The organism is Colwellia marinimaniae, assembly GCF_002207865.1.
Lineage (GTDB): Bacteria > Pseudomonadota > Gammaproteobacteria > Enterobacterales > Alteromonadaceae > Colwellia > Colwellia marinimaniae.
Genome location: NZ_BDQM01000007.1, coordinates 1 through 115343, shown reverse-complemented (window position 1 = coordinate 115343; position 115343 = coordinate 1). Strand labels below are relative to the sequence as shown.

The following is a 115343-nucleotide window of genomic DNA, read 5'->3' as shown; positions in this document are numbered from 1 at the left end:
CAATTATTTATTAATCATTTGGTGACATTTATTGCTTTAAATGAAAAATATCCCTTACCAGTTTGGAGAAAAATTAATGGCTTTTTTAAGTAATATTTCAGTAAAGATGAAGATAAGTTTGTTAACTGGGGTTTTGCTATTAGCACTTATTTCAGTAGCTAGCTTTTCTATTATGCAACTTTTATCAATTAAGAGTGCTTTTATCCAATTCAGTCAAAGTGCCGTTGTATTAGAAACAACCATTCTAGAAGTAAATCGGGATCTGAATTATGTCTCGCGTTTAACGCGTAGCATTATGCTAGGAGATAATTATCAAAAAAACCACAATAAGCTTGAGCAGAGAATCAATGATATTTCTGGGCACTTTGATAAATTAGTTCATACCATAAAAACTGTTAGTGATGAACAAGTTAAATCTCAGTTGGCTTCTTTAACATCAAAGTCGAAGCAGTCGACAATGAAATTCTTAAACGAAAGCTTACGTTTAATGAATACGCTGTCGGAAACAAGTAGCACATCAGATCAGCAAGCAGCGTGGAAAAAGTATAAAAAGGAGTTCAGTCCGCTAGCGAACAGTTCTAGAAAGGACTTTTCCTTATTAAGGACCTTGGTTGCTAACAATAAAGTCTTTATTTATCAGTCTTCAGCAGAGGACGTCGAATCATCTTTGTCCGCAACAATAATCATTTCAATTACTGCTATTTTAGTATCAGTGCTACTTGGTTTTTTTATCATGAAAAGTATTATTACCCCACTTGAGAAGCTTAAACGTGCCTTTGAAGAAATTGAGTCTAGCTCTAACTTAACTATTCGTACTAAAGTTGAGTCGGGTGATGAGCTTGGCGCAGTAAGTAGGGCTTTTGATTCATTATTACAAAAATTTCATCATACCCTAACTGAGGTGGTTAGTATTGTTAATCGCTTGAATCATGCCTCAAATCAATTGGCCAAATCTAGTGAAACCACCAGCTCACATATACGAAGTCAACGTCTGGAAACGGATATGGTTGCTACAGCTATGAATGAAATGGTAATGACAGCACAAGAAGTTGCACAAAATGCCGCTAATACGGCTACAGGTGCAGAAGATGCTAACCAACAGGCGCGGCACGGATATGAGATAGTTTCAAATACAGTTAAGGGTATCTCTGCTTTAGCATCAGGCATTCAAACGGCCTCAGAATCAATTGATAAAGTATCTAATGATAGCCAAGAGATAGGTCGGGTTTTAGATGTAATTAAAGGTATTGCTAAGCAAACTAACTTACTCGCATTAAATGCTGCTATTGAAGCTGCAAGGGCAGGAGAACAGGGGCGTGGTTTTGCTGTAGTTGCTGATGAAGTTAGATCATTAGCATCTCGCACAGAAACTTCTACGCAAGAGATTCAACAAATGATTGAGCGCTTACAACAAGGCTCAGAACATGCAGTAACACTGATGAAAAAGAGTAATCAACAAGCGGAGAAGTCTGTTGAGCAAGCTAGTTCAGCGGGTGATGCACTGCAGAAGATTACAGAATCTGTTGCCTCAATAAATGATATGGCGGCGCAAATTGCTACTGCTGCAGAAGAGCAGACGAGTGTGAACGAGGAGATTAATCGTAATATTACTAACATTTCAACTATATCAGATAGTACTTCTGTTGAAGCTGAAAATACTCACCACTCAAGTAAGGACTTGGCAGAGCTGGCGAATAATTTGCATTTATTAGTGTCGGAATTCAAAGTATAAAGACTTTGTTTAATTAGCGTATGAGTACCTTAACATACGCTATTATTAGCAAGGATTAGCTTAGCTGTTCACCGACATCTGATAATGCACCGCATCAAAGTCGCCAATAGCATCTTGGTGTAAATAAGCTCTGACAAAGCTCATGCCCATTTTTTTCATCACGCTAATTGAGCCGGCATTATCGGCAACGGCCAGCGCCGAGACATGGCTAATATCCGTATTCGCGACCACGGCGTTTTTAACGGCTATTGCGGCTTCTGTGGCGTAACCCTTGCCCCAAGTGCTTTGGAAAAAACGCCAGCCTAATTCCAAGTCTTTATCATTGGCTGCGTCAGTAAAAAATGCCATAGGGCGGATTAATACCCAGCCTAAATACTCATCGGTTAATTTATCGGATACTTGCCAAATTCCCCAGCCTAACTTGTCATCACGGTATTGCTCCATCCGTGGGATAAAAACATTGTTAACCTGCGCCATGCTAGTGGGTTTACCACCGTTAAGATATTTCATCACTTGTGGGTCTTGATCTATCTGCCACAAGGCTTGGGCATCTTGAGCGTCCATTAGCCTAAATTTAAGGCGTTCACTATTGTTGATATGCATAATAAACCTGTTGAGAACTGATAAGAAAGCAAGCATAACGGAGAACGTCCGTTATGCTTGGTTGGTATTAGGATTTTTGCAGTAAGGGTTTTAAAAATCTCGCCGTATGTGAGGTTTTATGATCAGCTACCTGCTCGGGTGTGCCAGCCACTAATATTTCACCACCACCGGCACCACCTTCTGGGCCTAAATCAATGATCCAGTCGGCAGTTTTTATCACATCTAAGTTATGCTCAATCACCACTACGGTATTACCATGGTCACGTAATCGATGAATAACATGCAGTAATTGTTTTATATCGTGAAAATGTAAACCCGTGGTCGGCTCATCTAAAATATATAAGGTTTTGCCAGTATCTCGTTTAGATAACTCTTTTGATAGTTTAATGCGCTGGGCTTCACCACCAGAGAGGGTCACTGCCGATTGGCCCAATTTTATATAACTTAAACCAACATCCATTAAGGTTTGCAACTTGCGCTTTATCGACGGGATGGCCTGGTAAAATTCAAAGGCATCTTCAATGGTCATATCCAATACTTGATGGATATTTTTACCCTTGTACAATACTTCTAAGGTCTCACGGTTATAGCGCTTACACTTACAGACATCACAGGGCACGTAAACATCAGGTAAAAAGTGCATTTCAACCTTGATCATGCCATCACCTTGGCAAGCTTCACAGCGACCGCCTTTAACATTAAAGCTAAAACGTCCTGACTTATAACCCCGTGAACGTGATTCTTGTGTGGCGGCAAAGATGTCACGTACCGCGGTAAATATGCCGGTATAAGTGGCCGGGTTTGAACGTGGCGTTCTACCAATCGGGCTTTGATCAATGTCGATAACTTTATCTAAATGCTCTAAACCGTGAATGCTTTTATAGGGGGCAGGTTCATCAATGGTGGCACCATTTAGCTCAATATGAGCGAGTTTGTACAAGGTGTCGTTGATGAGTGTTGATTTTCCTGAGCCTGAAACCCCGGTAATACAGGTCATCAAACCGGTTGGAATCACTAAATTAACATGCTTTAAGTTGTTGCCGCTGGCACCTTTTAGCTCTATCACGGCTTTTTTATTAAAGGCATGACGCTTTTTTGGTATTTCAATTCTTTCTACGCCAGAAAGGTATCTACCCGTGAGTGACTCTTTACAGGCTAAAATATCCTCTACTGTGCCTTGGGCGATAATTTCACCGCCATGTACGCCAGCCCCAGGGCCTATATCAATGATGTGATCAGCCGCGCGAATGGCCTCTTCATCATGCTCAACCACAATAACGGTATTACCTAAATCACGCAGGTGTATTAAGGTGCTAAGCAAGCGTTCATTATCTCGTTGATGTAAGCCAATAGAGGGCTCATCTAGTACATACATAACGCCAACTAAGCCTGCGCCAATTTGGCTTGCAAGGCGTATGCGTTGTGCTTCACCCCCCGATAGGGTGTTAGCTCCGCGTGATAAATTTAGGTAATTAAGGCCAACATTAACCAGAAAGCCTAAACGTTGGTTTATTTCTTTTAATATCTTCTCGGCTACTTGGCCTTTTTGACCGGTGAGGGTCAAACCTTGGAAAAAAGTGAGGGCATCACTGATGGATAATTCAGCGATAACCGGTAACGGCGTATCATCAATAAAGACATTACGGGCCTCTAACCGTAAGCGACTACCATTACAGTCAGGACAAGGATGTGAATTAAGATATTTGCCTAGCTCTTCACGCACCGAGTTGGACTCGGTTTCTTTATAGCGGCGCTGCATATTATTGATGATGCCTTCAAAGGGATGTTTACGCATCACCACATCACCACGGTCGTTCATATATTTAAATTCAATTTCTTGTTTACCACTACCATAAAGTACAACTTTTTGCGCTTCCGCGGATAAGCGGTTAAAAGGTTTATCCACTTTAAAGTTATAATGTTCGGCCAACGCTTGTAGCATTTGAAAGTAATAAAAATTACGTTTGTCCCAGCCACGGACCGCACCGTCAGCAAGGCTTAATTTTTCGTTGGCGATAACGCGACTACTATCGAAAAATTGCTCAATACCTAAACCGTCACAGGTTTGACAAGCGCCGGCGGGATTATTAAAGGAGAATAAGCGCGGCTCTAATTCTTCCATGCTGTAACCACAATGTGAACAGGCAAAATTAGCCGAGAACAGTAACTCTTCTCGGTCTGGCTCATCCATAAAAGCGACTTTGGCGGTACCTGAGGTTAGCGCTAAGGTTGTTTCAAAAGACTCAGAAAGGCGTAACTGAATCTCATCACGCACTTTTAAACGATCAACGACAACTTCTATGGTGTGTTTTTTCTGTAATTCTAATGGCGGAGGATCGGATAAGTCACAAATTTCACCATCAATGCGGACACGAATAAAACCCTGTGCGGCTAAGTTATCAAGCAGCTTTACATGTTCGCCTTTACGGTCTTGGACAATAGGAGCAAGTAGCATCACTTTTGTGCCTTTTTCAAGGGCTAAAACCTTATCAACCATTTGTGAAACCGTTTGTGCTGCGAGTGCTTGACCATGCTCGGGACAACGCGGCTCACCAACTCGGGCATAAAGTAAACGCAAGTAATCGTAAATCTCAGTGGTGGTTCCTACGGTTGAACGTGGATTATGAGAGGTTGATTTTTGTTCAATAGAAATAGCCGGCGATAAACCTTCAATATGATCAACATCAGGCTTTTCCATTAACGATAAAAATTGACGAGCATAAGCTGAAAGCGACTCGACATAACGGCGTTGTCCTTCAGCGTAAAGCGTATCAAAGGCAAGAGAAGATTTTCCTGAGCCAGAAAGACCGGTAATAACCACGAGTTTATCTCGAGGTATTGTTAAACTAATGTCTTTGAGGTTGTGTGTGCGCGCCCCTCTGACTTCAATACTTTTCATGCGTTTTTTAACTCAATTAGCGATAAAATAGAGCCGACAAGTATGCCATAAATACAGCACTATAAAAACTAGTGCCAAAGGATAACGGCTTGTTTTCATTGTTGGGATTATGTTGTGCTTCTTTGCATGGTAAACTAATGGCAATTTTTCCGACGTCTTTATTTATTTTAGGTTTTAGCAACGTTATGAGTGTTTCAGGTTTAAACCGTATTGAGAAAATAGCCGCCATCACCTTAGCCAGTGTCTTTGGTGTGCGCATGTTAGGCTTATTCATGATATTGCCCGTTTTTGCCATTTATGGTGAGCAGCTTACGGGATATAGTCCTATGTGGTTAGGGTTAGCAATTGGCGCTTATGGCTTAACACAAGCGTTATTGCAGATACCTATGGGGATTCTTTCCGATAAGTTTGGCCGGAAACCCGTTATTCTTGCCGGTTTAGTGGTTTTTCTTATTGGTAGTATTGTCGCGGCAATGTCCGAGACTATATATGGTGTCGTGCTCGGGCGAGCAATTCAAGGTATGGGCGCTATTGCTAGCGCAGTACTCGCCTTAGCGGCCGATTTAAGTCGTGAAGAGCAGCGACCTAAAGTGATGGCAACCATTGGCATGTTTATCGGTTTATCCTTCACCCTTGCCATGATTTTAGGACCAATAGTAGCTGATGTTGTCGGGTTAAGTGGTTTATTTTGGTTTACCGGTCTGTTGACCATTTTAGCCATGGCTATGATCCAATTTATGGTACCTAACTCGGTGAATAAAGCTCCGCGTGGTGATCATGTCGCCTTGCCAGCACAAATAAGCCGTTTAATACGTCATCCACAGTTATCTCGATTAAATTGGGGCGTTTTCATTTTACATATGGCCTTAACCGCTTGTTTTGTTACCTTGCCGAAGCAGTTTGTTGCCAGTGGCTTGGCGCTGGAAAACCATTGGCAAATATACTTGCCGGCCTTACTAGGCTCTTTCTTTTTAATGGTGCCTTTTATGATTTTTGCCATTAAGAAACAAAAAGAAAAACCTATGTTTAGCGCTGCTATTGCGTTGTTAGCTTTTGCGCTATTTTTACTTTGGTTATTGCCCAGTGGCTTCTGGAGTCTAATACTGTCAGTGGTGTTGTTTTTTACCGCCTTTAACTATTTAGAAGCAACTATGCCGTCTATTTTATCCCGTATAGCGCCTGCTGGTGTTAAAGGAAGTGTTATGGGGGTTTATTCAAGTAGCCAGTTTTTAGGCGCGTTTGTTGGTGGTATTGTCGGTGGTTTTATTGCCAGTCAGTATGGTGAGCAAACTATTTTCTTAGTGATGGCTGTGGTCACTGTGATTTGGTTGTTATTAAGTTTTGGCATGCAGCCATTAAAAAAATCAAAAAGTTTTAGCTTTGCCACCAATATTACTGGTGAAGAAGAAGCCAAAAAAATGGCTGAACTATTAATTAATATGCCTGGCGTTATCGAAGCAACACTCGTTCATACTGAAGCGGTTGCTTATTTAAAAGTTGATGATAAAAAGGTTGATTTAATCGCGATTAAAGCCTTGCTACAAAGCTAGGTCAGCGAGAGAGTTTTTCCTTGCCTAAAGGCATTTTAACGGCCATTGAAATCCTTCATTTTGATTGGTAACGGCTATAGTCTAATCTCACCGAGCAAACTAGTAAAAGCACGCTAAACTAAGGTTTACCTTGTCCCTTAATTTAGCGAGTGACTATCATGTCTGATCATCACACTTACAAAAAAATTGAAATGGTTGGCTCATCTACAACCAGTATCGAAGATGCTATAGAAAATGCCTTGGCTGAGTGCCATAAAACAGTTAGCAATATGGATTGGTTTGAGGTCACAGAAACCCGAGGTCATATTGTCAATGGCGCGGTCGGCCATTATCAAGTCACATTAAAAATCGGTTTTAAAATAGTGTCTAGTTAACAGTAAGCCAAGCCAGTTTTATTTAACTTTGCTTTTCTCCGCTGAAGGAGGGATTTATTGAGCCTATTTGAGCGCAGTAATATAATCTTTTTTCTTATTAGCGCCGAGCGTAACTTCTATATCATCATCTTGTTGCTTGCCCAATAGTGCCATGCCCATAGGGGATTGTGCTGTTATGACGGTAATATTTTGTTGAGCTAGTTTACAGCGGAAGCCACCTGCGGCAGGACCGATAAAGAACCAGTGGTTCATTGCCGTATCTGCAGATAATTGTACTAAAGCGCCTAAGGCGATATAGCTATTGTGGTTGAATGCCTTGGTATCTAGTGCTTTATAGGCATCGATATCCTGTTGTAAGTCAATTACTCGCTTAGATTGCCCCTCAGCTAAGTAGCTAGCCTCTATCGCTAGGGTATCATATTGTGTTTCCGCGACACTTTGATCATTAACCGCAGCGGCATGTGCTACATTGGCGGCACCAATGGCTTGTTGAAGGTCTTGTGTTAATGCAGTAAGCACTAGGTCAATTAATTGTTTTTTATTGGGCATAAAATTTTATTCTATCGCTATTTTAAATGTTTTACTCAGTAGCTGTGTTACTACTTAAGCTGAACTATGGCTAATGGCTGTTTGATATTTAAGTAAAATAAACAGGTTATATTTTATGGAAAAATTAACAAGCAACTAAAATCATTAACTAGCCAATCAATGGCTCAATTTATTCGATTAGCAAGACCAAACGATTATCAATAGCGGGTTATTTATCGACGCTTTAACGCACAGAATCGAATAATGTCGGTGTGCTTACCCAGAGCTCAGCTTGCGTATTATAAGTGAATGTTATCTCCGTGATGTTATCATAACTTGTGTTTTTGTCTAAATGTCAGTAAATTAATGACTATACATCAACTGGTACGACCAATAGCAGAGCATAATTATGACAACAACTGCCTACCCACATTTATTAGCGCCACTAGACCTTGGCTTTACCCAATTAGCTAACCGTGTTCTGATGGGCTCCATGCACACCGGCCTAGAAGAAGAACGTGGCGGTTTTGCTAAATTAGCAGCCTTTTATCAAGCTAGGGCAAAAGGTGGCGTCGGTTTGATCGTTACCGGTGGCGTTAGCCCTAACTTACGCGGCCGAATAGCGCCTTTTGGCAGTGAGTTATGCCACTTTTGGCAAGTAAAAAAACACCTGCAAGTTACTGAAGCAGTTCATAAATACCCCACTAAAATTTGTTTGCAATTATTACATACCGGACGATACGCTTATCATCCTTTTGGTGTTGCGCCGAGCAAAATTAAATCACCCATTTCACCTTTTACTCCTAAAGCGATGTCGGTTAGGCAAATTAAATCTACCATTAAAGATTTTGCTTATGCCGCCAAGTTGGCCGCTAAAGCGGGCTACGATGGCGTTGAAATTATGGGCTCTGAAGGTTATTTAATTAACCAGTTTTCTTGTCTTAGAACCAATAAACGTGATGATGATTGGGGCGGCAGTATTGAAAACAGAATGCGCTTGGGCATTGAAACCATTAAAGCGGTGCGCGCCAAAGTGGGTGAAAACTTTATTATTATCTTTCGTTTATCTATGTTGGATTTAGTTGAAGGCGGTAATAGTTGGGCAGAAGTTGTCACTATGGCAAAAGCCGTTGAAAAAGCTGGCGCGACACTGATTAATACCGGTATCGGTTGGCATGAATCGCGTGTACCTACCATAGTAACCTCAGTACCTAGAGCAGCATTTACTTGGATTACTGAAAAAATGAAGCAGGAAGTTTCTATTCCGCTTATTACCACGAACCGAATTAATACGCCTGATGTTGCCGAGCGAGTGTTAGCGACAGGGCAGGCAGATATGGTCTCAATGGCGAGGCCTTTCCTTGCCGATGCCGATTTTGTTAATAAAGCGGCAGCGAATAAAGCCGATGAAATTAATACCTGTATTGGTTGTAACCAAGCGTGTTTAGATCATGTTTTTGCCCAAAAACGTGCTTCTTGTCTGGTAAATCCTATGGCGTGTTATGAAACGGAGCTTGTTATTGAAAAAGCGCCGCAAGTGAAAAAATTAGCCGTGATAGGTGCCGGGCCAGCAGGTTTAGCTTTTAGTGTTTATGCGGCTCAACGAGGTCATCAAGTTGAACTATTTGATAAAATGAGTGAAATTGGTGGCCAGTTCAATGTTGCTAAGCAAATTCCCGGTAAAGAAGAGTTCTTTGAGACCCTACGCTATTTTAACAAACAACTGAGTTTACACGGCGTTAAAGTACACCTTAATAGTGAGCAAAGTGCGGAAAATCTGCTAGCTGCAGGTTTTGATGAAGTGATACTGGCAACGGGTATTAAGCCACGAAAGCTCGACATCGAAGGTTTGACAGCTGGTTTTGCCAGCAAGAAAGTGCTTACCTATTTACAAGTACTACGTGATAAAATTGACGTTGGTAATAATGTCGCCATTATCGGCGCCGGTGGTATCGGCTTTGATGTGGCCACTTACTTGTCGGAAAAATCATTGACCAATGAACCGGATGCCTGGCTTAAAAATTGGGGGGTTGATAAAAGTTATCAACAAGGCGGAGCCTTATTAGACAAGAAGGATGTACCTAAACATACCCCAGAAAGGAAAATTACCCTGTTACAGCGTAAAACGACTAAAGTGGGTAAAGGCTTAGGTAAAACCTCAGGCTGGGTACATAGAGCCCATTTAGTTAAACAGGGTGTTACTATGGTTGCTGGCGCAAGTTATAAAGCCATTACCGATGAGGGCTTAGTGATTGAAGTTGATGGTAAGGAACAGTTATTGGCAGTTGATCATATAATTATCTGTGCCGGGCAGGAGTCGAATCGAGACTTGCAACAAGCACTTGTTGATGGTGGCATAACTGTGCACCTGATTGGCGGTGCTAATGTCGCTGTTGAGCTTGATGCAAAACGTGCGATACGCCAAGCGGCCGAATTAGCGGTGAAAATTTAACAACATTCCACACTTATCTACCGATGTCCTAGTGGTTAACCGAAGAAAAAGTCTATATTTCTTCGGTTTATTATTGATATACTGTCGCGAATTAATTCTTTTTTAGATAGAGCACAGTGCAAGAAATAATTGTCGATGGCGGTGATATTAAGTTTTTTACCAGCCCTAAAGAATATAAGCAGCAGTTGTTATTATTAATTACAGCTGCGCGTCAGCGTATTTTTATTACTGCTTTGTATTTACAAGATGATGACGCAGGTCGGGAAATCCTCCATGCGTTATACCAAGCGAAAGCAAACTTTCCCGAGCTAGAGATTAATATCTTTGTCGACTTTAACCGCGGTCAACGTGGCTTAATTGGTGAAAAAGCGAGCTTAGGTAATCGTGCCCTGTATTTACAGTTAGCGCATGACTACCCACAAACGATCAACATCTATGGTGTGGCGGTAAAGCGCAAAGAAATCTTTGGCGTTTTACACCTTAAAGGCATGGTCTTCGATGATCAGCTTTTTTATACCGGCGCAAGTATTAATGATATTTATTTGCACCAGGGCGAGCGATATCGTTTAGACCGCTACTGTACTATTAATAGTGTTGCATTAGCCGATAGTTTTTGTCATTACTTGAGCGCTACCTTTATTGATTCAAGCTTGGCGCCACTACTTAATCAAGCATACTTACCTGATGCCCCCGAGCAAAAGAAAAATCTTGCAAAATTAAAGGTGCTGTTAAGAAAGTCTCATTACATTGTTGCTCAGCAGCAAAATAATAGTCAGTCAAAACTTGTCAGTGATAAAACGTTTATTACGCCGTTAGTGGGCTTTGGTCGCCGTAAAAATCAGCTTAACCAAGCTACCCGTCATCTAGTACAAAACGCTCACGATAACATAGTACTTTACACACCTTATTTTAATCTACCGCATGCACTTGCCCGAGATGTTATCAAAGCATTAAAACGTGGTGTTAAAATCACTGTGGTAGTAGGGGATAAAACCGCCAATGATTTTTTTATCAGTAATGCGGACGACTTTAGCACTATCGGTATTATTCCTTATGTTTATGAAATGTTATTAAAACGTTTTGTTAAGCGCTACCAAAATTTTATTGATAAAGGTTTATTGAATATTCATTTGTGGAAAGATAAAGATAATAGTTTCCACCTTAAAGGTTTACGTGTTGATGATCGCTACCATTTAATTACCGGCAGTAATTTAAATCCGCGTGCATGGGCACTGGATTTAGAAAATGGCTTACTTATTGATGATGCCGGTCAGCAGCTTTTAGCAACTACTAATGATGAATTACTCGGTATTTTAGCAAATACTACTAAAATAGTGCATCATGCTGATATTGAATCCGTTGATGATTACCCGGATAAACCACAAAAACTGTTGAAAAAAATACGCATTGCCCAAATTGATAGGATTTTGAAGCGATTTTTGTAGAGCACCTCTTAGTTACTGTGAAACAAACGCCGTAAAAATGCTTGCCGGAAAAGTCGTTTTTATGGCTGAATAATCGCTTAAAACGATTTTTTTGCCTGCACCCTAATTTCAAAACTATTAATATTGGGGTTGTCACTTTGTGGCAAGGCAAAGTCGATATGGATAATGGGATGGTTACCGCCAGAATGTGGGGAATGCAAGCGCAGACCCAAGCCAACGGAGCCTAGCCAACCCTCCTCGATGTTTTTCACCGTTGACTCCCCGTACGTTCGACCGGTATCGACAAAAGCAACAGCGGCTAAATCAAAGAGTTTAAAGAGATTGATTTGTGGATAGTACCTAATTTCTGCTGTGGCTTTAATGCTACTTTTTCCATGTTGATATTGTAAAGGGAAACCACGTAAACCGGTATTACCGCCCATAGTCACTGGCTTATCTAAGTATTGATTTTTACTGGCTACATTGGTATTGCTTAAATAAAATCCCCAACGTTTATTGAGCTGATAAAAATACTCCGCTGTTAGCTTTACCAATAAACGACTATCCCTATGTTGATAAATATCATTTGCTAGTGCGAAGTCAAGTAATAGCAAAGCATTGTTATGTAGGTTAAAGCCTTTTTTTACCCGCATTTTCCAGACCGTCCATGCGGTGTTTTCTTTATTGCCATTACCTATACCTAGGCGAGAGTTAAGTTGCCAGCCATGGTTAAAGTCTTCTATTTGCGTGATCAAATGGACGTTGGTCAGTTTTCTAAAATCTTTTTCTATATATTCAAAAGCAAACCATGGATAGAGTAAATCTCTATCTTCAGGTACAACATTAGTGAGGGGCGGGACAGTTAAATCATTATGGTGCTCATTTGTTAGCGCTGAAAAAGTGTTTTTATCTTGTGTTATGCCGACACGGTATCGTAGTAAACGACTGTCACTGTTAAAGTTTAACCAGGCATAGTTGGCTACTTTAAAACTAATGTCATGGCGATAAATACTTTGGTCTTGGCCATTTTGAAAGAGGGTATCGTTACGCGACTCTTCATTAAAGCCTAAGTTATAAGCGGTTTTGGTATGAAAACCGGCAAACATTTTATGCAGAAATATACTATGTTGTTGACCATCATCATTATCGGCAAACCATAACTTAACCTCGGTGTTTTGTTTTTGAAAAAGAGGGATGCTAGCTGATAACTTGTAGCCTGAGCGCTGAGTATTGCGGTACGCTTCTATTTCAGTGTCTATACCTAGGCCGAGCAGATTACTTTCTTTAATGCCAAAACTGTAGGTGTTTACGCCACCTTTACGGCCAAAACTTACCGTTGGCATTAGTGACCAGTTATCCCAAGTAGTAATGGTGATATTTTCTATACCATCATCACTGCTAACGTTGGCATCTCTGAGGTATCTTCTACTGCGTAAATGGCGTTCAAGCTCTGCCATATCAGCAACGGTTTTTATGCATTTATTGATAAAAAAGGAGGCTTCGTTTTCTAGGGTGACAATTTTGGTATCAATGTGAATAGCATTGGCCCAGCGATGTAAAAAAGTAATGCCATCTTCGTTTTCATCAAAGATTGTTTGTGGTTTAAACCTTATTTTTGGCTGATTGCTATTGCAGAGGATAGCTTCGTTTACGGCCTCTATCGCTGATTTTTCGGCGGCCTGTTTACTGACTGAATAATTAGGTGAGGCAGTGGCAGAGCTTGAATTGAGCTTTACTTGTGTAGCCGTTTGTTTAGCTGCTTGCTCACCTACTTGCTCGGCGGCAGAGACCGCACCACACAAAGCAGCAGTCAGTAAGCCGGCCACGAATAATGACGGTAGGCTAGTTATTACATTATCTCGCCAAACACATGGAAATTTTTCTACGGGGGCTGGCGATATGACATGAGGTTTTTTTATTTTTGTTATAGCTGCTAATAAAAACTGCATCGCGTACCTGAGTTAAGGCTAGAGTTAAATGAGTGATATTTAAAACTATTACTTATTTAACTATAGCCTTAACTAGTCAATTAACCGTTTTTATTTAGTGTTTTGCTCGTTTAATACTATCAATTTTCTTGATTTTAGCGTCGTTAACCATTGCTCTTACTTGCTCTAATAGTAACTTGGCATCATAAACAATACCGTCTTTTATGGTGTAATTTATACCACCCGCGCGGATTGGCTTATTATTTTCATCTAGACGAAAATGTCCGGTGCCATAAAGCACTTTAAAATTACGCAATGGGTTTTCGGCTACTATCACCAAATCTGCTTTTTTACCAACACGGATAGAGCCAATTTCATCCGCCATACCAAGTGCTTCTGCGCCATTGATAGTGGCAGCTTGAATAACTTCTAAGGCATTAAAACCGGCTTCTCTAAGTAGCTCTAATTCTCGAATATAACTAAAACCATAAATTTTAAAGATATAGCCTGAGTCTGAGCCTACGGTTACTCGACCACCATGGTTTTTATAATCGTTAACAAAACTCATCCATAGTTGGTAATTTTTCTTCCACGCTATTTCATCATCAGTGGTCCAATCAAACCAATACGAGCCATGAGCATTACGGTTAGGTTGGAAAAATTCCCATAAGGTTGGCAGAGTATATTCTTTATGCCAGTCGGCATTCATATCCCGCATTAAATCGCGATTGGCTTCATAAATGGTAAAGGTGGGGTTTAAGGTGAAATCTAAACTGAGTAATTCATCACGCACGCTTAACCATTTTTCGCTATTTTTTTTTGCTGCCTGTTGCCATAACCGACCAGCCTCAGCAAACCTATGTTGTTCATTATTATAATTGTAATCTGGCGAGTAATTTTGAATTTGCTGATGTTCAAATAATGCTTCCGGAAGACCGTACCAATGCTCCATTGATGTCAAGCCTAAGCGGGCTGAATCAAGTACATTCATATTGGTGACGTCAAGTTGCGCATGATGCATCATGCTGGCTAAACCCTGTTTTTTCGCTTCGCTAAGTGCTGCTGTCATTATCTCGGGTGTTGCGCCAAAGAACTTAATTCCTTTAGCGCCTTTTTTAGCAATAGACTTAACCCATTGCTGCGCTTGTTTTACTGTCGTTATCGTTTCATCTAAACCTAAGCCAAAGCCAAAGTAGGGCATAATACGTGGCGCAGCTATAGTGTTTTCTTCACTGCGCTTGACATGATCCATAACCCACTCAATACCATTAAAACTGCCTGGCTCTCGTACTGTGGTAATACCGTGAGCTAGCCATAACTTAAAGACATACTCAGCCGGAATATTATCGGCACTACCACCAATATGGCCATGCATGTCAATAAAACCAGGCAGTACATATTGACCCTCAATATTAAGTTCTATATCACCTGGACGAGCTATGGGGCGACGTGTTGGCGCAATGGGCATACCTGGGTTGCCAACATTGACTATTTTTACAATGCGATCATTTTCAATGACAATATCCATGGGGCCACGCGCGGGTGCACCTTCGCCATTAATAATAATGCCGCCCCGAAGAATAAGTCGTTTATAAGGACCTTTACCTGTGGTTCGTTCAGGGGCCTTGGCATCAGCAGATGCTAAGACTGGCGTAGCAGTGGTTATATTTACTATTAATGTAAACGCTAGGTAAGCACAAAAATAGCTAAGTAAGGCTAACGACTTATTCATGTATTTATCTCTAATATTGATGAAATTGCTAATGATAGTTAAGATACTTTATCTTATAAAATATAGTATCTTATAAGATAAAGTAATATAGCTGTAGGTAAATGACTTGCAGCTAAGCTAAAAATGATAAAAGGTTAAGTATGTTCAGTGAAAAAATGATGCCACACTTTAGTGATACCGATGCTTTAGGCCATATAAATAATACTAAACCACCCGTTTGGTTTGAAGGCGCACGAGCGGCTATTTTTAAGTTTTTTACCCCCGATTTGGATCCAAAAAAATGGCAACTTATCATTGCTAAAATTGAAGTGTCTTATCATGGTCAGTTATTTTATGGTCAAGAAATTGAGATAAAAACTTACATTAGCCGCATTGGTGGTGCCTCATTTGATGTTTATCAAGAGCTATGGCAACACGGTGAAAAATGCGTCTCGGGTACTGCTACTATGATAAATTATGATTATAAAGCGCAACGTTCGAAAAAAATCACCGATGACATTCGAGCACAACTGGCCGAACACCTCATTGAAAATAAGGCCGCTTGAGCGAAAATTTTTTAGCTTGTTAGGGGCAATCTTGCATGCTTTGCTATTAATTCTTTGCGATAACAATTAATTAGTGTTGAAAATCATCGTTGTTATTATAGGTGACTGCTGCTAAGCAATAGTCTTGAATATTTCTATAGCGAATTTAAATTAAATAAATGTGCTTTTTAACAAAAAGCACTCGAATTTGATCGCCGCTCACTATAGAATTACTCCCCTTAAACTAAATCTCAAAGACAAACTTTCTTTCTATTTAAATAGGTAAAGAAACAGCGACTGTCTTAATAGCTCAATCAATAGGATATTTTCATGGCGGGTGTAAATAAAGTAATCATAGTAGGTAACTTAGGTAAAGATCCTGAGGTCCGTTTTATGCCAAATGGCAGCGCAGTAGCAAATATTACTGTAGCAACGTCAGACTCATGGAAAGATAAACAAACTGGTGAGCAGAAAGAAAAAACTGAATGGCATCGTGTTGTTATTTTTGGCAAACTAGCTGAAATTGCCGGTGAGTACCTTAAAAAAGGTTCAAAAGTATACCTTGAAGGTTCATTACAAACACGTAAATGGACCAATCAACAAGGTCAAGAGCAATATACCACTGAAATCGTCCTACAAGGCTTTAACGGGGTAATGCAAATGTTAGATGGTAAATCGTCTCAAGGGCAGAGCGGTGGTTTCTCTAATCAAGGGCAGCAGCAACAAGCACCACAACAAGATGGTTTCTCTAATCAAGAGCAGCAAGCACCAGCACAACAAGGTGGTTTCGCTAATCAAGGCCAGCAGCAACAAGCACCAGCACAACAAGGTGGCTTCGCTAATCAAGGGCAACAACAACAAGCACCAGCACAGCAAGGTGGCTTCTCTAACCAAGGTCAGCAACAAAAATCGCCTGCTCAACAAGGTGGCTTTGCTAAACAAGAGCAGCAGCAAGCTCCGAAAGTGAATCCACAAGAACCATCAATTGATTTTGATGACGATATTCCGTTCTAATTGCTGATACAAAATATTTTTGTTAAGTTAGTATGGTAAATACATCATAATTTATCCTTATTAATTAATACTATAAGTAAAATATAAAGCCTCTATTTAATGTTAAGTTAATAGAGGCTTTTTTGTGTCTATATTTTTGTGCTTATAATATGTATAGGAAGATAAAAATATTGTTGCTAGCATTTTTTTGTTGCACAAATAAAGTTTTAATACGGAATAGCCGTGCTTAACTCACCATATGCAAGTTATCTAGTCACGAGCCTACTAAAGACTTGGATAAAAAAATGAGGCAGTATCGAATCACGCTAGTCATTATGTTAGAGGTAATAACTAGCTGCCCTTCGTATAACGCCAATGATATGGATTGGGGGTCTCTACCAGGAAGCAATAAGTCCTGATTACGAAGAGTGTCGAGCTTTAGTGCTTTACTCTTTGTCTGAATGATTTTTATTCAAAAAAGTACTGAATGAACTTTTTAAATTATTGGGAACTAAGTCATGAAAGAATTTATCCAGTACTTACCTAAGGTTGAACTCCATCTTCATATTGAAGGCACCCTTGAGCCTGAACTTATGCTTGCGCTTGCCAAACGTAATAATATTGATATTCCGTTCAATTCAATTGCTGAGGTGAGAGATGCCTATAATTTTCACAACCTACAATCCTTTTTAGACATTTACTTCCAAGGAGCCGATGTACTTATCAAGGAGCAAGATTTTTTTGAGCTAACCTGGGCCTACTTACTGCGCTGCCAAGCAGATAATGTTGTCCATACTGAAATATTCTTTGATCCACAAGCACATACGCAGCGTGGTATTTGTTTTGACACTGTGGTTAACGGTATTCATCGAGCACTGATAAAAGGCACTACTGAGCTAGGTATTAGCAGCAAATTAATTATGTGTTTCTTACGGCATTTGGATGAAGAGTCAGCATTTAAAACCTTAGCACAGGCACAAGATCATCAAGATAAAATTATAGCTGTCGGCTTGGATTCAACTGAGTTGGGTCACCCAGCAGCTAAATTTGAGCAAGTATTTAAACAAGCCATTAAGCAAGGTTTTTTAACGGTCGCCCATGCGGGAGAGGAAGGTCCGGCAAGTAATATCCATGAGGCATTGCGCTTATTACATATTACTCGCATTGACCATGGTGTTCGCTGCACTGACGATGAAGAGCTAGTGCAGCAGTTGGTTAGTGAGCGCATTCCACTTACCGTTTGTCCACTCTCTAATATTAAGCTAAAAGTATTTGAGCGTATGGAACAACACAATATAGTTGCGCTGTTGCGCAAGGGCGTTTGTGTAACGATTAATTCTGACGATCCAGCCTATTTTGGTGGTTATATGACGGATAACTTTTTGGCGGTAAATCAAGCATTGCCGATGAATAAAACTGAAATTGCTCAATTTACTTTTAATGCCATCGCAGCGAGCTTTATCTCGAAAAGCGAAAAACAGCGATTAACAATAGTGACACAAAGATATTTAGAGCAGAATAACTAGTCTCTGGTTAAATAGCGGCAATTCTTTCTTTGATTGTAAACAAAGCAGCCTTTTTGAGATGATTTTTGCTTGCTATATCATGTCTGCTTTGTGGCTTATTTCTTTTCTCATCTACCAATATTCAGGGTGAATTCTAAATACCTATAGCACTTTTAACTTTTATTTTTTACTACAATCCAAGGTGTTGGCACTAAAGTACCATATTTAGCAATAAGGCAATACGCCATGATGGCAACATAATACCGCCATATAAGTTAACTGTTATGTTGCCCTTGATTAGGAAAATATCTTCGATTGCTCTGCTCTTTATTAGCACGGCTGCTCTAGCCACAGCTCAGCCGCTTGAAGACTCGCCACCGCGAGATAACTTTCAGCCGTTAACACATTTTGGTGATAACCCCGGTAATCTAACGGCAAGTTACTTATCGCCATCAAAACAGGCTAAATCCCTGGTGGTACTTTTACACGGCTGCGTGCAAAAGGGCGAAACTCTAGCTAAGCAAAGTGGCTTTGTCGCACTTGCTAGGCAACATAACTTTACCTTGTTGCTACCACAGCAAAGTAAAAAAAACAATGTAAAGTCTTGTTTTAATTGGTTCTCAGAGCAAGATATCACTAAAGATCAAGGGGAAGTGCTGTCGATTAAAAACATGATCAACACAGTAAAAGCGCAAGAAAACATAGAACAGGTTTATATTGCCGGCCTTTCTGCAGGCGGCGCTATGACCAGTGCGCTGTTAACCCACTATCCTAAACTATTTTCGGCTGGCGCCGTTATTGCCGGCCTACCTTACCCTTGCGCTAATGATCTCGCTAAAGCGATTTCCTGTATGCGAAATGGTCCATCTCAGTCTGCAATAGAGCTAGTTAGTATAGCAAAGCAGGGTAATGCAGCCATTAAAAAATGGCCTAGGCTTATTGTTATCACTGGCAGTAACGACAAAGTCGTTAACCCGAAGAACTCCCATCGCTTGGCTTTGCAGTGGTCAAAGCTGTCAGAAAACTTGCTGGCAGCAAGTAAAACTTCATCAGTAGATTATAAAGTAACGCTTTGGCAAGATGAGGAAGAACGGCCGCAAGTGAAGTTAGTTGAAATTAATGATCTTGGGCATGGTTTAACAGTCAATTCATCACTTAAAAATAGAGATGCGAGTGCGCCTTTTTTGTTTGAATCTTCACTCGATAGTGCCAGTAACATCATCGAATTTTGGCAATTAATAGATAAAACTTAATAATATTCAATAACTAAGCTCTATGGTACTATAGTACAAATTAACTTTGTCTAATTTTGTTATAGAGTTTTAATATCAGTAAAAAACATCACAACAATATAAAAACAACTGATTCAATATAATTATAATAAGGCACTAATATGAAACGCTATAACAAGAAATTAAGTTACCTCGCTTTAGCCATTGCCAGCGCGTTAACCTCAAACATTACCCTTGCAGCCGAGGCGAATGAGTCATCAAGCGCTGAAAATAACTCTGGTCTCGAACGTATCGAAGTTACCGCACGTAAAACGGCGGAAACTCTGCAAAATGTACCGGTGGCAGTAACCTCAATTGGTGCTGAGCAGCTTGCGCAAAATGGCATTAGTGTTATGACTGAAGTTCAGCAATTCTCGCCAAATACTACCTTACAAAGTAGCCGTGGCACTAACTCGACATTAACTGCATTTATTCGTGGTGTCGGTCAAGAGGATCCTCTTTGGGGTTATGAGCCCGGTGTTGGTATTTATGTTGACGATGTTTATATTGCCCGTCCACAAGGCGCAGTGCTAGATATTATTGATGTTGAGCGTATTGAAGTATTACGTGGCCCACAAGGTAGCTTGTACGGTAAAAACACCATAGGTGGCGCTATTAAATACGTTACCAAAAAAATGTCAGGTGATAGGGAGTTTGACTTAACGGCAACCTTTGGTAACTACGGCCGTCAAGATTATAAAGTGGCCGGTAAAATCCCTGTTATTGAGAACAAACTTTATCTTGGTTTTGCTTTAGCCAGTTTATCACGTGATGGTTATGGTGAATTTCTTGAAACATCATTAGCTAATCAAGATACTGAAAATTATAATAAAGATGTTTTTGCTGGCCGTGTTACGGTGGAGTTTACCCCGACTGATGATTGGTTCTTCCGTTTTAACTACGACAATACTAAAGATGAATCGAATGCAAAAGGTGGTTACCGTTTATTACCTAGTATGTTAACGGATGCGCCGGTACCTGATAGCGTTTATGATTCATACACAAGTTTACCAACAGAAAATTTAGTTGAAAATGAAGGTTGGAGCTTAACGGCTGAATATTTTATTAATGATTTTTGGTCAGTAAAATCAGTAACGGCAGCGCGAAAAAATTATTCACCAACCAATATTGATTTTGATAATACGCCATTACAAATTTTTGATGTACCTGCAGTCTATGATGATGAGCAGTTTTCACAAGAATTTCAGCTAAATTACGATGGTGAGAATTTAACATTTGTTTCTGGTTTATATTATTTTGATTCCGAGTCTTGTGGTCATTACGACGCCATTATATTTCAATCGATGACTATTGATCAAAGTGGCTGTAATAACAGTGAAAGTTATGCTGTATATGGACAAGGCTCTTATAATGTAACCGAAAAATTATCCTTTACCTTAGGCGCTCGTTTTACTGAAGAAGAGAAAAGTGCCAATGTGACTAAAGATATTTATGGCTCGATAGAATATCCAATATCAGGATGGATACCCGGTTATACCCGCGGTAATTTAGCACAGACTGAAGTATTAAATGGTAATAAAACATGGTCACGCTTTACCCCTAAAGTGGGAGCTGAATATCAAATTGATGACGATATGATGGTATTTGTCAGTTATTCACAAGGTTTCAAATCAGGTACTTTTAATCCGCGTGCATCTACTAATGAACCAGCGGTTAACCCTGAAATAGTAGATTCAGTTGAGTTGGGTATTAAAAGTGAATGGTTTGATCAGTTACGCGTTAATGCAACTATTTTTGCCTTAGAGCATAAAGATCGTCAGTATAAAAGTGTCGCGCCAAATGATGATCCTACCATCTTAGATTCACGCTTAGGTAACATTGGTCAATCTGAAGCGATAGGTTTAGAGCTTGAAATGCATTATGCAGCGACAGAATCACTAAATTTTAATTTGGCCTTTGGTTACATTGATAGTGAATTTACTGAAGTATTGAGCTGGAATGGTGAAGGTTATGATGATATCTCTGATATTTATACCGTAGCCAATACACCTGATATGACAGCTAATTTTGGTGTTTCTTACAATATTGAAAGTTCTGTCGGCTCTTTCGTGGTAAATAGTAATTATTACTACCGCGGAGATTATGCCTTGGTGGAAATTGATAATCGATTGACTCAAGAAGCTTATGGCTTACTAAACCTTGGCATAAATTGGTACAGCAATGACGGTGATTGGACAGCAGCACTGCATTGGAAAAACATTACCGATGAAGAGTATATGGTTGGTGCCTATGACTTTACTGGTGGGCAAGATGATGATGGTAACTGGTTACCAGGTTTTGGTGGTGATACTACCTTAATCGCTTATTATGGTGACCCATCAACAGTTTCACTCACGATAGGTTACCAGTTCTAACTTTAGCCATAGCTAATTTAGCAATCATATATTAAAAAATAGCTGGCACTTGTCAGCTCTTTTTTTCATACTAGCTTATACCATTCCGTATAAAGAAGTGACCACTTAGAACGGCATGGGCGACATTAGAACAATCAAAATATGCGTAGCTATAGTTATATCTACATCAAGCATATTTTGCGAAGTTATCATGATGCTCCATGTGTTCCCGAAGGGCGAGTTTTAAAGGCTTATATACTGAGTTATTGATTTTGATAAGGGAAATAAACATTACAATCAATGCATTGCCTATAAGCCTTTAAATTCTTGCTAAGCGATCACTTTCTTATACGGATTGGTATTAAATACTCATAAGGAGATTTTATGCCACAAGCCAAAGTAATTATTGCCGATGATCATCCATTATTTCGTACCGCACTTAAACACGCCATAACTGAATGTATTGATGATGCCGCTACCTTAGAAGCAGACAACTTTAGTGAATTATTAACCGCTATTGAAGAAAATCCAAGCTTAGAAATTGTCTTTCTCGATTTACATATGCCGGGTAATAATGGCTTTACTGGCTTAACCCAGCTGCAAAATCATTATCCTGATCTAGTGGTGATTATGGTTTCTTCTGATGATAATGATCAAACCATGCAAAAAGCCATTAATTTTGGTGCCGCGGCATTTATTCCTAAATCGGCTGATTTAACCACTATCGAAAGAGCGATAGATACGGTCTTAGCGGGTGATATCTGGTTACCTGAATTAATAGAAAAAAATGAAAATCAGCAAATAGCGCTGGCCAATCAGCGTTTAGCTAAACAAATGGCGCAATTAACGCCACAACAATATGTCGTGCTTACTCAAGTAGCCGATGGTCAGCTCAATAAACAAATTGCTTATGATCTCAATATCAAAGAAACCACGGTAAAAAAACATGTATCTGCTATTTTAGAAAAGCTTGAAGTTAATAACCGCACCTTAGCAGGGCTAGCGTATCAGAAATTAATGTTGGCACCAGTGGAAAATTCAACTAATCACTAAAATTTTAGTGCTCTTATGCGAGCTAATATAGCCACTTTAAATTTTATTTTATTAAGCTGCAAGGCGGGATGTTTGCATTGAATAAAGTGATAAAGTTTGGGTGTTGCTCTAAAAATATTTTACTAAAATATACGCCCATGTTTTTTTTACCCACTTCGACACTTAAATATTCATCCATAGATCTGTTTTGGTTTTTGACCATAAGGGCAAAAACTAACGAATTCTCTAATACCGCATCCATTCGACCCGCATCGAGCATTCTCATTAATACGGTTTCACTGAGGTGTTCTGCACCAATATTATAGTTATTTATTTTTAAATAATTCATCGCATTAGAGCTAAACCTAGCACCAACGGTAAAACTTTCCTTTATATAGTCCATGGAATATAGCTGCAATTGTGCTGGGAAGTGTTTTTTTAAAAAATAGAACTTACGTATTTGCGGGATAAAGACCGATGAGAGCTGTGCATAGCGGTCTCTTTTATCACTTTGAGAGGCTGAGAAAAAACCATCTAAGGCGCCAGACTTAGTTAACGCTTGCGCGCGAGACCAAGGCAGTTTGTTTATTTCATAGGGCTGTTTAATGCGTGCCATCACACAGTCCAAAGCTTCAACAGCAATGCCTGCAGCCCCCGATTTTAAGTCAAGGTGATATGGCGGCCATGCCACCTTGGTGCCTAATTTCACGGTATAAGATGAATCAGCCGGAACAGCAGGACAAATGAGCAAATAGAGCAATAATAAAAATAAAATTTTTAAAGATGCCACGGGTAAAAACCCCTCAAATAACTGTCATGATCATATTAAAGTTTACTGCCTAATCTGTGTTTAGCAAGGTAGCTGAACTCAGTTCGGTTAAGATATTTTGACTAGCAGACTATGACAATTGTTTAGCATTTTAAAGTTAAGCCGTGGTGGAAATTCATGGCTATAGGCGGTCTGCTAAAGCTAGCATTGAATAATCGATAAATAAAAAGGCCAAGCGAGTGCTTGGCCTTATAAGTTCTGAGAGTGTCTACCGTTAAAAATCTACAATACTGCTTATACCCGCTGAAACATTAACTGTTTGTAAGTTACCTTCAGTTGAGGGAATCGTTAATCGCTCATATTGAATGTTGTTATCACTTAGTGCATCACATCTTAATGCCACGGTATAAGCACCTTCAGGCACAAAACCTATGCTGTAAGTACCTTTAACATCAACAGTACCACTAACATCTACATTAGTTGCTGCTAGTGGTGCTAGTGCGCTAGATACTTTATCTTCAAAAAGCTCATCGTCACTATCAAAAAACTCATCACTGCTATCAAAAAGATCGGCTAAGTTTACTGACTCTGTTAGTGTGCCATCATACAAATAAACCATACAAGCACCTAAATTAGTGTTAACAGCAGAAACTGTACCTGAAATATCACCATATAAACTGACGATGCGTACGCCATGGGGCTTAATGATATAGCCATTTTTCGCTGGATCATTACCGCGTAAAACTAAAGATTGGGTCAGGTCGAATTCGATAGTATAAGCCGGTTTATCATCAACTTGTACGGCATCACTATGAACAGTAAATTCACCCAGTCTTAAACGAGAGCTAGGGATTTTAATATCATATTTTTCGCCATTGCTTTTTAATACCACATAAGAGCCAGCATCATCCACGTTTAATTCCATGGTATAAACACCATTTTTTAAACTTATGCCTTGCGCCTCATCAATAATTTTAATTTGCCGTGTACCAGTAAAATCGAGTAAATTTACCTGAATGCTATCAACCGACGCACCTTTATAGGTAAATTCTTCTATCAATATTTCTTGTTTACCATTACTTTCATCTGTATTGATTACTTTAATACTATCTATTTTAATCATGACTATTTCAGCGTCATCTACGGGCGCATCGCTAAGCCCTAAAGAAAACTTTGCTTGTTCTTTATTGTCTGAATTACAAGCAGTTAAAAATAGAGATAAGCAGGCAAGTATGGCAATCGCGTGTTTATTTAACATATTAAGAGTCCTAAAAATTTTTATCGTGAAACAACTTTTCATTACAGTTAAGTAATTTATACCAATATCCATTAACTTAGCTGCCAAAGTGCCAGTTTAAAAAGCTTATACGCGGCGTTATTGATTTTGATAAGGACGCTACACGCATGTAGCTTATTTAGAGAATGCAGGAGCTATTCTCTTGAATAACCATGTTCTATATCAATGCATTGCCTCTAAGACTTTTAATTCTCACTGATTGGCAGAAACTTATTGGAATTGGTGTTAGTCAATTTGTTTAATAATAGCACTGTCTATTAAAATGCGCGAAAGATGTTATATGAGTTACTTGCTTAAGTTGCTCTTATTTACCGCTAAACAGTTTACTAAAGGGTAATCATTTGCCTGATTAAGCGTTTTAACGCCAGCGATTTCACTGGCTTTCGCAAGAATAGAAAATTCGCATCGCTGGTGTGTTGTCTAACTTGCTCAGAAGGATCGGCAGAGCATATAGCACAAGGGCTTTGCCACTTTTTACTCTGTAATAACTTGCTTACCAAATCAACACCATTGGCATCGTGGTCGAGATGATAATCAGCAATAATAAAGTGAGGAGCTTGCGACATGTCCTTAACAACCTTGCTAAGTGACTCTTCATCTTTAGCGGTATAGACCAAACAGCCCCACTCAGTTAATTGTGAGGATATGGCCGTTAGCATCAGGGTATCATTATCGATAACCAATACCAGCATATTGGCAAAGTCTGTGTTAGTAACGTCTGTTTTTTTACGGCTAATTGTTGATATTTCACTGTCTGCATTAATGGAACTAAGCGGCACTCGAGGCACTTCAATCATAAAGCAAGTACCTTTGCCTAGGGTCGATTTAACTGATATTTTCAACCCCAGTAAGACCGCCATACGTTCGGCAATGGCTAAACCTAAGCCAAGCCCTGGTATTTCACGATTTTGTTCTAAACGCTCAAACTCTTGAAAAATAGTTTGTTGTTTGTCTGCCGCTATACCGGGACCGTTATCCCACACTTCAAGGCGAAGCATGTCTTTTTTATGGCGAACACCTAATACAATTTTGTTAGTGATACCGGATTTTTCACCGATTTTATCACGGCAATAATAGACGGCATTTGATAAAAAATTTTGTATTATGCGGCGCAACATACGCTTATCGGAATTTACCCAAGTAGAGCTAGCTTGATAGCTAAAATTAATATCATCTTGCTCGGCTAAAACAGTGAATTCGTTCTTTAGCGGGATCAACAGGTCATCTAAAGCAAAGTGGCTTTTCTCAATATTTTCTGAGTTATTATCAAGTCGTGATATTTCGACTAGATCAGAAAGCAGTGCTTCCACAACATTGAGAGAATCGTCAATATTATTGGCCAATTGTATTAATTCGTCAGTTTTGACTTTCTTTTTTAGCATGGAAGTAAATAATGACAAAGCATTAAATGGCTGCATTAAATCATGGCTGGCAGCCGCTAAAAAACGGGTTTTACTGCTATTTGCTGCCTCCGCTTCTGCTTTGGCGTGTCTTAGCTCTTGGGTTCTTTCTTCAACACGCTTCTCTAAACTTTCGTTGGCTTTTTGTAAGGCTTTTTCTGCTTCAATATGGGCGGTTATATCAGAAAAAGTACTAACAAAGCCACCACCTGGCATTGATTGCCCTCTAATTTCTAAGACTATGCCATTGGGCATGGTACGTTGAAAACTATGGTTATGACCCATGCGCATATGCTCAATACGCCGAGCAATTAACTCTTCACTTTCGGCAGCAGAGCCTGCATTAGTTTTCATTCCAGTTCCAGTAATGATGCCTTTAGCAATGTTATAGCGCAGAAGTTCTGCCACAGATTTCCCCGCTGTGACAAAACCATCAGGGTAATCAAGTAATTGAATATAGCGTTGGTTCCACGCGACCAAGCGCATATCCGCATCGATAACACTAATGCCTTGTTCAATATTTTCCACACCGGATTGCAGTAATTCACGGTTAAAGCGGAATATTTGGTTAGCTTCATCAACAATGCTAACGACATCTTCTAAAGGCATTTCTTGTGAGGTTGAGGCCGCTTTCATGACCATGCGAGTTGACGCAGAGCCAAGTACCCCGGAAAGTTGCAAGCGAGTATATTCAATAATTTTATGGTTTTTACTTTTACTTTTACTATTACTGTTCTTATTGGCATTTAGGTCACTTTTAGCAAAACCAACTAAGGCCTCACCTGCGGATTTATCAATAAAGCGTACTAATAAACTGTATAAGTCATCGAGGGATAAGTGCCGTTCAAACTGATGTTGGCTTTTATTGACAAAATACTCGGCTTGTAACTTTTCGCCCACACTGCGCTTGCTTACCAAGGAAACGATAACGTAGCAAATAAGGTTAAACAACAAGCTGTAAAAAACCCCATGACTTGTGCTATCTAAAAAATCAACACCAAAAAGGGCGGTCGGTTTTAACCAAGTGATATGCCATAAGCCGGTTTCAAGCCATGGGCTAGTTGGCATTAATGCTGGCAGTAATAAGGTATAGAGCCAAACTAAACTACCAACAATTAAGCCGGTTAATGCCGCTTTTGCATTGGCTTTACGCCAATACAAGGCACCGATTGTCGCTGGTGCAAACTGAGATAGTAAAACAAACGATAACAAGCCTATGGTGGCAAGGTGGTTTTGCTGAGCAATGATACGCTCGAAAATGAACGCCAGCAGTAAGATTATGGCGATGGAACCACGGCGTAAGTTAAGTAATAGCCCAGATAATTGCTGGTTTTTTTTGGTATTAAATAAGCGAAATTTTAATACTAAGGGCGTTAACACTTCGGTTGCCACCATAGTACTTAATACAATGGCTGCTACTATTACCATGCTAGTTGCCGCCGCTAAGCCGCCAATATATACCGTGATACCTAACCAAGCTTGTTGATAAAACAGCGGTATGGTTAAGACATAAGTATCGGCATCGACACTACCGCCAGGAAAGGTTAACTGGCCAGCAATGGCTATGGGTAAAATAAAAACATTAATTAATAGCAGGTACAAAGGAAACAACCAACGGGCTGTTTTTAACTCTTGTTGATGGTGGTTTTCAATCATCATCATATGAAACTGTTGCGGTAAAATAAAGATAGTAATTGCCCCTAATACCGCATGGGCGATAGCAAGGTAGGCTGAATTTGTACCGGTAATTGAGCTAATGTTCTTACCCTGAGTCAGTAGGTCGCTAAAGCCATCAAAAATAAAGAAAGTGGCAAAAACACCTACTGCCGTTAAGGCAAATAATTTAATAATTGAGCTAAAAGCGATTGCAAGTACTAAGCCTTGATTTTGCTTGTTAGCGGCTATTTGACGCGTACCAAATAAAATACTGAAGAAGATAAGTACGATAGTGACGACAAAGGCGGTGCTAATGCCTGACTGATAAGTACCAGTTAATAAATCAAAGCTGGTACTGATGGCGCGAAGTTGTAGCGCGATATAAGGGATAATGCCTATTAGCGCTACTATGGTAACCAGAGCGGCTACTTTTGGCGAACGATCGTAGCGAAAGGCGATAAAATCGGCAATGGAGGTTAAATTTTGCTGCTTAACAATCAGCAGGATTTTATGCAGCATTGGCCAAGCCAACACTAAACAAAGAATGGAGCCAATATAAATAGGCGCCAGCCAAGCCCCCGTCGTCGCTGCTTGTCCGACCGTACCGTAAAACGCCCATGAGCTACAACTAACGCCTAGCGATAAGCTATAAACCCAAGGTTTGCAGCTCCAATTTTCAGGCGATTGCTTTTGTCCCCAATGGGCAACCATAAAGAGCAGTGCTAAATAGGCAATGGAAAGTAGGGTGATAAGCCAAGTATCGAGTGAAAGCCAAACTAACAAATGCTGTGCCTTTTATTGTGGTCAAAGAGCATGGTAAATCAGTGCTAAAAGTTACAGATGAAAATAATATTATGGTTAGCTTACCATGCCCTATATTACGGGGTAGTGAACTAAGGTAGTAGTTATTTAGCGATAATCATACGTTAACCTAGAGATAAATATTTCATCGATTAGAAACTATCATATATGAAAATAAGTAACAAATACTTGGTTGAAGCCATTGTGTTTATTAGCTATGTACTCTTTGCTATGGCTTGGGTCGGCGGCACGGCAAGTATGGGGCAAATTATGTCTGCTATGCAGGTTGATAGTTTAGCCTCGGCGAGCCTTATTAGTGGCGCGGTCACCTTGGCGAAAATTGTCGGCACTTTTGGCGCGGCCTGGGTTGCGCTCAAATTTGGTATTAAATATGCTTTTTTTATTGCTAGCCTGTTTATTGTTATTGGTTTATTAACGCCATTCGCCCCTAACTACGAGCTATTACTACTCAGTCGTTTTCTTATGGGCTTAGGTGGCGCCTTTATGATTGTATATTTTAACCCAATTGTTATGCATTGGTTTACCCCAGATGAGCGGCCAGTTATTAACGGCCTTAATGCTGTAGCTTTTAATATAGGTACCGGCATTGTGTTATGGAAAATGACGGAAATCAATCAATTTACCGGTGATTGGAAAGTCAGCTTGATTAGTTTTTCTATTGCCAGTTTATTACTCAGTTTTGCTTGGTTATTGGTAAAATTTGAAGATGAAAGTACAGAGCAAAGCCAAGATGGTAAGGCCGTGGTCCATTACAGTTATATGGATGGCCTTAAAGATAAATTTAATTGGGCTTATGGTTTAACCTACTCTGGGCTATTAGCGTTTTATATTTGCCTTTTTACCTTTTATCCTAAAGCCGGTATTAGCCAAAGCAAATGGGTTATCGGCTTTGGTATTGTTGGCACATTAGCGGGCATTATTTACAGTAAAAAAGTGCCACTGCGCTTGCCGGTTATTCGCTGGTCCGGTGCTGTTATGGTAATAACCATTATAGGAGTTTCTTTTAGCTCGAGTGAGTGGTTACAAACCTTGTCTGCCATTGTCTTGGGGTTTTTTATCTTCTTCCCTATCACAGCGTTAGTGTCTATTCCCCATGAATTACCCAAGATGACAGGGCAACGTATTACCGTGGTATTTAGCTTATTTTACTCAATCAGCTACTTACTTTCTACGGTTGTTTTATGGTTGTTTGGTAAGCTGGTGGATATTAATCAAGGTGATTACACTGCGTCATTTATTCTAATTTCAATAGTCAGTAGTACTTTTTTTATTGGTAGCTTCTTCTTGCCTGAAACCGGTAAGAAAAAAGCAACTAGCGCCAATGACAAAATTAAGATTAACGAAAGCCAAGCGAGTAAAGAAAATAAGGATAAATTATGCGCGGAATAATCTCTGCCAAGTTAGTGCCTTTTCTTGAAAAAGCCAATAAGGCTATGGCCGAGGCGAAAGCTAGAGCCAAAGCAAAGGGGCAGAGCTTTAGTGTTGATTTAGTTAGACAAAATTTGGATAACTTAGCGCCCTTAATTGGCTCTGGCCCACACATGAGCATAGTCAAAAATAGTTACTTAGCTACCCCTAGCCATAATATTCCTGTGCGCATTTATAACCCAGCACCTAATGATACTTTACCGGTATTATTACATTTTCATGGTGGTGGTCATATGTGTGGTAGCGTCGATTTATACGATCCTATTAGTCGAAAACTCGCGCTTGCCGCACAGGCTATTGTCATTTGTGTAGATTATCGCTTAGCACCGGAATATCCATATCCCGCTGGTCTAGATGATTGTCAGCAAGTACTTATGCACTATCAAAGCTTACTTTTTGATATGAAGCATAGTGACGAGCTTTATATTGCTGGCGACAGTGCTGGCGGTGCCATTTGCACTAGTTTAGTGATGAGTAACCAGCATAATGAATCGGTAATTGCTTCAGTAAAAATTGCTAAGCAAATCCTGATTTATCCGAGTGTTGATTACACCATGAGCAGCGCTTCTATAGACGAAAATGGCCAAGGCTTCTTATTAGAAAAAGATAAGATACACTGGTATTTTCAGCAGTACTTTCATGCCAATAGCCTAGATCAGGCTAGAATGCAGCAAGCATCGCCGTTATTAGGAAATTTCTCAGCAAATATGCCAAGCACTTTAGTGATCACAGCAGGTTGTGACCCGCTTCGAGATGAGGGTTTAGCTTATGCTAAGTCATTAAAAGAGGTAGGCGTAGAAGTTGAACAGCATTCATTTGACGGTATGACTCACGCCTATATGTTGCTTGATGAACTGGTTAGCGAGGAGTGTCAGCAAACTTATCGGCTTATTAGTGAGTTTGTTAAAGCTGATTAAAGCAGTAAATTTAGCAATAAAAAAGTAAGTTAGTCTTATTTTTATTCCTCACTTTTACCGAGCTTCATAGTTTCGGATTTTTATCACTAAACTCATTTTATTAGTTAGCTTAAAGTCACTCTGGTTATATTAGTCTGTTTTTTCCTCATCTTTATGAATAGGCATTATAGCCGATGTTTCAGTTACAAAATGAGCTTGAGTTGTTTTACACAATATTCATTACTACCACAAAGCCGACCTCATTCATCGGTTAAAATAATCCAATCTCATTATCACTTTGATACTTAAACGGACGCTATCCTCCTTGTTTATTCAATGCTTACTTTCGCACGGTATAGCTAGAAGTATAAATAGTACTTTAAACCAAGGGGGGAGTGTGATTTATTCGTAGCAGCGAAGCCAACAATGAGTGTTGATTTTCTTTTGTCCAGTATTGACTATGCTCTCAGCAAAGCATCTAATATGTCGCAGTGAAATAACATTAAAAAAGGTGTCGTATGGCTATTAACAATATCACTGATAGCGCATTACTAGTAAAGAAGTCACGAAGAACAATTCAGCGATACATAGCTAACGGCAAGCTAATAATGGTACGTGACACGTTAGGTAAACCACAAATTGATACTACTGAGTTAATACGTGTTTTCGGTGCGTTATCAAAGGTGTCGCAGAAAAAAATAGCTAGAAAGTCTCAGTATGTCGCAGCGAAATGGTCGAAAAAAAACAACAGCATTAATTTAACAGCGGATGAACTTGAAGATATCATTACTCGCGCGGTAGAAAAAGCACTGAGTAAAGCGATACCGCTATTGATTGAGCATAAGAAAACAGCACCAATACCCGAGCCAATTACACCAATGGCACCAGTAGCTGATAAAAAAAGGCAACCTATACGACCAATAAATAGGCCTTTCACGGCTAAAAAGAAAGAACGTAAAAATGGTTATGCTGCTGCTTTTGGCCTTCCTAATGTTATTACCGAGGTTATTCATTTACAGATAATGAAGTTACATGGTGAGGGCTTAACATTACGAGAGATTGAAAAAGAGGTCAGTGTTAGTCAAACATCAATACAACGGACGATTACCGTTAGTGCCTAACGAAATTAGTGAATCCGATAGCGTAAATTTCTGGGTCATGCTCATAGAATAGACGGTCATCAGTGGCAAGGTAGCATCACATCACCTAACGTTTCTTTTGAGATAAATAAAGACAAAATTAGCGTCAAGTTCGATGATAACTGAATCTTAAAATTTCATAGGCTGCTCGGGTTTCGATAAAGTCATCTGCACAGCCGCCTTTATCAGGGTGACTAATGATAATTTTCTTTTGGTAAGCCTGACGTATCTCAAACCAATCCACCTCATGATCGATCCCTAGGATAGCCAGAGCAGCATCAATCTTATCTACCGCACTATATCTTTGCCAAAAACTAGAAAAGAGTGTCTCAACCTCTTCAACAGTGATGTTATTCAAATTAGACCAGTCCAAATAGTAGCGGGCCAGGTCAGTGTCGCGCGTGGTCAGTGTATCTTTAGCTCCAGAGCGATTCGGCATCATACAGATTTCTAATGGAAAAATTGTAAGAGAAAATCCCTCTGCTTGAATATCACGTTGAATTTGATAAAGCGCGTTCATAACAAAAAAATTCTTTTGGAAAATGACTAGCTGAGGATCGCCATCCCTTAGAATAAGTGAAAGAAAGTCCTGCTGACAAAGAGCCACCAAATCAACCAGTGAGCAGGAACTGTTCTGCTTTCTTAAATATCCCAGTATTGAAATAATCAAAGGATTGATCATTGGTTTTGGCTCCCTTACAATTCACTGCTAAGACCACGCTGTCAGCAGACTCAGGATAAGCTACCGTTAAAATAGTAGCCGCTATTACCACTTACCGGACATTAAGCAATTGAGTTGAAATGTGGTGAGGATTAGGTTTTTATCGGTAAACTACCGCCTTAAGTTGTGAGTAATAGCGGACTGAAATGTGAAGTAAATAGGAATTGGATTAACTGTATTTTGTCCGTTTATCTAATCAACAGAGTGGACTTGTCGAATCACGAGAAGCCCACTAAGTGCATTTTAACCTATTTAGTTTGAACCAAGTACCTTGCTTTGTTTTAATAATTTAAATTGTTGATCTTTCATATACATTGGATGGTATGGTCCAACAGGCATACTACCAATAAATCGTCCATTCGCTTGTTTAGCATAAGTCGTATAATCAGCTGCTGCGGTATTGATTGCTGTTGCTATTGCACCAATTAGTAAACCAGCTATTCCTCCTCCACCATTTACTGATAAATCTATAACAACCGTACCATTGTATTGCCATAAAATCTCAGAGGTTTTGGTTGATTTTATTTCTGCATCGATAGAAACCGTTAGTGTTGAAGCTAACACAGTATATGAAGTATCCCACTTAACAATTTTTGTAAATAATACTGCGTCAGCGCCGAAATATTCATGGAACTTATTTAGCGGTACATTATAAACAAGTTCACTATCATAAATGCCTTGTTGCTTTAATACATCAGCAGTGAGTTGATAAGGAAATGTATAATAACCATGTAAAGCAATTGGCATTTCAACTGTAGTTGCATAATAATCTTTTGCTTCAGCATCGGTACTTAGATTTATAGGCGGCATAACAAGCAGTGAACGAGGCTTTTCTTGATACATTTTAGGGAATTCTTCACCCTTTGTTATGTAAGTTGGGGCTACACAGCCGCTAAGAAATAGTATAGATAAAGTTAGCAGTGCAATTTTTATTTTTTTTATAATATTCATTTTTTATTACCCCTTAACTTTTGCTTTTTGAATTAAGTTATCCATAAATATGATTGATTCAGGGTAAATGTTCTTTTCTTGTTCAAAAAACTCAATTGCCTTTGGATAATTGTTTGCTTTCAACTGAATATAACCTAAGTTTGCATAAATCCCTGGTGGTACTCTTAACGCTTTCGCATTTGATTTTCTAATAATGCTTTCTAATGAACTCTGCCATTGGGCATCACTTTCATGACCACTTTCTTTTTTCAGGGTATAAAAACTTTCAGAATAATTTTCATACATATACATTGGTGGTGTTGATTTACAACCACTCAAAACAGCGGTAAATAACAGAAGTGTTAATACTAATTTCATGTGAACCCTTTTACGATTTTAATTATTGTTAGTTGGGAATGTTTATTTCTTTCTCATGGCCATCGCCGAGTAACACATTACGTTGAACAACTACCTTGCCTTGTTTAGTAACTATGATTGTATGCTGACCTGGAGTTACTTTATATTGTTGTTTAGGACCTGCTTTGGTTACCAAAAATGATGGTGCGCCATCAATAGAAACTTCAGCGCCTTTAATGTTTCCTGAAAAATAAAGATAGGAGACTGGTTCAGCAGTCATTTGGCCTGAACTATAGGTATTGTAACTACTACAAGCTGATGTAATAGCCAGTAGTGAAAATACAAATAATGTCCGAATAATATTCATTTTAACGTCCTTATGCTGTTATTTAACAATTTCTTGAATAAACAAACCGTTATAATCATTTGATTTGATATAAGTATCCAAGTTGCCTTCAATTATTTGACTGAATGAAACTTCTGATTCTGGTGTATCACCAAATGAGCTTAAAACTTTAATTTTGGCAATTGTTTTACCAGGTAAGGTGATAAACATACCTGTTTGTGGGTTCTTTACTTTTTTACCGGACTTAACTACCTCAAAAGTTGATCCTTGTTTAATATTTTGAGACTTACCACCAGCGATTATTAAATTACCTTCTTCATAAGAAAGAATATAAGAGCGCCATGCTTTATCTAACATGTTTTCAATAATATTTGAGGCTAAATTTGTAATAGCAACATCTATTACTTTGTCATTTAACGAGCTGTCATAAGCCGCTTTGTCACCGACACCTAATACAGTACCTGCTTCGGAATAAGCGATGCCTTTACCTTTTTCTGAATAGATAATTTGACCTGTAGATACATCAATAATGCGGATGTTTACAGTGGCATTGGCTTCTTGACGTTTAACACGTGAGAAAATGCCTACGTCACTTACTTCTTTGCGTCCGAACTCCGTAATTGAACCAACAATTAAAAAATCAGCTGCATTATTTAGTGCTGAACGACCGGACATAGAGAGTTCTTTTTCAATTTTGGTTAAGTCAGCACGCTCAAGCATGATGAATTTACCTGTTTCAAATAATTTAGAGGACAGAATATCCATTGCCTGTTTACCAATACGATTATTATCGTTATCAATAAAAAAGCTTTGTCCGTAGGTTGTTTCGTTGGTAAAACGACCAATAGCAACTTTCCTTTTTAGATATTTAGTTTGGTTGGCAGATGCTGCGATTGTTTTACTTATAGCAGGCGTTTGAATAGGCGTTTTGTGGATTTCTTTTTTTACAACCGTTGCACAACCGGTGAATATTAAACTTACTGATACAGCTAGAAATAGCGCGTTGATGTTCATCTTATCCCTTGATAACATTAATAATTTAAAGAATATTAGCATAAAAAAAATCAAGTTACCTGTATTTATGAGTGTTTTATATCTACGACTTCAAACAATTCATTCAACAGTAGCTTGGCTTTTATTGTTAGTTCTTTAAACAATCCCAGCATGGTATCGATATTTAACTAAAATAGCAGACACCCACTTAAAATAAGTAATACATAATATCAATAAATCAGCGTTTCTGATTTCCGTTGAGCAGAGTTTTACTTTGATTTTTATGGTAACGAAGAGGGTATGCAAATAAATGCACAAAAACAGTGGTTTTACCCAATTTAAGGCACAACTAGCCTTAAGTGAGTGATTTATTTAGATGAGTTATATGGATTATTAAGTAAGTAACTTTTGGCAAATTGACACTGTTGCTCGTTTTTTAAGTGCTGATGTTCACAAAAATCCGTGAGTGCTTGCGCTCTACCTACCGCACCATGGAAATATTGTCTAAACTGAGTGGTTAATACTAACCAGTTTTGGGCACTAATGCCTAAGCGGCTGAGTATTTCAGGTTGAGCTTTGTCAATATAACCGCGTTTATCGGCTCGAATACAGCGGCCGGTTAAATCAAGAAATTGTATATAGTCACTTAATTCAAACGGTAAACCTGTAGGCATGTTCTTTCTTGGGTTAGCGATAAATGGCAGTAGTTGTGGCGCTTTTTCACCCTTAATCGCCGATTTTATTCGCAGTTGAATGCTGGTGTAGTTCGATGTTTCTGGGGTTTTACTCCCTTAGCTCTAATCGGATTTAAATCAACATAAGCCATACAGGCTATTAACGCGGCTTCATCAAGCAAGGCTTGTGATTTAAAACGGCCTTCCCAAAAACGCCAGTACATTCATCTTCTTTATTGGCTTGTTTAGTAATGCTTTCATTAAGAATACGCATAAACCAACTAATATCTGTCAACCTTTGCCTATATACTAGTGCCGTCTCTTCAACCATCTTTGGTAATTGCTCTACGAGTGTTGCACCGCGTAAAAACTGCTGGGTTATAGCCGTACCTTTAAACAGCTATAACCAGTCTTGTTCATTGCATCTGGTACAGCGATTACCATGCCGTAAACTTCAGCCGCAGCTTCTAAATTAGCCGTTAAGAAATTATCTATCGGTTGTACACAGCCATGAAGCACTATCAGTAGTGACTTGCCAGCGCCTATGGGGGAGCTGGAATCAGGGGTGTAAATGTGGACCTTATTAAAACCGCCGATAGTGACGTTTTGCTGCCAACTTCCGCCGTAAGCGCTTAGCGGTATCATCAATAGTAAGGTTAAGAGTTTTATTATTAGGTTAATTTTTGTTTTTACAGTCTGTGCTAATAATCTTTTCATAAGAAAGCCTGCTTTATATTTATTATAATTATCCATTGGAATAGCATCCTTGTGCGTTTTTTGCACAATATATACTCTAGGCAATTTCATCTTAAAAAGAAGTGGCACCTTAGTAGTACCTGTAAGTGAATAGGAAAATAATTGATTTTAGCTTTTGGCGTTGCTTGTCATTATTGCTGTGGGGGAGCATTGCTAATTTGAGCTACTTTCAGGAGATGTTTTCAGGGCAGGTTTTAAGAGAAGTTCTATCTTTGAATATTTATGTTTGAGTAATTACCAAGTTAACTAAGCCAGTAATTAGGTAAATAGCCCAATAGTTAACTTGGTGGTAAAGCTGTCAGCTTAACAAAACTTCTTGTGCTGCGCGAAAGGCTTCTTGCGCTGCGGGCGCGCCACAATAAACCGCGCTATGCAGCAGCACTTCTCTAATTTCTTCAATGCTGGCGCCATTATTGAGTGCACCGCGAATATGACCTTTTAATTCTTGTGGTGCTTTTAGTGCGGTTAACATGGCAATAGTGATCAAGCTGCGGGTTTTTAAGTCTAAACCTTGACGTTGCCAAGTCGATCCCCAGCCATGATCATTAATATAGTCTTGCATTGGCTGAGTAAAGTCATTGGCTTTAGCCAGGGCGCTATCAACAAAGCTATCGCCCATGACTTTTCTTCTGATAGCTTCGCCTGGCGATGTTTGTGGCGTATCTTCATGGGACATTGCTTCATTTTTCCTAGTTTCTGGTGATCCTTTTGCTTTTAACATAACTAAAGCGCCTCAATAGCGATAGCAACTGCTTCACCACCACCAATACACAAACTTGCCACGCCTTTGTGCAACTTTCTATTGAGTAGGGCATGTAATAACGTGGTGACGATACGGGCACCACTGGCGCCAAGCGGGTGACCTAAGGCACAGGCGCCGCCATTAACATTGACTTTACTTGGCTCAATATTAAGCTCATTGATTGCCAACATGGTAACCATGGCAAAGGCTTCGTTAATTTCCCATAGGTCAACATCTGCTTGCTGCCACTGTGTTTTGGTTAACAAAGCCTTGATAGCACCAATAGGAGCAAGGGTGAAATCCTGTGGCGCTTGCGCATAACTGGCATGAGCAACAATGCGCGCTAATGGCGTGAGCCCTTTTTGTCTTGCCGTTGATTCCTTCATCAGCACTAATGCTGCCGCGCCATCTGCAATGGATGAGGCATTGGCAGCGGTGATGGTGCCATCTTTGGCAAAAACTGCCCGCAAGCTAGGGATTTTATCTTTATTAACTAAGGCGGGTGCTTCGTCAGTATCTACTAGCGTATCGCCACGTCGACTAGTGACTGTAAAAGGCGCTATTTCATTGACAAAGGCACCAGATTCAATGGCATGTGTCGCTTTAGCTAATGAGTGAATGGCAAAGCTGTCCATATCGCCACGGGTTAAGTGATTTTCATCAGCCGTTATTTGAGCAAAACAGCCCATGGCTTTATTTTCATAAGCATCCTCTAAACCATCAATCATCATATGATCATTTATATTACCGTGACCCATGCGAAAACCAGCTCTGGCATTGGCTAACATATAAGGCGCATTAGTCATACTCTCCATACCGCCAGCGATAACAATATTCATTGAACCCGCTTGAATGAGATCATGGGCGAACATCATGGCTTTAATACCTGAACCACATACTTTATTAATCGTGGTGGCACTGGTTTTTTGCGCTAAGCCTGCTTTTAATGCCGCTTGTCTTGCGGGCGTTTGACCAAGGCCCGCGGGTAAAACGCAGCCCATAATTACTTCATCAATATCATTAGTCTCTAACGCTGAAGTTATCAGGGCACTTTTAATGGCTGCTGCGCCTAAATCTGTTGCACAAACATTTTTAAAGCAGCCTTGAAAACTGCCGATGGCAGTACGTTGGGCAGCGACAATGACAATAGGGTCTGCTGATCTCATCTGAATTTCTCTTCAATTTATTAAATTTAGCAAGTGTCTTCCAAAGTAAGGCTTTAGCCTCTGTCTTTAAAAGAAAGCGAGATAATTTATTTACTCAATATTGGCTATCCATTGCCTATCTATTGGATATTACTGTGCCGTCCATGCACCATCCATAGGCAATGATGAACCGGTAATACTGCGCGCGCTATCACTGCAAAGAAAGAGGATAAACTCACCAATTTGACGAGGGTCCATCATTTCAGGTAAGGGCTGTTTGGCGGTAATTAGTTGGTATTTTGCCTGCTCAAAACTGCTATTTTCTTTATTAGCAATGTCAGTGATTTGCTCATTGATAAGTGGTGTATCTACCCAACCAGGGCATATGGCATTGGCTGTGATACCATGCTCTGCGCATTCAAGCGCAACCACCTTAGTCAGCCCGACAAGGCCATGTTTTGCTGCGCAATAAGCGGCTTTATTTTTAGAGGCGACTAGGCCGTGTACTGAAGCTATATTAATAATTCGCCCCCAAGAGTTTTCTTTCATACCGGCTAGTGAATGCTGGATGGTATGAAAGGCTGCGGTTAAGTTAATGGCCATGATGGCATGCCATTTGTCTTCCGGGAAAGTATCCACTGCTTCGGTGTGCTGAATACCAGCATTGTTGATCAATATATCAATTGAGCCCATGGTTTGTATGGCACGTTTCATAAAAGCACTAATGGCGTTAGAGTCCATTAAATTGGCGTTATCGAATAGGGTTTTAATTTGATATTTATCACTAAATTCTTGCGCAAGGCGGGCACCTTCATCATTGTCCATTAATCCGTGTAATACTAAATTAATACCCTGTTCAGCCAGTACATGAGCACTGGCTAAGCCAATGCCACTGGTTGAGCCGGTTATAAGTGCTGTTTTACCTGCTAGCATAGTGTTTCCTTTGATAAAAATTAAAAAAAGCTCAGCATATCCCTATGCTGAAAAAGGGCTCGTGCTTTGAAGTCATTATTTTCATCTCGCCTGAGCTGCATACGGAAGTTATTGCCTTACCTTAGCTAAATTAAAGGTGAGTTGATTTACTACCTTAGTGCCATGAAGTTAGCTATACAAAGGATAATCGGGGGGATTTATCTTTTTCTGTCGAGCCTATTTGGCTGAGGTGGGGCTATGATTTTCTTGAATAACCTTTAAAAACTGAGTGGCAGCATGAGAAAAAACATGTCTGCGTTTACTGATAATGCCGACCCGGCGGCTTATAGCAGGTTCATCTATTTCACAATAGTTAAGCTTTAGCACCGAGAGTTGCTGCTGGTAAAGCGAGGGAATAACACTAATGCCTAGGTTATTAGCCACCATTTGTACTACTGTCGCCAATTGATTTGCTTCAAAAGCAATATCTAAGAAAATCTCTTGTTTGGCTAAGGTCTCATCAAGCAGTAAGCGAATACTGGATGGTCTTTGCAGGGCTATAAATGGGTATTGGCTGAGTTGCTGCCATTGTGGCGCTTTACCTTCTTTTATGGGGGCAGTTAATGAATGGCTAAGTGGGTGGTTATTGGCAAAGGCGACAATAAATTTGTCGGTAAAAAGTGTCTTGAAATTAAGGTCATCCGAGTTGCCGGGATCAAAGCTGATGGCAAACTCTACTTTGCCAGAGCGCACCATTGCTATCGCATCTTCGGCAATCACGTCATGAACTTTCACTTTTACTGCCGGATATTGCTTATTGAAATCGACCAGTTGCTTTGGTAATAAAGTACTGGCAAAAGAGGGCATAGCGGCAAAAGATAAATTTCCCCGCTTTAAAATAAAGCTTTCATGGAGTTCCACCAGGGCACTATCAAAGTCGCTAAGCAGTCGTTTGGCTACCGGTAAAAACAATTCACCTTCAGGCGTTAACGACATTACTCTTGTTGACCTGGCAATGAGTTTACCACCAACGGTTTCTTCTAAATTCTTGATGGTGATACTTAATGCTGGTTGTGAAATATGCAGTAACTCACAAGCTTCGGCAAAGCTCTTTACTTGCGCGACACTAAGAAATGCGCGAATTTGTTTTAAGGTAATATTCATGCTCAGCACGCTCTTTAGAAGTTATTATTAATAATAACTTTATAAATACTATTTATAAGTAAAAGTTATCAATACTTAATATTAATCAATTTCACAAATGCATGCAATTGGTTAAAACTGCTAAACACATAAAACTTACACAGGGCTTTTCACCAAAGTGAAAAGTAATAAGCGATGTCAGGATTTGATAAAGTTGTTCATAGCTATGAAGAAGCTATGGCAGGATTAACGGATAATATGACCATTATTTCCGGTGGCTTTGGCCTCTGCGGTATTCCAGAAAATTTAATCAGTGAAATAAAGCATAAAGGCACCCGAGGACTTACTCTCATTTCTAATAACTGTGGTGTTGATGATTTTGGCCTTGGTTTGTTATTACCTGCTCGCCAAATTCGTAAAATAATTGCTTCCTATGTTGGCGAGAATGCTGAATTTGAACGACAAATGATGTCTGGAGAACTAAGTGTTGAGCTGACCCCTCAAGGAACTCTTGCCGAAAAAATGCGCGCTGGCGGTGCAGGTATTCCGGCCTTTTATACCGCCACGGGTGTCGGCACACCAGTGGCAGAGGGTAAAGATGAACGCCAGTTTAATGGCCGTAGCTATATCTTAGAAGAGGCGATAGTGGCTGACTTTGCTTTAGTTAAAGCGTGGAAAGCCGATAGATATGGCAATCTTATCTTTAGAAAAACTGCGCGTAATTTTAATCCTCTGGCGGCAACCGCAGGGAAAATAACTGTCGTTGAGGTGGAAGAAATAGTGGAACCAGGGCAACTCGACCCTGATGAGATCCATACGCCGGGTATTTATGTTAATCGCTTAATTCAAAGTACCTTTGAAAAACGCATTGAACAGCGTACTACACGAGCTGCAGGAGAATAATCATGGCTTTAACAAGAGATCAAATAGCACAACGTGTCGCGCTAGAATTACAAGATGGCTTTTACGTAAATTTAGGCATAGGCATACCAACACGGGTGGCAAACTTCATTCCTCAAGGCATAGACGTAATGCTGCAATCAGAAAATGGTTTATTGGGCATGGGCGCTTTTCCAACCGAGGCAGAAGTTGATGCCGACTTAATTAATGCCGGTAAGCAAACAGTGACTATGGTGGCAGGCGCGTCAATATTTGATTCCGCCGAATCGTTTGCCATGATCCGTGGTGGCCATGTTGATTTAACGGTATTAGGAGCATTTGAAGTGGATGTTAATGGCAATATTGCTTCTTATATGATCCCAGGTAAATTGATTAAGGGGATGGGCGGTGCCATGGATTTAGTGGCTGGCGCCGACAATATTATCGTCACCATGACCCATGCGTCAAAACATGGCGCTGCTAAATTACTGAGTCATTGTACTTTACCGCTAACAGGTAAGGGCTGTATTAAAAAAGTATTAACAGATTTAGCGTTTATTGAAATTAAAGCGGGTAAGTTTCATTTACTTGAACGTGCGCCTGGAGTGTCGGTGGACGAAATAATCAAGCTAACTCAAGGTGAACTTGTTATTAGTGGTGAAATTCCTGAAATGCAGTTTTAGTTAATCAAGTGTAGTTAAAAGGCGAGCGACTGCTACTGACGACAATGAATAGCCGGATTAATATTAATAATACCGGCTTGGTTGATCGTCGCTATTTTTTTATCTTGTTTGAGTATTGCTAGGGTATTGCTGCCAAGTGACCGCACATAGGTAAGTAGGTAACCAAACTGTCCCAGGCTAGATACCGCATATTGTTGGCTAAGGTTAAGCTGGTCCCATAAGGTGTCAAGACTATAGTCTTGCTCTCTGCTATCAGCGATAAAAGTGGTCACAGCGGTTAAGTCTTTGTCTAGTATTAGGGTAGGTAACATAATATTGGTCTCACTGTTTAGCTAGTGATTAGATATTAAGCAATCATAACCAGTAACACTGTAGAGAATTGTTTTAATTAGGTTGTTTTTTGTACCGTTGTGGTCTTGCCGATATTTACATTACTCGGTCCCGTGGCCTGGGGCTCAAAGGCTAGTTTGTGTGCACGACAAATGATAATTCCCTCAAGTCTTTTAAATTCCCACAGAACCCTGCCTCTTGCCGTGGAACGAGGATAAATAGTTAATTTGACAACAATAACTAAGCAAAACACTAATTCATTAGTCAATTTCACCACATAGTGAATTGTTAATCGGTGCTTTTAAATGTAACTTATTGTTACATATGGAAAATGAGTAACTGGCATAGCTTGTGCTATTTTTAATGCATTATTAAAAATACGGAAATATCCCATGCTTACTTTTTCTAAAACATCACTTCTTGTTTCAGCACTGCTGACAACCGCCTTTTTAACCGCGTGTTCAGAGCCCGAAGCGAAGGACGAGGATAATAAAGTTGCAGAATTTGCCATACCTGTAATGGTGGTGAGTATCGAGCGTAAAGACATTTCATCAAATTTCCACACCACAGCGATATTAGAATCTCGTAATGAAGCGGACATTATCACCCGCGTGACCGGTATTATTGAAGAGCTAACGGTTGAAGAAGGTGATTTTGTTGAAAAAGGTCAACTGCTGGCTAAAGTTGATGCTAGACGTTATCAATTGGCACTCGATAAAGCGGAAGCAGAACTTGCCGGTGTTAAGCAAGAGTTGCAGCGTTTGTCTTTAATGGTCGAAAAGCAATTAGTGAGTGCACAAGCATTAGATAAATTGAAATATCAGCATAGAGCTGCGATAGCGGCAAGAGAGTTAGCCGTCCTAGATTTGCTGGACAGTCAAATTGTTGCGCCCATTTCAGGTTATATTTCCCAGCGCCTTATTAAAACGGGTCACTTTACCCAGGGCTATCAAAAATTATTCCATATTGTTGATCCATCAAGTTTACAAGCTGTGGTTTATTTACCGGAACATAAGCTGAGCTATGTGAAATTAGGGCAACAGGCCTTATTAAACTTTAGTGCTCGACAAGGGCAACAATTTATTGCGCAAGTGCGCTCAATTTCTCCGGTTATCGACAGCCGCAGTGGTACTTTCAAGGTGATTTTGTCTTTAGCTAATGACGAGTTGCAATTAAAGCCAGGTATGTTTGCACAAATCGCCCTGACTTTTGCTACCCATAAAGATACCTTAACTATTCCAACGGATGCCATCATTACCCTTGATAACCAAAGTAAAATTTACTTAGTAAAGGATAATAAAGCCGTAGAAGTGTTAATCAACAAAGGTTTTGTGCAAGAGCAACTGACCGAGATAAGTGGTCAGTTACATGAAGGTGATAGTGTCGTGGTTAACGGTCAACATAATCTCAAAGCAAACGCCTTGGTTGAAATATTAAATGCCAAACCTAGCGCAGAAGATAGTTTCAATGATGAAGAGTTAATCGAAACAGATACAGTAATCGTAATAGCGACTAAATAGAGAGTCAGTAGCATGAATATTTTGATTGATAGCTTATTCTTTGTGGTTGCCAAACACCCGGTAGCCACCATTTTAATAATTTTTATTGCCTTGTTAATTAGTAGTGTAAATACCATTGGAGCTTTATCATGAGTATTGTTGATGTGGCGATAAAACGTCCGGTTACTATCTGGATGTTTACTTTTGCCGTCATGCTTTTTGGTTTAGTGGGCTTATCTCGGCTGGCGGTTAACCTGTTACCTGAACTGTCTTATCCTACCTTGACTGTGCGCACTAACTATATAGGAGCCGCCCCTGCTGAAATTGAGCAATTAATTACTAAACCCATTGAAGAAGCGGTTGGTGTGGTAAAGGGATTAAGGAAAATAAGCTCGGTATCTAAAGCGGGGCAGTCAGATGTGTTACTTGAGTTTGACTGGGATGTTGCTATGGATATCACCAGCTTAGAAGTGAGGGAAAAGCTTGATCTTATTCGTTTACCCCTTGATGTACAAAAGCCACTTATTTTGAAGTTTAACCCGTCTTTAGATCCCATTATCCGTTTGGGTTTACAAACTTCAGATAATTCGGTGGCTGGCTTAACCGAGCTCCGAACGTTTGCTGAATATGAGGTGAAGCGCCAATTAGAATCACTGCTCGGTGTGGCATCGGTAAAATTAGGTGGTGGTCTTGAACAAGAATATCAAGTTGTTATTGATCAACACAAATTGGCACAGCTTAATTTAAGTAGCCAAGATATCATTAATCGAATTCATGCCGAAAATATCAACATTTCCGCCGGTAAGTTAATTGAGGGTAATACTCAATACCTAGTGCGTACGCTGAATCAGTTTACTCATATCAGTCAAATTGGCGATCTGGTGGTTTATCGCGAAAATGAGAAAATAATCACCCTAAGTGATATTGCTACCATTGTTGATGGTTACAAAGAACGCACCGATATAACCCGTATTAACGCTGTTGAGGCGGTTGAATTAGCCATATATAAAGAAGGTGATGCTAATACGGTGCAAGTGGCAAACTTAATCAATAATAAGCTCGATGCCATTAATAAGTTATTGGGGGAGCGCTATCAATTAACCGTGGTCTATGATCAATCAACCTTTATTAGTAATGCCATTAGCGAGGTGAAATCAGCGGCGATCATTGGTGGTTTATTGGCAATGTTCATCCTATACCTTTTCTTGCGCTCGATTATCCCAACCCTTATTATTTCTTTATCAATACCGGTGTCGGTTATTGCCACATTTAACATGATGTATGCTAACGATATCAGTCTTAATATCATGTCCCTTGGTGGCATTGCCTTAGCAATGGGGTTACTGGTCGATAATGCCATCGTGGTGTTGGAAAATATTGCCCGCTATAAAGAGCAGGGCTTGAATGTTGTTGAAGCTGCTCGAAAAGGCACTAAAGAAGTGAGTGGCGCTATTATTGCCTCAACACTCACTACGTTGGCGGTTTTTGTGCCGTTAATTTTTGTCGAAGGTGTCGCCGGACAGCTCTTTGCCGATCAAGCCATGACAGTCGCTTTTGCCCTCATTGCTTCATTAGTTGTGGCGTTAACCTTGATACCAATGTTGGCTTCAAGACAGATGTCGCCAGCAGTAGAGCAAGAAAAAGACGATAGTGATGCGGTAAAAATTAGTTTTAAAGCGCTGGTTTGGACTAAAAAAATAACCTTTATCTTAGTTTTACCCGTTAAAGTTATTTTTATTTTCTTGCCTATGCTTATTACCCGTATTGTGCTGGTGGTTTTTCATGGGATTAATAAAGTCGCTGCCTTTATCATGAAGCCACTTAGCGCCGGATTTAATTTTGTCTTTGAGCGGTTAGCCGAATTTTATCAAAAATCGTTAGCACTAGCGTTAAAACATGGTGTTAGTACCTTACTGATCAGCCTAGTCTTTGCGGGTTCAGCTTTCTTCATCTTACCTAAAATAGGGGTGGAATTATTACCGCCGTTGGCGCAAGGAGAGTTTTATCTTGAACTTGAGCTTGCTCCGGGTACACCACTGGCAGTAACAGACAGCACCATAAATAAAATCGCTGAAAAGTTACAGCAAGATAAACGCATTAAAAGTACCTATTCATTAACGGGTCGAGGCAGTTTAATGACCAGTAATGCGGATAAAGGGGGTGAGCATCAGGCTAGGTTGCAAATAATGCTGCATGATAGTCAAGATGAACGACAAGTGATGGCGGATATTCGTCAGTATAGTGAAAAAATTGTTGGCGCTACTACCCAATTAAACCAACCGGAATTGTTTACTTTTAGTAAACCAATCAGCATAGAATTGGCCAGTTATGATCTTAACTTGCTAACCAGCTACAGTAATAAATTAACAACATTGATGCACCAAGATGCACAGTTTGTTGATGTTGCCAATAGCCAACGTAAAGGGCAACCAGAATTAGCCATACATTTTAATCAGCAAAAAATTGCTCAGTTAGGCTTGAATGCACCCGATATAGCGCGACTTGTCGCGGTGAACATCGGCGGGAATATTGCCAGCAAATATACCTTACTTGATCGCAAGATAGATATATTAGTACGCAGCGATGCCAAACAACGTGATTCTATTACCGATTTAAGGGAGCTTGTGGTTAACCCCAATAGTGACTTTCCTATCACACTTGACAGTATCAGTACTATTGTTGAAACCGTTGGTCCAGCGCAAATTAACCGCATTAACCAACAGCGTGTTGCGATTATTAGTGCCAATATAGCGATGGGCGATCAAAATAGTGCCTTAGCTAAGGCCAATGAATTAATCCAGCAATTAAAACTGCCGTTAAGCGTAGTAGCGACTTTTGGCGGACAAAGCGAAGAAATGCAACAGTCATTTAACTCCATGCTGATGGCATTAACCTTGGCGGTATTTTTAGTTTACCTGGTGATGGCTTCTAAGTTTGAGTCATTATTACAACCCTTATTAATCTTGTTCAGCGTACCGTTAGCCGGTGTTGGCTCTATTTATGGCTTATATCTATTTGGCTGTAATATCAGTGTCATCGTCTTTATTGGTTTGATTATGTTGGCGGGTATTGTGGTGAATAATGCCATTGTTTTACTTGATAGAATTAACCAATTACGGGCCCAAGGTTTAGATAAAGCTATGGCTATAACGCAGGCTGCTCAGTCTCGATTACGTCCTATTATAATGACGACACTTACCACAGCACTGGCCTTGCTTCCTATGGCATTCGGGGTGGGCGAAGGGGCCGAGCTCAGAACGCCTATGGCGATAACAGTAATCAGCGGTCTACTTTGCTCAACGCTATTAACCTTAATCGTTTTACCTGTGCTTTATCATTTGTTTGATCATAAAAAAATTGCTTCGCTGACCGTTGACGGTTTATGTGTTGAAGAGAATAACGAGCCTGGCATAAGCGCATTACCGGAGCCACACAATGTCTAATAGTAGCTTTAACTTAACTGCGCTGGCGCTTAAAAAACCAGTAACCACCTTGATGCTTTGTCTAACCATGTTAATGATGGGTATAGCGGCAACACAGTTACTGCCCTTGGAAAAATGGCCGGGTATCGACATCCCTGAAATGATGATAAGTGCACCGTATCAAGCATCAAGCCCTGCAGAAGTCGAGCGCTTAGTGACTAAACCCCTAGAAGAAGCACTGGCAACTATGGGTGGCATAAAGCGACTTAGTTCGCGCTCAACAGAGCATGGCGCAGAAATAAGTATTGAAGTTGCATGGGAAACTAGTTTAACGGGCAAAGCGATAGAAGCGCGTGAGAAAATTGATGCTATTCGTCATTTATTACCGGAAGATTTACAACGTGTCTTTGTCTATCAGTTTTCAACTGCGGATATGCCTATTTTAACGCTGCGTATTTCCAGTGAACGTGAACTGAAAAACAGCTTTCAGCTGCTCAATAATTATTTGAAAAAACCACTGGAGCGCCTGCCTGGCGTTTCAAAAGTTGAGCTTTATGGCGTAGACCAGCGACAAATATCTATCCGCTTAATGAGCGAGCGCATGGCAAGTCATAACATTGATGTTTTGCAACTAACAAAAATGCTACAGGCCCATAACTTTACCATCAATGCTGGCTCATTAAGGTCAGCAACGAATACTATTCGCATTAGTCCTAAAGGAGAGTTTACTCAACTAAATGATATACGAGGCCTAGTGGTTAAAGATAACGTTTATCTTGGCGATATTGCGCAGGTGTTATTTGAGCAACCAGAAAGAATCGACGGTCGACATTTAGACAGAAGTTACGCTATTGGCGTCAATATTTTTAAAGAATCCAGTGCTAACCTGGTCGATGTTGCTGGCCGAGTTGTTAGCGCGGTTGATGAAATATCGCAAAGTTCGCAGTTTAGTGGTATCAATATTTTTATGATGGAGGATCAGGCAAAAGGGGTGACCGATTCATTGTCGGCCTTATTAATGGCTGGCGCCATTGGTGCGGTACTATCCTTTATGGTGTTATTTCTTTTTCTGCGCAACACTACCGCAACTATTCTGGTGGTGGCATCAGTACCCTTTTCTATTTGTATCACCTTAGCGGTTATGTACTTTTTAGGCTACTCACTGAATATTCTGTCAATGATGGGACTATTATTAGCGGTCGGTATGTTGGTTGATAACTCGGTAGTGGTGACGGAGTCAATTGCTGCCGAACACCGGAATAATCCGGCAACGACTCAGCAAGAAAAAATTCGCAATATATTGCGCGGTGTTGATAAAGTCTCCTTGGCCGTCATGACAGGCACATTAACGACCATGATAGTATTTCTGCCAAATATCATTGGCGAAAAGGTACAAATTACCGTTTTCTTAGAGCATGTCGCTATTGCTATCTGTATTTCCTTAGCGGCCTCGTTATTGATTGCTAAAACCTTGCTGCCCTTATTATTATCTAAAATTCCACTGGAAAATCTTGTTGCTAGCTCAAGCAGAAAATCGAACCATAGTGAGAAAAATTCAACGGTTAATAATGGCAGTATGCGCTATAAAAAAAGCCTTTCCTGGGTATTAGCTCACCCCAAAATTACCGGCTTTTGCGCCTTGTTGATTTTAGCAAGTTCGGCGATTCCTATGGGAGTGATTACCTCAGATAATAATGACAATCAAGACGGAACCCGCTTATTTATGCGTTATCACGTTGAAGGTCAATTTCCACTTGAGCATGTAGAAGCCATGGTGAATCGTATGGAAGCCTATTTGTATGAACATCAAGAGGAATTCTATATTGATTCTGTTTACAGTTATTACAGTGGTGAACGGGCCTCTTCTACCTTGTTACTCAAAGAAAGTCGCGATATTTCCATGAATGAATTAAAAGAACGCATTCGAAAAAATATGCCGGCATTTTATGCTGCTAAACCTGACTTTGGTTGGCAGAGTGCTAAAAGTGGTGGTGTTAGTGTCACCTTGTTGGGCGCCTCAACAGAAATGTTAATGACGCTCTCTGAGCAAATCGTGCCGATACTTGCCCATGTTGACGGCTTAACCGATGTAAAAAGTGATGTATCTCAGCATCAAAAAGAAATGGTGGTGGTAATAGATCGCTTTAAAGCGAACCAATTGGGGCTTGATTCTCGACAAGTTGCACAAATTGTCGGCACGGCGTTACGGGGAGTTGAACTACGCAGCTTCCGTCATGATCCTAATGGTGAAGTAAATATTCGCTTACTTTATGATGAAAAACTTAAGTACTCGTTAAATCAATTGAAAAAATTGCCGATTACAAAAATTGATGGCCAAAATATTACCCTAGAAAGTGTTGCTAAATTTACGGTTCAGCCAAGGCTAGCGGCAATTTATCGTGAAGAAAGACAAACCGCCTTGACCATAGGGGCAAACATGAATGATATAACCATGGAGCAAGCCAAAGAACGTATTGAACAAGCCATGGCTAGTTTTGACTTACCCCCAGGGTACACCTGGAAATTGGGACGTGGTTTTAATCGCCAACAACAAGAGCAAAATATTATGTTGGTGAATATGTTGTTGGCTTTAGCCATGATTTATATAGTGATGGCGGCTTTATTTGAGTCGTTATTATTACCCGCAGCTATTATTAGCTCTATTTTATACTCCATTGTCGGTGTCTTTTGGTTTTTCCTGCTTACGGGTACCAGTATGTCGGTGATGGGCATGATTGGCATTTTGATCCTGATGGGCATAGTGGTCAATAATGGCATTGTCTTAATTGATCAAATAAATCAGATGTCACCAAATATTGAGCAATTGGAAGCCGTGATCGCCGATATATGCATTACTCGACTTCGACCGGTGTTAATGACTGTGGCGACAACCGTATTAGGCATGGTGCCACTTGCGCTAGGCTCAACACAACTCGGCGGTGATGGCCCATCTTACGCACCGTTGGCTGTGGCCATTATTGGTGGCTTAACATTCTCTACAGTGACTAGTTTGTATCTTGTGCCTTGGTGTTACTTGATGTTTAGTAAACTCGCTTGGAACTCAAGCATAGGCTTTAATAAGGCAAATACCTTTGCTAAGCGTATTGCCAAGGTGTAATCAATCATTGAAAATATGCTAATAATGAATAGTAAAAGGCCAGTAAAGCTTAGCTTTACTGGCTTTTTTATTAATTTTAATATGGCTTATTTTGAGTTTTACTCAGTCTTGGCTTGTTCCCTGCGTTTTGCTTCTTCTATGCGCCATGTTTGTAATTCAAGGTAATAACCATCCCATACACAAGGGTTACAGGCACCACCACCACAACAATCATCGTCGGCCGGCGCTAGGGGTTTTTCATGGGAATTGGACATAAGCGTTGTTAACTCAAAATAAGTGAAATATTTACCGCGCTAGAATAACAAAAAAGCTCTGCATTTGCAGAGCTTTTAATATGTACAGGATGTACGGTATTCAGAAAATGCAGGACGCACATTTTCGATATGTACAGGATGTACGGTATTCAGAAAATGCAGGACCCACATTTTCGATATGTACAGGATGTACGGTATTCAGAAAATGCAGGACGCACATTTTCGATATGTACCAGATGTGCACTAGCTCACGGAGACAGCAGGTCTAGGAGTGAGCAATAGTGTTTTCTAATAAAAACTAGTCAAGTTCAGCTAACTTCTGTTCTAAGTAATGAATGTTAGCACCACCATTAACAAAACCTTGATCATTTAAAATATCTTGATGCAAAGTAATGTTAGTTTTAATACCGTCAATCACTAATTCGGCTAAGGCATTACGCATACGCGCAATAGCAACATCACGGTTATCACCCCAAGTGATTAGTTTACCAATCATAGAGTCATAATGTGGCGGTACAGAATAACCAGCATAAATATGAGAATCCCAACGTACACCTAAACCACCTGGTGGGTGGAAACGGGTAATCTTACCCGGTGACGGAATAAAAGTACGAGGATCTTCAGCATTTATACGACATTCAATTGAGTGACCTGAAATTTTAATATCGTCTTGGGTATATGATAACGGTTGACCAGCGGCAATACGTAGTTGCTCTTTGATCAAGTCAACACCCGTGATCATTTCTGTTACTGGATGCTCAACCTGAATACGGGTATTCATTTCAATGAAGTAGAATTCACCATTTTCATATAAGAATTCAAACGTACCAGCACCGCGATAGTTAATCTCAAGACAAGCATTACAACAACGCTCACCAATTTTGGCGCGCATTTCAGGGGTAATACCTGGTGCAGGTGCTTCTTCAACTACTTTTTGGTGACGTCGTTGCATTGAACAATCACGCTCACCTAAGTGAATTGCGCTGCCTTGGCCATCAGCAAGGATTTGAATTTCAATATGACGTGGATTTTCAAGGAATTTTTCCATGTAAACCATATCATTTTTGAAAATAGTACCCGCTTCTTTTTTGGTTAAGGCAATAGCCTCGACCAATTCTCCTTCACTACGCACTACGCGCATGCCACGACCACCACCACCACCAGCCGCTTTAATGATTACCGGGTAACCGATGCGTTTGGCATGAGCCTTATTTTGCGCATTATCTTCAGTCAATGGACCATCAGAGCCAGGTACACAAGGCACTCCCGCACCTTTCATCGATTTTATTGCCGCAACTTTATCACCCATAATACGGATGCTTTCTGCCGTTGGACCGATAAAGATAAAACCAGAGTTTTCAACTTGTTCAGCAAAATCAGCATTTTCTGCTAAAAAACCATAACCAGGATGAATAGCAACTGCATTGGTTACTTCTGCTGCGGTAATGATTGCCGGAATATTAAGGTAGCTATCAGGTGCGGGTGCTTTACCAATACAAATGGTTTCATCCGCTAACAAAACGTGTTTAAGGTCTTTATCAGCAGTTGAATGAACAGCCACGGTTTTGATACCAAGCTCTTTACAGGCGCGCAATATTCTTAAGGCAATTTCGCCACGATTGGCGATAACAACTTTATCTAACATGGAATAACCCTTATCTCTGAATATATACGGGCTTATTCAATGATGAATAGCGGTTGGTCAAATTCAATGGCGTCTTCATTTTGCGCTAAAATTTCTTTAATAACGCCAGACTTGTCCGCTTCAATTTGGTTCATCATTTTCATTGCTTCAACAATACATAAAGTATCGCCAGCATTTACATGTTTACCGACTTCAGCAAATGCGGGTGCATCAGGTGAAGCGGAAGCATAGTAAGTACCAACCATAGGAGAACGAACGATATGACCAGTAGGTGCTGGAGCTGCTACTTCAGCAGGAACCACTGCAACTGGGGCAACCGGAGCAGCTAAAGGAGCCGCTTGCATTACTGGGGCCACTGCAACAACGCCACGGCAAATGCGTACGGATTCTTCACCTTCAGAGATCTCTAGCTCGTTGATACCGGACTCTTCAACCAGTTCGATAAGTTTTTTTATTTTACGAATATCCATTGGGACACCTTAAATTAGGGTTACTAAAATTAATATTTTTTTAATATAGGTTAATGTTTGGTCATTAACTGTTACGGTTTGTAATTGATGGTTATTTGTCGTTTGCTGCTTTGTTTAGGTAGGTGCTTGCCGCTTCTAGGGCGAAGCTATAACCTTGCGCACCAAAACCGCAAATAACACCTAGGGCAATATCAGACAAATATGAGTGTTTTCTAAAAGCTTCACGCGCATGCACATTTGATAAATGCACCTCTATAAAAGGTATGGCCACAGCAAGCAAAGCATCTCGAAGGGCGACACTAGTATGAGTATATGCAGCCGGATTAATGATGATAAAATCTACCTGCTGAAAGCCTTGGTGAATCGCATCGATTAATTCATGCTCAGCATTGCTTTGTAAATGTTTTAACTCAATATGTTTTTCAGTAGCTTGTTGGCTCAACTCAGCAATAATGTCAGCTAAGCTTTGTGTACCGTAGATGCTAGGCTCGCGTTTACCCAGCATATTCAAATTTGGGCCATTTAACACTAAAACTGTAAACTTTGTGCTCATCTTCTGTTAAAACACCATTAAAAATCATTAGGGCTAATAATTACACAAAATAACGGTGCTGTGAACTAAAAAGGTTAATTTTCCACTGTTTTTTTGTTATTGGCGATAATCACTGTGTTTTCGAAGAATATAGCTGCAAAGTACTGGTCAAACCTCTTTATGTAGCTACAGGTGTTTGATTTATTACTGATTTGGGCTATCATTACCTAGTTATAGTTATTACTGTATTGATTTTAAAAGTATTTTTACATTTGTTCAGCTTTATTGTAGGGCTTCCTTATTAAACACTATTTTCTGGCTATTGTACTTATGCTAGCGTGCCTTGTGACCCCACAAGTTGCAGCTATTGAAGTAGTCACTCACCCACAAGTTACTGAACGTAGCTTAACTAAATCACAGTTACGGCGTATTTACACTATGCGTCAGTTACGCTGGAGTGATAATCAAGCGATCACGGTATTTGTTTTACCTAGTCAGCATGCACTCCACCAACGTTTTGCTAAAGAGCGTTTGCAAATATTCCCCTATCAACTGAATCGTATCTGGCATAAATTGACTTATTCAGGTTTAGGCGTGGCACCGACGGTGGTAAAGTCTGAACAAGAACTTATCCAAGCCGTCAGCAACACCCCAGGCGCTATTGGTTATATAGGTGAGGCAACGTTAATAAAATTAAGTCAAAGCTTTAATGACTCTAGCAGTCAACAGCCACTTAATATGGATGATGGGCAAAAGGTTAGCGGTAAAGGAGTATTAAATGTTGTCAAAATTAAAGACTAATGCTGCTGTCGAAGTATCTAGCAGGGTTAATAATTTGTCTGGAGATCGAAGTTTGCTTGCTCGAACATACTTGTGCACTTTTTTGTTAGCCGCTTGTGTGGTGACTAGCGCACAAGCAGAAGAGGGTACAAGTTATGCTAACTCGCAAGACTTTCAACTACATGGTTTTATTTCACAAGGCCTTATTGACGTAAACGGTAGTGATTTTGTTAATGATGACGGTGGACTATCGGCAGAGCTAACCGAAATTGGTCTCAATGCTTCCTATCAATTAACAAATAAGTTTCGCTTGGCCGCTCAGGTGGTTTATTTAGATGGTGGCAATCGTTATTCACAAGGTGCCCGAGTAGATTATGCGCTGTTAGATTGGTCCGCGTATACTAATGAATCTTGGCAGGCTAACGTATATTTTGGCCGATTTAAAAATAATCATTGGCTTTATTCCAGCTCTCGAGATATTCCCTTTGCTAGACCCAGTATTATCCTACCACAATCTGTTTATTTTGATGGTTTTAGAGATATCGCTGTGGGTAGTGATGGTATCGCGGCGAAATTAAGTCACAGTACCGATGAATATGGTAATTTTGATTGGCAATTAAGCTATGGTTCCTCACCTATTTCAGATGAACAAACTAAGAATATATTGAGTGAGTATGCTCAAGGGACTGCTGAGCAAGATTATGATGCGCAAGCAAGTATCTATTGGCAACCGGCATTTTCTTCATGGCGCTTTGGCTTATCATTACTTGATGCTAGCTTTACCTATGACCAAGGTGGTGTTGGTAGCGGAGATGTTTTCTTTGATAGTGATTTTACCTTTCAATTTTATACCATGAACGCCATTTATGCAGGCGAAAAATGGGAGTTTAGTGGTGAAATATATCAGCAACGATTTACCATAGATGGCTTTTATTCCCCAGATTTTCAACTAGATAATATTGGTCAGGGCTTTTATTTACAATCACGCTATAAGTTAACGCAACAATTAACCTTGTTAGCTCGATATGAAGATTTCTACCTAAATAAAGAGGATAAAGACGGTAAAAAATTACAACAGATAACCGGCGGAGATATTCCATATTATTTTGCTTTTCATAAAGATATCACCCTAGGTGTTAATTACGACATTACCAGTAATTTTAGCATGCGTATGGAGTATCATTGGGTAAAAGGTGCGGGCAGGCTAACGCCTGTGGTCGTGCCTAATGCCATCATTAATAATACTGAAGATTGGCAAATGTGGGCCGTACAATTGATGTATTGGTTCTAGCAGTAGTATTACCATGAATAAAAAATTTGTTAGTGTGCCAACCAAACTATTGATACTGATTGTATCAACCTTACTCTTTTTAGCTGTAGGTTTCTCCTCGCTGTCCTATTGGCGTTTGCAGCAAGATTATCGAGAATTTCAGCAAAATAATACTGTGCAAGGGCAACTGCAAGTCAACTTACACAATAATATCTTGCGTACTAAAATAACGGTCTGGTTAGAAACATTCACTGATTTGATCGAATTATCTGAGCAAGATGACTTCTCTTCTCTAACCAAACAGCTTGAAAAACAATATGACGCTTTGCAATTACACCTCAATGTAGAAGATATTTGGCTAGTGGATGATCATCAAAATATTTTGTTTTCAACCAACGACTTCCCTCAAGCTGTACAGGAAAATATTGCCCAAGTGTTCAGGCTACAAGAGCCCAATCATAGGATTTATTGCCCACAAAACTGCCAATTACTGTTGAGTTTACCCTTGCTTAATAAGCTAGGAAATATGGTTGTTGTCACTATGAGCACTTCATTAGTTGATATGCTGTTTGCGCTAAAGACCACTTTAGCTAGGGACGTAGCAGTTATTCGTATCGTAAAGCAAGATAATAATGTCATTAATATTGCCAGTGCAAAAATTATTTCAGCCTCGAATATGAGACTAACGGAGTCCTTGTTAACATTGCATCAGTCTGACTCAACGTTAGATACTATCCTTGCACAGGGCCTGCAACTTAATATTGGTAATAATAGCTATTTACTTAATTTACTTGAGTTGGCCAATCAGGGAAAACAGGGGTTTTATTTAGTCTTAATTGATGATGTATCGGCTTTTAAGGCTAAGAATGATGCTTATCAACTGCGTTTTATTGTCTCTTTAAGTATTATTTTTATCTTGTTAGCCGCCTTTGTTTATTATATCTCTAGTCCGTTTACCAAACGATTATTGTTACTCTCTAATGCACTGCCTTTGTTGGCGCAAAAAAAGTTTGATGAATTTCGACAAGTTGATCTAAAAAGGCCGCGCATTTTTGCTGATGAGTTGGATGTGTTAGCGCATGCATCACAAGAACTTAGTTATGAACTAGAGCAGCTTAACTTAGTGGTCGAGCAAAAGACCAAAGAGTTAGAAAATATCGCCATGTATGACCTACTTACTGGCTTGCCCAATAGAAATATGCTGAACTATCAGCTACGTAAATCACTTGCCAATATTGCTCGCCATAAAAGTGGTGTCGCGGTACTGTTTCTTGATTTAGATGACTTTAAAAAGGTTAATGATAGTAATGGTCATAATATCGGCGATAAACTACTGATCCAAGCAGCAGAACGTGTGCGCGTTTGTGTTGGCGATATAGATTTAGCCACTCGTTTTGGTGGCGATGAATTTGTAATCGTACTCAGCCATCTTGAAAATATTGGCGAGGCTATTGAAGTCGCTGAAAAGGTACTGTTACAGTTTAAAGAGCCGATTAAATTGGGTTCAAATGTATTCTATGTCTCTACCAGTATCGGCATCGCTTATACCGAGTCGGCTATTGAGAAGTCTGATGACTTGATCAGTCATGCTGATATTGCCATGTATGAAGCAAAAGATAATGGTGGTGGACAATATCATGTTTACCATCCCGAAATGTTTCAACGTGTTGCCCATCGAGTTATGCTCGAAGGTGAAGTAAGACAGGCGCTAGCCAAGCAACAATTTAGTTTAAGTTTACAGCCACAAATCTGTGCTAAAACGAAAAGGCTATATGGTTTTGAGGCACTTTTACGCTGGCAGCACCCTGAACGCGGTATGATCTCCCCGGAAGACTTTATCCCCATTCTAGAAAACTCACAGCACATGATTGAGCTCGGTTATTGGATTATCCGTCGATGTTTCGAGTTAGCGGTAGCCATTAAAAAATATGGTTTAACTAATTCACGAATAGCCATTAACTTATCTGCTGGCCAGTTTATTGATAGTAATTTACCGCACTTCTTAACAGAATTATTACTAGAATTTTCTCTTCGCGCGCAGGATTTTGAATTAGAGTTAACCGAACAAACCTTAGTAAAAGATATGGATCACACCATCGCCATGATGCAGTCGTTAAAAAGGATTGGCTTTAGTTTTGCTATTGATGACTTTGGTACGGGTTATTCATCACTAGCCTATTTAAAGAAAATGCCGGTGGATGTTATAAAAATAGATAAAAGCTTTATTTTTGGCATGCTGGAAAATCATTCTGATTTTCAAATTATCACCTCAACTATTGCTATGGTAAAAAACCTAGGCTTAATCGTGGTGGCGGAAGGAGTTGAAACTAAAGCGCAATTACGTAGTTTGACTGAAAATGATTGCGATATTATTCAAGGTTACTATTTCTCTAAGCCAATACCTGAAGCAGAATTGTTCGCCGTGTTAGATAAACACACCACAGCAGGTTACTGGAAAGTTCCTAAAGAAGTTACTATGGACGTAACTGAAGGTAAGTCAGCCTAAGACAATTAATCTGTTTGGCTACTGTTCAGTCAATCTAAGCAAGATAGACTGAACAGATTTCACTGATAAATTGACTATTCAACCGTTTAACTATTTAAATATTGTTTGAATGTGAGCAGTAAACTCAGTGGCATTTATAAAGCCGGTGGTGCGCTGCTTGGTTAATTCCTTGCCTTGTAAATCAAAAAACAAAATGGAGGGTAAGCCTAGGATAGTATAATGCTGAACAAGCTCGGCATTATTGCTAGAATCAAAGTCAGTCATATCAATCTGTAACCAAACACTATTACTTAGCGCTTGTTGGACCTGGCTATCAGTAAAGGTATACTTTTCAAACTCCTTACAGGCAATGCACCAATCCGCGTACAAATCTACCATCACAGTCTTACCTTGTTGATTAGCATTTTTTACTTCGTTTTGCAGTTGCGCCAAAGACGTTACTTGTTTAAAACTAGCATGCTGAGCACCATTGCTAACAGTACTAGTGTTTGGATAGACTAGTTGGTAGGCCATATTAGCGCCAAAAAACAACATTAAGAAAATAACTAAAGAACGCAAGCCGTACCAGAAACCTTTTTCTTGCTGATTTTTTTGCGTTGCCGCATGATTTTGGTTGGCAACATAGAAATAACTAGCACTGACTAATAGCAATAATGCCCATAGCGCTTGGCTAGCAACTTCTGGAATAAATCGCTCAAGTAAAAATATCGGGACGGCTAACAATAGTAAGCCGAAGATATTCTTAATGATATTCATCCAGGCTCCCGCTTTTGGTAATAACTTGCCGCCAGAGCTGCCTAGTACTAATAAGGGTAGACCCATGCCCAAACTCAGCGCATATAAAGCAGAGGCGCCAAGGACGACATCACCTGTTTGTGAAATATACAACAATGCCCCTGTTAAAGGTGCGGTAGTACATGGTGAGGCGACCAGTCCTGAGATCACGCCCATCATTAACACACCGGCATAGGAGCCACCTTTTTGTTGGTTACTCATGGCATTAAGCTTGTTTTGCCAACTAGCAGGTAAGGCTAAATTAAACAGACCAAACATAGAGAGGGCTAGGAAAATAAATAAAACACTTAAACTAATCAGTACGATAGGGTGTTGAAATACCGCTTGAAACTTGGCTCCTGCTAAAGCAACGACAATACCGAGCAAGGTATACGTTACCGCCATACCTTGTACGTAAACAAAAGATAAGGTAAACGCTTTCTTCGTGGTTAAGGGGGTGCCTTTTTTACTTTGGCCAACAATAATCCCTGTTAAAATAGGGTACATAGGAAACACACAAGGCGTAAATGACAACAATAAGCCGCCGACAAAAAAAGCTAAAAGCGTTAATAACAAACTTTCTTGCTTGAGCATATCGACCAGCTGATGTTGCTCACTTTGTTGAACTTCACCTTGCTTTAGCTGAGTCTTATTATTGTTATTTCCAGTACTAGTATTTGCGCTATTGTCACTTGTGCTAAGTAAGGATGAAAATACGGGGGCGTTATCAAATGAACTTATTTTACTTAATTCTACTACCTTACTGGTGGGGGCATAACATAGGCCTTTTTCCGCACAACCTTGATAGGTGATTTTGATACTGCCATTACTTGAGACCTGTTCAAGATTTATGATGAAGCTTAAGTGTTTAATAAATACTTTTTGAATACCAAAAAATTCATCTTCATGGTCTATGCCTTCAGGTAACTCAACCGGAGTAAAGGTAATATTTTCACCCTTAAACTTAAATTGATGACGGTAAAGGTAATAGCCAGGAGCTATATCAAAGCTAACTTCTAACTGGTTATTTTTTTGATAAAAGTTAAAGGTGAATGCTTGGTCTACTCTTAAGAATTCATCATCATTACTAAACAAGCTAGTGTTAGATATATCAAAAATTGATTGTTTCTCTTGCGCTACCGCCGGAAGAATCGTAAAGGTTGTTAATATAATTAAGCATAGGGAAAGTAAATTTTTCATTCAGTCTACTTCAAAGAATTGGAGATCCAGTTTAAATAATGCTTATCACCTTGCTGGATATTCAAGGCAATAACTTCCACCACGTCATACGGGTGTAATTGATTAATTCGTTTGTTTAAGGCGGCGAAAGTGTTTTCATCGGTTTTTATCAGCAATTGCACTTCATTATCACATTGCAATTCGCCTTGCCAATAATATACTGAGGTGATGTTAGGGATAATATTAACGCAGGCAGCAAGTTTTTCTGTAACTAATTGCTGAGCAATATTTTTGGCTACGGTTTCATTTGGGCACGTTGTTAATACTAATTGATACAATTTTGTTACCTAATTCCTGCAATCTTGTTGATAGTATACCCTGAGTATTAAGGAAAACTTAGGGTTAATATTTATACTCATTCACTGTCCTTGAAAAAGACCTGTTGAGCCCAATATAAGTTTCATAGGAAATAAGGAATTATTATGTTTCAACTATTATTTGTGCTGTTTATCATTATCCCTGTTATCGAAATAGCGGTAATTATGCAAGTGGGTGCCTTACTTGGCATTTGGCCAACCATTGCCATTGTTATTTTAACTGCTTGGTTAGGGGCTAAATATGTCCGTCAACAAGGCTTGGTAACGTTACAGTCAGTACAAACTAAAATGGCACAAGGTGAAATGCCCTCGGAAGAAATTGTCACAGGCTTAATGTTATTAGTGGCCGGTGTTTTATTAGTAACACCTGGCTTTGTTACCGATATTTTCGGCTTATCGTTACTGGTACCTAGTGTACGTAACGCTATAGCCAATAAAGTACAACAGCATATCAAGGTTAATCAGTTTGGCGCAGGCGCAGCATTCCATCACGGCGCATCGGGCAATGTCTATCAACATGAAAATACCAGTGGGCCATTTACTTCGTCTAGAACTTCAGCCAATGATCCGCTTTCACATCATCAAGGCGAGACTTTAGAAGGTGAGTTCAAGCGTAAAGATTAGTGAGAGCAAACCCATTACCTAAGCACTTTGCACGGGTCTAAAGAACCAATATATTAGTACTTTCACTGTCAATCGTTCACGATTACCCAAGCAAGCGCTTTGAGGTGATAAATGACCCGCAGTGAATTAGGTAAAATTAATCAATGAAAAGGGTATTGGATAGATTTAGCAGACTAAAGTTTTTTCTCTTAGGGCTTGTGAAGATTTATTTTATCCCCATTACTATTAGCAACAAAGATTGGTGTTAAATGCCTGTTAGTCATTTAATCACTACTTTATACAACAGACATCATTTAGGAGAAAAAAAATGGCTATTCGTCCACTACACGATCGTGTAATTATTAAACGTAAAGATGCAGAATCAAAATCAGCTGGCGGTATTGTTTTAACTGGTAGTGCAGCAGAAAAATCTACCCGTGGTGAAGTTATTGCCGTAGGAAATGGTCGTATTTTAGATAACGGTGAAGTTCGTGCTTTAGACGTTAAAGTTGGCGATAACGTGATCTTCAGTGAAGGTTATGGCGTTAAAACTGAAAAAATTGATGGTGAAGAAGTTCTTATTTTAAATGAATCTGACATTTTAGCGATTGTTGAATAATTCACTAATTTTTAACTTGATGTTGAGCATAATTTTGGCTCCATCCCAACAAATTAATAGGAAAAGATAATGGCTGCAAAAGAAATTGTATTTGGTAATGATGCACGTGCAAAAATGTTACGTGGTGTCAATATTTTAGCTGACGCGGTAAAAGTAACGTTAGGTCCTAAAGGCCGTAATGTTGTGTTAGATAAATCGTTTGGTGGTCCAATGATCACTAAAGACGGTGTAACTGTTGCGAAAGAAATTGAATTAGAAGATAAATTTGAAAACATGGGCGCGCAAATGTTAAAAGAAGTTGCGTCTAAAGCTAACGATGAAGCGGGTGACGGTACTACTACTGCTACTGTTTTAGCGCAAGCTATTGTTAACGAAGGTTTAAAATCTATTGCTGCGGGCATGAACCCAATGGATCTTAAACGTGGTATCGACAAAGCGGTTATCGCCGCAGTTGCCGAGCTTAAAAAATTATCTCAAGATTGCACTGACAATAAAGCCATTGAGCAAGTTGGTACAATTTCAGCTAACTCTGATGAAACTGTTGGTAAAATCATTGCTACCGCTATGGAAAAAGTAGGTGCTGAAGGCGTTATCACGGTTGAAGAAGGCCAAGCCTTAACTGATGAGCTAGATGTTGTTGAAGGTATGCAATTTGACCGTGGTTATTTATCACCTTATTTCATCAACAACCAAGAAAACGGTAGTGTTGAATTAGAAAACCCTTTCATTTTATTAGTTGATAAAAAAATCTCTAACATCCGTGAATTATTAACGACGTTAGAAGCTGTAGCTAAATCAGGTAAGCCATTACTTATTATTGCTGAAGATGTTGAAGGCGAAGCCTTAGCTACTTTAGTGGTTAACAACATGCGTGGCATTGTTAAAGTTGCCGCAGTTAAAGCGCCAGGTTTTGGTGACCGTCGTAAGTCGATGTTACAAGATGTCGCCACATTAACTGGCGGTACAGTGATTTCTGAAGAAATTGGTTTAGAACTTGAAAAAGCAACCTTAGAAGACTTAGGTCAAGCTAAACGTGTTGTTATCACTAAAGATACCACTATCATCATTGATGGTATTGGTGATCAAGCTGATATTAAAGCACGTGTTGATCAAATTCGTGGTCAAATTGAAGATTCATCTTCAGATTACGATAAAGAAAAATTACAAGAACGTTTAGCTAAATTAGCCGGCGGTGTTGCGGTTATTAAAATTGGCGCAGCGACTGAAATCGAAATGAAAGAGAAAAAAGCGCGTGTTGAAGATGCACTGAGTGCTACTCGTGCTGCCGTTGAAGAAGGCGTAGTTGCTGGTGGCGGTGTTGCTTTTGTTCGTGTAGCTCAAGCAATTAAAGATTTAGAAGGCGCTAACGAAGATCAAACACATGGTATTAATGTTGTTATTCGTGCGATGGAAGCTCCTCTTCGTCAAATCGTTGCTAACTGTGGTGATGAGCCTTCAGTGGTACTTAATGAAGTGCGTAAAGGTAAAGGTAACTTTGGTTACAATGCCGGTAACAGCACTTATGGCGATATGTTAGAAATGGGTATTTTAGACCCGACTAAAGTAACTCGTAGTGCGCTACAGTTTGCTGCTTCGGTTGCAGGCTTAATGTTAACTACTGAAGCTATGATCACTGATGCACCAACCAAAGATAGTTCTCCTGCAATGCCTGATATGGGTGGTATGGGCGGCATGGGCGGCATGATGTAATTTATGCTGGTCTAAATTGTTAATTTCATCGTTGCTTTATAGCTCGTTTAAGAAAAACTAAACGTCACCATAAAGCGCCTTGAACTAAACAATTTATCCTGCGCATAAAGCATTTTATTGCTTATAGTACTAAAGCTCACTTCGGTGAGCTTTTTACTTTCTACGATTGTATTTAGCTAACTTAATTGTAAATTACGGCGTTGCTTTGTTACTCGTTTAAGAAAAACTAAACGTCACCATAAAGCGCCTTGAACTAAACAATTTATCCTGCGCATAAAGCATTCTATTGCTTATAGTACTAAAGCTCACTTCGGTGAGATTTTTGCTTTCTACGATTGTATTTAGCTAACTTAAGTGTAAATGACGGCGTTGCTTTGTTACTTGTTTAAGAAACACAAAACGTCACCATAAAGCGCCTGGTACTAAACAATTTATCCTGCGCATAAAGAATTTTATTGCTTATAGTACTAAAGCTCACTTCTGTGAGCTTTAATGCTGGCAGTCGTCTGCTGGCTTCCTGTCGTTATTGCTGAGCTTTCCTCAAGTGTTGACTGCTCTGCTATAGGGGTTAAGCAAGCCGTTATTTGGTTAATACCTTGATGGCCAAGTTGAGTCATTCACTCATGACTAACTGACGCTAATCTGCTTGAACAAGTATTTTATCAATTGATATTTCAATATAAAATTCGTCTTGTGCCAGTAGTGCTAATTGCTCCAGCTTTGCCATAAGAGCAGGATTGCCTTGGTGCAATTATCCTGAAAAACGGTGGCCATTGCGGCGACCTCCAAGGTTAAAACATTGTTAATCAGTTTAAGCATTGAACGTTGTATTTCTATGACGTTTGTTCATAGTTATTTTCTCTTTTAGCATGAAATTCCGGCATATTTAATCTATAAAAGTTTTGCACTAAGGTAATGCTGACGTGGCTTGTATCGGTTCTTAATAGATTATTTAAATTACAATCGGTAACAGAATTTAATTTAATGTATTTATATACTTAATTATAGAATTAAGTCAGTATTGAAGCGTTAATAGATATTTATAGGATTGAATAATGAAGAAAAATATTAGTTTAACCATTGCCCTTTTTAGCAGCTTATTGGTAAGTGCTTGTGTGACTGTACCTCCAGAGCCACAAGTGAATAGAAATCAATTGGCCATCTCAAGTGTGCGAGATATACCTATTTCTTATTCGCCAGGCAGTACGTTTTCTTTAGCGCCTAAGTATGTCAAAGCAACTTCATTAAAAGCTGAGCAGACCCAAGCAGTATATAAGCTTTATGCTGATGCTATTATTAGCGATTTAATGAAGCATGGTTTTTACAATACCCGCAATGCCCAAAACTCTACTTTCTATGTTGGTTTTGGTGTTGCCTTAGCCAGTGATTTATCAGATGAAACCATCAATCATGAATTTGGTATTACGCCAGGTTTACCGGGCCGTGATGGTTTGAAAAAAGGTAGTTTTTTGATTTATATCGAAGATGCTCGCACGGGTAAAAAAGTTTGGCGAGGTGCAGTACAAGGCTTTGTTCATGAAGATAGTAATGAAGCACAAAAAATATATCGTACTGCAGCTATTGTTAGCCGTGTGATGAAACAGTTCTACGCTACAAATTAACACCTACCGGTAGCAAATTCACACGGTTTACACCCGTTTTTTTTGTTTTACTAAAGTTGAACATTTAATAAGAGGATGGCATATGAAACAATTTACTTATATGGTTACACTGTTGATTTCAACATTATTAATGGCGCCTGGCGCATTTGCGGCAAGTAGTGAAGTAACCTGGACTGATTATAAAAGCTATCGTGATATTAATGCCGGTAATGAAAACCGTAAGTCATTTAGAGAGCGTATCTTTCGAGATTTTGAAAAGCACTTTGCTAAATTAGCGGCAACCTTGCCTGAGGGGCAAGTACTTAAAATTGATGTCACAGATGTTGACCTTGCTGGCGATACTAATGCCGCGGGCATACATAGAACCCGTATTGTTAAGCAGATTTATAGCCCACGAATGAACTTTTCTTATCAACTGCTTGATGCCGATGGCAAGCTAGTTCAATCGGATGAAGTGGTACTTAAAGACATGAACTTTATGTCAGGTAGTAACTTGAAATATCGTCATAAATCCTTGGGTTATGAGAAGAAGATGCTCGATGTCTGGTTTGATAAAACCTTTAAAGACTTGCGGGTAAAAAAATAGTACTTGAGAAAAACTACTAAATTAAAAGTCACTACGGTGACTTTTTTATTGCCTAAAATTGTATTTTCCCCTGAAGTGATTAAGTAATTAAGTTATTATCTTTGCCTGTTACTTTATGTTATCGCAAGGAAAAGGCGCAATGAAGCCCACTCAACAGACTACTATTTTTTACCCTTCTCCAGTTACCCTTATCATGCTCTTATTTATACTTCTCATCAGCCCAAAGGTATTGAGCGCCCAGCCAGCAAGTAATAATGGTGAAGTACTATCCATTAAAAGCATGCTTGATAGCAAAGAAAAATCACAACAAAGCTTACAGCCAGATGAATATGATGTGCCGCAAGATAAATATGAACGCGGTCAACCTCGCAGTGCTATGGCCGGATATTTACGTGCAATGCGTGCGGGTGATCTAGCCTTAGCGACACATTATTTAGATTATCGCAACCTGTCAGAAAAAACCTTAAGTGTTGGTAAAGAAGAATTGGCGAGACAATTAGCCGTAGTGTTAAACCGAACCTTATGGGTCGATCTCAATAGTATCAGTGCCCGAAAAGAGGGACGAAAAAATGACAACCTACCCTCGTATAGAGAACTGGTAGGGCAAGTTGATTACCAAGGTAATACGGTTGATATTTTATTACAGCGCATTCCTCGAGCAACAGATAAAGTGAGAATTTGGAAAATATCAAATGCCACGGTTGAGAAAATCCCACGCTTATTTAAGCGTTATTCTTATTCTCCTCTGGGAGAGTTCTTAGCCAAAAAATTACCATCAATAGACCTCTTTGGCGTCATGCTCTGGCAATGGTTATATTTCACCTTGATGATATTGATATATTACCTTATTGCCAAAGCCTTTACCTGGCTGACAGCTTTTAGTATCAAACGTGTTTATCATAAGGTCTCTGAAGACGTTTTACGGTTTATTAAAGAGCCGGTAGCATTATTAATCGCGGTGATTTTTGCCCGTAGTTTTAGTGATGAAGCCAATGTTACTATTGCCGTTCGAGCGGTGACTGAAGGCAGTACTTTATTAATTATTGCTTGGTCCTGGGTCTGTTTTCGTTTTATTGATTTAATGAAAATAATATTGGCAGAAAAATTTATTGCTCAAGAAAAACCGTTAGCGGTGTATTTGTTAAGACCGGCTGGCACAGTAATAAAGATCATTATATTTAGTATTGCTAGTTTGAACTGGTTGGAAAATCTGGGTTTTAATGCTTCTACCTTATTGGCTGGCTTAGGTATTGGTGGTTTAGCTATTGCACTGGCTGCGCAAAAAACCATAGAAAATATTATTGGTGCTATTACCTTATATACATCGGCACCGGTTAAGATTGGTGACTTTTGCCGTTTTGGTAACAGTTTTGGTGTGGTTGAAGAAATAGGTTTACGCTCTACTCGTATTCGAACATTAGAACGAACGGTTATTTATGTCGCTAATGCAAAATTTATTGATATGAACATTGAAAACTATGCCGAGCGAGAAAAAATAGTTTTTCGACCTAAGATATTCTTAGCACCAAGTACGTCAAAAGAAAATATTGAGAGTTTACTGGTGGCCATTAGGGCTATGTTCAATTCAACAGATATGATTGCCGCATCGCCGCTGCGCAGTCATTTTAAAGCCTATACTATATATGGCTTAGAATTGGATATTTTGGCTTATGTTAAAACCACAGACTTTGATGTTTATCTTGATGAAATCAATCAACTCAATCTGAATATTCTCGCTTTACTGAACGAACATGATTGTAAAGTACAAGTGATGGCAGAAAGAGTTGCTGAGTAATTGACCTGCTTAAGTTATTGAATGTAGCTTTGCTCAAAGTTAGCTAGAACTGTGAATAGCTGCTCTATCTTTTTAACTAAGGCAATTAATGGCCCTTGCTCTTTACTGGCTTGCCACTGTAAAAGATCATCGGCTATTTCTTCAACATAGGGTTGGAAGGTGTTGGCTGAACAGGTAAAGCTAGCATCGGCAGTAAAAATAGCTTTAAAGCTGGCTTTCTTTTTTTCACGTAAATCGGCTAAGGTGGCATCAGCGGTTAACGATCTTTTTAAAATCACTGAAATATTTTCAATAAGTTGTTGTTCAATTGCTTTAGTCATAACACTTCTTACTTTGAGGATTGTTCTTTATTTTGTCAATTATGCCAGATTGATTGGCGTTTTGTTAGCTTGACCAGCAATTTCTCGTACTAACTTAGGCATTAAGAAGCCAGGTAAGCGAGCCAGCATCTCTTTAACTATTGCTACGGCATTTGTCTCACTAACATCAAAGTGAGCAGCGCCTTGCACCGCATCAAAAAGGTGCAAATAGTAGGGTTGAATGCCAGCATCAAACAGCACTTCGCTTAAGTTACTTAAGATCTCAGCATCATCATTTACCCCACGTAACAGCACACTTTGGTTAAAGAGTGGAATACGCGCTGCGCGCAGCGGTTCAAGTGCCGCGATTAACTCATCATTAATTTCATTCGGGTGATTGATATGCAACACCATAGTGGCTTTTAAGCGTGAATTTTTTAACAGGGCAACAAGGCTTGCTGTGATGCGGTTAGGTATTACTACGGGCAAGCGAGTATGAATACGCAAACGTGTCACATGGGGAATGTGTTCTATTTGCTCAACCAGCCAAGCCAAGTGATTGTCGTTAGCCATCAAGGGATCGCCACCACTAAAAATAACTTCGCTGATTTCATTATGGGCAGCAATATAATCCAGGGCACTTTGCCAACGCTTTTTATTAGGGCTGTTATCTTGATAAGGAAAATGACGACGAAAGCAATAGCGACAATTAATCGCACATGCCGATTTTACTATCATCAATACCCGGTTCTGGTATTTATGCAATAAGCCTTCGGCGACGGTATCATGTTCAAATAAGGGATCAGCAGAGTAGCCCTCAGTGAGTGAAAATTCTGTGGATAATGGCATGACTTGTTTTAGTAGCGGATCGTTAAAGTCGCCTTTTTTCATGCGCTTAATAAAGGGCAGCGGCACACGCACAGGAAATAAACTCCGTGCTTTGAAATGTTGTAAATAGTCATCAGGGGCAATATTAACTAAGGCTAATAGTTGTTCGGGCTCGGTCACTACCTCACGCAAGTCTTTTTGCCATGATTTTTCATCACAAAGATGCAAATCGTGATCAATTTGGGTTATTATCTGCGGCAATTCTAATTTCAATTGAACATCTCTTACTAGCTACTGCTGCCATTATAACGGTTATAGACTAGTGAAGATCAAATAAATAACTAAGTAATCAATAAAAGAGCACTTCTTACTATGGCTAATATCAGTACCAATCAGTTCAAAACTGGACTTAAAATCATGCTTGATGGCGAACCTTGTAACATCCTTGAAAATGAATTAGTAAAACCGGGTAAAGGCCAAGCCTTTAGCCGCGTTAAAATTCGTAAACTCATCTCAGGTAAAGTGTTAGAGAAAACCTTCAAATCAGGAGAGACGGTTGAAATCGCTGATGTCATGGATATTGAATTAGCCTATTTATATGCTGATGGTGAATTCTGGCACTTTATGAATAATGAAACCTTTGAGCAAATTGGCGCTGATGAAAAAGCAGTCGCTGATACGGTTAAGTGGTTAGTTGAAGGTGACGTTTGTACCATCACCTTATGGAATGGCACACCAATCACAGTAACGCCACCTAATTTTGTCGAAATTGATATTACCGAAACAGACCCCGGCCTAAAAGGTGATACCGCAGGTACGGGTGGTAAACCGGCAACATTAGCAACCGGCGCGGTTGTGCGTGTACCTTTGTTTGTGCAAATTGGTGAGAAAGTGCGCATTGATACACGCTCGGGCGACTATGTATCCCGCGCAAGTAAAGCTCAATAAGTTTATACGATTAATTCTATCAACGAAAATTAAGTTAAAGGAATAATGATGTTTTTTAACAAGGTGTTAATGTCAAAGACCATACTATTGAGTTGTCTACTTGGCTTTTTGGTTAGTATGTTAAGTGTTGATGCCAACGCTAAGTACACTAAGCGTAGTGACAAGTGGGAAGCGAGTTTTAAAATACTCAATAATCAGGCAACTGATATTGATGGTCAAAATGGTTCAAAAACTGCTATGGAGAGTGATTATGGTTGGGGTTTTACCCTAGGCTATAATTTAAACCCGCATATTTTGTTTAACTTTGATTTTTCCTCATCAACGCCAAGTTACCAGGCCACTCTAATTGATGCTGATAATGGTAGTAGTCATCAAATAAACCACAAAATGGACTTGTTAGAAAGTCAGTTTAATGTCGTTTATAGTGTGTTTGCCGCACAGTTTACCCCTTATGTGCAAGTGGGTGCTGGTTGGACTTATGTTGATAGTAATATTGCCGATGGACCACCTGGCTCAGTTTGTTGGTGGGATCCGTGGTGGGGTTATGTTTGTGATAGTTATCAAAATACTTTCAACGATACTCGTTTTTCCTATAATGTTGCCGTAGGGTTTCGTTATGAGTTAGATAACAGTTTGTTTTTTCGTGCCAGTTACAAACAAGCTTGGATTGACTTTAGTCATTCAGACGATGCCAGCATCGGCTCATATCACTTAGAAATCGGCTCAATCTTCTAAATAATATAAGCGCAGAGATACGTATAAACATTATCGTTATTCGTTAACTATTTGATAATTACTCGTTAGTTATTTGATAGTAAAGCAACCCAGCAAGCAGCATTATTGTTTACTGGGTTTTTTATTGCCTGTAAAAATTTAGCGGTTAAATAATTAACAAGTTTGTCAGTGAGTTAATTCATTTTACTTTGCTGCTGGCTATACATAAGACAGTCGCTCAGGTATGGTATTACTAAGTTTTATTCTTGTTATTTTACTTTTTAAGAAGGTCATGTGAAAGAAAAAGCAACGTCATTTGATATCGCTTATAAGGCAGGGGTTTCTCAATCCACTGTCTCAAGAGCTTTGCGAAATAGCCCACTAGTTAATGAGGCAACACGAGAGAAAATTCAAGCCATCGCCAAAGAGTTAAATTACAAGGTTGATAAAAATGCTAGTAATTTACGTTCTCAGCAAAGTGATACCATTGCTTTGTTATTATTTGCCGATCCCACCAATGATGATTCAGACATCAACCCGTTCTTCTTATCTATGTTAGGCAGCATCACCCGTGCTTGTGCAAAAAAAGGTTATGACTTGTTAGTGTCTTTTCAACAGGCAAGTGACGATTGGCATGCTGATTTTGAAGATAGTAATAAAGCCGATGGTCTAATTTTATTAGGCTATGGCGACTATGTTGACTATGAAGAGAAGTTAATTAAGTTGTTAGATCAGGGTACACACTTTGTCCGTTGGGGCGCCGAAGTTAAAAACTTACCGCTTATTTCGATTGGTTGTGATAACCATCAAGGCGGTATAGAGATGACTGAACATCTCATTAAAAAAGGCCGTACTAAACTGGCTTTCTTAGGCAGTGCTTCAAGTCATGCGCCTGAGTTTTTTGACCGTTATAAAGGCCATTGTCAGTCGTTAAAAGATAATGGTCTAGTTGTTAATCAAGCTTTGCAGTTTAATGCTTTATACACCGAAGAGGCCGGCTATCAAGCGGCATGTAAATTAATCGCCGGTGGTGAGCCCTTTGATGCTATTTGTGCCGCTTGTGATCTTATTGCTATTGGTGCCATGCGGGCATTGCAAGAGCATGGTATTAGTATCCCTGAGCAAGTAGCACTGGTTGGTTTTGATGATATCGCTGTGGCCAGTTTTACCTTTCCAGCGTTAACAACAGTAAAACAAGATACCCAATTGGCAGGTGAGTTATTAGTGGGAACTTTACTGGATTTGATTAGTGGTGAAGAGGTGAAAACCACCTTGATCCCACCAGAATTAGTAATCCGAAAATCTTGTGGTAATGAGCTCTAGCTAGTTAGTGCTCATTAGCTAGCGATAAGTTAATAATCCAATTAATGAATTACACTGCACTCGGCTGTGTTGTAGTTCAGTGTTGGTGAGTAAACAAGCAAGACGCATAAACCCATCCATGGGGCTCTGCACAAGCATCCATGCTTGTGAAGCTCGCTTTTATCACATCACCAACACTCACCGTAAAATCAATATGTTACGATACCGCCAACACCTAACGACAACAGAGCCCTGCACTTACCTTAAAGGTGAGTGCGAAAAAGTAAAGGTTTAATCGGCTAAGAAGCTAGCTTCTCTTGCCCAGTAATAACTTCTTGTTCAGTGTCCTCTTTAACAAAATACACCGACAATGCTGCTAAAATCATCGAACCACCAGCAAGCATAATGATATAGATGGCTTGATTATCAAATACTGCAGTTAAAATCCAACCGGCAAAAATGCCAGAAACAATTTGTGGTGCGGCAATGGTAAAGTTGAATATGCCCATATAAACACCGGTTTGTTTCACCGGTATTGAGCCGGCTAAAATTGCGTAAGGCATCGCTAAAATAGCTGCCCAAGCCATGCCAATGCCGATCATAGGCAAGAATAATGAGACGGCACCTTGTGGTACGGTAATTTCAGTAATGACTAAGTTGACTAGCGTTGGCTCAGAACTTTCGATAAACATAATGCTGATATAACCAATACCACCAGCTAACAATGATAATGAGTAGGTTAGTTTACGGCCGATTTTACTGGCCACTTTGGCCATAAAGACAGACCAAATAGCAGCAAAGAACATGTAGGCAGCGAAAATAATACCTACCCAATCACCGGCACTACCTTTTGCTTGCGCAATATGTTCAGGAATAGTACCAATTGAGTCTAAATACGTTGGATCAAACCATTTAGCCTCGATACCCCATATATGCTGAGCAATGGCGGGCATGGTATAAACCCACATAATAAATAAAGCAAACCATGAGAAAAATTGCACTAAGGCGAGTTGTTTCATAGTGGTTGGCATGGTTTTCATTAGGCCAAAAAACGCGGATAACTTTTCCCCAAGTGAACGTTCGGTATTATTTTTTTCTAATGGCGCTAAGCCATTGGTGCCGGGGGCATATTCCTTGGTTCTTAACACTGTCCATAATACCGAGCCTAACATGACTGAGGCGCCAATATAAAAGGCCCAAATTACTGAGGGCGCAACTGCACCAGATTCAGCGGTATTTTCTAAGCCCATGACGTTGGTCAAAACAAAAGGCAAAATAGAGCCACAAACGCCACCAATATTAATTAAAAATGATTGGATCGAATAACCAACATTACGCTGCTCTGCCGGCACCATATCTGAAACTAAAGCGCGAAACGGTTGAAAGGCTAAATTAAAAGAAGCATCCATTAAGGCAAGCATCATAGCGCCAAAGAATAATGGTGTGATAAAGCTCGCTAAGGTGGCGGAGTTTGGCATTAATAACATGCCGATAGCGGCGGCAATACCACCGGCTAAAATATAAGGGTTACGACGACCTAATTTGTTCCAGGTTCTATCGGAAGCTGAGCCAACTATTGGTTGAACAATCAAACCCATAATAGGCGCAACAAGCCAAAATAAGGCTAAAGAATGTAAGTCTGCACCTAGGTCTGACAATATGCGACTGGCATTAGCATTTTGTAAGGCAAAACCAAATTGCACACCAAGAAAGCCAAAACTGACATTCCAAATTTGCCAAAAGCTCAAACGCGGTTTTTGCTGCTTTTGCTTTAGTTGATTACTCATGTCGCTGGTATTGCTCATCTGGGGCACTCTTATTGTTATATGTAGCGGCGCTTGTCTTTAAAAAAGCACATTATTAAGGTAAATAAAGGCGATAATAATGTGCAATAGCCATAAGGCATTAAACAAGCGAGTGTTGAAATTTTTTAAGTTTTAATGATCAATAAAAACCAAAACAACCATTTTAATATACGCATTTTAGTGGCTAACCACTAGCGGTTACATACGTATTCAGTATTATGTTTAACTGTTATTACCTTAGCTCTGTAATACAAAAGCGGCAGCACCCAGTAAACCTGGCTGCTCTTCCGTTATTATGTAGGTCGGGGCCTGCTCGGTAATATATGACAGCCGCCCCTTTGCCTCAAAACGCGCTCTAAAATCACTGGCTTTTAAATAATCAATAAAACGCGGCACTATACCACCCGCGATGTAAACACCACCTTGGCTATTCATTATCAAGGCGAGATTACCGGCAAAGCTGCCAAGGACATTACAAAAGAGGGTCAGGGTTTGTTGGCAGAGTTCACAACTGCCGTTAATAGCATTGCTGGTAATTTCTTTCGCGGCAAGCTTATGGTTCACTGTGGCCATCTCTTTGCCTTGATTAATAAATAATAACGCCTGATATATTTGCTCTAAACCATAACCTGACAATAATTGCTCGTATGAAACGCGATTTTTTATGCCTTGAATAAAGTTCATCACTTGCTGCTCAATTGCATTAACCGCAGCAAAATCGATATGACCACCTTCACCACTAATACAGTGCCATTGCTTCTTTCCAGACATACTAACAGGGATTAAATTAGCCACCCCTAAGCCTGTTCCTGGGCCGCATACCGTAATAGTTTTACCAGCAACACTGGTACCGCCACCAATTTTTACTTTTTGATTATCTGATAACAGGGGAATCGCCATGGCTATGGCGGTATAGTCATTAATAAAAGTTAAAGAATTGAGCTTCAGTGCCTGTTGCAGTTCCTTTTGAGAGAACTGCCAAGGTAAATTAGTCATGCTAATTAAATCTTTATCTACTGGGCAAGCAATAGCAAAACAAGCGTTAATGCTAAAATTAGCCAACGCTTTAACCTCAATATAATGGGCAAGCACTTTAGCTAAGCTAGCAAATTCTTTGCATTGATACGTTTCAATGTCACTGATATTAATGTCAGTGGTATCACCATCAGCAAGGTTAGCCTTAGGGGGGGTCGTTACTTGCGCTATGCGAATATTAGTACCGCCAATATCGGCAATCAGGTTAATGGTGTTTTTGTGTTCGTTAGATAAATTTGTCTTCATTACTTACTGTATCGTTAAGGTTAGAGGTTGATGCTGCCAAGTAAAAGTGACCGTTAAACTGTGGTCTTTAGCTTGCCAAATGGCATTATTTATCACTTTATTGTTTAGGGTGATTTTATTGGGTGCTTGGCCGATATTATGAATAACTACCGTCATGGTGCGCTCTTTTGGCATACCCTTATAACCATTGCCGGTACGATTAAGCTTGATGCTCAAATGATTATTCTGCTGTTTTGCTGAAAATTGTAATAATTCAAACAAACCTTGTTCAATGGCTTGATAGGTCTTGCCATCATCTTCATACATTTCATAGTTAGCGCTAGTGACTGACTTATCCGCATAATAATGTAAGGTTAACTGGCTGGCGTCATAATCTTGCGTCGATTGAATATCATCTATCATCGGAATAAAGGCACCGGCACGCACCAGTACTGGCAAAGTCGCCAAACTTGTCGGTAAGTTAATAGTTTGTCCGCCTTGATATTTTTTAGCGGGCTGATTGTCATGAGTAAAATAATCAAACCAAACACCTGCGGGCAAGTTTACTGCTACTGAACTGACATTCGCTGCTACTACCGGCGTTACTAATAAGGCATCACCCCAGAGGTAACTACTGGCATTATCAAAGGAAGCTAAATAGTTTTCATCTTTTTGGTCAAGCTCTTGTGCAAAGAAAAGCGGGCGCATCAATGGCATGCCGGTAGTGCTATTTTCATAGGCTAGGGTGTAATTGTATGGCAGTAGCTTATATCTTAACTTGATGAATTTTCGTAAAATATCTTGAGTTTCCTGGTCGTGAAAGACAACTTCTGGCGCAATGTTATCTTGGCCATGAGGACGGTATATCGGCTGAAAAACGCCATACTGCAACCAACGAATATACATTTCTTGATCAAATTTTTCTCCGCCGGCAAAGCCGCCTAAATCAGAGTGGGTATAAGCCATACCCAATAAGCTCATTTGTAAGCTCAACTCAACTTGTGGCTTTAAGCCATCCCAAGAGCGACTCACATCACCGGTCCAAGGGATCATGCCGTAACGCTGTGAGCCAGCAAAACCCGAGCGCATCAAAATGAACGGTCGCTGCTCAGGGTTCATCTTCAGCTGATGCTCAAAAACCATTTTGGCCCATTGATGGCCGTAAACATTATGAATGGCGTCAGCATTCACCACAGTGCCATCATCAAGGGTATGTAAAGTATCACTCGGGTGCACTTCAGGCTCACCTAAGTCACCCCACCAGCCAGTAATGCCTTGCTGATAGAGAGTTTTATAAATATCGTTAAACCAGTCTCGACCTTTTTTATTAAAAACATCCACTAAGCCAGTATTACCAAAATAAAAATCAAATTGTTTAGCATTGCCATGTTCATCTTGGGCTAAGGCCTGCTGCTCAACAGCGTCTTGCCACTTACTTGATGTGCTCAATACAAAAGGTTCAGTGATTAAAATTGTCTTGACGCCTTGGGCTTTTAGATCGGCAATCATTTTTTCTGGCTCAGGAAAGGCGTTTTTATCCCAAGCTAAATTGCCCATATGACCTTTAATATCTTTACCAAACCAATATAAATCTAAGATCAAGGCATCAAGAGGGAAGTCTAAATCAATAAATTTATTGACTGTTGCTCTAACTTCGGCCTCTGAGCGATAACCAAAACGAGATGCAAAATTACCTAAAGACCAGCGCGGTGGTAGGGGTTGCTTGCCGGTAACATCAACATAGTTATTGAGTAGTTTCGGGTAAGTATCCGCGGAAAAAACGATATAAGCCATACGACCAGCAACGGCTGAAAACTCTAATATATTCTGCTCTTTTTTAGCTAAATCCATATAACCCTTGGCGGAGTTATCAAATAGCACTATGTATTTATTACTCGACATTACCGCCGGTATAGAGAAGTTCATTTGCTCCGACTGGGTGCTATAGCCGTAATGCGCGCGATTATATAACGGGAAACTATGGCCGCGTCTATTCATACCTAAAACCCGCTCACCGCCGCCGAGCAGTTTTTCGCTGTCATTTAAAGTAAAGCGAAAGCCTTGCACCGCTAGTTTTTTCGTTACTTTAGTTAGTGTGCTACTTCCTTCAAGCGCGGGGTTTTCTGTAACTTCATTGACCGTACCGCTGAAAAATCCCTGTTCCTCAGCAATGAGCAGCTTGTTTTCTTGGTCGTTACTTTTCTGGTAGTAACTAATAGAAAAAGGTGACTTGTTGATAACCGCGCTCAGTTTATTCAAGGTAAGTGTCAGTTGTTCATTATTTTCTTTGATAACAAAGCGACTAGTCACTGCGTGTTCTTTAATGGCAAAAGAGGGCAGTTGGCTAGCCGGCAGCTTATCTTTATGGCTTTGATAGTGTATTGCTATGGCGCCTTCGCCATAAGCATTTAAGGTTACTGTCGCTAAATTAGTACTGATAACAACGGTGTTGCCGGCTAATTTATGGCTTAAGTATTTGTTAGTACTTGCCAATGCTTGCGTTGATATGACTAAGTAAATCAGTGAGCAAGTTAATAAACGTGTTAATAAGTTAGCGGTGAGGTATTTCACTGTAAATAAACGCAAAACAAAACCCTTAAAGTTGAATATGGATAGCCGAGTGTTAATGATAATAACCTTAGTCTGAGGGATACAGCATCTTGAATACGTATGCAGGGCTAACTAAGCCAGAATTGGTATTGCATACGTATGTATTTTTTGATTATAGCGATACATACGTATGCAAAGACTTTCAGCTCAGTTTTTATTTGCGTATTCTTATTTGAAAGAATTATTAAGTGCTTAGACAACGATGGTTAATGGTAACTGTCACCAAACGAGCAAGTATCAGTGTTGGGGTTTTCAAATGAATGAACAAATGTGGTGGCGTGGCGCGGTAATTTATCAAATTTATCCACGCAGCTTCTATGATACTAATCAAGATGGTATTGGCGATTTGCCGGGAATTATTAGCAAGTTAGATTATATTGCTAGTTTAGGTATAGATGCTATATGGATCTCACCTTTCTTCAAATCCCCGATGAAAGACTTTGGTTATGATATTAGCGACTATCGCGATATTGACCCCATATTTGGTACCCTAGCTGACTTTGATGAGCTGGTACTGAAAGCGCATGCCCTTGGCATTAAAATTATGATCGATCAGGTGCTTAGTCATACTTCCGATCAACATCAATGGTTTATTGATTCACGTGAAGATAAAACTAACGATAAAGCTGACTGGTATGTATGGAGTGACGCCAAAGAAGATGGCACAGCACCTAATAACTGGTTATCTATTTTTGGTGGCAGCGGTTGGACTTGGGATCCTCGTCGTCAACAATATTACTTGCATAACTTTCTCACTAGTCAGCCAGACTTAAACTTCCATAATCCAGAAGTACGCCAAGCGGTGTTAGATAATATAGAGTTTTGGCTTAAACGTGGTGTTGATGGTTTTCGTCTAGATGCCATTAACTTTTGTTATCATGACGCGCAATTGCGCGATAACCCAGCTAAACCTAAAGAACTTCGTACCAGCATAGGTTTTGATGAGAAAAACCCTTACGCTTATCAATATCATTATTACAATAATACTCAAGATGAAAACTTGGGCTTTATGGAAGATATTCGCAGTTTATTGAATCAATATCCTGGTTCGGTGGCTTTAGGTGAAATCTCCTCAGAAGATTCATTAAAAACCATGGCTGAGTACACTCAAGGTAATACTAGGCTACATATGGGTTACAGCTTCGATTTATTAACCGATAATTTTTCTGCCAGTTACATCAAACAAGTGGTAGAAAGTCTTGAAGCCCGTGTTTCTGATGGTTGGCCTTGTTGGTCTATTTCAAACCATGATGTCGAGCGAGTTGTCAGCAGATGGGGCGGTTTTAACAGTAAAGATTTTGCTAAAATGCTCTTTGCCATGATTTCGTCATTACGCGGCAGTGTTTGTAGTTACCAAGGCGAAGAGTTAGGTTTAACCGAAGCTGATATTGCCTTTGAAGATATCCAAGACCCTTACGGCATTACCTTTTGGCCACAATTTAAAGGCAGAGACGGTTGTCGAACTCCGCATCCTTGGCAGCATGATGCTATCAATGCCGGTTTTAGTGACGGCAAACCTTGGTTACCAGTAGCAAGTGAGCACTTTGCTCAAGCCGTTGATATCCAAGATGAAGCGACTGATTCCGTGTTAAATAGCTACCGTAATTTTAATCACTGGCGTAAAGAACAACCGGCGTTACGATATGGTGATATCAAGTTTATTGATACCCCTGAGCCGATTCTTGCCTTTGTTCGTCAATACCAAGGTGAGCAGTTATTAGTATGTTTTAACTTCAGTGAGCAAAGCCAAACCGTAGCATTATCGTCATTGCTTGCCGAAAACGCTAATTTAAATGTCTTATCAGGGCACAAGCTAACCAGTGCCACTATTGTTGATGGCGCTTTACAGTTACCGCCTTTTGGCTGTTTTTACTGCAAACTAGGGCAGCAAGCTAAGTCACTAAGTTAAATGAGTAAACCTGTAACTTAAATACAGCAAATCCATTAAGAGAAGCTCTATGAATTTTATCAGTAAATGTTCGTTACTAGCGATGAGCTTAACTTGGCTTACGCCGCAGTTAAGCTACGCTCATGAAGTAAAACTAAGTGCAAAAGCAGCACAGCTGGCGCCCTATCAGCAACGTGCCTTTCAAGATGAGGTGTTTTATTTTGTCTTACCCGATCGTTTTTATAATGGTGATAGCAGTAATGATTTAGGCGCTGGCGCGAATGATAAAAAGCGCGCAGTGTCTCGTGGTGGTTTTGATAAAACGCATAAAGGCATGTATCACGGTGGCGATCTAGCCGGTCTTACGGAAAAACTGCCTTATCTTGATAATATGGGCATAAGCGCTATTTGGTTAACGCCAGTATTGCGTAATCGTGCCATGCAAGCTGGTACATCCGGTTACCATGGTTATTGGATTTTAGACTTTACCGAAATTGACCCTCATCTGGGCAGTAATGCTGAGCTTAAACATTTTATTGACCAAGCTCATAAACGCAATATTAAGGTGTTTTTTGATATTATCACCAACCATACGGCTGACGTGATTAAGTATCAAGAATGTCATGGTGAAGACGGTTTAGGTTGGCTTATTGATGCCAGTAAGGGCAATGATTGCCCATTTATTTCATTGGCAGAGCTTAGCCAAGGAAAACACTATACTCCCTTGATTCCAGCAGGGGATGAATTATTAAAATCACCGGCTTGGTTGAACGATATGTCGGTTTATCACAACCAAGGTGATTCTTTTTGGCAAGGTGAAAGCTCGATTCGAGGTGACTTTGCCGGTCTAGATGATTTATATACTCAAAAAGACAGTGTGGTTCAGGGCATGATTGCCATTTACCAAGATATTATTGATGAATTTAAACCCGATGGCTTGCGTATTGACACGGTAAAACACGTCAATATAGAGTTTTGGCAGCAATTTTCACCCGCCTTAATGCAGCATGCAAAAAAGCAGGGTATAGCTAACTTCTTTATGTTTGGCGAGGTTTATAGCTTTGAACCTGAAATTTTAAGCCGCTTTACTACCGAAGCAAAAATCCCCTCAGTATTAGACTTTGCCTTGCAAGGCGCGATAACAAAAGCGCTGGTTGAGCAGCAAGGTACCGAGGTATTGGCACAATTATTCGCTCAAGATCATTTTTACCAGAGCGATGATAAAAGTTCTAACAGCAGGGACGCTAACCAATTAGTTAACTTTACCGGTAACCACGATATGGGCCGCTTTGCTTATGCACTTAAACAAAGTCCTCATAACTATAGTGAACAAGCGCAAATACAACGTAATTTACTGGCTCATGCCATGGTGTTCTTTAGTCGCGGCGTACCGGTAATTTATTATGGTGACGAGCAAGGATTTGTTGGTGATGGCGGTGATCAAGCTTCTCGTCAAGATATGATGCCTTCTTTAGTGGCTAGTTATAATGACGATGATTTATTGGCGACAGATAAAACCACAGCGGATAACAATTTTGATACTAATCATCTGTTCTATCAAACTTTTGCTAAATATGCCCAGTTATATCAAGAGTATCCAGCGCTACGTTTTGGTGAGCAGACAGTGCTCTATGCGCAAGACCAACCAGGAGTTTTTGCCATCAGCCGTCAAGTGAAAGCGAGCAGTCAATACCAGGCGCAAAATTTATTGATAGTGTTTAATACTGCGGATAAGGTGCAATATTTAGACGTACTGACAGTGAAAGGCGGAGCGAAACAAACGGATAGTGAAGTAGTTTATCGTTCAGCTAAAGCAGAACAAGGCGATGAAATAGCCGCATTGAGTTTTGTTATTTATCAGCTGAAGTAGTTATTTTAAAACGGCACTAGTCAATATGTGGGTTCCATTTTAATTCTAAATTCTGTCCAGCATGGTTAAACTCAAAAATGTATCAACATAGAGTCGATAATCACTTATAAATAGGCTTAGATGTGCAAATTATGGCTGTTTTACCACACAGCGGAAGTTAAACACACTCAGTTTTAGGCCTAATAAACAGCCTCTTCCTGTCGTAAGCGGACCTTGGGTAGATTTATCAGCAGTACCAATCAATCCCCCATAACACTTCGTACACGAGATTTTTTAGTGCTTTGGATCTAGGTGCGTAATATTAAATCTGTTGTTTTCTCAAATAAAGAAAAACCCGCACTTGGCGGGTTTTGTTATTATTTATGTTCCATTTTACGTAGCGCGGCTAGAGTCTAATATTTCTTTATTTTTGGTTAAAGCAAAAATTTGTAAAGTATATTTTTATTGATTTTGAAACTTTTTTAGTCTGAAAAAAAACTACTTTATTTTGATTTTAATTATTCTAAAGCATAAGCCCAATATGCCTAGTGCGAAGATGACAATAGTAATGACTCCAGCATTAGCAACACCAACCAATCAACTAAGCGGACAGTAAGCTCTTTTAATTCGATCTTCACTTGTGCCATATTCGTAATATTAATTAATTAATTGAGTTGAAACTGTTATTCGAGTTAGAATTTGTATAATAAGGCAGTGATATCTAAGGAAACGCTTTTCGGTGAATAAATCGTTCGTTTTACGATACCATCTACGGTTCTAGATAGCTTACCCGGTACAAACGATTGATTTCCAGAAAAAGTAAATATAAGCCCAGCGGGAAAATGTTCTTTTTTGAATCACCGAGCGAATTGTCTGCACTGCTACCTTAGCCTCAATTTCTTCCATACCTTGGCCATAAACCTGTTGTCTACAGCTTCAAACGGATTATCGGCGACCACATAAGAGGAGGTCGATTTTGTCATTGCAAATAATTCACTGTTGGGGTCAATTCCGTTTTCGTCTATAGCAACGTTATTGAACAAATCAACCACCGCCGCTTTTAATTCCGCCAATAAATAACAAAGACAGCCACTTTTAATTATAAGCGTAAGGCTGGAGAGGCGGAGCTGAATCCTAGTTGGTTTTTTACCTAAAAAACGAGTTAATTACCGCGTTGATACTAAAAATTAAAAATAACAGTTTTTGCCGTGTTTTTGCTAAATTTAGCTTATCGTTATGCCTTAGCGTCGGCTAATTTCAAAAGAATATAATGGGTACGCTTTGAATTTAAGTACTAAGCGAGCAGTTAGGAATAACAAAGACAGCCACTTTTAATTAATTATTTAATTTTAGCTCAGTCACAAATTTTTCCATAACGATGGCTGTCCTAGTTGTTTTTCCGTTTTGGACTGGTACAAAGGTCAACTAAATTGAACGTAATATTAATGGCGAAAGCACTAAGTGCCTTTGTTCATCAAGTGAAATAGATATTGGAATAAAACCGAAGCTAAGAGACTGCTTAACAGGTCTTTTATTTGACATTAACGCCAAAAAGACCGATAATAAATACTCTTAATAAGTCATGAGATTTTATGTATGCAAACAATTAGACCAATATTAGCTGATAACTCTACTAGCATAAGTGAGTTGAAAAAAAACCCAATGGCTGTTGTTGAACAAGGTGATGGTTTTCCTGTTGCGGTATTAAACAGAAACCAACCAGTTTTTTATTGTGTTCCTGCTGCTGCTTATGAACTCATGATGGACAAACTAGAAGATATAGAACTAGCGTTAATTGTTAAAGAACGTCAAAATCAACCTGAAATAGAGGTTAACATTAATGACCTATAAGCTTGTTTTTAAGCAAGATGCGATGAAAGAGTGGGAGAAATTAGATTCCACAATTAGAGAGCAATTCAAGAGAAAATTAATTGAAAGATTAGCAAATCCACGCATAGATTCAGCTAGATTAAATGGAATGAAGGATTGCTACAAGATTAAGTTACGTAGTGCCGGTTATAGATTAGTTTATCAAGTGCGTGATAGTGAGATATTAATATCAGTCGTTGCCGTAGGTAAACGTGATCGTAATCAAGTTTATAAAATTGCAATTAAACGAATTTAGATAATTGGAATAATTGAATCATGGCTAAAGAAATATCTGAAGTAAGCGCTTATGAAGTAAAGCACTTTGAATGTGAATGCACTTACAAGAATAACAAAGACAGCCACTTTTAATTATAAGCGTAAGGCTGGAGAGGCGGAGCTGAATCCTAGTTGATTTTTCACCTAAAAAACGAGTTAATTACCGTGTTGATACTAAAAATTAAAAATAACAGTTTTTGCCGTGTCTTTGCTAAATTTAGCTTATCGTTATGCCTTAGCGTCGCTAATTTCAAAAGAATATAATGGGTACGCTTTGAATTTAAGTACTAAGCGAGCAGTTTGTTACATACGGCTAGTGTTGTTCGCCGGTGTAGTGCTTGGTGTTGACAAAAGTCACTGAGTACCTCGGCATGGCCTACTGCGCCGTGAAATTTATTAGTGAATTGTGTGGTTAAAGTTAACCAGTTTTCTGCGCTGATATTTAAGCGATGTAGAATTTTTGGTTGATTTTCTTCTATATAGCCGCATTTGTCTGCGCGAATACAGCGGCCAGTTAAATCAATGAGTTCAAGGTAATCGTCAATATTAAAGGGCAGTCCTTTTGGTTGGTTTTTATGCTCATTGCCAATAAAAGTTAGCAATTTTTCTGCTTGCTTACCTTGTACTGCCGCTTTGATGCGTTGCTTAATACTGGTGTAGTCTGATTGCTCAGGCGTGGTTGCTATTTTTGCCCTCACAGGGTTTAAGTCAACATAGGCCATACAGGCAATAATCGCGGCTTCATCAAGTAAAGCTTGCGATTTAAAACGACCTTCCCAGAAACAGCCCGTGCAGTTATCTTCACGATTAGCCTGTCTCGCTATGCCCTCATTAAGTACCCGCATAAACCAGCTGATATCCGTTAATCGTTGCCGATAGACTTGGGCGGTTTGTTCAACCATGGCCTGTAAAGGTTCAATGAGTGCATCACCGCGCGAATATTGCTGGGTTAGCAGTGTGCCTTTAAATAGTCGATGCCAGCGATGAATAACCTCTGCGGTTGACCATGATTTGGCTTTTTCTTCATCAACAAAAAGCACCAAATGGCTATGATTACTCATCACCGCATAAGCACAAACATCAATGGCAAAAATATCCACTAAAGAAAGTAGCTTATCTTCAACCCAAGCACGGCGATGCTCAAAACTGCGACCCGTCACCTTATCTTCACCACATAAAAAAGCACGACGAACACAGCGAGAAATACAGTGATAGTAGGGCGTATCAATTAAACTGATTTGTCTTTTTCTTGCCACAGCCATATGAGCCTCGATTAAAATAAGGGGTGATTATTTAATTTTAGCTCAGTCAAAAATTTTTTCCATAACGATGGCTGTCCTAGTTATTTTCTCTGTTATTTTCATGATGTTCTGATATTCTTCCGTAATTAGCCCTTAAGCGGTCTATATAATTGAGCTGTTCACTTTTTATGAGATGTCAGTTTCATATTAAAGCAGATTTTATGCATTCAATTTATTGTTAATCTGGATTTTTAATAAAGGCGGTTTGGCTTTAGACCTCTAAATTTTTGATTCTATTAAGAGCAGAATTTCACTTTAAACTGGATCTCACAAATAGATGGCAGCAGACTAAATAGCGATAAAAAAACGATCTCAACTTATCTTGAGGTCGCTTTTTCTTTACACTTTTAACGTCTTACGAATTTGGCTGGCACACTCAGCTAAGACAATAGCGCCAGCGGTGGAAACATTTAACGAATTACCCATGCCAAACATGGGGATGTGTATTTGTTGCTGGCTTAATTGTAATGCTGCTTCACTCACGCCTTTACGTTCATTGCCTAATACTAAGACACAGGGCGATGGGTAAGTAACCGTTTTATAATCAACAGATTCATGGCATAGCTCGACACTAAAAATTCCATAACCTTGCTCTTTTAATGTTTGTAAGCTTGCCGTGGTGCTATCGCTATATTCAATGCAAACCCATTTAGCTTCATTGCGCGAGGCTTTGCGCAACTTCTTTTCTGAAATAGTTAACTGGCCACAAACAATGATTTTTTCAATAGCGAAAGCATCGGCTAAACGAATAAAAGAGCCAACATTGTAGCTATTAGTGACATTATCCAATACCACGACTAAAGGCAGTTTAGGCTGATTGAGGTAGTCCTCTCTGGCGGGCTTATTTTTTCTAAGCTCATCTTTACTTAGTTGTATTGAGGGCTGTATTGCTGACTGCATGATATAGATCCTGTTACGTGTATGAGCACGTATATAAATTAGTGTCTGAGTGAATGCCATAACTCAGCACCACCACATGTTTACATCTGATGGCGGTATTGTACTTGTTGACAGCGTAATGTTTAGGGCATTTTTTAGTTTTTTTAAAAACTGTTTGTTTTATGCTCTAAGGGCGTTTTTAGCCATCATAGCAAGGTCTTAACTTCAATTTTTTTGTGTTATATATTCTATTAAACCTAATAGCGACACTTCACCTAGTACAGCTAAAACGCAACTAGGGGGTAATTAGCATCACTTAGATGAGCAAGTATGCTGTTTAGTTGCCATTTAGTTGCGGTAAAACATTATAATGGTCGCTTAAAACTTAGTTAACCCTAATTACTTTCTACTATAAATAATAAGGCCACAAGATGAATACCAAAATATACAAGCGAGTACTTTTACTCACTGATAGCTTATTGGCGGCGGCTCAACAAAAAAATCAAAAGATATTCGATGGTTTTTATGCTGAATTAAAGCAACTCTGTGAAGAGTATGAAAAATCGGATAAAGACCATCCGGTCCAGTGGGAAACTCTTGCTGATTTCACCGATGATATAGAGTTAGCCATTACTATATATCAACAAGCTTTAGATAAGGCAGAAGCGATTAATTCTAAAGATTTCCGTTCTTCTATTGGTTTTTCAATTGCGGCGCTAAAAGTCGAGTTAGGTGATAAAACTGGGGCTATTGAGCATTTAGAAAAAGCTAAAATCAGTTGTAATAAAATTATTGATAAAGAATTAAAAGCTGAGATTCATGATTTATTGGAAGAATTAAAGCAGTCATAAAACAATTTTAAAAAGTAACTGCGTTATGGTTAATACGGCTGATTTTCTCCTGAGCCCTTCTTAGTCAGCAGGGGGATATTGACTTAACTGACAATAAATTATCGTTCAGTTTAGTCACTTATAAAAGAGCTGTATAATAACAGGGATATTACTCTAAACTAGGACTTAAAAATCATATGTTGGTGTATACAGTTGGTACGTTTGATTTATTGCATGTTGGCCATATTGCCTTGTTAGAGTACTGTCGGACATTGGGTGATGAAGTCGCGGTGGGGGGTGGCTTCTGATGAAGTGGTCAGTTCTTATAAGCCCAATGTGCCTGTTATTCCACTTGAAGAGCGCATTGAAATGCTGAAAGCATTACGGTGTGTTGATATTGTACGGCTTTACCACAAACTTGAATATGTATCTGCTTGTCAAGAATTGAAACCTGATATTTTTGTTATTGGTGAGGATTGGGGGAGATAAACCGCATAACCTTGATGTGGAAAACTATTTACCTGCTGAGGGCGGTAAAATCATTCAAGTCAGTTATAACCCAAAAACATCATCGACAAAAATAAAACAAAATGTCATTGCTCAATCTCATCGCCATTAGCGGGGTTTTATGCCGCTGCGCTGCATTGCTTTAGCGAACTGCATAACTAAAGCTAGACCTCATTTGTGCTGATGTGTCCGTATTATCGCAGCAAGAGCATTTATCTCTTACTAATTTTATAGAGATAGACGGGGGATTTATAAAAATCATTAACTTGTATTATTTTGCTGGCTTGCCACCCCGGTAGGGCAAAGTTATTGCTGATGACAAAGCTAACGCCTGATAGCTCAAGCGGTAATTTATTACTGATTTTTTCCATGGCTTGTGGGAATAAATAGCACACTAATACCGAGGACGAAGGTAGCTCTGCCTGATAAAAGTCTTGTCGATGTAAAGTTAAGTTCTTTAATCCTAGTAGCTTCTTAACTAAGCTCGATGTTAGCCAGGGCAGATATGATAATTCATAACCCACTATTTTCCGGTGCGGATATCGCTTGGCAATAGCGATAACAAAGTTGCCCCAACCACTGCCTAAATCAATTATCGGCCCTGCTTTTGTTTCTATTTCAGTTTCATCAATTAACTGCATCATAGCGTGATTGGCTTTATTAGAGCTAGGCATAGGAGAGATACCTAATTTTACCGTGCTAAAAATGATCGATACGGTCATAGGCAGTGCAATAAAGGCAAAAAACAATAGTAAAAAGAGTTCAAATATAGGCAAGGAAAATTCTCTAATGGGAGTGCTAGCTATTAAGTTTCTACAATGTTGTCTACTAAAAAGTCCAAAAATACTCGTGTTTTTACTGACACCATTTCTCGCTGTAAATAAATAGCGTAAGTGGAGCTTAGCTCTTCATAAGGACTGAAGGTATATTCCGGCATTACATTAATCAAAGAGCCATCGTTTAACTCTTTTTTAACCGCCCATAGTGGCATTAAGCTAAGCCCAGCATCATTTAACACTAGCTGTTTTTGGCCGTTTACTGAGTTAACAGAAATAGTATCACTAATGGTTAATTTTGTTCTTTTATCAGCCATTAAATACCAATTTTGCCAGCGAGAATAGCTATAACGGATACATTGATGGTCTATTAGCTCTTCAGGGCTTTGCGGTGTGCCCTTGCTCGCCAAATATTGCGGACTGCCACAGAGTAAAAAATTATTATAGGCCAGATGTTTGGCAATCAAGGTCGAATCAGCTAAGCGTCCGCTGCGAATAGCAACATCGATATTCTCTTCTACTAAATCAACAACGCGCTCAGTTAACTCAAGTTTGATATCAATATCAGGGTACAGCGCGATAAACTTTGGCATTAGTGGCAACACAATACTTTCGCCAAAACCTACCGTCATAGTTATTTTTAGTTTGCCCTTTGGTTTTTCTTGCAAGTCATTGACCGCTTTTTTAGCTTCATCAAACTCAGCAACAATACGCTGAGAATACTCATAATACTTTTTACCGGCTTCGGTTAAACCGGTATTTCGGGTAGTTTTATTTAATAAACGCACACCTAGCTCTTGTTCAAGTGCGGCTAATTGTCTTGAAATAGAGGAGGGCTGTACATCAAATATTCGACTCGCTGCTGAGATACTGCCGGTTTCAACCACAGAGTTAAAATACAGTAATCTATTTAATGAACTCATTACTACTCCGCTTGGCGCTAATTTTAGATGCTAACACTTATTGCTGACCACTTTAACTTTGCCTTGCTAAAAAAGCAAAGGTGATTTGTCAGTTGGGTAATGGTTTGCTTTGTTGGCAACACATAAAATGGCGACACTTACACGAACAAGCAGACCCGTACATAAACAAATAAAGAGAGTAAAAATATGAAAGCAATGATCATTAAAGAAATCGGTAGCACTGAAGTTTTCCAACTTGTCGAAAAAGCAAAACCAGTAGTTAAGCCAGGTCATATGGTAGTTGCAGTGAAAGCAACAAGTGTCAATCCCATTGATACTATGTTGCGTTCAATAGAACTACCTTGGTCAACAAACTTACCTGAAGTATTACATGGTGATGTTGCCGGTATTGTTATTGAAGTGGCTGCAGACGTTAACAACTTCAACATTGGCGACGAAGTTTACGGCATGGCTGGCGGTATTAATGGTGTTGATGGTGCCTTAGCTGAATTTATGTTGGTTGATGCCCGTTTAATGGCGATGAAGCCTAAAACACTAACGATGAAACAAGCGGCGGCTCTGCCATTGGTAGCAATCACTGCTTATGAAGCACTGGTACAAAAAATGAATGTGCAAGAGGGTGACAAGGTACTTATTCATGGCGCTACCGGTGGCGTTGGTCATATTGCCATTCAATTGGCGAAAGTGCTAGGTGCCACTGTTACTGCTACTTATGCTCCTGCTAATGAAGCGCTAGCAAAAACACTGGGGGCCGATAACTTAGTTGATTATGCCACTGAGTCAGTTGCAGACTATGTGCAAGCATATACTGATGGTGCAGGTTTTGACAAAATATTCGATACCGTTGCCGGTGATAATATTGAAAAATCATTTGCCGCAGCTAAGTTCAATGGTCATGTGGCAACAATTTTACCCATTGTCGATCCATTACCAATAGCCCTTAAAAGTTTGTCATTCCATAGTGTTCTGGCGCTTATTCCATTATGCCATGGCATTAACCAGGCATCACATGGTCGCATCCTTACAGAAATTGCTGAACTTGTTGATGCCGGTAAAATCACCCCTATTATCGATGAAAGTAACTTCTCAATTTGGGACGTTGCCAAAGCTCATGATTACCTTGCTTCTGGTAAAGCGGTAGGCAAAGTTACCCTTACAGCATAAGTTTAGCTCTATGCCATAATACTGTGGTCTACATTATAACCCTATGATTTTATGTTGAGTATTGCTGAAGTGATAAAGGCGAGCTTCACAAGCAAGACGGTATATGGATATACCTTATGTGGACAATGCAGGACGCATATTGTCCTGATGTCAAAGAGCGTGTACGCGTCTCGCTTGTTTACTCAGCTAAAAACTCTCGATACAACATTAATAAATGTGCGGCGCTCCAGCTAAAGTTTGTTGCGCCTTGTACCGCGCCCGTTTCAGGGTTGTAGTTCTCTCTAATAGCGCCATTTTCACTTAAACCTTCGGCATTATTAAATAATTTCTCTGCTAAAGTTTTAGCTTCTTGATGATAGCCATAATTATCGAGGGCAATTAAACCAAAATAGAGCTGGTCTAACCAAACTCGGCCACGCCAGTATATATCTGCATCATAAGCGGGGTTTGATAGTGCTGCCGTACCTAGTGGGATAGTGCTATTAAACTCGCTACTTTTTAACATGATATTTTTAACCCGCTCGGCTTTCTCGACGTCAGCTATATTGGCCCATAATGGACTCCAGCCCTCGGGACCTCGGCCACGGGCGGTTAATAGTTTACCAGTACAGGCCATATTATCGGCTTGCTCAGTTTTTTTCTTACCTTTTTGATAAGTGACGGTAAAACTTCGATCATAGAAAAAGCCGCTATCTTCATCGAAAAAGCACTGGTTAATACGTTTTGCCAATGTTTTAGCTGCTTGGCGATAACTTGCGGCAAGTTTATTTTGCTGCAGTAGCTCTGCCATATTGGCTAATAATGTTTTTTCATGAGCAAGATAGGTATTAAGCTCTACTGATTCTTGATTGATAGAGAAACCGAGCAAGTCACCAGCGTCGTTGGTATTTGGGTAGAACAGCACTTGCCAGTCTTTACGGGCTTGTTTTACATCACCTTGATAATATTGCTTAGCATAAGCGGTTAACTGCTCGGTATTAATAAAGCCAAATCTGGCGGCATTATCCATACCAGACTCCCAAGCGCTGCCATGTTGAGCGCCAATATCTATATCATCATAATCGCTGCTCGCTATGATGCTTTGGTAAAGGGCAATACCTGAGCAGTGATACCAATGTTCATCTGCGCTTTGACACGCGGATAAATCAAAACCTGCTTTGCTAGGCTTAGTGATATAGCGCACCTTAAAAGTGATATTGCCTTGTTTGTCATTATGGTATCTATGTTTAGTCGCGCCATACTCAACCAAACCGTTTTGGTTATGATCTCTGTTACGATACCACCATTGATGATAACGCTGTAATTTAGGCAACATTTCTGCGATAAAGCTCACATCTTCTGTGGCTTTATATATCTCCCATACCGCCCAGCTAGCAAGAGGTGGTTTAGTATTACGTTCGTTCCAGTTACCGCCGTCACCGCCACGGGCTTTATCCTGATTATAAAATATGGCATCAATGATCATGCCTTCATCTTGTGGTCTGATGGCATCATCTGCTTGAATTTGATAGGCAAACATTGCACGAATATTTTCTTTGGCGACATCAGCATTAAAGTGCGCCATAGCATAAGCATGTTTCCAGCTATCCCATGCCCAAAAACCATTGAACCAACGCGCGGTAACTGAGGGAGTAACCCCCGCATGGCTTAATTTACCGGCTGGGCTACGCCAATTACCATTAAGGGTTTCAACCGCTTTGATGGCTACTTTATTTTGGGCTGGGCTGCGTTTACTGTTTTTACCAACGGCCATGGCTTTGTCTAAATACTGCTGCCAGCGTCGCTTTGTGGCTAAAATTTTGCTTTGCGGCTTCTTTAAAGCTGCTTTGATAAAAGCTTGCTCAGCATCTGCTTCAGTTTGGTTATGAAAGTAACTTTGTGTACTAAATATGCTGGTACTGCTATTTTTAGCAATGCTGATTGTGGCTGTACTCTGGTAGCTATGCTGTTTTTGTTTAATCGTCGTTTTAGTGGCTAGTGAGCGGCTAATTTGATATTGAGCACTGTTGCTGGTGAGAATATTCCAAGTGTTACGCACTTCGCCAAAATGAAAGGTTATGCCGTTCGTTGTTGTTGATAAACTTCTCTGCCATTGGGGTAGGGCTTGTTTAACCGTTTTTTTATCATCCCATTGTGTCAGTAATTCACCTTGCCAACTAAGGGCTAAAGCCAGCTTATCATTTGTGTTATTTATAATTTTTGTTTCAATAATAGCGGTTCTGTGACTGATAAAGTACAAACTCAACTCAAGTGTTAATTTTTTAAAAATAAAGGCTTGCTGTAATTCACCAGGTTTAGCAGTACGGCTGATTTTCGCCCGAGAAAAGTCTAAAACTTTATTGTTACTTAAATCCGTTATGGTTAATTGCTCTAATTTTTCAGCAATAAATAAGCTGTATTCTTCGGCAATAACCATAGGGCCAGTAAAAGCGGCGTAATTGTTCTCTTGCTCAGGCAATAAAAAACCATGCCAAGCACCTAAATCAAACAGTGGGTTAAAGCGTTGGTTTTGGTATTTATCGTATTCTTTATGCTGTTTGGGCGTACCGGCTCTATCAATGACATTACTAGTATTACTCGACGCTGCCAAGGCAATGAATGGTAATAGTATTAGTGTGGTAAATATTAATGCTAGTGATGGTTTTCTAAATAACGGCATGGTACTTCTTCTTATTTGAACTTGTTACTATGGCAAATGGAGCAATAAACTATTTCGATTGGAATTAGTCACGGACAAGTGGCATTAGATAACCGTACTATGAAGTAAGCTTGGTATATTGTATATCCTTTTGTTTTTAGTTGCGGGCGCACTTTTTAAAATGGAAAATTAAAAGTTAAAAGTTAAAGGGGTATAAAAATAAAATACCTGTAAAGCAGGGGATGCCTTACAGGTGGAACGATATAAGAACTTAAAACTATCGGCTTACCTTGATACGCTCTATTAATGACTCTGGCTGTTCAGATGACTCACTCATAACAAAGTCTAATTGCACCAATAAGTTTTTATGCACCTTATCAGTTGCTTTATAGCGCCACTGTTTTAACGCAGTAACTGCTGATCTATCAAAGGTGTAAGCGGGCTTGGCATTAATCACTTCGACATGACTTACTGAGCCGTCAGCCTCGACATCAAATTTTAATACCACAGATCCTTCGGTGCCAGCTTTAGCCGCAGCAAATGGATACTTAGGCTCTATCCTGTGGGTAGGGGATAAGCCAACGACAACTTTTGTCTGGCTAACCTTGCTACCTTCATCTTGATGTAATTGATGACCCGCATAACTAACGCCTGCCAGTAATGAACTTGATACTAGAGTAAGCAAGCTTAATTTAACTACCTTAGTGATGGTGCTCTTTGTTGAGAAGCCTTTTGACATCTGCCTTATTTGTGCTATTCGATTAAACATAAAATGTTGTTCTCCGTTTTGCTTGAAACTGAGTAAGGTAAAAGCATTAGGCGGTGACGTTTCCGCCGCTAATACCAGTGCTTTACAGTATTGGATCCTGGATTGGGTATGTTTTTTCGCCAAAACAACTTGGTCACAGGAATGCTCTTGATCTTGACGAAATGCCGCATAAGCACGCCAAGCTAGCGGATTGAACCAGAATAGCGCTAAGAGCATAAGCGCTAGCTGATTCGTCCACATATGGTGCTGAGAAAAATGACACACTTCATGACTGATGATCAGTTGTTGCTGCTCAGTGGTGTAAAGTGCGGCAAAGTCTTCAGGAATAACTAAGATTTGTTTGAATAAACCCATAAGTATTGGGCTATGAATATGGCTGCTTTGCGCAAGCATTAACTTCTTTGCGCCACTTTCATTTATTTGTTTTTGATGTTTACTATCTGTTAAAAAAGCTAATTTTAACGCTTTTCGATAGTTATATTGCGTTAAGCCCCAGTAACTAACAAGTAGGGAAAAACCTAACAGCCAAGTGCTAGTGAGCCATAAACCGAGTAGGTTATCCAACGATAATTGCTGGCTAATGCTCTGGCTTGGGGTCACTAGATAACGTTGTATTAAGCTATTTTGTGATTCAAGAGCTGTTAGCTCATTGATACTTAGACCAGTTAAATACTGCCAAGGTAAGGGTAGGAAATAAAGCACTAAACTTAGTGGAATAACCAGCCATAAGTTATAAACAGTATTGGCATCGATACTTTTTCTTAACGGCTGGCGGATAAGCAGCATTAGTGATAATAAAACTGTCAGTGGTAGTAATGAATTAACTAACGCGCTAATCATTATTTTTCTCCCAGTCAGATATCAATGATTTTAGTGCGCTAATATCGTCTTTATTAAGCTCGTTTTGCTTAGCAAAACCAGCCACTAAAGGTGCTAACTTACCGCTAAACATGCGTTCAATTAGACTTTTGCTTTCGTTTTGTGTATAGGTTTCACGCTCTAATAAAGGTGAATAAATATAATGACGTTGTTGTTTTTCAAAGCTAATCGCTTGTTTTTTTACTAACCGATTTAATAAAGTTTTTACCGTTTTTTCATGCCATTGCTTATCTTGATTTTTATCAACGCTACCACTGTCATTGGCACTGTCATTAAGCTTGGCAATTATATCGTTAGCGCTAGCAGGGTGGTTTTGCCACAGTGCTGCTAATACTTCAAATTCGGCATTACTGATTTCAGTCATATCACTTCCAGATTTTTTCTAGGTATAATTCTAGGAATCGTTAACGATTACAAATGTAACTTATGAGTTAAGATTACACTTGTAATCTTAACTGTCAATTGTTATTTTTATCTGCGGGTTTATTATTTCACATTAGGAGGTTAATAAAATGAAGATGATAAGTATGGTGTTGATGTGTTTTTTTCTTTTGGCGTGTTCAGCAAGCAAAGTACACCTGTATACTCGTTATTTATCTGCACAGGAAACGGAGGCAATCACTAAAAACCTCGAGGCACATGGTTTTGATGTCATAGCTAATACTCTTGTTTTTCCTGATGATGTTCAGCAATCTACCTTACTTTATTCTCCATTTGTTGAAGGGGAAAACAGGGTAAATGTTTTAATAGCGACACTCGATAAAATGGGCTGGACTATCGCTAATGTACAGCTTCTTTTTGCTGGCAATCACTATTACACCAAAAATAGTATTGGTCTGCTTTTGCTGCCTGATGGCGTGAGACAAAGTGATAAAGTGACCCAGCAAGATCTGGTCAATGAATATGAAAGCAAAGGGTGTGATACATGGATAAAACTTAGCCTAAATAGTGATGCTAGTTATCAATTTTTATATTTAAATAAAACTGACCATCAAAGTGAGCAGTTAACAGGACGTTGGCAGATCACCAGTTACCCTTATATTGAGCTGACTTCGTCAAATAAAATGTGGCGTTTCTATTATGAAATACAAAAAAGTACCACTACCGATGTGGTAGGTAAAATAGAACTTATTGAATTAAAACCGGTAGATGAACATTATACCTGGCCGAAATGCAGTTTTGTTTATGGGCTAAGAGTGTAATATTTATAAAAGCAAAGCGTATTAGCAAAACTAATACGCTGAGGGTATTTACTAATGGTTGACGACTTAAGGCTGGGCATAACCGTTTCGTGCTTCAAGTAAACGATACCAATCGGCATGGCTATATTCAATTATTAAGGCTTGTTTAGCCGCGATAATACGCTTAGGCGTAGTTGAACCAATAATGGGGCAGATATTGGCTGGATGTTTAAGCAACCACGCTAAAATAACTTGCCAAGGCTGACAGTTATATTGTTCTGCTTGTCGTGTTAATTCTGTTGCAATACGCTGCTCATCATCAGTTGAAAAGGTATTGCCCCAAGCAGGATAAGCCACCCCGCCTAGTGGGCACCAAGCAATAGGTGTTATGCCTAACTGTTGACACTGATCTAAACTGCCATCGGTCAAGCTGCTGATATTATGTATATTAATTTCTATTTGATTAACCAGTAATGGCTCATCTAAGGCTGATTGCAATAAGTTAACTTGTGACGGGCTAAAGTTACTGACACCAAAGTGTTTCACTTTACCGCTGGCTTTTAGTTGTTGGAACGTTTGCGCTACTTGTTCGGCATTCAATAAATAATCAGGGCGATGCAGTAAAAACATATCGAGGTAATCAACATTTAACCGCTTTAGTGAGTTTTCGACACTGGTAGTTAAATAGTCTGTTGAAAAATCATAACGCTGGGGCTCAAAGCGAATACCGGCTTTGGAGGTGATAATAAGCTGTTCACGTATTGCCGGTGTTTCTTGTTTAAGCTCATTAAGCCATTCGCCAAACAAACTTTCACAGTGACCACCGCCATAAATATCGGCATGATCAAAGTGGTTATAACCCGCCTCAAGTGCCGCTCTAAGTGCCAATTTACCCTTGGCTTTATCTGCAGGGTTATTATCACCGGCAATGCGCATACAGCCATAAATAAGGCGAGTAGAGTTTAAATGGGCATTTTTATAATGTATTTTTTTCATAAGTTATTTGTTTCTATTTTATTAAAAAAGGACATTTTTCTTTTAAGTAATCTTCATGGTTAGGTAGTTTTTGCACCGTTTTTGTCATGATGTCATAAAATGAATTCATCGTGCGTGGTAAATCAATTTTCTGCTTGTAAGCCATGATAGGCGCAACCGTCGTAGGATGTATATTTTGACCGGTTAACACAGCTAACCAATTATCTTGTTTAAATAAATCATTAGCATCCACATTCAGGTGACCATGGCTTGAAAACAAATCTATTTGATGTTGAAGTGAATCAGGAATGTCCATATGTTGGCAATAACGCCAAAATTCGCTGTCATCCCGCTTGGTTGCTTTATAGTGCAAAATAATAAAATTTCTTATATGTTCATATTCAGTAACGGTTAAATTATTAAATTGTTTGGTGTTGACTTCATCACATTTTTTATTAGGGAAGTGAGCAATTAAACGCATCACTGCTCGTTGGATTAAATGCAAACTAGTAGACTCTAGCGGCTCTAAGAAGCCAGCCGATAAGCCAATGGCAACACAGTTTTTATGCCAAAATTTTTCACGACGACCAACATTAAAGTGAATAACCCTTGGCTCTGAAAGTATTTCGCCATCAATATCACTTATTAATTCGTCCATTGCCGACTGTTCATCGATGAACTCACTACAATGCACTGAGCCGTTACCCATGCGAGTTTGTAGTGGAATGCGCCACTGCCAACCTGATTGTTTAGCAATAGACCGTGTATAAGGGCTAATCACTTTAGTATGACAAGTTTGCACAGCAATAGCGCGATTACATAATAAGTTTTCTGACCAATCTATAAACTTAATACCTAAGGTTTTATTAATCAGTAAGGCAGTAGTGCCACTACAGTCAATAAAAAAATCGCCAGCAATATTTTGGCCACTCGCTAAAGTGACAGAAGAAATAAAACCATTACTTTCATGAGTGTCTACTTTGGTAATTTTACCTTCTTGTCTTTTTACTCCCCGTTTTTCACTGTAAGATCTTAAATAGTTGGCATATAAACTGGCATCAAAATGATAGGCATAATCAAAGCCAGAAAAGAGTGATTTTTTGTCAGGTGAAGGCGGTGAAAACTTATTGTTTTTAGCTAAATGCCAGGCACTGGCGTAATCGTGTAATGGTTTATTATCCCCCGACGCTCGATGTTTATTCCAAAAATAAGAAAAAGGAATGTAATCAAAATCGACCGCAAATCGTCCAAAAGGGTGAAAGTATTGATGGTTTTTCTTAGGCCAATTTTCAAAACTAATACCTAACTTGATTGAGCCATTACAATGTTTCAGAAAATCATTTTCGTCGATGCCAAGCATCCGATTAAAGGTTTTGATTGGTGGTATGGTAGCTTCACCCACGCCAACAGTACCAATGTTGTCTGATTCAACAAGTGTTATGTTAACCTTTGAGCCCTTTGCGTTACATTCTAGTTGTTTAGACAACATTGCAGCCGTCATCCAACCAGCTGAGCCGCCGCCGACTATAACGATATTGTTAATTTTATCTGTTGAGGACATTTTGCACCTTAGCTTTTTTAACGTTATTCAAAACAGTATTACACTAATATCATTATCATTATTATTATTGAAAAAAAAAGCAACACTTCATATTTCATAAGTGTTGCCCTTTATTTTCTATCGGGTAACTATTTACATAGTGTAATTTACGCCGAAGTATATTGTGCGACCGAAGTACTGAATAGTACCTGTGCGCGATGTATTACCAAAATATGAGATATTTGGTTCATCGGTGATATTATCCGCAGAAATAACGGCTTGTAGATTTTCAGTGAAGTTATACGACACTTGTGCTGAAATAATCGTTTCTTCTTGGAAGTAAGCCGATTGATCACTACCAATCGCTACTTGACGACTTAAGTAGTCACTACGATATCGACCACTAACACGTGCGGATAGCTTATCATCCCAATCATAGAATAATGTCGCACTTAATACGCGTGGTGATAAACCTTCAAGAGGACCAAGTTGATTTTCTTCTCCAGGAACTGAAGATTCAACTTCAATTTCACTCTCAGTATAAGAGAAATTCACATTAGCGCCTAAACCTGATAAATATCCAGGGAGAAAAGAAAAGGTTTGTGTGTAACCTATTTCAATACCGCGTATGTAACCCGCATCGCCATTGTTTTCCGCATGGCTATAATCACCATTTTCCCAAACTAAGACATTACCACTGTCATCTTCTACTTTATTGTCTGGAATAGACGGTAAATCAAAACCATTGGCTGCAAAGTCATAATTTATTTCAGTATTATCACTGACAATATTTGCAACATCTTTGTACCAAAGGGCAACAACGAAAGCCCCTTCAGTTTCAGTGAAATAATGTTCAAAAGAAATATCATATTGGTTCGCATAGAACGGGCGTAATTTCGGGCTGGTAGAGCTATCTAAACCAATATAGTTACGACCATCACCATCACGGTTAACATCAAATTTCCAGTTACCACTGTTTGCCATAGTTGGCATTTCAGGGCGTGACATTACTTTTGCATAAGCAAAACGAATTTGATCATCATCGGTGACTTTGAAGTTTAAGTTCAACGAAGGTAAAAAGTCGTTGTAACTTTCGCTAATTTTTTTATGTTCCCAATCGCTATTAGTTCCGCCAACATCATCATAGATGGTATCGCCATTACCTGCGCCAACATTGACTAAACCCGTACTGCTTTGTGTCGTATCAACATAACGAGCACCAAAGTTACCTGTTACGGGGAGGCCAAAGAAATCAGTATCAATGTTTATTTGTAAGTAGGCTGACAATACGTCCTCTTCAACAAGGTTGGCTTGGGTCATGGTCCAATCATGTTGCCAAGTACGTACTGGTGTACGATCAACATTGGGAATCCAAGCATTTAAGATAGCGTCATTATCAACAGATAAGAAGCTAGGCATACCTGATAAGTTGCCACCAATGGTGCTAACTGTTGAGTTACTACTATCTAATACATGTGGTTGAAAACGCGCAACTTCAACAAGGTTGCCATCGGCATCTTCGCCATAAGTAATATATTGGCCATTACGCATGTTACCGTCGGTAGTACCATATAAGAAACGGGCACGGCCTAAGTCATAATCACGCATTGATGCACGAACACCAAACTCTACTGAACTAAATATGTCACTTTCTAGTTGGTAAGTAAAATCAACACGAATAGCGTCTGAAGAGTTTGACTCAATATGAGGGTACGACTCCGAACTAGTTACCATCATGTGTGCAGTGTCAGTGAAGTCTTGATTAAATTGAAGATTAGGGTTATTTAAACCATTTAGCTGATAGCTAAAAATTACATTATCATCAATAATTGGTGTTGGCGCACTTGAATCTTCAAAGTAGGCCATACGCAAAACCTGATCTTTGTATTCTTCTTCACCTTCAGAATGAGATATATCAACTGTCATCATCAAGTCATCAGTAATATCCCAATCACCACGTAAGCCAAAGGCTGATGATGAACTATTAGTAGTATTATCATCGGCTTGTGTTTGGATGTTTATATCACGTGAGGACCCTGGATACGGAGGAGCAAGCAAAGTGCCATTTGGATCTCTGTAGATAGTACCACCAACAAGTGCACCATCGGCAGATAAAGGGTTGTCAATTAATAACCCTGCACCAGGGGTGGCAATATTATTTATACCTGAAATACGTAAGCCGCGATCCCATTTGTTTGAGTCAAACTTAGAGTGAAAACCATCGAACTGAAAGCGCAGATCATCTCTTGGCTCCCAGTTTAGTGCTAAGGTAAACGCGTTACGCTCATCTTCACCGCCACGCTCATTAATTTCGAAACCAGAAGAAACTAAAATGCTTTCGGGAGCACCATCGTAGGCGGCAGATAAGTCTTGTTCATCAAATTGATAGTTAACAAAACGACTGGAAACGGTAGGTTGAAACATATTGGCCCAGCCAACAGCAATGCCTACTGTTTCATCAAAATATTTGCCTTGATAAGATAAGGTTAGACGACGACCAAAGGTGTCAGAATCCTCATTGTCGGCAGCGGCTTCATTGTAGTTGCCATGTAACGAAGCACGAAAGGAATGGTCTTCTTCGTTATCTAAGGCATTAGCTGTTTCTAAGTTAATCGTTGCGGCGATGCCACCTTCGATTAAAGAGGCTTTTTGTGATTTGTATACTTGCGCGCCAGAAATCAACTCAGCTGGGAACATATCGAACTGAATTGAGCGACCACCACTGGTTGATACCATTTCACGACCGTTTAAGGTAGAGAAAACAAAGCCACCAGATAAACCACGAACGTTTAACTCGCTTGATTGACCATCAATACGAACAGAAGTTACACCGGGTAAACGTGTAAGAGAGTCTGCAATGGAAACATCGGGTAAACCACCAATATCATCGGCTGAAATAGCATCAACAACCGTATCAGAAAAGCGTTTAGTATTAAGAGACTTGATGATACTGCCTCTAAAACCTGTTACTTCAATAACTTCGACTTGTTCTTCCGATTTATCTTGTTGTTTTTGAGCTTCTTTGGGAGTTTCTTCTGCCGCATAGGCAATGTTAGACATTGCCGCGATTTGAACTCCTCCCATCATGAGTGCGAGAGTCAGCGCACTGGGCTTAAATGTTTTCATGTGTATCCCCTAAGGCAAGTTGTAGTTATGCTTAATTCTTAATGCTTGATGTTTAGGCTGTTTTCTCTGTTGAAAAGAGCTGCACCTTGCAGTTATTGCTACCTTTATTTAGTTATCGGAATGTAACTTTTATATACACTAGTGTTTAGTCTTGTTCGTTCTGGTAATTCTATATTCAGCAAATCGAGTTTAAAACAACTTAATCAAAAAACAAGCAATTGTTCAGTGCATACGTATGCAGTTTACTAATCATAAATGCATACGTATTCATAGATTTTTAAAGGGATAGGGTTATATACAACATCATATGCTTTGTGTAGGTTTAAGAGGTTACTGAAAAAAATTAAAATCGGAAAAGTAATCTTGTGTTCCTTACTTAATCAGCAAAGTTTTAGGGATAATACAAAATATATACACATAAACTAAAACCATAATAGTTAATGGAGTTATAAACTCATGAAATATAAATTCAAGCCAATTATGCTTGGAAGTGCGATTGCCGTATCTTTAGCCCTAAGTGGTTGTGGTAGTGATCAAGCACAGCCAGAAATAACAGACATATTTGCAGAAGTCGGTTTGTGGTGTAAAAACCCTGACTTAGTTCAAATTGCGAGTGCAGACTTTTATCCACTTACTGCTGATGAACAAGCTGGTATTGATGCGGGTAAAGCTGAAGCCAAAACTGCTGCAGAAGCAGGAGCAGGCGATTCATGGGATGAAGCTGCTTGGGAAGCTGATTTTAAATATGAACAGTTAGACCTTTATAGCATTTTAGATTTAACGCTTGAAGAAACTGAGCGTCAGGTTATTGCGAAAGAAGAAGCACTTGCTTTTCAAATAGCACAAGGCCAAGACGTGATTCGTGGTGAAGGTTTTAATGAATGGTTTGAACTTTGGTTTGCAGAAATCCCAACAGCTAGCTACTTAGGACCATCACAACGTATCAATCGTTCTGTAAATGCAACGACTGCGGACATGGATGGTGATGAAATTTGTTATACGCCGCCATTATCTTGTCCTAACTATAAAGTGATTGACGAAGCGGGTATATACGAGTGTATTATTCCCGAGCAAAACCCTATTTTAGATGCTCCTGCACCGGTTGTTATCGCGGGCCCAAATGAAGCTGTTGTATTCTACCGTAATGAAAATCATGTTGATGGTGGTGATAACGACGCACTTTATGAAAACATGGTAGCTCATACATGGAATGATGATGCCGGAGTCTGTACTGCTTATGCTGATGATAGTATTTCAAGTTGGGGACAAAACTCAAATTATGCAAATGAGCCTGGTAATATAGGCATTGACCCTAATTATGGTATGTTTTGGAAATTACTTTTAGTTGATGAGCCAGGTAATTGCGGTAATGTTATTTTTAATGATACCGCTGACGGTAAAAAGATTTCTGATAGCGATTTAATGATGCCAATTGGTCCATCCGGTAATGTGGTATTACATAACCTTGATAAAAACGCTTATGCTGATGATAACTTCTCCGTAAACGTGCTTGATGGCATGTTACTGGTTAACCAACATCCTTATTTTGGTGCGGAAGCCTCTTCAGGAGTAACGTCTTGTGGTTGGAGCCAAACAGCAAATGATGCGGGGATTTGTGTTGGCGAAGAATTAGTCTGTCCGGTTGACACAGTAGCCGTAGGTGTTGGTGCTGAAGAAATTTCTTCAAAATGTGTTGTCACCTTTAACCCAGATGAAACCGCATTATTACTTCGAGGTGCTTTTAATGGTTGGGATGGCGCTGGAGATGAAAATTCAACATTCGCCTATGCAGATGGTCAATATCGTGTAAACCACACTTACACCACAGAAGAAGAATGTGTAATTGTTGCACCTATCGAAGAAGATCTAGAAGCTGAACCAGTCGTTGAAGCCGTAGATGGTGAAGATTGTACTGACTCATATGACTTTAAAGTAGCTGACATTGATTGGTCTGAGCCTAGCTCTTTCGGTAGTATTAAAGGCGGCGATCAATCAGCTGTTGGCTCTACTATCACTATGACTGTTGGTGAAGGTGTTGGTCAGAACATGAAAGTTGATATGACTAAAGACAAAATTTACCAGTTTTCAGTTAATGCTAGTGATGCAGCTGAAGTTAAATTAACTATTAGCGAAGTACCTGTAGATGCCTTCCCAATGTTAACTATTGGCGCAGAAACTATGGCGCTTAGTTATAGCACTAATGGTCAATACGTAACACGAGTTGACTTAGCTGCTGAAACGCACAGTTTCACTATTGCAGATTCAAGCACGGGTTTTGCTGTAGGTGCAATTGATACTGATAATGTTGTTATGGCAAGTACGCCATTAGCATTAGAAAGTGGAGGTGGCGCGTTAAGCTTTACTTCAATGGCTGCGAAATATGACTTTGTTTTAGATCTGTCAGACCCTACTGCACCAAGTATTGAAATAAAACCTGCTTTACCATTTGGCTCAACGCAAGTTTTCATTCGTGGCTCAGTCAATGGTTGGTCTTCACCAGCTACTGACCAAGTTAAATGGAATGCTGATACTAGAAGTTATAGCGTAATTTACGGTTTAGAAGCTGATGGTAATCATGCCTTTAAATTTGCTGACTCTAGTTGGGGCGTAGTTAACTTAGGTTTTAACGACGTGACTATTTCTACTGATGCTGATGCAATTACGGTAACTGATGATGGCGGAAATATGCGTGTATCAGTATCTAAAGCAACATCTTATAAGTTTGAAGTGATCTTTGATTCAGCTGACCCTGTGGTTAAAGTGTCAGAAGCGCCATTGTATTTACGCGGTAGTATCACTGATTGGGGCGCTTCAGAGGTTAATCAGTTAGCTTTTGTTGCAACTGATGCAGGCAACACTGCTGAAGCTTCACATACTTACTCACTTGAAGTGGTTATTACCGGTCCTGGTGAATTTAAAGTAGCCGATGAAAATTGGGGCGGATCTTTTGGTTATAACTGGGGTGTTGAGATTGCAGATACTAAAGTTGAATTGGGTGTTGCATTGGAACTTGTACAATCTAACAACAACATCAAAATTGACTTACCTGCCGGTACCTATATTTTCGCTTTTGAAGATGGTGTTACTAAAACGATGACGGTTACGGAAAAGTAGTTACTTTGACGTAAATGTTAAAAGTTAAAAGTTATTATTACAAAGTGAAGCTGATTATTTTGTAAATAAAATCAATTAGTTTAGCTAAAAAGCCCTGCCGATAGGTAGGGCTTTTTTTATACCTAAAAATTGCTTTATTGAATACGTATGTAACCTCTGTTCAACAAATAAACAAAGCTTTAGCATGAGGTAATTACCTAAGAAAAATAATGATAAAAGGATAATATTTTGATATTACCAATAAGCTTTAAAAAGATAATAATATGCGGTGTATTAACCACTGGCTTAGCTGCTTGTGGTGGCGGTGGTGATGATGGTGGCAAAGGGCCAAATCCAGATACAAACCCAAACAATAATGCACCAACCGTAACCAGTTTTAGCGCACAAACCAGTACGACTTCTCTTTTTGAGGTCACCTTCTCTTGGGAGGTAGCTGATAGTGATAATGATGCGCTTGCTTGCGTATTATCTACGGGTGATAGTCAAGCTAACATCGATATTGCCGATTGCAAAGCAACCACTTCAGCAACGGTAACTTATCAAGCAGCAGGCAGTTATAGTGCTAATTTAGCAGTGTCAGACCCGAGTAATGCCTCAGCGAATAGCGACTTTGCACTCAGTTTGGTCGATGAGAATACTTTACCTGATCCAGTGGTTAGTGCAGGTGATAACGAGTTAGTTATTTTCTATAACCGCTCTGACGATAATTATGAACACTGGGTATTACATTTATGGAATGGCGATGGCTGTATTGCTTATGCCGATTTTGCTGATGATGAAGGTACTGTTTGGGCTCTAGGCCAGGCAGCAAATGGTGAAGATGCAAACTATGGTGCTTATTGGATACTACCACTAAAAACTGATCATAACGGTTGCGCTAATTTTATTGTTCATAACGGTGATGAAAAAGACATTGGTGGCGATACTAATAATGTAGTCGATCTAACCGGTGAGCACACTATTTGGACATTATCAGGTAACAGTGAATTATATACAGAGGCTATATTAGCCTCTGAAGGTGTATTTATCGAAGGTGCTAGTGCACATTGGCTAACTGCATCGACAGTTTTACTACCGATAGACAATGCCGCTGAAGTTCGTATCTACCATTCGGCCACTGCTGATTTAGCCTTTGATGCTGTTACCGGCATAACGGGTGATAATTATATTACTTTTACCGCAAGTACGCTTAGCGAAAATGAAGCGGCATTGGTGCCTCATATTAAAGATTCATTTGCAGCTTATGCAACGAATGCCGATTTATCATTAATTAAAGCCGCCCTAAAAGGTGAGTTAGTGGCAATAGCGTATTCAGCAAACGGCGAGATGTTATCGGCCACACGTGTGCAAATAGCCAAAGCCCTTGATGATATTTATACCTCAGGTGATAACGACGCTAATGAAGCAATCTTGGGTCTTGTCTATACGGCTAATAACATTACCGCTTCAGTTTGGGCACCAACAGCACAAAGTGTTGCCTTACACGTTTTTGATAAGGCTAAAACTCTAACTAGTACCGAAACCATGATACTTGATGCGGCAACAGGTATATGGTCATTTACGGGGGATAAGGTCTCTTATGATCGTCAGTTTTTCCGTTATCAAGTCAGTGTTTATCACCCAGTTTCACAAAAAATTGAAAACATTTGGTCAACTGACCCTTACTCAGTGAGTTTAGCGACTAATGGTTTGTATTCGCAATTTGTTAACTTAAATGACGATGATTTAAAACCTGTTGATTGGGATAATCATTTATCACCTACGATTGCTGAAATTGAAGATGCCGTGATTTTAGAAGCGCACATTCGTGACTTTAGTATCACGGACAGCAGCACAACAGCACAAAATCGTGGTAAATATTTAGCCTTTACTGAAACAGATTCAAATGCCGTGCAATACCTGAAAAGTTTAGCCGATGCGGGTGTTACTCATTTTCATATGTTGCCTGCTAACGATATCGCTACCATTAAGGAAGGCGTAGGAGAAACCGTTAATATTCATAATACTGTTGCTGAGTTATGTATTTTAAATGCTAGTGCACCTGTATGTGGTGTGGAAGATAATAGCGCCACCATTCTTTCAGTTTTAGAAAGTTATCAACCAACCAGCAATGACGCTAAAGATTTAGTGGCGTCTATGCGAGGCATTGACAGCTTTAACTGGGGTTATGATCCTCATCACTTTAATGCACCAGAAGGCAGTTATGCTTCAAATGCTGATGGCGTTACTCGTATTAAAGAAATGCGCGAAATGAACAAAGCCTTACACGACTTAGGTTTTAGAGTGGTGCTCGATGTGGTTTATAACCATACCTCAGCTTCTGGTTTATGGGACAATTCTGTTTTTGACAAAATGGTGCCGGGTTATTATCACAGGTACAACGAGATATCTGGTGATCTAGAGAAATCCACCTGTTGTGATAATACCGCGACTGAACATGTAATGATGGGAAAATTTGTCATTGATTCTTTAGTGCAATGGACCAAGCAATATAAATTTGATAGTTTCCGTTTTGATATTATGGGGCATATGCCAAAAGCCACTATATTAGCAGCGCGTGCAGCGGTGCAAGCAATCGACCCTGATAATTACTTTTATGGTGAAGGTTGGAACTGGGGGGAAGTAGTCAGTGGCCGTTTATTTGACAATGCCATTCAACAAACGATGGCTGGCTCAGAGGTAGGTACCTTTAATGATCGGCCACGTGATGCCATTCGTGAAGCGGTACTTTCAGTAACATCTCCCGACTTAAATAAAATAGATAAAATTCGTCGTGGTTTAGCGGCAACCTTACAAAATTATCAACTGCAAGATTTTAAAGGTGTGATTAAACTAGGTCGTGATTTTTCAGACGGTCAAGCCTATGCTTTAGACCCTGCCGATATCATTAACTATGTTTCAAAACATGACAATGAAACCTTATGGGATTATTTACAATATAACTTACCGACAGCAATGCTTAATGATGATCGGGTGCGAGTACATAACTTATCGGCAAGCATTCCGTTATTAAGCCAAGGCATACCTTTCTTTCAATTAGGGCTAGACAAGATGCGCTCTAAATCTATGGACAGAAATACCTACGATGCTGGTGATTGGTATAACGCCGTTGACTATAGCAACCAAAGTAATAATTGGCAGGCGGGTACCCCTATTGATAATAGTAATGACAGTAATTTAGCAACGATTGCTAGCATAAAAACCAATGTTGAAATTGCTGTTGATAACAATGATATTGAGTTCAGCTCGGCGATATTTGCTGAGTTCTTAGCTATTCGAAGTGATAGCCCGTTATTTAGATTAACCACAGAGCAAGATGTTATTAACCGTGTTGGTTTTCATAATACCGGCTCTAGTCAAACCCCAGGTTTAATCGTGATGAGCATCGATGATGGTACTGGTGGCTCTACTCAACTAAAGGACTTAGATAATAACTATGATGCTATTGTGGTGGTCATTAACGGTACCGATGCCGAGCAAAGTCATACTATCAGCACAGCTACTGATTTTGCCCTTCATTCAATACAATTAACCTCTGCTGATACTAGTGTTCAGACAGCAAGTTTTACCGCTGGAACGGGTGCAGGAACCTTTACTGTACCGGCTTATACCAGTGCCGTATTTGTTAAGGCACAAGTTGGCGCTCAAGGAGCAGGGTTAGCAGCGGGTATTACTCGAGATGCTGTCGATGTTGCACCCTATGGTGATACCGTTATTTACCTACGCGGCAGTATGAATAACTGGAGCAGTGAGGAGTTAACCGATGCTTATCGTTTTATCTATGAAGAAAACGATATTTACAGCCTTAACGTTAATTTAACTGCGGGCCAGCAAAGCTTTAAATTTGCCGATGCACAGTGGGCCAATTTAAATTTAGGCTTTAATGATGTGAGTTTTACCGCAAGTTCAATTACGGTAAATGATGATGGTGGCAATATGACGTTTTCGGTAGCAAGTGATGGTATTTATAGCTTTACCATTGACGCTTCTGCTGCAACAGCGCAAATCACTATTACTAGCATTGCACTAACCGTGGATTGTCGCGCATTAATCGACTCTGCTGATGCTATTCCATTTGACATTGCCGGCGGCGGTGAACTCTATGTCAAAGGTAATCATTCTGGCTGGGGCGCAAATGAGTTATATCGTCTACATTATAAAGGCAATAATATTTATCAGGCAGTAGCTGATTTTGCTGGTGATATGCAATTTAAGCTGGCTTCAGACGATGATGATTGGACGACACAGTTATGGGTACAAGCTGAAGCTAGTAACGATATTAGTAGTGATAACTTAGCTGTTGGAGTGAACTATGTTGTTGCCTATGATGATGGCGGAACTGATAATAACGTTATTACACTGGAAGCCGGAAGTTATAGCTTTTTGTTAACACTCAATGAAGCTAACCCAAGCCAAGGTGCTAATGTAGGCAGCCTGATTATTCAGCAGTGTCAGCCATAGCAATCAAACCAGAATAACATGCTGGTAAAATAGACCTTGAGCTTGTTTTGAAGGTTTATCAGAAAGGCTTGCTAAGTAAATCAGCAAGCCTTTTTTTATTTTAACTTTGCAGCGGAAAGCTACTGGTAAATTATTACTCTTCTTATAGCTTGGATATTTGTTCAGCTAAAGCTTCAGGCTCGTAAAAGTCAGAAGTTCTTAATATGACTTCACCATCTTTTACCATGATTAAGCTCGGTAATTCTTTCACGGCATATTGATGAAACATGCTATTGCTAACATCAATCGCAATGGCATGTTTTACTTGATATTTCTTAGTGTAATTCGCGAGTTCAGCAGGACCTGTCCAAAGTCTGGAAATGATGCCTTGCCATTCGATGTTAGCAAACTGTTGAGTTAAATAATTGATTGAATTTTGTGCCGCTATGCATTGTTGTGATGAGCTTGGGCGAGAGTCTTTAAAATACCAATCACACCAAGTAGCGGTAAATAAAAACGCCTGTATTTTATTGTCATTAAGCCCTAACTCCAGTGGCAATGCAGTTTCGGTAATGGCATTGTCGGCCAGTAAATCAAGTTGTTGTTCACTACTGAGCAGGGAAATTTTGTTATCAAGCACTGAATCAGCTTTATGGCCAAGGTGAACTAAGTTCATTTGTTTATCAAACAATAAATGATACGGGGTACCGAGTAACCGAAACGCTTGCGCTAAGTCGCCACTTTTATCGATAGCCATAGGCATTGATAAGTTAAACTCTTGCTGCATTTTTTGCACCGCAGCTAAATTATCATTGATACCTAGATTAATGGCGATGATCGCTAAATTGTCACTATGTTGTTGACTTATTTGCTCAAAATGGGGCATTTGCTCAATACAAGGTTTGCACCATGTTGCCCAAAACTTTAAATAGACCGGCTTTTTACCTTGATATTGCGCTAAGGTAACCACTTCTCCCGTGGTTAAGGTTATTGGCATGGTTAATAACTGCTGTGATACATTGCTGGCTTGCACCAATAAAACTGGACTGATAAATAATGTCAGAGTGATGGACAATAACAATCGTTTTAACATGAACATAAGGATTCCCTTAGTTATTAGGTTGAAGGTAATCAACTTAAAGGTAATTTTTTGAAAATTTTATCAACTTTGTTGACTGGTGTTTTCAATGAAACTTAGTTTACGTCAAATAATTATTATCAGAAGTGCCGATAATTACTTACATTAGTGAATATAATTCATCAATACCATTCGTCGATTTAATTCACTCATTCCATTCATTGAGGAAGAGCATTATGGATAAATTTAAAAGCATCGCCTTGTTTATGTCGACTATCGAGACTGGCAGCTTTGCTGCAACAGCCAAAAAACACTCGACAGATCCATCCACGGTAAGTAAGGCTATTAAAAGGTTAGAAGAGCAGCTCGGCTTGCAATTGCTTTATCGCTCTACTCGGCAGTTAAGTTTGACCTCAGCAGGGCAAAAGTATGCCGATACCGTTGGCTCTCTCTATCAACAACTTGAATCGTGTGAGCAAGAATTAAAATCAGACAATAATAGTTACAGTGGTGCATTGAAAATTAATTTACCGGTATCGTATGGCCGTATGTATATGCTGCCAATGTTAAGCCAATTTAAAAAAACCTATCCTGAAATCCAGCTAGATATCAGTTTTAATGATGAATATGTCGATATGATTAGTGATGCGGTCGACGTTACTATTCGCAGTGGTACTTTAAATGACAGCCGTTTGGTGGCACAAAAACTGTCACCCATGCCTTTTGTGCTGTGCATCAGTAATGAGGGGGTCAGTAGTAAGGGCGTAAGTAATAAGTTAGTAACCAGCAGCGAGATTGATATTTCGAATAAAGGGCTCTCAGTTTTACCTTGGCTGTTATTTCGCTTCAAACAAACAGGTAGGACAATGCCGATAAATTTCTGCTATCAAGGTTGCCATATTAATGTTGAACCGAAAAACGTCACCATTGTTGATGATGGTGAAGCAATGGCCCAAATGTGCGCGGAAGGTTTGGGCCTTAGTCTTATGCCTCATTTTACCGCTAAGGCCTTAGTCGTTGCCGGCAAAATGAGGGTGGTGGCAGAACTTGATGAATTTGCCAATTCAGGGGTATTTATTGTATATCCAAAAAGAAAATACCTGCCCAAACGCACGCAACTATTTATCGAATTTGTTAAAGCTTACCTTAAAGAAATAGGCGAGTTGCCATCCAAAACTTTGCTTGATAGCCCACTAAAACCGAGTTGACAGTGTAGAGTATCATGGGGTAAATATTGAATACGTATGCAATTAAGCAAAATCAGTATTTATATAATGGCTGAACGAGTAAGTTAATATCCATAACAATATTACCGACTCGTTTATTATGAAAATGTCTTTTTTTTCTCGCTCTCACTCAAGCCTTAGCCGGGCAATTTATGCTGTACTCTCAACAACTATGTTGGTTAGTGCATGTGGTGAAACAAGTAAACCTAGCCAACTAAGCCAACCAATAATTAATACTGTCAATAAGGTCACTGCTGTTGCAGCAAGCTTGTTTAAAGCAAGTGACTTGGCTAATTTACCGAGTGATAGCTCTGCTCATTGGTTAACCAGCCAATTATTGGTACTGCCAAAATCACGGAACAACTATCAATACCAGTTACTGAGTAAAAAATCAGCTGGTTTTAATGCCATTGATTTATTAGCGGTTAGTTTCCCAGATAAATTAGCAAAAGAGTTTCCTCATTTAGCTGATTTTCAAGCCTATAAAGTGCAATTAACGCCAGAGCAAAGTAAGCGCTGGTTAAAACAACAACTCATGGTGGTGGCGATTGAAGCCGGTCTTGGTCTAAGTAAGCAAGCAAAAAAAATTGCTTACGTGCAAACCGGGGGCGTAATTGATGCACTTTATACTCAGGGTGATAATGATGCCGATGAAGTGACAGATTTAGGCGCAACCATTATCAATAATCAACAAGGTGAGGGTGTTAACACTGTTGTTAGTAGAGCTGTTAGCTTTAAGTTATGGGCACCAACAGCACAAGCGGTTGCTGTGCAGCTTTTTGATGACAACTTACAAGCAATTTCAGGTGGTAAGCTTGAAATGGTAGAAGATAGCCATACCGGTGTTTGGCAGGTATTGTCAGATAAGCAAGCGAGTTATGCTTATTATAAATATCAGCTTAGCGTTTATCACCCGGTATCCCAAAAGGTAGAAACCTTATCGGTTACCGACCCCTATTCTTTGAGCTTGTCTGTTAATAGTGAGTACTCACAGGTTGTAGATTTGAATGACGCTATTACGCAGCCTAAAAACTGGCTAAATCAGTCAATACCGACGGTGAAAAATGTCGAAGACAATGTTTTTTATGAAGTACATATTCGAGACTTTAGTGCCAATGAACAACGGCTAAGTAACCCTAAGTTTAAGGGGAAATATAAAGCCTTTAGTGAGACTAACTCTAATGGCGTGCAACATTTAAAAACACTGCAAGCGGCAGGCTTAAATAACATTCATTTATTACCTACCTTTGATATGGCCACCGTTAATGAAGATGCCAGTAAACATCTTGATATAGATGATAACCTGGCCAAAGTTTGCGCCATTACACCTAAGATCAATATCTGTCAGCAAGCTTACAATGCTGAGCAAAGTATTAAATCACTATTACAGAGTTATGCCGTTGCCAGCGAGCAAGCGCAGCAGTTAGTTAGCGAATTACGCCAAGTTGATAACTACAACTGGGGTTATGATCCTTTTCATTACACTGTGCCAGAGGGCAGTTATGCCGTTAATGCCCAAGGTGTTGCACGCTTAGTCGAATTTAGAGAGATGATTCAAAGCCTGCATGGTTTGGGATTTCGGGTGATTATGGATGTAGTGTATAACCACACCCATCAAGCTGGCTTAGCAACCAATGCTGTATTGGATAAAATAGTACCTCATTATTACCACAGATTAGACCCGATAACAGGTGCTATTGAACAATCTACTTGTTGTGATAATACCGCGACAGAGCGGGTGATGATGGCAAAACTAATGACCGACTCGTTAGTGGTTTGGGCACGTGATTATAAAATTGATGGTTTTCGTTTTGATTTAATGGGCCATCAACCCAAGGATGTGATGTTGGCAGCAAGAGCCGCTGTGCGCCAAGTCGACAGTGATACTTACTTTTACGGTGAAGGTTGGAATTTTGGTGAAGTGGCTAATAATAAACAATTTGTCCAAGCCAGCCAGTTAGAGTTAGCCGGCAGCGAAATAGGGACTTTTTCTGACCGATTACGTGATGCCGTGCGTGGCGGTGGTAATAATACTCGCGATTCTCAAGGCATTGGTAATGGTTTATTAACTTTTCCTAATGAAAAACAACATAAAGAAAAAAATCGTCGCGCTTATGTGTTAAGAATGGACCAACTACGCATCGGTTTAGCCGGTAATTTAGTGAATTTCCCTTTAAAAGTTATTAATGGTAAAAAAGTATTAGGCAAAGATATTCCTTATGGTGATCAGCCAACGGGTTATGCGCTAGACCCCGCTGATACCATTAACTATGTTTCTAAGCATGACAACCAAACCTTATGGGATAACAGTCAATATCGTCTAGCTTTTGAAGTTTCTACTGATGACAGGGTTAGAATGCACTTGCAAAGTTTAGCGTTCATCTTATTCGCCCAAGGTATTCCTTTCATTCACATGGGCTCAGAGTTTATGCGCTCTAAGTCTTTCCTGAGAGATAGCTATGACTATGGTGACTGGTTCAATCGTGTCGATTTTTCTAAGCAAGATAATTTTTATAATATCGGTTTACCACCAGCAGAGAAAGATAAAGCTAACTGGCCGTTAATAAAGCAAGTTCTTGCCGGTCATCAGGGGCGAGATCAGGTTAATGCTAAGCATATTGAGTTTAGCAGTAATATATTTACCGAAATGCTAACACTGCGGATGAGTTCGCCCTTATTTAGACTAACAAGCAGTGCCGCGATTATTGATAAAGTGACTTTTCTCAATACGGATAACGAGCAGCTAGGTTTATTGGTGATGAAAATTGATGATAGTCAGGGCGAATCTGTTGATGCCAAGGTATCTAGCATGATGGTTATTTTTAATACCAGTGATAAAAGACAAACTTTCGCCTATGGCAGCACTCAGGGTTATCAATTACACCCAATACAAAAAAATGGTGTTGATGAAGTGGTGAAGCAAAGTAAAGTAACGGCAGCAGGCTTTACTGTGCCAGCACTGAGCAGTGTGGTATTTGTCAAACTGAGAGGTTAGTTAAGTTTTATTAATTAATCGAGTTTCATAACTCTTTAGGCAAAAAAAGGTCCTGTTGAGCAATTATTAATAATTGGCTCAACAGGACCTTTAATCTTTTTAAACCATTAGCGCTTACTCGCGTAAATGGTATTTATACACTCGGCGATAAATGTAAAAAACAGCCACGACCGGCGAAGGTCAGTTGATAGTGAGGCTCAATATTTTTATCTGTGCGCAGGGTTTTTTCTAACAAGCCTTTTTCAACTAAAAAATCTAACATGTTAGTTGATAGCTCACCCAATTTTGCTTTTGCGGTAATTTCAACTTTAGTGGCAACACCTTTAAATGAGTACAGCGCTTGTATTATTTTTGCTTCAACTTCAGAAATCTTTGGCATGCTACCTGTGTATGGAGGGTATTGATTTATGGGGAACTTACCTTGAACACTTTCGTAAGACGCCTGTATCGCTTTAATATCATTCTCTTTATTATCGGTTAATTTAAAGGTATGAAAAACGCCAGTCTCTTTACTTAAGTAATCTACTTTCGCTAAAAATATCGGTAAGTCACAACCTTGGGCAACATGGTAAAAGCCACTTCTCCATTTAGGTACTAGGCCGCGTGTTCCTTCTGGAGTGAATAAGAAAAACACTCGGTTTAATTTTTGGCTATTGATAAAGTTTTTTATTTGCTCAACTTGGCCAATGCCTTTTGCGGAACGATCAATAGGTATGGCGCCAAGATACATCATCCAAGTGCCTAACACTGGGACTCGACATAAGGTGTCTTTTACCGAAAAGTAAATTTTCACATCTTGCAAAATAGCGGCACCTAGGGCGTAAAAGAAATCCCAGTTTGAAGTATGAGGAGCAGCGATAGCCACACCTGCACCTTCAGGCGCTGTTTTACAAAGTTTCCAACCAGCAAGTTTAAACCAAAGAGTAAACATAAATTTTAAGAAGTATTTAATGAAAATACCGTCGAAGATGGTTTTTTCTCGAATGGTGAGTGCTTTTTTAGCCATGGTAAAGTCAATTCAAAGTTACAACTAAGATAGCTGCTATTGTAGCAGGTAAGTTACAAAAAATATTGATGTAGCTAGCTATTTAATCAGCTTAGTCTTGGTGGTAAACACTCAAAGTGAACGTTTGTTTGAAATAGGGCTTGCTCCTTGAGCTAGCTAGTATGTTTTTATCAATAAAAACGGGTTGTTAGTTTGTTTTTTTGCATAGAAGAAACTTATAGAGGGCTAGCAAGGTGTTTGAAATAAATAAACTGGGCTCATAGATAAGCTGCTTTATTTAAAAGGATTAACTTAATGATTATCTATATCGGAATTTTCCCAGGTAAAAACACTGATGTTGTCTTAATAAACTGAACTAGTGATAGCTTGCTACCATGAATGAGTTGAACTCGACGATATCTTGTTATCTTACCTAGTAGAGTGGTGGCTATTTATATACAATCTATTTTATATAAATTTATTATTCGCGTAATAACTCAATTTTATCATTAGTTTAAAGGTTTTTCTTGTCTTTAAAACAAGTTTAGCGAGTAGGTAAAGCAATAAACATGAACCGAGCCCTTAATGAATAAAACCATGCATAAGTTAATGAACTCAAGTTTCGGGATTCAAAACAAACAATAAAAACTGAATAACTCGATGATTTAAAAGAGGTTGATGTCTCATTA

88 protein-coding genes and 1 riboswitch are annotated in these 115343 nt (G+C 39.5%); of the genes, 44 read left to right on the top strand and 44 right to left on the bottom strand.

Annotation, left to right across the window (positions count from 1 at the left end; genetic code table 11):
- The first annotated feature begins 76 nt into the window (after positions 1–76).
- Complete coding sequence (locus MTCD1_RS06430) at positions 77–1732, top strand: methyl-accepting chemotaxis protein (protein WP_057179774.1); 1656 nt, start codon at positions 77–79, stop codon at positions 1730–1732.
- 60 nt (positions 1733–1792) lie between these two features.
- Here MTCD1_RS06430 and MTCD1_RS06425 read toward each other — a convergent pair whose 3' ends face one another.
- Both MTCD1_RS06425 and uvrA read right to left on the bottom strand, forming a co-directional pair.
- Entirely contained in the window at positions 1793–2335 is a 543-nt protein-coding gene (locus tag MTCD1_RS06425; protein ID WP_057179775.1) for a GNAT family N-acetyltransferase, read from the bottom strand.
- Positions 2336–2402: 67 nt separating this feature from the next.
- Entirely contained in the window at positions 2403–5234 is a 2832-nt protein-coding gene (uvrA, locus tag MTCD1_RS06420) for an excinuclease ABC subunit UvrA (RefSeq protein WP_057179776.1), read from the bottom strand.
- A gap of 185 nt (positions 5235–5419) precedes the next feature.
- Here uvrA and MTCD1_RS06415 point away from each other — a divergent pair, with 185 nt between their 5' ends.
- Both MTCD1_RS06415 and MTCD1_RS06410 read left to right on the top strand, forming a co-directional pair.
- On the top strand, positions 5420–6784 hold the full coding sequence (locus MTCD1_RS06415; protein ID WP_057179853.1) for an MFS transporter: 1365 nt from the start codon (positions 5420–5422) through the stop codon (positions 6782–6784).
- Positions 6785–6942: 158 nt separating this feature from the next.
- Positions 6943–7158: a dodecin gene (locus tag MTCD1_RS06410; protein WP_057179777.1), complete on the top strand. Its 216-nt coding sequence runs from the start codon at positions 6943–6945 to the stop codon at positions 7156–7158.
- A gap of 63 nt (positions 7159–7221) precedes the next feature.
- Here the strand turns inward: MTCD1_RS06410 and MTCD1_RS06405 are convergent, their stop codons facing one another.
- Positions 7222–7707 carry a GreA/GreB family elongation factor gene (locus tag MTCD1_RS06405; protein WP_057179778.1) on the bottom strand — a complete coding sequence of 162 codons (486 nt, stop codon included), beginning with the start codon at positions 7705–7707 and terminating at the stop codon, positions 7222–7224.
- A gap of 388 nt (positions 7708–8095) precedes the next feature.
- Between MTCD1_RS06405 and MTCD1_RS06400 the strand changes: the two genes are divergently transcribed.
- Positions 8096–10138: an oxidoreductase gene (locus MTCD1_RS06400; protein ID WP_057179779.1), complete on the top strand. Its 2043-nt coding sequence runs from the start codon at positions 8096–8098 to the stop codon at positions 10136–10138.
- Between the two features lie 116 nt (positions 10139–10254).
- A complete protein-coding gene (gene pssA / locus MTCD1_RS06395) occupies positions 10255–11583 on the top strand; it encodes a CDP-diacylglycerol--serine O-phosphatidyltransferase (protein WP_057179780.1) in 1329 nt (442 codons plus the stop codon).
- Positions 11584–11660: 77 nt separating this feature from the next.
- Here the strand turns inward: pssA and MTCD1_RS06390 are convergent, their stop codons facing one another.
- Together MTCD1_RS06390 and MTCD1_RS06385 are read right to left on the bottom strand one after the other, a co-directional pair.
- On the bottom strand, positions 11661–13511 hold the full coding sequence (locus MTCD1_RS06390) for a hypothetical protein (RefSeq protein WP_057179781.1): 1851 nt from the start codon (positions 13509–13511) through the stop codon (positions 11661–11663).
- A gap of 94 nt (positions 13512–13605) precedes the next feature.
- Positions 13606–15222 carry an amidohydrolase family protein gene (locus MTCD1_RS06385; protein WP_057179782.1) on the bottom strand — a complete coding sequence of 539 codons (1617 nt, stop codon included), beginning with the start codon at positions 15220–15222 and terminating at the stop codon, positions 13606–13608.
- A gap of 140 nt (positions 15223–15362) precedes the next feature.
- Between MTCD1_RS06385 and MTCD1_RS06380 the strand changes: the two genes are divergently transcribed.
- The 6 genes from MTCD1_RS06380 (at position 15363) to MTCD1_RS06355 (ending at position 22922) form a co-directional block, all read left to right on the top strand.
- A complete protein-coding gene (locus MTCD1_RS06380; RefSeq protein ID WP_057179783.1) occupies positions 15363–15767 on the top strand; it encodes an acyl-CoA thioesterase in 405 nt (134 codons plus the stop codon).
- Positions 15768–16076: 309 nt separating this feature from the next.
- On the top strand, positions 16077–16760 hold the full coding sequence (ssb, locus tag MTCD1_RS06375; protein WP_057179784.1) for a single-stranded DNA-binding protein: 684 nt from the start codon (positions 16077–16079) through the stop codon (positions 16758–16760).
- A 321-nt stretch (positions 16761–17081) separates the two neighbouring features.
- Positions 17082–17181: riboswitch (purine riboswitch) on the top strand.
- 76 nt (positions 17182–17257) lie between these two features.
- Positions 17258–18265 carry an adenosine deaminase gene (locus MTCD1_RS06370; RefSeq protein WP_057179785.1) on the top strand — a complete coding sequence of 336 codons (1008 nt, stop codon included), beginning with the start codon at positions 17258–17260 and terminating at the stop codon, positions 18263–18265.
- Between the two features lie 263 nt (positions 18266–18528).
- Positions 18529–19497, top strand: a complete 969-nt coding sequence (locus MTCD1_RS06365) for an extracellular catalytic domain type 1 short-chain-length polyhydroxyalkanoate depolymerase (RefSeq protein WP_057179786.1) — start codon at positions 18529–18531, stop codon at positions 19495–19497.
- A 140-nt stretch (positions 19498–19637) separates the two neighbouring features.
- Positions 19638–21890: a TonB-dependent receptor gene (locus MTCD1_RS06360; RefSeq protein WP_057179787.1), complete on the top strand. Its 2253-nt coding sequence runs from the start codon at positions 19638–19640 to the stop codon at positions 21888–21890.
- Between the two features lie 363 nt (positions 21891–22253).
- Positions 22254–22922, top strand: coding sequence for a response regulator transcription factor (locus MTCD1_RS06355; RefSeq protein ID WP_057179788.1), 669 nt, complete (start codon positions 22254–22256; stop codon positions 22920–22922).
- A gap of 43 nt (positions 22923–22965) precedes the next feature.
- Here MTCD1_RS06355 and MTCD1_RS06350 read toward each other — a convergent pair whose 3' ends face one another.
- From MTCD1_RS06350 to MTCD1_RS06340, 3 genes are all read right to left on the bottom strand, one after another.
- Positions 22966–23691, bottom strand: coding sequence for a transporter substrate-binding domain-containing protein (locus MTCD1_RS06350; protein ID WP_057179789.1), 726 nt, complete (start codon positions 23689–23691; stop codon positions 22966–22968).
- A gap of 253 nt (positions 23692–23944) precedes the next feature.
- Positions 23945–24928: a DUF4382 domain-containing protein gene (locus MTCD1_RS06345; RefSeq protein ID WP_057179790.1), complete on the bottom strand. Its 984-nt coding sequence runs from the start codon at positions 24926–24928 to the stop codon at positions 23945–23947.
- Positions 24929–25293: 365 nt separating this feature from the next.
- Complete coding sequence (locus MTCD1_RS06340; protein ID WP_057179791.1) at positions 25294–28806, bottom strand: hybrid sensor histidine kinase/response regulator; 3513 nt, start codon at positions 28804–28806, stop codon at positions 25294–25296.
- A 186-nt stretch (positions 28807–28992) separates the two neighbouring features.
- Here MTCD1_RS06340 and MTCD1_RS06335 point away from each other — a divergent pair, with 186 nt between their 5' ends.
- The 3 genes from MTCD1_RS06335 (at position 28993) to MTCD1_RS06325 (ending at position 32290) form a co-directional block, all read left to right on the top strand.
- Complete coding sequence (locus tag MTCD1_RS06335; protein ID WP_082606412.1) at positions 28993–30234, top strand: MFS transporter; 1242 nt, start codon at positions 28993–28995, stop codon at positions 30232–30234.
- Positions 30222–31190: an alpha/beta hydrolase gene (locus tag MTCD1_RS06330; protein ID WP_057179792.1), complete on the top strand. Its 969-nt coding sequence runs from the start codon at positions 30222–30224 to the stop codon at positions 31188–31190. The genes MTCD1_RS06335 and MTCD1_RS06330 overlap by 13 nt, the downstream gene beginning before the upstream one ends.
- Positions 31191–31687: 497 nt before the next feature.
- On the top strand, positions 31688–32290 hold the full coding sequence (locus tag MTCD1_RS06325) for a hypothetical protein (protein WP_057179793.1): 603 nt from the start codon (positions 31688–31690) through the stop codon (positions 32288–32290).
- A 124-nt stretch (positions 32291–32414) separates the two neighbouring features.
- Here the strand turns inward: MTCD1_RS06325 and MTCD1_RS06320 are convergent, their stop codons facing one another.
- The 12 genes from MTCD1_RS06320 to MTCD1_RS06270 all read right to left on the bottom strand — a co-directional run bounded on the left by MTCD1_RS06320 (position 32415) and on the right by MTCD1_RS06270 (position 41048).
- On the bottom strand, positions 32415–32990 hold the full coding sequence (locus MTCD1_RS06320) for a DNA-J related domain-containing protein (RefSeq protein ID WP_057179794.1): 576 nt from the start codon (positions 32988–32990) through the stop codon (positions 32415–32417).
- Positions 32991–33281: 291 nt separating this feature from the next.
- On the bottom strand, positions 33282–33980 hold the full coding sequence (locus MTCD1_RS06315) for a DUF799 domain-containing protein (protein WP_057179795.1): 699 nt from the start codon (positions 33978–33980) through the stop codon (positions 33282–33284).
- 6 nt (positions 33981–33986) lie between these two features.
- Entirely contained in the window at positions 33987–34337 is a 351-nt protein-coding gene (locus MTCD1_RS06310) for a DUF4810 domain-containing protein (RefSeq protein WP_057179796.1), read from the bottom strand.
- A 28-nt stretch (positions 34338–34365) separates the two neighbouring features.
- Positions 34366–34683, bottom strand: a complete 318-nt coding sequence (locus MTCD1_RS06305; RefSeq protein WP_057179797.1) for a hypothetical protein — start codon at positions 34681–34683, stop codon at positions 34366–34368.
- Positions 34684–34701: 18 nt separating this feature from the next.
- Positions 34702–35676 carry a CsgG/HfaB family protein gene (locus MTCD1_RS06300; RefSeq protein WP_057179798.1) on the bottom strand — a complete coding sequence of 325 codons (975 nt, stop codon included), beginning with the start codon at positions 35674–35676 and terminating at the stop codon, positions 34702–34704.
- A 347-nt stretch (positions 35677–36023) separates the two neighbouring features.
- Positions 36024–36329, bottom strand: a complete 306-nt coding sequence (locus MTCD1_RS22580; protein WP_307188498.1) for a hypothetical protein — start codon at positions 36327–36329, stop codon at positions 36024–36026.
- A 65-nt stretch (positions 36330–36394) separates the two neighbouring features.
- Positions 36395–36553, bottom strand: coding sequence for a hypothetical protein (locus tag MTCD1_RS22575; RefSeq protein ID WP_307188497.1), 159 nt, complete (start codon positions 36551–36553; stop codon positions 36395–36397).
- A 154-nt stretch (positions 36554–36707) separates the two neighbouring features.
- Positions 36708–37046, bottom strand: coding sequence for an alpha/beta hydrolase family protein (locus tag MTCD1_RS06290; protein WP_231732959.1), 339 nt, complete (start codon positions 37044–37046; stop codon positions 36708–36710).
- A 337-nt stretch (positions 37047–37383) separates the two neighbouring features.
- Complete coding sequence (locus tag MTCD1_RS06285) at positions 37384–37761, bottom strand: carboxymuconolactone decarboxylase family protein (RefSeq protein WP_057179854.1); 378 nt, start codon at positions 37759–37761, stop codon at positions 37384–37386.
- A gap of 47 nt (positions 37762–37808) precedes the next feature.
- Complete coding sequence (locus MTCD1_RS06280) at positions 37809–38993, bottom strand: thiolase family protein (protein WP_057179800.1); 1185 nt, start codon at positions 38991–38993, stop codon at positions 37809–37811.
- A 129-nt stretch (positions 38994–39122) separates the two neighbouring features.
- The gene (locus MTCD1_RS06275) at positions 39123–39905 is read right to left on the bottom strand and encodes a 3-hydroxybutyrate dehydrogenase (RefSeq protein WP_057179801.1); all 783 of its coding nucleotides are present in this window, start codon (positions 39903–39905) and stop codon (positions 39123–39125) included.
- Positions 39906–40121: 216 nt separating this feature from the next.
- Entirely contained in the window at positions 40122–41048 is a 927-nt protein-coding gene (locus tag MTCD1_RS06270) for a LysR family transcriptional regulator (RefSeq protein ID WP_057179802.1), read from the bottom strand.
- Between the two features lie 174 nt (positions 41049–41222).
- On the opposite strand from MTCD1_RS06270, the gene MTCD1_RS06265 reads away from it, so the two are divergent.
- Together MTCD1_RS06265 and MTCD1_RS06260 are read left to right on the top strand one after the other, a co-directional pair.
- Positions 41223–41930, top strand: coding sequence for a CoA transferase subunit A (locus MTCD1_RS06265; RefSeq protein ID WP_057179803.1), 708 nt, complete (start codon positions 41223–41225; stop codon positions 41928–41930).
- Positions 41931–41932: 2 nt separating this feature from the next.
- Complete coding sequence (locus MTCD1_RS06260; RefSeq protein WP_057179804.1) at positions 41933–42589, top strand: 3-oxoacid CoA-transferase subunit B; 657 nt, start codon at positions 41933–41935, stop codon at positions 42587–42589.
- Positions 42590–42621: 32 nt separating this feature from the next.
- Here the strand turns inward: MTCD1_RS06260 and MTCD1_RS06255 are convergent, their stop codons facing one another.
- Complete coding sequence (locus MTCD1_RS06255; RefSeq protein WP_057179805.1) at positions 42622–42900, bottom strand: hypothetical protein; 279 nt, start codon at positions 42898–42900, stop codon at positions 42622–42624.
- 411 nt (positions 42901–43311) lie between these two features.
- Between MTCD1_RS06255 and MTCD1_RS06250 the strand changes: the two genes are divergently transcribed.
- From MTCD1_RS06250 to MTCD1_RS06240, 3 genes are all read left to right on the top strand, one after another.
- Positions 43312–44439: an efflux RND transporter periplasmic adaptor subunit gene (locus tag MTCD1_RS06250; protein WP_057179806.1), complete on the top strand. Its 1128-nt coding sequence runs from the start codon at positions 43312–43314 to the stop codon at positions 44437–44439.
- A 128-nt stretch (positions 44440–44567) separates the two neighbouring features.
- Positions 44568–47861: an efflux RND transporter permease subunit gene (locus MTCD1_RS06245; RefSeq protein ID WP_057179807.1), complete on the top strand. Its 3294-nt coding sequence runs from the start codon at positions 44568–44570 to the stop codon at positions 47859–47861.
- Positions 47854–50958 carry an efflux RND transporter permease subunit gene (locus MTCD1_RS06240; protein WP_057179808.1) on the top strand — a complete coding sequence of 1035 codons (3105 nt, stop codon included), beginning with the start codon at positions 47854–47856 and terminating at the stop codon, positions 50956–50958. The genes MTCD1_RS06245 and MTCD1_RS06240 overlap by 8 nt, the downstream gene beginning before the upstream one ends.
- A 98-nt stretch (positions 50959–51056) precedes the next feature.
- On the opposite strand, the gene MTCD1_RS06235 is transcribed toward MTCD1_RS06240, so the two are convergent.
- From MTCD1_RS06235 to aroQ, 4 genes are all read right to left on the bottom strand, one after another.
- Complete coding sequence (locus MTCD1_RS06235; protein WP_082606413.1) at positions 51057–51212, bottom strand: oxidoreductase-like domain-containing protein; 156 nt, start codon at positions 51210–51212, stop codon at positions 51057–51059.
- Positions 51213–51510: 298 nt separating this feature from the next.
- Positions 51511–52857, bottom strand: a complete 1347-nt coding sequence (gene accC, locus MTCD1_RS06230; RefSeq protein WP_057179809.1) for an acetyl-CoA carboxylase biotin carboxylase subunit — start codon at positions 52855–52857, stop codon at positions 51511–51513.
- 32 nt (positions 52858–52889) lie between these two features.
- A complete protein-coding gene (gene accB / locus MTCD1_RS06225; protein WP_057179810.1) occupies positions 52890–53327 on the bottom strand; it encodes an acetyl-CoA carboxylase biotin carboxyl carrier protein in 438 nt (145 codons plus the stop codon).
- Positions 53328–53418: 91 nt separating this feature from the next.
- Entirely contained in the window at positions 53419–53880 is a 462-nt protein-coding gene (gene aroQ, locus MTCD1_RS06220; protein ID WP_057179811.1) for a type II 3-dehydroquinate dehydratase, read from the bottom strand.
- Between the two features lie 324 nt (positions 53881–54204).
- Here aroQ and MTCD1_RS06215 point away from each other — a divergent pair, with 324 nt between their 5' ends.
- From MTCD1_RS06215 to MTCD1_RS06205, 3 genes are read left to right on the top strand one after another with little or no spacing between them, the layout of a single operon-like run.
- A complete protein-coding gene (locus MTCD1_RS06215) occupies positions 54205–54660 on the top strand; it encodes a type 2 periplasmic-binding domain-containing protein (RefSeq protein ID WP_197410247.1) in 456 nt (151 codons plus the stop codon).
- Positions 54638–55930, top strand: coding sequence for a hypothetical protein (locus tag MTCD1_RS06210; protein WP_057179812.1), 1293 nt, complete (start codon positions 54638–54640; stop codon positions 55928–55930). Before MTCD1_RS06215 ends, MTCD1_RS06210 begins: the two co-directional genes overlap by 23 nt.
- A 13-nt stretch (positions 55931–55943) precedes the next feature.
- Positions 55944–58415, top strand: a complete 2472-nt coding sequence (locus MTCD1_RS06205; RefSeq protein WP_057179813.1) for a putative bifunctional diguanylate cyclase/phosphodiesterase — start codon at positions 55944–55946, stop codon at positions 58413–58415.
- A 90-nt stretch (positions 58416–58505) separates the two neighbouring features.
- Here the strand turns inward: MTCD1_RS06205 and MTCD1_RS06200 are convergent, their stop codons facing one another.
- Positions 58506–60389 carry a protein-disulfide reductase DsbD gene (locus MTCD1_RS06200; protein WP_057179814.1) on the bottom strand — a complete coding sequence of 628 codons (1884 nt, stop codon included), beginning with the start codon at positions 60387–60389 and terminating at the stop codon, positions 58506–58508.
- Between the two features lie 5 nt (positions 60390–60394).
- Positions 60395–60706 (bottom strand): divalent-cation tolerance protein CutA, encoded by a 312-nt coding sequence (gene cutA / locus MTCD1_RS06195; protein WP_057179815.1) that lies wholly within the window; start codon positions 60704–60706, stop codon positions 60395–60397.
- Positions 60707–60850: 144 nt separating this feature from the next.
- Here cutA and MTCD1_RS06190 point away from each other — a divergent pair, with 144 nt between their 5' ends.
- The 6 genes from MTCD1_RS06190 to MTCD1_RS06165 all read left to right on the top strand — a co-directional run bounded on the left by MTCD1_RS06190 (position 60851) and on the right by MTCD1_RS06165 (position 67680).
- On the top strand, positions 60851–61369 hold the full coding sequence (locus tag MTCD1_RS06190; RefSeq protein ID WP_057179816.1) for an FxsA family protein: 519 nt from the start codon (positions 60851–60853) through the stop codon (positions 61367–61369).
- 307 nt (positions 61370–61676) lie between these two features.
- Positions 61677–61967 carry a co-chaperone GroES gene (locus MTCD1_RS06185; RefSeq protein ID WP_057179817.1) on the top strand — a complete coding sequence of 97 codons (291 nt, stop codon included), beginning with the start codon at positions 61677–61679 and terminating at the stop codon, positions 61965–61967.
- Positions 61968–62036: 69 nt separating this feature from the next.
- Positions 62037–63677: a chaperonin GroEL gene (groL, locus tag MTCD1_RS06180; protein WP_057179818.1), complete on the top strand. Its 1641-nt coding sequence runs from the start codon at positions 62037–62039 to the stop codon at positions 63675–63677.
- A 1055-nt stretch (positions 63678–64732) separates the two neighbouring features.
- A complete protein-coding gene (locus tag MTCD1_RS06175; RefSeq protein ID WP_057179819.1) occupies positions 64733–65299 on the top strand; it encodes a DUF4136 domain-containing protein in 567 nt (188 codons plus the stop codon).
- Between the two features lie 82 nt (positions 65300–65381).
- Positions 65382–65885: a DUF3016 domain-containing protein gene (locus MTCD1_RS06170; RefSeq protein WP_057179820.1), complete on the top strand. Its 504-nt coding sequence runs from the start codon at positions 65382–65384 to the stop codon at positions 65883–65885.
- Between the two features lie 139 nt (positions 65886–66024).
- A complete protein-coding gene (locus MTCD1_RS06165; RefSeq protein WP_057179821.1) occupies positions 66025–67680 on the top strand; it encodes a mechanosensitive ion channel family protein in 1656 nt (551 codons plus the stop codon).
- Between the two features lie 14 nt (positions 67681–67694).
- Here MTCD1_RS06165 and MTCD1_RS06160 read toward each other — a convergent pair whose 3' ends face one another.
- Positions 67695–68000 carry a hypothetical protein gene (locus tag MTCD1_RS06160; RefSeq protein WP_057179822.1) on the bottom strand — a complete coding sequence of 102 codons (306 nt, stop codon included), beginning with the start codon at positions 67998–68000 and terminating at the stop codon, positions 67695–67697.
- Between the two features lie 39 nt (positions 68001–68039).
- Complete coding sequence (gene epmB, locus MTCD1_RS06155; RefSeq protein ID WP_231732960.1) at positions 68040–69080, bottom strand: EF-P beta-lysylation protein EpmB; 1041 nt, start codon at positions 69078–69080, stop codon at positions 68040–68042.
- Between the two features lie 99 nt (positions 69081–69179).
- Here epmB and efp point away from each other — a divergent pair, with 99 nt between their 5' ends.
- The 3 genes from efp (at position 69180) to MTCD1_RS06140 (ending at position 71792) form a co-directional block, all read left to right on the top strand.
- Positions 69180–69755, top strand: a complete 576-nt coding sequence (gene efp / locus MTCD1_RS06150) for an elongation factor P (RefSeq protein WP_057179823.1) — start codon at positions 69180–69182, stop codon at positions 69753–69755.
- A gap of 69 nt (positions 69756–69824) precedes the next feature.
- Positions 69825–70490, top strand: coding sequence for an outer membrane beta-barrel protein (locus MTCD1_RS06145; RefSeq protein WP_231732961.1), 666 nt, complete (start codon positions 69825–69827; stop codon positions 70488–70490).
- Positions 70491–70763: 273 nt separating this feature from the next.
- Complete coding sequence (locus tag MTCD1_RS06140) at positions 70764–71792, top strand: LacI family DNA-binding transcriptional regulator (RefSeq protein ID WP_057179825.1); 1029 nt, start codon at positions 70764–70766, stop codon at positions 71790–71792.
- Positions 71793–72070: 278 nt separating this feature from the next.
- Here the strand turns inward: MTCD1_RS06140 and MTCD1_RS06135 are convergent, their stop codons facing one another.
- The 3 genes from MTCD1_RS06135 to MTCD1_RS06125 all read right to left on the bottom strand — a co-directional run bounded on the left by MTCD1_RS06135 (position 72071) and on the right by MTCD1_RS06125 (position 77422).
- Positions 72071–73576, bottom strand: a complete 1506-nt coding sequence (locus MTCD1_RS06135; RefSeq protein WP_057179826.1) for an MFS transporter — start codon at positions 73574–73576, stop codon at positions 72071–72073.
- A 237-nt stretch (positions 73577–73813) separates the two neighbouring features.
- Complete coding sequence (locus tag MTCD1_RS06130) at positions 73814–74857, bottom strand: glucokinase (protein WP_057179827.1); 1044 nt, start codon at positions 74855–74857, stop codon at positions 73814–73816.
- A 3-nt stretch (positions 74858–74860) separates the two neighbouring features.
- The gene (locus MTCD1_RS06125) at positions 74861–77422 is read right to left on the bottom strand and encodes a glycoside hydrolase family 31 protein (protein ID WP_057179828.1); all 2562 of its coding nucleotides are present in this window, start codon (positions 77420–77422) and stop codon (positions 74861–74863) included.
- Between the two features lie 280 nt (positions 77423–77702).
- Here MTCD1_RS06125 and MTCD1_RS06120 point away from each other — a divergent pair, with 280 nt between their 5' ends.
- From MTCD1_RS06120 to MTCD1_RS06100, 4 genes are all read left to right on the top strand, one after another.
- Positions 77703–79355 carry an alpha-glucosidase family protein gene (locus tag MTCD1_RS06120; RefSeq protein WP_057179856.1) on the top strand — a complete coding sequence of 551 codons (1653 nt, stop codon included), beginning with the start codon at positions 77703–77705 and terminating at the stop codon, positions 79353–79355.
- Positions 79356–79404: 49 nt separating this feature from the next.
- Positions 79405–81204, top strand: coding sequence for an alpha-amylase family glycosyl hydrolase (locus MTCD1_RS06115; RefSeq protein ID WP_057179829.1), 1800 nt, complete (start codon positions 79405–79407; stop codon positions 81202–81204).
- A 1575-nt stretch (positions 81205–82779) separates the two neighbouring features.
- Positions 82780–83034 (top strand): type II toxin-antitoxin system Phd/YefM family antitoxin, encoded by a 255-nt coding sequence (locus tag MTCD1_RS06105; protein WP_057179831.1) that lies wholly within the window; start codon positions 82780–82782, stop codon positions 83032–83034.
- Positions 83024–83308 carry a type II toxin-antitoxin system RelE family toxin gene (locus MTCD1_RS06100; RefSeq protein WP_057179832.1) on the top strand — a complete coding sequence of 95 codons (285 nt, stop codon included), beginning with the start codon at positions 83024–83026 and terminating at the stop codon, positions 83306–83308. Before MTCD1_RS06105 ends, MTCD1_RS06100 begins: the two co-directional genes overlap by 11 nt.
- Before the next feature lie 307 nt (positions 83309–83615).
- On the opposite strand, the gene MTCD1_RS06095 is transcribed toward MTCD1_RS06100, so the two are convergent.
- Together MTCD1_RS06095 and MTCD1_RS06090 are read right to left on the bottom strand one after the other, a co-directional pair.
- On the bottom strand, positions 83616–84590 hold the full coding sequence (locus tag MTCD1_RS06095) for a hypothetical protein (RefSeq protein ID WP_057179833.1): 975 nt from the start codon (positions 84588–84590) through the stop codon (positions 83616–83618).
- Between the two features lie 378 nt (positions 84591–84968).
- Positions 84969–85517: a TrmH family RNA methyltransferase gene (locus MTCD1_RS06090; RefSeq protein ID WP_088568917.1), complete on the bottom strand. Its 549-nt coding sequence runs from the start codon at positions 85515–85517 to the stop codon at positions 84969–84971.
- 422 nt (positions 85518–85939) lie between these two features.
- Between MTCD1_RS06090 and MTCD1_RS06085 the strand changes: the two genes are divergently transcribed.
- The 3 genes from MTCD1_RS06085 to MTCD1_RS21460 all read left to right on the top strand — a co-directional run bounded on the left by MTCD1_RS06085 (position 85940) and on the right by MTCD1_RS21460 (position 86827).
- Positions 85940–86359 carry a hypothetical protein gene (locus tag MTCD1_RS06085; RefSeq protein WP_057179835.1) on the top strand — a complete coding sequence of 140 codons (420 nt, stop codon included), beginning with the start codon at positions 85940–85942 and terminating at the stop codon, positions 86357–86359.
- A 176-nt stretch (positions 86360–86535) separates the two neighbouring features.
- The gene (locus tag MTCD1_RS22675; RefSeq protein ID WP_197410248.1) at positions 86536–86646 is read left to right on the top strand and encodes an adenylyltransferase/cytidyltransferase family protein; all 111 of its coding nucleotides are present in this window, start codon (positions 86536–86538) and stop codon (positions 86644–86646) included.
- Entirely contained in the window at positions 86618–86827 is a 210-nt protein-coding gene (locus MTCD1_RS21460; RefSeq protein WP_235013361.1) for a nucleotidyl transferase family protein, read from the top strand. Before MTCD1_RS22675 ends, MTCD1_RS21460 begins: the two co-directional genes overlap by 29 nt.
- Positions 86828–87057: 230 nt before the next feature.
- On the opposite strand, the gene MTCD1_RS06075 is transcribed toward MTCD1_RS21460, so the two are convergent.
- Together MTCD1_RS06075 and MTCD1_RS06070 are read right to left on the bottom strand one after the other, a co-directional pair.
- Positions 87058–87621: an rRNA adenine N-6-methyltransferase family protein gene (locus MTCD1_RS06075; protein WP_231732962.1), complete on the bottom strand. Its 564-nt coding sequence runs from the start codon at positions 87619–87621 to the stop codon at positions 87058–87060.
- 29 nt (positions 87622–87650) lie between these two features.
- Complete coding sequence (locus MTCD1_RS06070; RefSeq protein WP_057179836.1) at positions 87651–88544, bottom strand: LysR family transcriptional regulator; 894 nt, start codon at positions 88542–88544, stop codon at positions 87651–87653.
- A gap of 186 nt (positions 88545–88730) precedes the next feature.
- Between MTCD1_RS06070 and MTCD1_RS06065 the strand changes: the two genes are divergently transcribed.
- The gene (locus tag MTCD1_RS06065) at positions 88731–89708 is read left to right on the top strand and encodes a zinc-dependent alcohol dehydrogenase family protein (protein WP_057179837.1); all 978 of its coding nucleotides are present in this window, start codon (positions 88731–88733) and stop codon (positions 89706–89708) included.
- Between the two features lie 178 nt (positions 89709–89886).
- On the opposite strand, the gene ygjK is transcribed toward MTCD1_RS06065, so the two are convergent.
- The 3 genes from ygjK to MTCD1_RS06050 all read right to left on the bottom strand — a co-directional run bounded on the left by ygjK (position 89887) and on the right by MTCD1_RS06050 (position 94358).
- A complete protein-coding gene (gene ygjK / locus MTCD1_RS06060) occupies positions 89887–92367 on the bottom strand; it encodes an alpha-glucosidase (RefSeq protein ID WP_057179838.1) in 2481 nt (826 codons plus the stop codon).
- Between the two features lie 256 nt (positions 92368–92623).
- Entirely contained in the window at positions 92624–93955 is a 1332-nt protein-coding gene (locus tag MTCD1_RS06055; protein WP_057179839.1) for a TonB family protein, read from the bottom strand.
- On the bottom strand, positions 93948–94358 hold the full coding sequence (locus MTCD1_RS06050) for a BlaI/MecI/CopY family transcriptional regulator (protein ID WP_057179840.1): 411 nt from the start codon (positions 94356–94358) through the stop codon (positions 93948–93950). The genes MTCD1_RS06055 and MTCD1_RS06050 overlap by 8 nt, the downstream gene beginning before the upstream one ends.
- A 148-nt stretch (positions 94359–94506) precedes the next feature.
- On the opposite strand from MTCD1_RS06050, the gene MTCD1_RS06045 reads away from it, so the two are divergent.
- A complete protein-coding gene (locus tag MTCD1_RS06045) occupies positions 94507–95196 on the top strand; it encodes a hypothetical protein (RefSeq protein ID WP_057179841.1) in 690 nt (229 codons plus the stop codon).
- A gap of 66 nt (positions 95197–95262) precedes the next feature.
- On the opposite strand, the gene MTCD1_RS06040 is transcribed toward MTCD1_RS06045, so the two are convergent.
- From MTCD1_RS06040 to MTCD1_RS06030, 3 genes are all read right to left on the bottom strand, one after another.
- Complete coding sequence (locus MTCD1_RS06040) at positions 95263–96171, bottom strand: aldo/keto reductase (protein WP_057179842.1); 909 nt, start codon at positions 96169–96171, stop codon at positions 95263–95265.
- 13 nt (positions 96172–96184) lie between these two features.
- Entirely contained in the window at positions 96185–97711 is a 1527-nt protein-coding gene (locus tag MTCD1_RS06035) for a tryptophan halogenase family protein (protein ID WP_057179843.1), read from the bottom strand.
- Between the two features lie 132 nt (positions 97712–97843).
- Positions 97844–100816 carry a TonB-dependent receptor gene (locus tag MTCD1_RS06030; protein ID WP_057179844.1) on the bottom strand — a complete coding sequence of 991 codons (2973 nt, stop codon included), beginning with the start codon at positions 100814–100816 and terminating at the stop codon, positions 97844–97846.
- Between the two features lie 456 nt (positions 100817–101272).
- Between MTCD1_RS06030 and MTCD1_RS06025 the strand changes: the two genes are divergently transcribed.
- On the top strand, positions 101273–103930 hold the full coding sequence (locus MTCD1_RS06025) for an early set domain-containing protein (protein ID WP_057179845.1): 2658 nt from the start codon (positions 101273–101275) through the stop codon (positions 103928–103930).
- Positions 103931–104158: 228 nt separating this feature from the next.
- Positions 104159–108391, top strand: a complete 4233-nt coding sequence (locus MTCD1_RS06020; protein ID WP_231732963.1) for an alpha-1,6-glucosidase domain-containing protein — start codon at positions 104159–104161, stop codon at positions 108389–108391.
- Between the two features lie 142 nt (positions 108392–108533).
- Here MTCD1_RS06020 and MTCD1_RS06015 read toward each other — a convergent pair whose 3' ends face one another.
- Positions 108534–109469, bottom strand: a complete 936-nt coding sequence (locus MTCD1_RS06015; protein ID WP_057179846.1) for a TlpA family protein disulfide reductase — start codon at positions 109467–109469, stop codon at positions 108534–108536.
- A 215-nt stretch (positions 109470–109684) separates the two neighbouring features.
- On the opposite strand from MTCD1_RS06015, the gene MTCD1_RS06010 reads away from it, so the two are divergent.
- Together MTCD1_RS06010 and pulA are read left to right on the top strand one after the other, a co-directional pair.
- Positions 109685–110656: a LysR family transcriptional regulator gene (locus tag MTCD1_RS06010; protein WP_057179847.1), complete on the top strand. Its 972-nt coding sequence runs from the start codon at positions 109685–109687 to the stop codon at positions 110654–110656.
- Positions 110657–110774: 118 nt separating this feature from the next.
- On the top strand, positions 110775–113669 hold the full coding sequence (gene pulA / locus MTCD1_RS06005) for a pullulanase-type alpha-1,6-glucosidase (protein WP_057179848.1): 2895 nt from the start codon (positions 110775–110777) through the stop codon (positions 113667–113669).
- Positions 113670–113802: 133 nt separating this feature from the next.
- Here pulA and MTCD1_RS06000 read toward each other — a convergent pair whose 3' ends face one another.
- On the bottom strand, positions 113803–114675 hold the full coding sequence (locus MTCD1_RS06000) for a 1-acyl-sn-glycerol-3-phosphate acyltransferase (RefSeq protein ID WP_057179849.1): 873 nt from the start codon (positions 114673–114675) through the stop codon (positions 113803–113805).
- Positions 114676–115343: the final 668 nt, after the last annotated feature.

Coding starts and splice junctions, on each gene's coding strand:
- MTCD1_RS06430 (WP_057179774.1), top strand. CDS start 77: ATGGCTTTTTTAAGTAATATTTCAGTAAAGATGAAGATAAGTTTGTTA.
- MTCD1_RS06425 (WP_057179775.1), bottom strand. CDS start 2,335: ATGCATATCAACAATAGTGAACGCCTTAAATTTAGGCTAATGGACGCT.
- uvrA (WP_057179776.1), bottom strand. CDS start 5,234: ATGAAAAGTATTGAAGTCAGAGGGGCGCGCACACACAACCTCAAAGAC.
- MTCD1_RS06415 (WP_057179853.1), top strand. CDS start 5,420: ATGAGTGTTTCAGGTTTAAACCGTATTGAGAAAATAGCCGCCATCACC.
- MTCD1_RS06410 (WP_057179777.1), top strand. CDS start 6,943: ATGTCTGATCATCACACTTACAAAAAAATTGAAATGGTTGGCTCATCT.
- MTCD1_RS06405 (WP_057179778.1), bottom strand. CDS start 7,707: ATGCCCAATAAAAAACAATTAATTGACCTAGTGCTTACTGCATTAACA.
- MTCD1_RS06400 (WP_057179779.1), top strand. CDS start 8,096: ATGACAACAACTGCCTACCCACATTTATTAGCGCCACTAGACCTTGGC.
- MTCD1_RS06390 (WP_057179781.1), bottom strand. CDS start 13,511: ATGCAGTTTTTATTAGCAGCTATAACAAAAATAAAAAAACCTCATGTC.
- MTCD1_RS06385 (WP_057179782.1), bottom strand. CDS start 15,222: ATGAATAAGTCGTTAGCCTTACTTAGCTATTTTTGTGCTTACCTAGCG.
- MTCD1_RS06380 (WP_057179783.1), top strand. CDS start 15,363: ATGTTCAGTGAAAAAATGATGCCACACTTTAGTGATACCGATGCTTTA.
- ssb (WP_057179784.1), top strand. CDS start 16,077: ATGGCGGGTGTAAATAAAGTAATCATAGTAGGTAACTTAGGTAAAGAT.
- MTCD1_RS06370 (WP_057179785.1), top strand. CDS start 17,258: ATGAAAGAATTTATCCAGTACTTACCTAAGGTTGAACTCCATCTTCAT.
- MTCD1_RS06365 (WP_057179786.1), top strand. CDS start 18,529: ATGTTGCCCTTGATTAGGAAAATATCTTCGATTGCTCTGCTCTTTATT.
- MTCD1_RS06360 (WP_057179787.1), top strand. CDS start 19,638: ATGAAACGCTATAACAAGAAATTAAGTTACCTCGCTTTAGCCATTGCC.
- MTCD1_RS06355 (WP_057179788.1), top strand. CDS start 22,254: ATGCCACAAGCCAAAGTAATTATTGCCGATGATCATCCATTATTTCGT.
- MTCD1_RS06345 (WP_057179790.1), bottom strand. CDS start 24,928: ATGTTAAATAAACACGCGATTGCCATACTTGCCTGCTTATCTCTATTT.
- MTCD1_RS06335 (WP_082606412.1), top strand. CDS start 28,993: ATGAAAATAAGTAACAAATACTTGGTTGAAGCCATTGTGTTTATTAGC.
- MTCD1_RS06330 (WP_057179792.1), top strand. CDS start 30,222: ATGCGCGGAATAATCTCTGCCAAGTTAGTGCCTTTTCTTGAAAAAGCC.
- MTCD1_RS06325 (WP_057179793.1), top strand. CDS start 31,688: ATGGCTATTAACAATATCACTGATAGCGCATTACTAGTAAAGAAGTCA.
- MTCD1_RS06320 (WP_057179794.1), bottom strand. CDS start 32,990: ATGATCAATCCTTTGATTATTTCAATACTGGGATATTTAAGAAAGCAG.
- MTCD1_RS06315 (WP_057179795.1), bottom strand. CDS start 33,980: ATGAATATTATAAAAAAAATAAAAATTGCACTGCTAACTTTATCTATA.
- MTCD1_RS06310 (WP_057179796.1), bottom strand. CDS start 34,337: ATGAAATTAGTATTAACACTTCTGTTATTTACCGCTGTTTTGAGTGGT.
- MTCD1_RS06305 (WP_057179797.1), bottom strand. CDS start 34,683: ATGAATATTATTCGGACATTATTTGTATTTTCACTACTGGCTATTACA.
- MTCD1_RS06300 (WP_057179798.1), bottom strand. CDS start 35,676: ATGAACATCAACGCGCTATTTCTAGCTGTATCAGTAAGTTTAATATTC.
- MTCD1_RS22580 (WP_307188498.1), bottom strand. CDS start 36,329: ATGCCTACAGGTTTACCGTTTGAATTAAGTGACTATATACAATTTCTT.
- MTCD1_RS22575 (WP_307188497.1), bottom strand. CDS start 36,553: ATGTACTGGCGTTTTTGGGAAGGCCGTTTTAAATCACAAGCCTTGCTT.
- MTCD1_RS06290 (WP_231732959.1), bottom strand. CDS start 37,046: ATGAAAAGATTATTAGCACAGACTGTAAAAACAAAAATTAACCTAATA.
- MTCD1_RS06285 (WP_057179854.1), bottom strand. CDS start 37,761: ATGTCCCATGAAGATACGCCACAAACATCGCCAGGCGAAGCTATCAGA.
- MTCD1_RS06280 (WP_057179800.1), bottom strand. CDS start 38,993: ATGAGATCAGCAGACCCTATTGTCATTGTCGCTGCCCAACGTACTGCC.
- MTCD1_RS06275 (WP_057179801.1), bottom strand. CDS start 39,905: ATGCTAGCAGGTAAAACAGCACTTATAACCGGCTCAACCAGTGGCATT.
- MTCD1_RS06270 (WP_057179802.1), bottom strand. CDS start 41,048: ATGAATATTACCTTAAAACAAATTCGCGCATTTCTTAGTGTCGCGCAA.
- MTCD1_RS06265 (WP_057179803.1), top strand. CDS start 41,223: ATGTCAGGATTTGATAAAGTTGTTCATAGCTATGAAGAAGCTATGGCA.
- MTCD1_RS06260 (WP_057179804.1), top strand. CDS start 41,933: ATGGCTTTAACAAGAGATCAAATAGCACAACGTGTCGCGCTAGAATTA.
- MTCD1_RS06255 (WP_057179805.1), bottom strand. CDS start 42,900: ATGTTACCTACCCTAATACTAGACAAAGACTTAACCGCTGTGACCACT.
- MTCD1_RS06250 (WP_057179806.1), top strand. CDS start 43,312: ATGCTTACTTTTTCTAAAACATCACTTCTTGTTTCAGCACTGCTGACA.
- MTCD1_RS06245 (WP_057179807.1), top strand. CDS start 44,568: ATGAGTATTGTTGATGTGGCGATAAAACGTCCGGTTACTATCTGGATG.
- MTCD1_RS06240 (WP_057179808.1), top strand. CDS start 47,854: ATGTCTAATAGTAGCTTTAACTTAACTGCGCTGGCGCTTAAAAAACCA.
- MTCD1_RS06235 (WP_082606413.1), bottom strand. CDS start 51,212: ATGTCCAATTCCCATGAAAAACCCCTAGCGCCGGCCGACGATGATTGT.
- accC (WP_057179809.1), bottom strand. CDS start 52,857: ATGTTAGATAAAGTTGTTATCGCCAATCGTGGCGAAATTGCCTTAAGA.
- accB (WP_057179810.1), bottom strand. CDS start 53,327: ATGGATATTCGTAAAATAAAAAAACTTATCGAACTGGTTGAAGAGTCC.
- aroQ (WP_057179811.1), bottom strand. CDS start 53,880: ATGAGCACAAAGTTTACAGTTTTAGTGTTAAATGGCCCAAATTTGAAT.
- MTCD1_RS06210 (WP_057179812.1), top strand. CDS start 54,638: ATGTTGTCAAAATTAAAGACTAATGCTGCTGTCGAAGTATCTAGCAGG.
- MTCD1_RS06205 (WP_057179813.1), top strand. CDS start 55,944: ATGAATAAAAAATTTGTTAGTGTGCCAACCAAACTATTGATACTGATT.
- MTCD1_RS06200 (WP_057179814.1), bottom strand. CDS start 60,389: ATGAAAAATTTACTTTCCCTATGCTTAATTATATTAACAACCTTTACG.
- MTCD1_RS06190 (WP_057179816.1), top strand. CDS start 60,851: ATGTTTCAACTATTATTTGTGCTGTTTATCATTATCCCTGTTATCGAA.
- MTCD1_RS06185 (WP_057179817.1), top strand. CDS start 61,677: ATGGCTATTCGTCCACTACACGATCGTGTAATTATTAAACGTAAAGAT.
- groL (WP_057179818.1), top strand. CDS start 62,037: ATGGCTGCAAAAGAAATTGTATTTGGTAATGATGCACGTGCAAAAATG.
- MTCD1_RS06175 (WP_057179819.1), top strand. CDS start 64,733: ATGAAGAAAAATATTAGTTTAACCATTGCCCTTTTTAGCAGCTTATTG.
- MTCD1_RS06170 (WP_057179820.1), top strand. CDS start 65,382: ATGAAACAATTTACTTATATGGTTACACTGTTGATTTCAACATTATTA.
- MTCD1_RS06165 (WP_057179821.1), top strand. CDS start 66,025: ATGAAGCCCACTCAACAGACTACTATTTTTTACCCTTCTCCAGTTACC.
- MTCD1_RS06160 (WP_057179822.1), bottom strand. CDS start 68,000: ATGACTAAAGCAATTGAACAACAACTTATTGAAAATATTTCAGTGATT.
- efp (WP_057179823.1), top strand. CDS start 69,180: ATGGCTAATATCAGTACCAATCAGTTCAAAACTGGACTTAAAATCATG.
- MTCD1_RS06145 (WP_231732961.1), top strand. CDS start 69,825: ATGTCAAAGACCATACTATTGAGTTGTCTACTTGGCTTTTTGGTTAGT.
- MTCD1_RS06135 (WP_057179826.1), bottom strand. CDS start 73,576: ATGAGCAATACCAGCGACATGAGTAATCAACTAAAGCAAAAGCAGCAA.
- MTCD1_RS06130 (WP_057179827.1), bottom strand. CDS start 74,857: ATGAAGACAAATTTATCTAACGAACACAAAAACACCATTAACCTGATT.
- MTCD1_RS06120 (WP_057179856.1), top strand. CDS start 77,703: ATGAATGAACAAATGTGGTGGCGTGGCGCGGTAATTTATCAAATTTAT.
- MTCD1_RS06115 (WP_057179829.1), top strand. CDS start 79,405: ATGAATTTTATCAGTAAATGTTCGTTACTAGCGATGAGCTTAACTTGG.
- MTCD1_RS06105 (WP_057179831.1), top strand. CDS start 82,780: ATGCAAACAATTAGACCAATATTAGCTGATAACTCTACTAGCATAAGT.
- MTCD1_RS06100 (WP_057179832.1), top strand. CDS start 83,024: ATGACCTATAAGCTTGTTTTTAAGCAAGATGCGATGAAAGAGTGGGAG.
- MTCD1_RS06095 (WP_057179833.1), bottom strand. CDS start 84,590: ATGGCTGTGGCAAGAAAAAGACAAATCAGTTTAATTGATACGCCCTAC.
- MTCD1_RS06085 (WP_057179835.1), top strand. CDS start 85,940: ATGAATACCAAAATATACAAGCGAGTACTTTTACTCACTGATAGCTTA.
- MTCD1_RS22675 (WP_197410248.1), top strand. CDS start 86,536: ATGTTGGTGTATACAGTTGGTACGTTTGATTTATTGCATGTTGGCCAT.
- MTCD1_RS21460 (WP_235013361.1), top strand. CDS start 86,618: ATGAAGTCGCGGTGGGGGGTGGCTTCTGATGAAGTGGTCAGTTCTTAT.
- MTCD1_RS06070 (WP_057179836.1), bottom strand. CDS start 88,544: ATGAGTTCATTAAATAGATTACTGTATTTTAACTCTGTGGTTGAAACC.
- MTCD1_RS06065 (WP_057179837.1), top strand. CDS start 88,731: ATGAAAGCAATGATCATTAAAGAAATCGGTAGCACTGAAGTTTTCCAA.
- ygjK (WP_057179838.1), bottom strand. CDS start 92,367: ATGCCGTTATTTAGAAAACCATCACTAGCATTAATATTTACCACACTA.
- MTCD1_RS06055 (WP_057179839.1), bottom strand. CDS start 93,955: ATGATTAGCGCGTTAGTTAATTCATTACTACCACTGACAGTTTTATTA.
- MTCD1_RS06050 (WP_057179840.1), bottom strand. CDS start 94,358: ATGACTGAAATCAGTAATGCCGAATTTGAAGTATTAGCAGCACTGTGG.
- MTCD1_RS06045 (WP_057179841.1), top strand. CDS start 94,507: ATGAAGATGATAAGTATGGTGTTGATGTGTTTTTTTCTTTTGGCGTGT.
- MTCD1_RS06040 (WP_057179842.1), bottom strand. CDS start 96,171: ATGAAAAAAATACATTATAAAAATGCCCATTTAAACTCTACTCGCCTT.
- MTCD1_RS06035 (WP_057179843.1), bottom strand. CDS start 97,711: ATGTCCTCAACAGATAAAATTAACAATATCGTTATAGTCGGCGGCGGC.
- MTCD1_RS06030 (WP_057179844.1), bottom strand. CDS start 100,816: ATGAAAACATTTAAGCCCAGTGCGCTGACTCTCGCACTCATGATGGGA.
- MTCD1_RS06025 (WP_057179845.1), top strand. CDS start 101,273: ATGAAATATAAATTCAAGCCAATTATGCTTGGAAGTGCGATTGCCGTA.
- MTCD1_RS06015 (WP_057179846.1), bottom strand. CDS start 109,469: ATGTTCATGTTAAAACGATTGTTATTGTCCATCACTCTGACATTATTT.
- MTCD1_RS06010 (WP_057179847.1), top strand. CDS start 109,685: ATGGATAAATTTAAAAGCATCGCCTTGTTTATGTCGACTATCGAGACT.
- pulA (WP_057179848.1), top strand. CDS start 110,775: ATGAAAATGTCTTTTTTTTCTCGCTCTCACTCAAGCCTTAGCCGGGCA.
- MTCD1_RS06000 (WP_057179849.1), bottom strand. CDS start 114,675: ATGGCTAAAAAAGCACTCACCATTCGAGAAAAAACCATCTTCGACGGT.